The sequence below is a fragment of the Dongia sp. genome (assembly GCF_041909655.1).
Lineage (GTDB): Bacteria > Pseudomonadota > Alphaproteobacteria > Dongiales > Dongiaceae > Dongia.
In genome coordinates, this window is record NZ_JAYRDA010000014.1 from 1 (window position 1) to 81,450 (window position 81,450).

Annotated in this window: 65 protein-coding genes, 1 tRNA gene and 2 pseudogenes; 33 read left to right on the top strand and 35 right to left on the bottom strand. The window is 62.6% G+C overall.

From position 1 onward, the window contains the following. The 7 genes from ACE3PR_RS19485 to ACE3PR_RS19515 form a co-directional block, all read right to left on the bottom strand. Positions 1-527: MBL fold metallo-hydrolase (locus tag ACE3PR_RS19485; RefSeq protein ID WP_374375493.1), on the bottom strand; the 527-nt coding region annotated here is incomplete at its 3' end. Further along, positions 524-1,312, bottom strand: coding sequence for a TatD family hydrolase (locus tag ACE3PR_RS19490; RefSeq protein ID WP_374375495.1), 789 nt, complete (start codon positions 1,310-1,312; stop codon positions 524-526). The genes ACE3PR_RS19485 and ACE3PR_RS19490, both read right to left, overlap by 4 nt. Next, on the bottom strand, positions 1,309-2,865 hold the full coding sequence (metG, locus tag ACE3PR_RS19495) for a methionine--tRNA ligase (protein WP_374375499.1): 1,557 nt from the start codon (positions 2,863-2,865) through the stop codon (positions 1,309-1,311). Before metG ends, ACE3PR_RS19490 begins: the two co-directional genes overlap by 4 nt. A gap of 127 nt (positions 2,866-2,992) precedes the next feature. Further along, complete coding sequence (locus tag ACE3PR_RS19500; RefSeq protein WP_374375501.1) at positions 2,993-4,144, bottom strand: DNA polymerase III subunit delta'; 1,152 nt, start codon at positions 4,142-4,144, stop codon at positions 2,993-2,995. A 2-nt stretch (positions 4,145-4,146) separates the two neighbouring features. Further along, positions 4,147-4,776: a dTMP kinase gene (tmk, locus tag ACE3PR_RS19505; protein ID WP_374375503.1), complete on the bottom strand. Its 630-nt coding sequence runs from the start codon at positions 4,774-4,776 to the stop codon at positions 4,147-4,149. A 7-nt stretch (positions 4,777-4,783) separates the two neighbouring features. Then, a complete protein-coding gene (locus ACE3PR_RS19510; RefSeq protein ID WP_374375505.1) occupies positions 4,784-5,950 on the bottom strand; it encodes a D-alanyl-D-alanine carboxypeptidase family protein in 1,167 nt (388 codons plus the stop codon). Positions 5,951-5,997: 47 nt separating this feature from the next. Next, on the bottom strand, positions 5,998-6,945 hold the full coding sequence (locus tag ACE3PR_RS19515; RefSeq protein ID WP_374375507.1) for a septal ring lytic transglycosylase RlpA family protein: 948 nt from the start codon (positions 6,943-6,945) through the stop codon (positions 5,998-6,000). A 215-nt stretch (positions 6,946-7,160) separates the two neighbouring features. Between ACE3PR_RS19515 and ACE3PR_RS19520 the strand changes: the two genes are divergently transcribed. Together ACE3PR_RS19520 and ACE3PR_RS19525 are read left to right on the top strand one after the other, a co-directional pair. Further along, positions 7,161-7,250, top strand: a tRNA-Ser gene (locus tag ACE3PR_RS19520). A 96-nt stretch (positions 7,251-7,346) separates the two neighbouring features. After that, complete coding sequence (locus ACE3PR_RS19525; protein ID WP_374375509.1) at positions 7,347-8,108, top strand: alpha/beta hydrolase family protein; 762 nt, start codon at positions 7,347-7,349, stop codon at positions 8,106-8,108. Between the two features lie 113 nt (positions 8,109-8,221). Here the strand turns inward: ACE3PR_RS19525 and ACE3PR_RS19530 are convergent, their stop codons facing one another. Next, the gene (locus ACE3PR_RS19530) at positions 8,222-9,034 is read right to left on the bottom strand and encodes a substrate-binding periplasmic protein (RefSeq protein WP_374375511.1); all 813 of its coding nucleotides are present in this window, start codon (positions 9,032-9,034) and stop codon (positions 8,222-8,224) included. A 252-nt stretch (positions 9,035-9,286) separates the two neighbouring features. Here ACE3PR_RS19530 and ACE3PR_RS19535 point away from each other — a divergent pair, with 252 nt between their 5' ends. The 3 genes from ACE3PR_RS19535 to ACE3PR_RS19545 all read left to right on the top strand — a co-directional run bounded on the left by ACE3PR_RS19535 (position 9,287) and on the right by ACE3PR_RS19545 (position 10,412). Then, positions 9,287-9,424 (top strand): hypothetical protein, encoded by a 138-nt coding sequence (locus ACE3PR_RS19535; protein ID WP_374375513.1) that lies wholly within the window; start codon positions 9,287-9,289, stop codon positions 9,422-9,424. Positions 9,425-9,576: 152 nt separating this feature from the next. Continuing rightward, a complete protein-coding gene (locus ACE3PR_RS19540; RefSeq protein ID WP_374375515.1) occupies positions 9,577-9,822 on the top strand; it encodes a DUF3606 domain-containing protein in 246 nt (81 codons plus the stop codon). A 77-nt stretch (positions 9,823-9,899) separates the two neighbouring features. Further along, positions 9,900-10,412: a GNAT family N-acetyltransferase gene (locus ACE3PR_RS19545; RefSeq protein WP_374375517.1), complete on the top strand. Its 513-nt coding sequence runs from the start codon at positions 9,900-9,902 to the stop codon at positions 10,410-10,412. On the opposite strand, the gene ACE3PR_RS19550 is transcribed toward ACE3PR_RS19545, so the two are convergent. Further along, on the bottom strand, positions 10,399-11,325 hold the full coding sequence (locus tag ACE3PR_RS19550; protein WP_374375520.1) for a sulfite oxidase heme-binding subunit YedZ: 927 nt from the start codon (positions 11,323-11,325) through the stop codon (positions 10,399-10,401). The genes ACE3PR_RS19545 and ACE3PR_RS19550 overlap by 14 nt on opposite strands. A gap of 96 nt (positions 11,326-11,421) precedes the next feature. Continuing rightward, positions 11,422-12,603, bottom strand: a complete 1,182-nt coding sequence (locus ACE3PR_RS19555; RefSeq protein ID WP_374375522.1) for an alpha/beta hydrolase — start codon at positions 12,601-12,603, stop codon at positions 11,422-11,424. A gap of 174 nt (positions 12,604-12,777) precedes the next feature. Here ACE3PR_RS19555 and ACE3PR_RS19560 point away from each other — a divergent pair, with 174 nt between their 5' ends. Beyond that, entirely contained in the window at positions 12,778-13,929 is a 1,152-nt protein-coding gene (locus ACE3PR_RS19560) for an aminotransferase (RefSeq protein WP_374375524.1), read from the top strand. On the opposite strand, the gene ACE3PR_RS19565 is transcribed toward ACE3PR_RS19560, so the two are convergent. Continuing rightward, positions 13,926-14,507 carry a PAS domain-containing protein gene (locus tag ACE3PR_RS19565; protein ID WP_374375526.1) on the bottom strand — a complete coding sequence of 194 codons (582 nt, stop codon included), beginning with the start codon at positions 14,505-14,507 and terminating at the stop codon, positions 13,926-13,928. The two genes, ACE3PR_RS19560 and ACE3PR_RS19565, sit on opposite strands and share 4 nt — an antisense overlap. 117 nt (positions 14,508-14,624) lie before the next feature. Here ACE3PR_RS19565 and ACE3PR_RS19570 point away from each other — a divergent pair, with 117 nt between their 5' ends. From ACE3PR_RS19570 to ACE3PR_RS19580, 3 genes are read left to right on the top strand one after another with little or no spacing between them, the layout of a single operon-like run. Beyond that, positions 14,625-14,927, top strand: a complete 303-nt coding sequence (locus ACE3PR_RS19570; protein ID WP_374375528.1) for a hypothetical protein — start codon at positions 14,625-14,627, stop codon at positions 14,925-14,927. 7 nt (positions 14,928-14,934) lie between these two features. Beyond that, positions 14,935-17,160, top strand: a complete 2,226-nt coding sequence (locus ACE3PR_RS19575) for a N,N-dimethylformamidase beta subunit family domain-containing protein (RefSeq protein WP_374375531.1) — start codon at positions 14,935-14,937, stop codon at positions 17,158-17,160. Positions 17,161-17,202: 42 nt separating this feature from the next. Then, entirely contained in the window at positions 17,203-17,850 is a 648-nt protein-coding gene (locus ACE3PR_RS19580; RefSeq protein ID WP_374375534.1) for a DsbA family oxidoreductase, read from the top strand. Here the strand turns inward: ACE3PR_RS19580 and mfd are convergent. Together mfd and ACE3PR_RS19590 are read right to left on the bottom strand one after the other, a co-directional pair. After that, positions 17,847-21,323 carry a transcription-repair coupling factor gene (gene mfd / locus ACE3PR_RS19585; RefSeq protein WP_374375536.1) on the bottom strand — a complete coding sequence of 1,159 codons (3,477 nt, stop codon included), beginning with the start codon at positions 21,321-21,323 and terminating at the stop codon, positions 17,847-17,849. The genes ACE3PR_RS19580 and mfd overlap by 4 nt on opposite strands. After that, positions 21,323-21,601, bottom strand: coding sequence for a succinate dehydrogenase assembly factor 2 (locus ACE3PR_RS19590; RefSeq protein ID WP_374375538.1), 279 nt, complete (start codon positions 21,599-21,601; stop codon positions 21,323-21,325). The genes mfd and ACE3PR_RS19590 overlap by 1 nt, the downstream gene beginning before the upstream one ends. Before the next feature lie 75 nt (positions 21,602-21,676). Here ACE3PR_RS19590 and recG point away from each other — a divergent pair, with 75 nt between their 5' ends. Beyond that, positions 21,677-23,758, top strand: a complete 2,082-nt coding sequence (gene recG / locus ACE3PR_RS19595; protein WP_374375540.1) for an ATP-dependent DNA helicase RecG — start codon at positions 21,677-21,679, stop codon at positions 23,756-23,758. Here the strand turns inward: recG and ACE3PR_RS19600 are convergent. The 3 genes from ACE3PR_RS19600 to ACE3PR_RS19610 form a co-directional block, all read right to left on the bottom strand. Continuing rightward, a complete protein-coding gene (locus tag ACE3PR_RS19600) occupies positions 23,750-24,478 on the bottom strand; it encodes a DUF502 domain-containing protein (protein WP_374375543.1) in 729 nt (242 codons plus the stop codon). The two genes, recG and ACE3PR_RS19600, sit on opposite strands and share 9 nt — an antisense overlap. A gap of 105 nt (positions 24,479-24,583) precedes the next feature. Further along, complete coding sequence (locus ACE3PR_RS19605) at positions 24,584-25,204, bottom strand: hypothetical protein (protein ID WP_374375545.1); 621 nt, start codon at positions 25,202-25,204, stop codon at positions 24,584-24,586. A 104-nt stretch (positions 25,205-25,308) separates the two neighbouring features. Beyond that, positions 25,309-26,577: a D-alanyl-D-alanine carboxypeptidase family protein gene (locus ACE3PR_RS19610; protein WP_374375548.1), complete on the bottom strand. Its 1,269-nt coding sequence runs from the start codon at positions 26,575-26,577 to the stop codon at positions 25,309-25,311. Between the two features lie 120 nt (positions 26,578-26,697). On the opposite strand from ACE3PR_RS19610, the gene ACE3PR_RS19615 reads away from it, so the two are divergent. Together ACE3PR_RS19615 and ACE3PR_RS19620 are read left to right on the top strand one after the other, a co-directional pair. Further along, positions 26,698-28,386 (top strand): tetratricopeptide repeat protein, encoded by a 1,689-nt coding sequence (locus ACE3PR_RS19615; RefSeq protein WP_374375550.1) that lies wholly within the window; start codon positions 26,698-26,700, stop codon positions 28,384-28,386. A gap of 28 nt (positions 28,387-28,414) precedes the next feature. Next, positions 28,415-29,812, top strand: a complete 1,398-nt coding sequence (locus tag ACE3PR_RS19620) for an aminotransferase (RefSeq protein WP_374375552.1) — start codon at positions 28,415-28,417, stop codon at positions 29,810-29,812. Positions 29,813-29,818: 6 nt separating this feature from the next. Here ACE3PR_RS19620 and pbpC read toward each other — a convergent pair whose 3' ends face one another. The 4 genes and pseudogenes from pbpC to ACE3PR_RS19640 form a co-directional block, all read right to left on the bottom strand. After that, positions 29,819-31,867, bottom strand: coding sequence for a penicillin-binding protein 1C (gene pbpC, locus ACE3PR_RS19625; RefSeq protein WP_374375554.1), 2,049 nt, complete (start codon positions 31,865-31,867; stop codon positions 29,819-29,821). 210 nt (positions 31,868-32,077) lie between these two features. Beyond that, complete coding sequence (locus tag ACE3PR_RS19630; RefSeq protein ID WP_374375639.1) at positions 32,078-34,093, bottom strand: alpha-2-macroglobulin; 2,016 nt, start codon at positions 34,091-34,093, stop codon at positions 32,078-32,080. Between the two features lie 183 nt (positions 34,094-34,276). Next, positions 34,277-34,681: pseudogene (locus ACE3PR_RS19635) on the bottom strand (hypothetical protein); the annotation flags it as partial. 108 nt (positions 34,682-34,789) lie between these two features. After that, positions 34,790-37,360, bottom strand: a pseudogene (locus ACE3PR_RS19640) (MG2 domain-containing protein); the annotation flags it as partial. Positions 37,361-37,531: 171 nt separating this feature from the next. Between ACE3PR_RS19640 and ACE3PR_RS19645 the strand changes: the two are divergent. Together ACE3PR_RS19645 and ACE3PR_RS19650 are read left to right on the top strand one after the other, a co-directional pair. After that, the gene (locus ACE3PR_RS19645) at positions 37,532-38,710 is read left to right on the top strand and encodes a mitochondrial fission ELM1 family protein (RefSeq protein ID WP_374375556.1); all 1,179 of its coding nucleotides are present in this window, start codon (positions 37,532-37,534) and stop codon (positions 38,708-38,710) included. A gap of 97 nt (positions 38,711-38,807) precedes the next feature. Beyond that, a complete protein-coding gene (locus ACE3PR_RS19650; RefSeq protein ID WP_374375558.1) occupies positions 38,808-40,103 on the top strand; it encodes a CDP-alcohol phosphatidyltransferase family protein in 1,296 nt (431 codons plus the stop codon). A 56-nt stretch (positions 40,104-40,159) separates the two neighbouring features. On the opposite strand, the gene ACE3PR_RS19655 is transcribed toward ACE3PR_RS19650, so the two are convergent. Continuing rightward, on the bottom strand, positions 40,160-40,948 hold the full coding sequence (locus ACE3PR_RS19655) for a hypothetical protein (protein ID WP_374375560.1): 789 nt from the start codon (positions 40,946-40,948) through the stop codon (positions 40,160-40,162). A gap of 188 nt (positions 40,949-41,136) precedes the next feature. Beyond that, positions 41,137-42,045, bottom strand: coding sequence for a hypothetical protein (locus ACE3PR_RS19660; RefSeq protein WP_374375563.1), 909 nt, complete (start codon positions 42,043-42,045; stop codon positions 41,137-41,139). A 322-nt stretch (positions 42,046-42,367) separates the two neighbouring features. Here ACE3PR_RS19660 and ACE3PR_RS19665 point away from each other — a divergent pair, with 322 nt between their 5' ends. After that, complete coding sequence (locus tag ACE3PR_RS19665; RefSeq protein ID WP_374375566.1) at positions 42,368-44,221, top strand: ABC transporter ATP-binding protein; 1,854 nt, start codon at positions 42,368-42,370, stop codon at positions 44,219-44,221. Here the strand turns inward: ACE3PR_RS19665 and ACE3PR_RS19670 are convergent. The 3 genes from ACE3PR_RS19670 to ACE3PR_RS19680 form a co-directional block, all read right to left on the bottom strand. Next, a complete protein-coding gene (locus tag ACE3PR_RS19670; RefSeq protein ID WP_374375569.1) occupies positions 44,161-45,873 on the bottom strand; it encodes an ABC transporter ATP-binding protein in 1,713 nt (570 codons plus the stop codon). The two genes, ACE3PR_RS19665 and ACE3PR_RS19670, sit on opposite strands and share 61 nt — an antisense overlap. Further along, positions 45,866-46,393, bottom strand: a complete 528-nt coding sequence (locus tag ACE3PR_RS19675; RefSeq protein WP_374375572.1) for a hypothetical protein — start codon at positions 46,391-46,393, stop codon at positions 45,866-45,868. Before ACE3PR_RS19675 ends, ACE3PR_RS19670 begins: the two co-directional genes overlap by 8 nt. Positions 46,394-46,548: 155 nt before the next feature. Next, positions 46,549-48,540 carry a hypothetical protein gene (locus tag ACE3PR_RS19680; RefSeq protein WP_374375575.1) on the bottom strand — a complete coding sequence of 664 codons (1,992 nt, stop codon included), beginning with the start codon at positions 48,538-48,540 and terminating at the stop codon, positions 46,549-46,551. 172 nt (positions 48,541-48,712) lie between these two features. Between ACE3PR_RS19680 and ACE3PR_RS19685 the strand changes: the two genes are divergently transcribed. The 4 genes from ACE3PR_RS19685 to ACE3PR_RS19700 all read left to right on the top strand — a co-directional run bounded on the left by ACE3PR_RS19685 (position 48,713) and on the right by ACE3PR_RS19700 (position 53,109). Continuing rightward, the gene (locus ACE3PR_RS19685; protein WP_374375578.1) at positions 48,713-50,452 is read left to right on the top strand and encodes a fatty acyl-AMP ligase; all 1,740 of its coding nucleotides are present in this window, start codon (positions 48,713-48,715) and stop codon (positions 50,450-50,452) included. A gap of 21 nt (positions 50,453-50,473) precedes the next feature. Beyond that, entirely contained in the window at positions 50,474-51,421 is a 948-nt protein-coding gene (locus tag ACE3PR_RS19690; RefSeq protein WP_374375580.1) for an NAD-dependent epimerase/dehydratase family protein, read from the top strand. A 220-nt stretch (positions 51,422-51,641) separates the two neighbouring features. Continuing rightward, positions 51,642-51,887 carry an acyl carrier protein gene (locus ACE3PR_RS19695; protein ID WP_374375583.1) on the top strand — a complete coding sequence of 82 codons (246 nt, stop codon included), beginning with the start codon at positions 51,642-51,644 and terminating at the stop codon, positions 51,885-51,887. 1 nt (position 51,888) lies between these two features. Beyond that, positions 51,889-53,109 (top strand): aminotransferase class I/II-fold pyridoxal phosphate-dependent enzyme, encoded by a 1,221-nt coding sequence (locus ACE3PR_RS19700; protein WP_374375585.1) that lies wholly within the window; start codon positions 51,889-51,891, stop codon positions 53,107-53,109. Positions 53,110-53,172: 63 nt separating this feature from the next. On the opposite strand, the gene ACE3PR_RS19705 is transcribed toward ACE3PR_RS19700, so the two are convergent. Genes ACE3PR_RS19705 through ACE3PR_RS19720 form a run of 4 tightly spaced genes read right to left on the bottom strand, consistent with a single transcriptional unit; the run spans position 53,173 to position 56,775 of the window. After that, positions 53,173-53,745 carry a DinB family protein gene (locus ACE3PR_RS19705; protein ID WP_374375587.1) on the bottom strand — a complete coding sequence of 191 codons (573 nt, stop codon included), beginning with the start codon at positions 53,743-53,745 and terminating at the stop codon, positions 53,173-53,175. A 13-nt stretch (positions 53,746-53,758) separates the two neighbouring features. Beyond that, positions 53,759-54,670 carry a hypothetical protein gene (locus ACE3PR_RS19710; protein WP_374375590.1) on the bottom strand — a complete coding sequence of 304 codons (912 nt, stop codon included), beginning with the start codon at positions 54,668-54,670 and terminating at the stop codon, positions 53,759-53,761. 33 nt (positions 54,671-54,703) lie between these two features. Then, positions 54,704-55,684 carry a diacylglycerol kinase family protein gene (locus ACE3PR_RS19715; RefSeq protein ID WP_374375592.1) on the bottom strand — a complete coding sequence of 327 codons (981 nt, stop codon included), beginning with the start codon at positions 55,682-55,684 and terminating at the stop codon, positions 54,704-54,706. After that, positions 55,663-56,775: a CDP-alcohol phosphatidyltransferase family protein gene (locus ACE3PR_RS19720; protein ID WP_374375595.1), complete on the bottom strand. Its 1,113-nt coding sequence runs from the start codon at positions 56,773-56,775 to the stop codon at positions 55,663-55,665. Before ACE3PR_RS19720 ends, ACE3PR_RS19715 begins: the two co-directional genes overlap by 22 nt. Between ACE3PR_RS19720 and ACE3PR_RS19725 the strand changes: the two genes are divergently transcribed. From ACE3PR_RS19725 to ACE3PR_RS19775, 11 genes are all read left to right on the top strand, one after another. Further along, complete coding sequence (locus tag ACE3PR_RS19725; protein ID WP_374375597.1) at positions 56,774-57,943, top strand: metallophosphoesterase; 1,170 nt, start codon at positions 56,774-56,776, stop codon at positions 57,941-57,943. The genes ACE3PR_RS19720 and ACE3PR_RS19725 overlap by 2 nt on opposite strands. Positions 57,944-58,005: 62 nt before the next feature. Continuing rightward, positions 58,006-59,211, top strand: coding sequence for an LPS export ABC transporter permease LptF (lptF, locus tag ACE3PR_RS19730; protein ID WP_374375600.1), 1,206 nt, complete (start codon positions 58,006-58,008; stop codon positions 59,209-59,211). Beyond that, complete coding sequence (gene lptG / locus ACE3PR_RS19735; RefSeq protein ID WP_374375602.1) at positions 59,208-60,299, top strand: LPS export ABC transporter permease LptG; 1,092 nt, start codon at positions 59,208-59,210, stop codon at positions 60,297-60,299. Before lptF ends, lptG begins: the two co-directional genes overlap by 4 nt. A 4-nt stretch (positions 60,300-60,303) precedes the next feature. Beyond that, positions 60,304-61,518: a CDP-alcohol phosphatidyltransferase family protein gene (locus ACE3PR_RS19740; RefSeq protein WP_374375604.1), complete on the top strand. Its 1,215-nt coding sequence runs from the start codon at positions 60,304-60,306 to the stop codon at positions 61,516-61,518. A gap of 168 nt (positions 61,519-61,686) precedes the next feature. Further along, positions 61,687-62,415, top strand: a complete 729-nt coding sequence (locus ACE3PR_RS19745) for a sterol desaturase family protein (protein ID WP_374375641.1) — start codon at positions 61,687-61,689, stop codon at positions 62,413-62,415. A 9-nt stretch (positions 62,416-62,424) separates the two neighbouring features. Next, complete coding sequence (locus ACE3PR_RS19750) at positions 62,425-63,561, top strand: dATP pyrophosphohydrolase (RefSeq protein WP_374375607.1); 1,137 nt, start codon at positions 62,425-62,427, stop codon at positions 63,559-63,561. Between the two features lie 7 nt (positions 63,562-63,568). Continuing rightward, a complete protein-coding gene (locus ACE3PR_RS19755; RefSeq protein WP_374375609.1) occupies positions 63,569-64,369 on the top strand; it encodes a nucleotidyltransferase family protein in 801 nt (266 codons plus the stop codon). Positions 64,370-64,486: 117 nt separating this feature from the next. Further along, entirely contained in the window at positions 64,487-65,797 is a 1,311-nt protein-coding gene (locus ACE3PR_RS19760; protein ID WP_374375612.1) for an aspartate aminotransferase family protein, read from the top strand. A 34-nt stretch (positions 65,798-65,831) separates the two neighbouring features. Next, a complete protein-coding gene (locus tag ACE3PR_RS19765; protein WP_374375614.1) occupies positions 65,832-68,744 on the top strand; it encodes a molybdopterin oxidoreductase family protein in 2,913 nt (970 codons plus the stop codon). Beyond that, the gene (locus ACE3PR_RS19770; RefSeq protein ID WP_374375616.1) at positions 68,741-69,487 is read left to right on the top strand and encodes a 4Fe-4S dicluster domain-containing protein; all 747 of its coding nucleotides are present in this window, start codon (positions 68,741-68,743) and stop codon (positions 69,485-69,487) included. The genes ACE3PR_RS19765 and ACE3PR_RS19770 overlap by 4 nt, the downstream gene beginning before the upstream one ends. Before the next feature lie 7 nt (positions 69,488-69,494). Then, on the top strand, positions 69,495-70,463 hold the full coding sequence (locus tag ACE3PR_RS19775) for a dimethyl sulfoxide reductase anchor subunit family protein (protein WP_374375619.1): 969 nt from the start codon (positions 69,495-69,497) through the stop codon (positions 70,461-70,463). A 148-nt stretch (positions 70,464-70,611) separates the two neighbouring features. Here ACE3PR_RS19775 and ACE3PR_RS19780 read toward each other — a convergent pair whose 3' ends face one another. Together ACE3PR_RS19780 and ACE3PR_RS19785 are read right to left on the bottom strand one after the other, a co-directional pair. After that, on the bottom strand, positions 70,612-71,997 hold the full coding sequence (locus tag ACE3PR_RS19780; protein WP_374375621.1) for a PleD family two-component system response regulator: 1,386 nt from the start codon (positions 71,995-71,997) through the stop codon (positions 70,612-70,614). 18 nt (positions 71,998-72,015) lie between these two features. Further along, positions 72,016-72,423 (bottom strand): response regulator, encoded by a 408-nt coding sequence (locus ACE3PR_RS19785; protein WP_133614002.1) that lies wholly within the window; start codon positions 72,421-72,423, stop codon positions 72,016-72,018. 148 nt (positions 72,424-72,571) lie between these two features. Between ACE3PR_RS19785 and ACE3PR_RS19790 the strand changes: the two genes are divergently transcribed. Further along, positions 72,572-73,846, top strand: coding sequence for a DNA polymerase IV (locus tag ACE3PR_RS19790; protein WP_374375624.1), 1,275 nt, complete (start codon positions 72,572-72,574; stop codon positions 73,844-73,846). 7 nt (positions 73,847-73,853) lie between these two features. On the opposite strand, the gene ACE3PR_RS19795 is transcribed toward ACE3PR_RS19790, so the two are convergent. Beyond that, on the bottom strand, positions 73,854-74,660 hold the full coding sequence (locus ACE3PR_RS19795) for an EipB family protein (RefSeq protein WP_374375626.1): 807 nt from the start codon (positions 74,658-74,660) through the stop codon (positions 73,854-73,856). Between the two features lie 189 nt (positions 74,661-74,849). On the opposite strand from ACE3PR_RS19795, the gene ACE3PR_RS19800 reads away from it, so the two are divergent. After that, positions 74,850-75,815, top strand: a complete 966-nt coding sequence (locus ACE3PR_RS19800; RefSeq protein WP_374375629.1) for a 2-hydroxyacid dehydrogenase — start codon at positions 74,850-74,852, stop codon at positions 75,813-75,815. 126 nt (positions 75,816-75,941) lie between these two features. Here ACE3PR_RS19800 and ACE3PR_RS19805 read toward each other — a convergent pair whose 3' ends face one another. Both ACE3PR_RS19805 and ACE3PR_RS19810 read right to left on the bottom strand, forming a co-directional pair. Next, positions 75,942-77,447 carry a Ppx/GppA family phosphatase gene (locus tag ACE3PR_RS19805; RefSeq protein ID WP_374375631.1) on the bottom strand — a complete coding sequence of 502 codons (1,506 nt, stop codon included), beginning with the start codon at positions 77,445-77,447 and terminating at the stop codon, positions 75,942-75,944. Positions 77,448-77,450: 3 nt separating this feature from the next. Continuing rightward, positions 77,451-79,604, bottom strand: coding sequence for an RNA degradosome polyphosphate kinase (locus ACE3PR_RS19810; protein WP_374375633.1), 2,154 nt, complete (start codon positions 79,602-79,604; stop codon positions 77,451-77,453). Between the two features lie 171 nt (positions 79,605-79,775). On the opposite strand from ACE3PR_RS19810, the gene ACE3PR_RS19815 reads away from it, so the two are divergent. After that, the gene (locus tag ACE3PR_RS19815; RefSeq protein WP_374375643.1) at positions 79,776-80,273 is read left to right on the top strand and encodes a histidine phosphatase family protein; all 498 of its coding nucleotides are present in this window, start codon (positions 79,776-79,778) and stop codon (positions 80,271-80,273) included. Between the two features lie 11 nt (positions 80,274-80,284). Here ACE3PR_RS19815 and ACE3PR_RS19820 read toward each other — a convergent pair. After that, positions 80,285-81,450 (bottom strand): CHAD domain-containing protein (locus ACE3PR_RS19820; RefSeq protein ID WP_374375636.1); only part of this gene is annotated, 1,166 nt, incomplete at its 5' end.

Here is an 81,450-nt window from a genome sequence, read left to right on the forward strand (position 1 = left end):
TAGGCGACATTGCCGATGCGATAGCCGGTGGTCACCGATCCGAAGCCATGCTCCTGCAGATAGGGAGTGACGGCTAAGCCAGCCACGGACACCGTTTCGTTATCAGCCACTTCGATGGGATCGAGGAAGGGTTTGTAGAGATGTCCAGAGCCTTGCGTATTCTGGGCAAAGGCATAGGAGAAACGGCTGGTCAGCGTGCCGAGTGTCTCCTTGGAGCCGTAGACCGGTATCCGGTGATGGCGCGACTTGTCGCGGCTCTTCACGAAGCGGAGATCGTCAATACCCTGGGTATGATCGGCATGATCGTGGGTGTAGAGAACGGCATCGAGATGATTGATGCCGGCGCCGAGCGCCTGGGCGCGGAAATCCGGGCTGGTATCGCAAACAATGTTGGTCTCGCCCTGGCTCACGAGGATCGAGACACGGCTGCGCCGGTTCTTCGGATTGTCGGGATTGCATTCGCCCCAGCCGGGACCGATCAGCGGCACCCCGCCCGAGCCGCCGCAGCCCAGGATCGTCACCTTCATGCAGCAGCCTTCGTGAAGAGGCGGTCGAAATTGGCCGTGGTCCGGACGGCAAGATCATCGAAGGAGAGACCCAGAAAATCCGCGACATATTGCGCCGTATGGCGCACGAAAGCGGGCTCGTTGCGCTTGCCGCGCATGGGGATCGGCGCGAGGTAAGGCGAATCCGTCTCGACCAGCAGGCGGTCGAGCGGAACAGTCCTGGCCACCGCGCGCAGGGCCTCGGCATTCTTGAAGGTGACGATGCCGGAGAGCGAGATATAGAAGCCCATCTCCAAGGCGGCATCGGCAAGATATTGCGTCGAGGTGAAGCAATGGATGACGCCGGTGAGGCCACCCTTCTTTGCGCCCTCCTCCAGCAGCCGCACGGTGTCTTCGTCGGCGTCGCGGCTGTGCACGATCAGCGGCAGGCCGGAAACCCGCGAGGCTTCCACATGGGTCGCAAAGACCTCCTGCTGCCGCTCGCGCGGGCTCTTGTCATAGAAGTAATCCAGTCCCGCCTCGCCGATCCCGACCACCTTGGGATGGCGCGCCAACTCGACCAGTTTTGCGACGTCGACTTCCGGCTCGTTGGCCGCTTCATGCGGATGGATGCCGACCGAGCAGCGGATGTTGTCGGCGCTTTCGGCGATCTTCAGCACCTGGTCGAATTTCGTCACACGGGTGCAGATGGTGAGCATGCGCGCAACGCCGTTCTCCCGCGCGCGGTCGAGCACGGCCTGGAAATCCTCGCCGAAATCGGCGAAGTCGAGATGGCAATGGCTGTCGACGAGAGACGCAACACTCATTCCGCGGCGGCCTCCGGTTCCACATAGCGCGGGAAGATCGCCATGGGGGCCGGCAATTCGCTGCCCCCGACGATGCGCGCCCCGCCGCCCAGTTCCGCAAAGCTGCGCTTCTCGGCCGGCACGCCCAGGATATCGAGGAGCTTGCCGCAGGCCGTGGGCATCACCGGCTGGGTGAGGATCGCAACCTGGCGCAAGACCTCGGCGGTGACCCACAGCACCGTGCCGAAGCGCTCGGGATTGGATTTCCGCAACGCCCAGGGTTCCTGCCCCGCGAAATAGCGGTTGGCCTCGGCCACCACCGCCCAGGTCTGCATGAGGATCTGGTGGAGCGCGAAATCGTTCATGGCCGTCCGCGCCTTGCCGATGAGGCTGTCCACCTCGGTCAGCATGGCGGTGTCGACCGGATCGAGCGGGCCGGGTTCCGGCAGTTTGCCGCCGAGATTCTTCGCGATCATGGAGAGCGAGCGCTGCGCCAGATTGCCGAGATCGTTGGCAAGATCGGCATTCATGCGCTGCACGATCGCTTCCGGGCTGTAGGAACCATCCTGGCCGAACGGCACTTCGCGCAGGAAGAAATAGCGCATGGCATCGATGCCGTAATGGCTGGCAAGGGCAAAGGGATCGATCACATTGCCGACCGATTTCGACATCTTCTCGCCCTTGTTGAACAGGAAGCCGTGGCAGAAGACACGGTCCGGCAAAGGCAGGCCCGCCGACATCAGGAAGGCTGGCCAGTAGACCGTGTGGAAACGGACGATGTCCTTGCCGATGATATGCACATTGGCCGGCCAGAATTTGGCACGCGGATGGTTTTCATCGGGCCAGCCCGTCGCGGTCACGTAATTGGTGAGGGCATCCACCCAGACATACATGATGTGCTTGGGATTGCCCGGCACCGGAATGCCCCAATCGAAGGTCGTGCGGCTGACCGAGAGATCCTTGAGGCCGCCTTTGACGAAGCTCATCACCTCGTTGCGGCGCGCATCCGGGCCGATGAAATTGGGCACGCGCTCATAGAGCTCCAGGAGCTTGTCCTGATATTTCGCGAGGCGGAAGAAATAGCTTTCCTCCTCGACCCATTCGACCGGCGTGCCGGTGGGTGCCAGGAACTTGCCATCGACATTCTTCGACAGCTCGCTTTCGTCGTAATAGGCTTCGTCGCGGACCGAATACCAGCCGGCATATTTGTCGAGATAGATATCGCCGTTCTGCTCCATGCGCTGCCAGATCGCGGCACAGGTCTTGTAGTGCCGCTCTTCGGTCGTGCGGATGTAATCGTCATTGGAGGCATTGAGGGCCGCGGGCATGGCACGAAACTGCGCCGTGTTGCGGTCGGCGAGTTCGCGTGGGCTGATGCCCTCCTTCTCGGCCGTCTGCTGCATCTTCTGCCCGTGCTCGTCGGTACCGGTCAGGAAGAAGACGTCGCGCCCGTCCAGCCGCATGAAGCGCGCGATCGCATCCGTGGCGATGAGTTCATAGCCATGGCCGATATGCGGTGCCCCATTGGGGTAGGCAATCGCCGTCGTGATGTAGAAGCGCTCTTGCGGCATCATTCTTCTCAATTTTATCCGTCATGGTCCGCGAAGGCGGACCACCCACGACTTACTTTCTTCACTTGCCAGCAAATTCGTGGATGGTCCGCCTTCGCGGACCATGACGATTAGGGGCAGATGGATCGTTCTAGCCCCTGGTCGCAGCCAAGACCAGCCAGGCGGTGACCCAGGCCTGCTTGCGGTCCAGATTGGCGCTGGCGACCCGGGCGAACAATCGGCCGATCTTTTCCCATGATTGCAGCCAGCGATCAAGGCTGGCGGCCCCGGCGAGGCGGTCGATCAGGCCGGATTCTCCGGGAAAAACCTCGGCAAACGGGCGGTCTTTGGCTGCGGCCCGGCGCACGAAACGGGCTAGCCACCAATCGAGCAGCGTCACCGCCGTCTCGAAATTCTCCTCGCCGCCCTTCCCGGCCAGCTTGTCGCCCAGGCGGTGCAGCACGGTGGGGTCGAAATCCGGCCAGCCGCCCAGCAATTGCGCCATGGATTGGAAGAGATCGCGCGCCGCCTGATCGCGGCCAAAGGTAATGGCGCGGCCCAGGGAGCCTTCAGCCAAAGCCAGAACCAGATCGAGATCGGCACCGCCCAGATCCGGGCAATGCCGACGCAGTTCAGTCTGGAGCGCCGGGGTCGATAACGGCTCGAGCGCGAGGCGGCGGCAGCGCGAGCGGATGGTCGGCAACAGGCGCCCCGGTGCGTGGCTGACCAGAATAAGGACCGAGCGCGGCCGCGGCTCCTCCAGGATCTTCAGGAGCGCATTGGCGGCGTTGCGGTTGAGGTCGTCGGCGGCGTCCACCACCAGCACGCGCCAGGCGGATTCCGCCGGCATCAGATGCAGGAAATCGATCGCCGCGCGCACGTCGTCGATGACGATCTCGCTGCGGAGCTTGCCGGTCTTCTCGTTGACCGAGCGCCGCAGCACGCGGAGATCGCTGTGCGACAATTCCTTGACCCGGTTGAAGATCGGATGGTCCACCGCGATGTCGAGGTCCCGGGGCGTCTGGTCGGGCGCGGGCTCCGGTTCATCGCCGAAGAGCCCGGCACCGGCACTCTCCAAGGCGGGCGCCGCCATGCCATGCGCCAGCAGGAAACGCGCCATGCGGAAGGCGAGCGTTGCCTTGCCGATGCCGCGCGGACCTGTGATCAGCCAGGCATGCGGCATGCGGCCGCTGGCGAAGGCACGCAGGAACGTCGCCTCGGCGGCATCGTGGCCGACCAGATGCACACTTGCTTCCGGCGGGGCGACGAGAGTCTCGGGGGGTGGTGGGGCTGACTTCGCCATGGTCAGAGCGTCATGGCATAGCGCGCACCCACCGCGGCGCGGATATCGCCAGCAATGGGGTCGATGGCCCGCGCCGCATCGATGCGGCGGCAGCGTTCAGGTGCCGCTGCCGCAATGGCACGGAAGCCCTCGGCCAGACGCCGGTGGAAGTCGAGGCCCATGCGTTCGTAGCGTTGCTCGGTTTCGGCCCGTGCCAATCCGGCCTCGACCGGAAGATCGAGCATCAGGGTGAGGCCCGGTTCCGTTGCCCCGACGATATGCTTGCGCAAGGTCCAGAGCCAGGCGAGATCGAGGCCCTGGCCGTAACCCTGATAGGCGATCGTGCTGTCGGCAAAACGGTCGCAGAGCACCCAGTGTCCATCGGCCAGAGCGGGCCGTATCACCGCCGCCAGATGCTCGGCGCGGGCGGCGAAATGCAGCAACGCCTCGCTCTCCGCCTGCCAGCGGCCGGCACCGCCTTCGACCAGCAATGCGCGGATCTGCTCGGCGCCCGGCGTGCCGCCGGGCTCGCGCGTCACGACGACCTTTTCGCCGCGCGTCCGCAGGCTTTCCGCGAGCAATCGAATCTGGGTGGATTTGCCCGCGCCCTCGCCGCCTTCGAAGGTGATGAAGCGCAGCGGCGCCGCCGGCATGGCGAAATCAGCTCGAGCCGAAGATGAAATGCATCAGCGCGGCGGTGACGCGGCCACCGAAGCCCAGTTCGGCTACATCCTTGGCCGCCACCAAAGGCGCGCGGGCCTGGGGCATGCCGGGGATGTCGACGATCAGCTCGCCGATCTGCTGCCCAGCCGCGATCGGTGCCGCGATCGGGCCCTGGAACACGGCCTTGGCAGCCACGTTCTGGCGTTCGGAGCGCGGCAGAGTCACCAGGAGGTCCGAGGCCACGGTAAGGGGCACGGTTTTTTCCGCGCCCATCCAGACCGGCGCCTCGCCCAGCACAGTGCCGGGGGCGGCGATGGTGTAATTGCCGAATTCGCGGAACGCCCAGTCGAGCACGATGCCGGTCTGGTCGGCGCGTTCCTGCATGCCCGCCATGCCATGGAGAATCATGATCACGCGGCGACCATCGCGAAGCGAGGAAGCCGTCAAGCCATACCCGGCCTCTTCGGTGTGGCCGGTCTTCAATCCATCGACGCCCGAACCGGTCCGGTAGAGCAACGGATTGCGGTTGCCCTGCTTGATGCCGTGATAGGTAAATTCGTGCTCGGAATAGAAATGGTAATAATCCGGGAAATCGCTGATCAGCCGGCGCGCCAGGGTGGCGAGATCCTTGGCCGTCATCAGATGGTTGGGATCCGGCCAGCCGGACGCGTTGACGAAATTGCTGTCGGTAAGGCCGATTTCCTTGGCCTTCTTGTTCATGCGTTCGGCGAATGCTTCCTCGCTGCCGGCAAGGCCTTCCGCGACGACGATGCAGGCATCGTTGCCGGACTGGATGACGATGCCGCGAATGAGATCCTCGATGGCGACATCGGTGTTGATGTCGACGAACATCTTGGAGCCCTGCATGGACCAGGCTTTTTCCGACACATGGAACGTATCGGTCAGCTTCAGATCGCCGCGCTTGAGCGCATCGAAGAGCATATAGGCGGTCATCAGCTTGCTCATCGAAGCCGGCTGGAACTGTTCCGTCCCCTTCTTGTCGAAGAGGACCGCGCCGGTTTCGAAATCGACCACATAGGCAAAGGGCGCGGTGGTGTCGACCGGGACCGCCGAAGCGGTGCCGCCATGAACCATCGTCATCAAGGTGACAGCAGCCAACAGATGCCGGAGCATTCCCTTGGCGGAGAAGAACGAACTACGCATACGCAACCTCAAGACTAGATGCGGGTGTCGCCCCGCGGATATGGCTCTCAATTGACGGCGATCTTGGCATCCGGATGGCCGCTGTCGAGCAATTGCTGCAACAAGCGGTCCGCCTCCTCCACCGAGGCGATGGGCCCGAGCTGGACGCGATAAAAACGCTGCTGGTTGAGGACGAATTCGGAAATGCGCGTCTGGCCGATGCCGGAGAGCTTCTGCTGCAACTGACGCGCATTGGCCTGGCGCAGGAATGCGCCGGCTTGAATATAGATGTTGGACGGTTTGACCGGCACCACGGCGACCTGCCCGGTCAGTTGCGGCGTCTGGGTGTTGCCCAGCGCCACCTGTTGTGAGCTCGGCTTCGGCTGGGCCTGCTGGACCGGCGCCTGTCCGTTGGAGCCGGGCAATGCTTCGGCCACGACCTCGCCAGCCGGTGCCGCAGTGGGCGCGGGACCGATCGTGTCCCCGCCCTTGGATGATGCCTGGGCGGCCAGCATCATGCTTTCTTCCTTCAGGACCTGGACGCGGACCTTGGCGGTGCCTTTCTGCTCGATACCGAGCAGTTGGGCGCTGCGGCGCGACAGGTCGATGATGCGGTTATTGACGAAGGGGCCGCGATCGTTGATCCGCACGACCAGCGAACGCCCGTTCTCGAGATTGGTGACCCGCACCAGCGACGGCATCGGCAAGGTCTTGTGCGCCGCGGTGAGGTCGTTCTCGTCATAGATTTCGCCATTGGCGGTCTGGTTGGCGTGGAAGCCCGGCCCGTACCAGGAAGCAATGCCGGTTTCGTCGTAATCGTAATCCGCCCGGGGGTAATACCAGACGTTATTGACCTGATAGGGCTTGCCGATCTTGTAGGGGCCGGTGACCTCGCCATCCTTGCGGGTCACGACCTTGGTGGTCTCGACCGCCAGATTGGTCTCGGCGCAAGCCGCCACCAGGAGCGACAGCGTCAACCCGACCAAAAGACTGAAATGCCGACGAAACCGCTGCATCTGGACCGTCCGACCCATTGAATCATCTAGATATTGTGGGATGGAAATGAAGCCCAAACTACCTTTCCGGCCCCCGATAGGCAAGAACGGAAAGTGATTCTCAAGATCAAATCCGCGCTGGGTCCGCGCTGGCCGAGTCGGCCGGGTGAAGGCAGCCCGAAGCCGGTTGATTTACCGGCCCGGCCCCATTAAGCAGCGGTGCCGGTAAATGCGCCGGAAGGGTGGCCGAGTGGTTTAAGGCAGCGGTCTTGAAAACCGCCGTGGGTGCAAGCTCACCGTGGGTTCGAATCCCACCCCTTCCGCCAGCCGCTGCGCCCTTGTCTCTGCCTCGATGCAGCCTTTCGGATTTGCCTACGGTTGTCTAGGCTGTCGCCAATTCGAGGAAATCGAAGGAGAGCGGCGTGGGTTTGAAGATCGTCCGAAGGCTGATCCCTGATTGGGGAACGACATACGGGCCTCCAGGGGATGGTCCGTTTCCAGCCGTCATGATCTTTCACGGATCGGAAGGGGCATGGTCCGGATGGAGCCATCGCAACGCCGCCCTGCTGGCAGCTCATGGTTTCCTGGCCTTTCCTTTTGGGTACTCCAAAGGAGGGAACGCCTGGAATGCGGGCAGCATCGAGGAGATCTCGCTAGATCGCAGCGTTGAAGCACTCGCTGCCCTTCGCGCTTTTCCGGCGGCAGGTGACAAGGTCGCTCTCTATGGGGTCTCGCGCGGGGCCGAACACGCACTTCTGTTGGCGTCGCTGATGGCTCGCGATCGTCTCGAGGGGTTGCCTGACGCAATCGCGGCACATAGTCCGCCCGACGTCGTGTGCGGTGCCTTCGACGCACGCCGGTATCGCGACACTGGCGATCCTGGTTGGCAGACGTGGGATCCGGGGCAAAGGGCTTGGTCCTGGCGCGGTTCCAGCGATGGATTGCTCCCGACGACGCCCATTGAAATCGAACGCTTCGGCGGCCCGCTATTTCTGAGCCACGGAACCGAGGATCGGGTCTGGTCTGTTGAGATGACACGACGACTTGTTGCCCGTCTGAAACAGCACGGTCGGAGTCCCGAAGTTCACTACTATGAGGGGCAGGATCACATCCCTGGCAGCGCGGCCGAGAACGAACATCATGATCATCTCATCTCGTTTCTCGACCGGCACCTTGCAATGTGAAGTTCTAAAAAGCGGGGAATGTCAGGGCGCTTGAACGGCAGCTCCCACTCTGTATGGCGATTTAATCGCAGCTGTCTTCACCGATCGTGACCCTGCAGCCGCTTCAAAATCAATCACTCCTTCCGCCACGCCTCAATCGCCTCGGCGATCAAGGCCTCCATCACCTTCTCCGCGGCGAGTTTCTGCATGGCCTTGGCGATTTTGCCGCGCAAGGTGGGCGTGTTGCAGGGCGAACGGTGCGAGAGGGTGAGATAGAGGTTCTCGTTGCTGATGGCTTCCGGCGCTTCCGTCAGGCCGGAAATATTCGCCTGGGCGGCGAAGGCGCGTGCCGGGGCATCCTCGTAGATCAGGTAATCGGCGCGCTTGCCGGCCAGCATCTGGAGCGCGTTTTCGAGTTTGCCGACTTCGGCGATCTTGAGGTGTTCGGCGGCATAGCGGTCGAATTCCTCGCCGAAACTGTTGTTGATGACGGTGAGCCCGCGATAGCCGGCGAGGTCCGACCATTTACCGAAATGAACCTTGCTGCCCTGGGCCGTGATGACGACCGAGCGCGTGGTGGCGATGGTCGCCAGGAAGTAGTCCATGTATTCGAGGCGTGGCGTGGTGAGGAAGGCGCCGGCGATCAGGTCGATGCGGCCACCCTTCATCTCCTCCTGCACGCGCGCCCAGGAACCGATATAGCGCACTTCGATGAGCAGGCCGATCTCGGCCGAGAGCCGTTTCATCAGTTCCGCATTGGCACCAATCAGGTGCCCGGGATCTGCCGGGTCGCGCCAGAGATAGGGGGGATATTCCGGGTTGCCGGAAGCCACCAGCCGGCTGCATTCCGCCGCCGCGGCCGGTGCGATGGCGGCCGGCCAGACACAGGCCAGAAGGGCCCATAGGAGAAGGCGGCAAACCCCGTGTCTGAGGGACCGATGCAACATCGTGGCTTTCCCGACGGCTGAATTGCCGCGCATCAACGAAAGAATGTGTCAGAAAAAGTGCATTATCAATGTCATATATATATAAAGGAAGTTCGTTAACAAAAAGGAATATCGGCCCCTCATTTACTGTGACAGGGCGCACAGGCCGGTCACCATGGCTTGAACCTTTTCCGCGACCGCCCATCTCGCTGCGATGGACAGCCTCATCTCGAGGCATATCCAATAAGAGGCGATCCGTCGTGGAGGCATCAGATGCAAACCACCGACAATTATAACGACATCCTGCGGGAAGCCAGAGAGAGTCGGGAAGGCCTCGGCGGCGCCTGGCGGCTCGTCGCGGTATTGGGCATTCTGCTGGTCGGCGTTTCCAGCCTGTGGCACGCGATCTGAGGCACGCGCCGAGACGGCTGCGGCCAGACGAATGCGCCCTGTGGCAAATGATGCTGCAACAGAACGGTCACCGCGCGCCGAGGATCGCGGCGCTATACTCCGACCCAAGCGCGCGAAGCGGGCTTCCAAAGGTCAGGGTTATGGAGGCGAGAATGCCGATCTCTTCAGCACAAGCCGTCCAGTATTTCGATCGTGTCGACATTAACGATCCCCTCGCGGTTCGGTACTGGGCCGACGAACTCAACATTTCCCACGACCATTTGCGCCGGCTGGTCGCAACCACCGGCATGATGGTCGACGACATCCGCGAGGAACTGGCGGATCGCCACCGGCATTCGGCGGCGACGGCCCATCATGCGCCCGCGCGGCGGGCGTCCCTGGGTGACCTCCCGAGCTGAATTTCGTTTGGATAATATTCGCCTGGATAACATTGGGGTCCTTCGCATGACCGGCGAGGACGGATTATCCTCGCGTCATGGAAATCCTGGCGACGGAACGGCTCATCCTCCGGCATCTTGAGGCGCGCGATCTTCCCGAACTGGCGGCGCTCTATGCCGATCCGGTCGTCCGGCGGTATTTTCCCGAAGGTGTGCTTTCGACCGCGGAGACCCAGGAGGAACTGGACTGGTTCCGCCATGGCCATCCCGAACACTCCGAACTCGGTCTCTGGGCGACCATCGAGCGAAAGACCGGCCGCTTCATCGGGCGCTGCGGCCTGCTGCCCTGGGACATTGACGGCAGGCTCGAAATCGAGATCGCCTATCTGCTCGGCCGGGATTGCTGGGGACGCGGCCTCGGTGCCGAAGCGGCACAGGCCCTGGTGCGTCATGGCTTTGAACGATTGAAGCTCCCACGCCTGATCGCGCTGATCGACCCGGCCAACACGGCCTCGATCCGGGTCGCGGAAGCTGCCGGCCTGCGCTTTGAGCGCGAGGGCGATATCGCCGGCGGATTCTGCGCCCTCTATTCCATCCTCAACCCGCGCTGACGGCAGCAGTGCTGGGTCGACGACGGCGTGTGGCGCGATCCCTGCCCCACCAGCGATCGGCGATGATCTTCAAAAATACGACCGTCAGACCCGCGATCAGCACCCACCAAGAGGGGCGCAGACCGCTTGCCAGGGTAAAATTGGCGGCGAGGATACGATTGCCGCCAAGTGTCGTCATGGTCTCGTACCAGGCCCATTCGCCGATCATGGTGAGCGCCGCGGCGGCGATTGCCAAGACGCCCAGATGCCAGAGCAAGAGAGAGCGCGAGCCATTCCAGCGATAGGCGAGCCGATAAAGCATCAGCCAGATGAAGAGACCGCTCATCAAGACGGGCTCGCTGACATTGATCTTCGATTGCAGGAAGAAGTGCCACAGGCCGAGCATCGTGAGCGGGTAGACGAAATAATGGAGGCGCTGCCATTTGCGCCCACCGAGGCGCTGCATCGCCGCGTCGGTCGAGGTCAGCGCCAGAATGAGGAAGCCCAGCAGGGCCACGAAACCGATGCTGAGATAAAAGCGCTGCACGATCTCGCTCGCCACGAAGATCAGACGGAAGTTCTGTTGCACGATGTAAAGGATGAAGTGGATCGCCAGATAGGCGAAGGCGGCAACGCCCAGCATGCGCCGGATCTGGATCAAGGCCGGCCAGGCGGCGATCCGGCGAAAGGGCGTCACTGCGAGCGTCAGGATCAGCAGACGCACCGCCCAGAGGCCGATCTCGTGCAGCGCCTTGGTCACCGGCATGGCATCCGTGGCACTGTTGACTGCACCCGCGAGAAGCGTCCCCGCATTGGGATCAGGACTGGCCAGCGCCCAGGCGACAGCGATCCAGACCCCCGGCAGCAACAGCAGCAGGAAGACGGTCAGCTTGAAGCCGGACAATTGTCCGGCCCGGTCGCGCCAGGGATACAAGATGGCAAGTCCTTCCCGCCGAATGGGGCTGTGGGATCAACAGTCTATGCCAGAGAGTTCGGCGCCGGCCCCGCTTTTGTTACGAACCGGCTTTTGTTATGGCTCTGAATTCTGCCCGGTCAGGACTTTCTGCCCGGGAGCGCCCAGAACCTCGGCCACCACATCCATCTGCCAGTCGAAATAGGGGTTGAAGGTCAGGCGGGCATGAATCCGGTCCGGGGTTTCAAAACCCCAATCCGAATACCAGACTTCCTCGCCGTTTTTGCAGCGGGCATAGAAATCCTCGTTCTGGCCGTTCTCGCAAAATCTCAGACTGCCCTCCCGGCCATAGAGCTGGTTCCGGGGCGAGAACAGGACGCTCATATGCGAGAACTGGCTGATGCGGTATTCCGGCAGATGATCGGGTTTCACGAGGATGCGCGGATCGTCGATCGCGGGCGGTCCGCCATACCAGATCAGCCGGCTGTCGGGATGGGTGAAGCGCTCGGTAAAGGTCTCGGCAATGCTGGCGACGTCGAGCAGGGAATCGTGTTCCGTGAGGATGATCGTCGCCGGCTTTTCATAGGGACGCTCGTCCAAAGCGGCGCGGATTTCCGAACTGGTATGATGGAACTGGCCGAAGCCATTGGTCGGCACGTTGAGATAGCGCACCGGATTCTGCTGCGGCCGGTTGGGCTCGGGATCGCGGAGCCAGGTGACGAAGGGCGCAATCAACGGCGCCATCCATTCATAGCCCTCGTCGGATTTGAAGCCCGGCGAAAACAGCAGCAGGCCGTCGATCTCGTCATCGTTGAGCGCGAGGGAGGTCACCAGATTGGCGCCGGTCGAAAACCCGCCGAGATAGACCTGCTCAACCTCCTGTTTGAGAAGGGCCGTCTGCTGGGCGATGACGCGGCGCCAGTCATCGGCGCTCACATCGATCAAATCGGCGGGATTGGTGCCATGGCCCGGCAGCAGCACGGTGCGAACCACGAAGCCTTGCCGCGCCAAAGCGGGGCCGATATCGCTGAAGGAGAAGGGGGAATCACCCAGGCCATGCGCCAGCAGGATCGCGCGCTGCGGCTTCCCGCCCTGTGGCCGCCATTCCTGCGGCGTGTTGTAATCGAGCTCGGCGGCGCGATCCTCGGATTGAAAAGCACGGCGCTCGGCAATCAGCTGGCGCGTCTCCGCCTGATAGGAAGCGAAACTGGCGGGCGGATGGGTGGCCGGCACCTGGCCTGCGCAGGCAGAAACCAGCGCAATCCCAGCCGCAACCGGCATCGCAACCCAGAACCGCAATTGAACCCCCTTCGCCACTTGGCTCGATAGACCAAACTTGGTTGCTACGTGACGTAAATCAAGGCGGATTTAACGCATAACGCCCGTGAATTTCCGCATATGCGCAGGGATTTGACAAGAATCCGCCCGGACCGCACAAGTGGAGCGCCCGTAACCACCAGAACGCCGCCCGCCATGAATCCGATCTTTTCCCAGATATCCACCTCCGTCTTCGAAACCATGTCGCGCCTGGCGCGGGAACATCACGCGGTCAATCTGGGCCAGGGTTTCCCGGACGATCCCGGCCCGGAAGATGTGCGCCAAAAGGCCGCCGAGGCAGTCGTGTCCGGCTGGAACCAATATCCGTCCATGATGGGTATTCCGGAATTGCGGCAGGCGATCGCACGGCATTACCAGCGTTTTCACAAAGTGACACTGGACTGGGAAAACGAGGTGATGGTGACCTCGGGTGCCACCGAGGCTCTCGCCGATTCCCTCCTCGCCCTCATCGAGCCCGGCGACGAGGTTGTCCTCTTTCAGCCGATGTACGATGCCTATCTCCCGCTGGTGAAGCGGGCTGGCGGCATCCCGCGCTTCGTCACCCTGCGCCCGCCCCATTGGCGGATAGAGGAAGAGCAATTGCGCGCCGTCTTCAACAAGAAGACGCGGGTGGTGCTGCTCAACAATCCCTTGAATCCGACGGCGACTGTCTTTGCGCGGGAAGACCTCGAATTGCTCGGCCGCTACATGGTCGAATTCGACGCGGTCGCTGTCTGCGATGAAGTCTGGGAGCATGTCCTCTTCGACGACGTCGCCCATACGCCCCTCCTCACCCTGCCCTCTTTGCGCGACCGCGTGGTCAAGATCGGCTCGGCCGGCAAGATCTTTTCCCTCACAGGCTGGAAGGTCGGCTTCGTCTGCGCGGCACCACATCTCCTGCGGGTCATCGCCAAGGCACATCAATACGTGACCTTCACCACGCCACCTGCCTTGCAGGTAGCGGTCGCCTATGGCCTCGACAAGGAGGATTCCTATTTCACCGGCATGCGGCGCGATTTCCAGGCGGCGCGGGATCATTTCGCGCGGGGCCTGAGTGAATTTGGATTGAACGTCCTGCCGTCCAAGGCGACCTATTTTCTCAATGTCGATCTCGGATCCCGCGGCCAGGATGACAATGCCTTCTGCCAACGCCTGGTTACCGAGGCGCGGGTCGCCGCCATTCCGGTCAGCGCCTTTTATGCCGAGGCGCCGGTCAAATCGGTGGTGCGTTTCTGCTTTGCCAAAAGGCATGCGACCCTGGACGAAGCCCTGGTTCGGATCGGCGGCTTCATGCGCGGCGTCAACTAGAAGAAGGCCGGCCGGTCCTTGCCGCCAGCCATGGGACGCGCATGGAGGCGGTCCTGCCGTTCGAGGAGGCGTGCCAGCCGATCGCGATCGATCATCGAGAAATCCTCGATGCTGATGACATGGTCGATATCCGTGTCGTCCTTGGAGAGCGGGAAAAGGCCCCATTCGAAGGCCTTCTCGAAACCATCACTCCAGGCATAGCGCGATGCGCCGAAAATCGGCTCTCCCAGAGTGATGAGCCGGCGATAATGCCCGAGCAGATCCTGGATGATGGCGGGATGCCAGGGCAGTTCATGCAGCCAGCGCCCGGTATAATCGAGGGCGGCGAAACGCGCCTGTTCGGTGCCGACCAGACGAAAGCGCACCCGCAACGGATCTCGGTGGATCTCCTCCAGCGTGACATAGGGCAACAGCTTGCGCACTTCGGCTGGATCGAAATCGGATTTGCGCGGCCATTTCCGGGATCCGCGCAACCGCGCCCAATATTCGTGAAGCGCCAAGACCAATGGCGAGGTCAGATCGGCAAGAGGCAAGCCGCCCACATTTCCCTCGACTTCGCCGCCGTCGGCCATAACCATGGCGCCGTAACCTCCCCCATCCTTGCGGCCGGAGAATTTCACGCAAAGGTGTGAATCGCAAGAAACAATCAATGCCCGGCGGGCGAATCGCCAAAGGCTCTGTTAGAATGCATACTTATGTATGAAATTGACGCCAGCCGGATCGATCTGGCCGAAGAATTCAAGCGCAAGCCATATGGCCGCCACAGCGCGGAGTTGCAGCGCGTGCTCAACCGCATGCGCTCGGAGCCTTTTGAAGGTCATTATGTGCTGCTGCGTGATGGCCCCTCCGGGCCCTGGCGGCTCGCGCAATTGGGCCGCCGGCCGCAGGACCCGATAATCCCAACCGGCGATGTCTTCGCCGACAAAATGGCAGCGGAATGGGCCGTCTTCAAACTTCGCTGGAAGCGCCTTACCGGCCAGGACCTGACGCTGGAATGATCGCCTTATGCTGAAGATCACCGGCTATACGGATCGGCCATCCTTGCGCCCAGGCGAGCGCGTCGAATTCAAGATCTCCTGCGAAGGCGGCGCCGGCCGCTACCGCGCCCGCATCGTGCGGCTGATCTGCGGCGATGATGGACCGGCCAGCCCCGGTTACAAAGTTCATCCCGTCGACGCCAAGATCAACGGGAGCTATCCCGGTCGGCGTCAGACGATCGATATCGGCTCCTATGTCACGACGCGCGAGCCGGCCGACATTCTCTCCCGGGGCGATTTCACCCTGGTTGCCCTGGTCTTGGCGACGTCACCCGACAAGGGAACCCAGCAGACAATCCTTGCCTGCCAGGAGGCTGTGGCCACCAATACCGGCCGCCAGCGCGGAATTGTGCTCGGCCTGGATCGCGGCGGTGCCGCCAGCATCACGATCTGGGATGGCGCCAATCAGGCGGTCCTGAGCAGCGGTGAACCTCTGCTGGCCCATCGTTGGTATTTGCTGGCAGCCAGTATCGATCCGGAAACGCAGCGCCTGACTCTGCTGCAGCGGCCGCTTGATCCGGCCTTCGGCGAACCGCCGAGGAGTGGCGGCGGAACGACTGCCACCTTCGATCTGTCGGACCTTGCCGGCACTTATGTGACCGCCGCCGCCAGTGTGGCCCTGCGGCCAGACCGGCGCCGGCATTCCACGCATCATTTCGACGGCAAGATCGAAGCGCCGGCGATCTTTGCGGGCCTGATCGATTTCAGCGCGCTCGATTATCCGACCACGCTCAATCTCACCCGCTATCTCACCTGGGATTTCAGCCGCGATATGGGCGGCCGTTATCTCAACGACCTCAGCGGCCATGGCCACGACGCAGAAATCGTCAATCTGCCGACCCGCGCCGTCACCGGAGCGCATTGGCGCAGCCAGACCACGCATTGGCACGAGCGCCCAGACCTCTATGGCGCGATCCATTTCCATTGCGACGATCTCTACGACATGGGGTGGGCGACCGATTTTGCCTGGGTTGTGCCGGCCGATCTCGCCAGCGGCATCTATGCCTGCGAGTTGACCACGGATGATGGCGGCGAGGATATCGTGCCGTTCTTCGTGCTGCCGCCCAAGGGCAAGGTGACAGCCTCCCTCGCCTTTCTCGCCTCGACCTTCACCTATCTCGCCTATGCCAATTCGCATCATGGTTACGAGGATTCCCTTTCCGAAGTTTGTTATGGCTCGCTCCTGGAATTGGGCCCGACCGAACAATTCCTGAAGGAGCGGCGCGATTACGGGGTCTCGCTCTATGACAGGCATCGCGACGGCTCGGGTTCCTGCCATTCATCCTGGCATCGGCCGATCCTGAATTCGCGGCCCAAGCGCGCGATCTGGAACTTCAATGCCGACCTTCACATCATCGACTGGCTGCATGCGATCGGGCAGCCCTACGACATCATCACCGACGACAAGCTGCATGAAGAAGGCGCCGAGCTCCTGAAACGCTATCGCTGCATCGTGACGGGCACCCACCCCGAATATCACAGCACAGCGATGATGGATGCGCTTGAAGAATATCAGCGCGATGCCGGGCGGATCATCTATACCGGCGGCAACGGCTTCTATTGGCGCATCGCGACGCATCCGGACTGGCCGGGTGCGATCGAACTCCGCCGCGGCGAGGCTGGGACGCGGTGCTATGAGCTGCCGCCCGGCGAGCGTTTCCATGCCTGGGGCGGCGAGTTCGGCGGATTGTGGCGCAGCCAGGGCCGAGCGCCGCAGAAATTGTTCGGAGTCGGTTTTGTGACGGAAGGGTTCGATGCCAGCTCCTATTACGTGCGCCTTGCTGATTCCTTTGATCCGCGCGCGAGCTTCATCTTCGAAGGCATCAATGATGACGAAAAGATCGGGAATTTCGGCATTCTGGGCGGTGCCGCCGGGCTTGAACTCGATGCCAGCGACCCGGAACTCGGCACGCCGCGCCATGCCCTGATCCTGGCCAAATCGGTCGAGCATTCGAATGTTTTCCTGCTGACGCCCGAGGAGATGCTGGCGGGTTTCCCGGGCCTGGACGCGATCGAGAACGACAAATGCCGGGCGGAACTCGTGTTCTTCGAAACACCTTCCGGCGGGGCGGTTTTTGCCACCGGCTCGATCGGCTGGGCCAGTTCCCTGTCCCATGCCCGATATGACAACAACGTGTCGCGCCTGACGCTCAACGTCTTGCGACGGTTTCTGGACCCGAAACCCTTCGTTTAGAACCACTTGCCAGTGAACCGGGCAGCATGAAACAATCCCGCCATGCTGCTGGAAATCTTCGCCGACACGGTCTGTCCCTGGTGCTATATCGGCAAGCGCCGGCTGATGCGCGCGCTCACGCAACGGCCGCAGCCAGACCTCAAGCTTCGCTGGCGGGCCTTCCAGCTCAATCCCGGCATGCCCATGGGGGGCATCGACCGCAGCCAATACATGACCGCGAAATTCGGCAGCCTCGAACGCGCGCAGCGAGTCTTCGACAATGTGGCGCGGGTCGGCCGCCATGAGGGGATCGATTTCCGCTTTGACCTCGTGCGCCGCACGCCCAATACCCTGCGCTCGCACCGCCTCATCCAGGCGGCCTCGCGCATCGGCCGCGAGAGCCTGCTACTCGATCACTTGTTCCGGGCCTATTTCTCGGAAGGCATCGATATCGGCGATGCCGAGATCCTGGTGCGCCTCGCTGAAGATGTCGGCCTACCCAGCGACATCGCCCATAGCGCGGTCAACGGTTTGCCGGAAATAGACACGGCCCTCAATGAGGACTTCCAGTCCCGCCGTCTCGGCATCACCGGTGTCCCCTATTTCATCTTCAACGGCCGCTTCGGCCTTTCCGGCGCCCAGGAGCCCGAAGTGCTCTACAACATGTTCGACCTCGCCCGCGAGGACGATGTGCAGATGGCCGTCTCCTAAGCCGCCAGTTCCGACAACTTATCCATCAGTTTCCGCACACCGCTCACCCGGGCATCGGCATCGAGCCAATCCTGGCGGTAGACCAGCTTGTGGTCCGGCCGCACGGAGATGATCTCGGAACGGCGCGAGATGAAGTCGATGAGTTTCTCGGGCTTGGCGAAGCGGTTGTGGCGGAAGGAGAGCACGGCGCCCTTGGGGCCCGCCTCGATCCGCTCGATGCCGGCAGTACGGCAAAGCCGTTTCACGGCAACGATCTTCAGCAAATTCTCGACCTCGACCGGCAGCTTGCCGAAGCGATCGATCATCTCGGCGGCGAAGGCTTCCGCCTCGTTGTCGTTCTCGAGGGTCGCGATACGGCGATAGAGGCCGAGGCGAACCGAGAGATCGGTCACATATTCCTCGGGGATAAGGACCGAGGTGCCGAGATTGATCTGCGGTGCCCAATCCTGCTTGGCGGCGGCCCGCGCCTCGCCACGGGCTTCCATCACAGCTTCTTCCAGGAGCGACTGATAGAGCTCGACACCCACTTCGCGCACCTGGCCGGATTGCTCCTCGCCCAGCAGATTGCCGGCGCCACGGATATCGAGATCGTGGCTGGCCAGGGTGAAGCCAGCGCCCAATTGATCGAGGGTTTGCATGACCTCGAGCCGCTTCTCGGCGGTCTGCGTCAGCGCCTTGTTCGGCACCGTGGTGAGATAGCAATAGCCGCGCAGTTTCGATCGGCCGATCCGGCCCCTGAGCTGATAGAGCTGCGAGAGGCCGAGGATATCGGCGCGGTGAATGATCATCGTATTGGCGCTGGGGATGTCGAGACCGGATTCGATGATGTTGGTGGCCAGCAGCATGTCGTAGCTGCGGTCGTAGAAGGCCGTCATCGCCTTCTCAAGCGCCGTCGCCGGCATCTGACCATGGGCGGTCACCAGCTTGATTTCCGGCACCAGCTTGCGGACGCGTTCGGCCACCATGTCGAGATCTTCGATTCGCGGGCAGACATAGAATATCTGGCCGCCCCGGAACTGCTCGCGCAGGATCGCCTCGCGGATCACGACAGGGTCGAAGGGCAGCACGAAGGTCCGCACGGCCAAGCGATCGACCGGCGCCGTGGTGATGAGGCTCATCTCGCGGATACCGGTCAGTGCCAATTGGAGCGTGCGCGGGATCGGCGTCGCGGTCAGGGTGAGCACATGGATGTCGCCACGAAGCTCCTTCAGGCGCTCCTTCTGCGAGACGCCGAAATGCTGTTCCTCGTCGACGATGAGGAGACCAAGATCGGCGAACTCAATCGACTTTGCCAAAAGCGCATGGGTGCCGATGACGATCTCGACCTTGCCGTCCTTTAGGTCCTGCTTGATCTCCTTGGTTTCCTTGGCACCGACCAGCCGCGAAAGCTGGCGGACGCGGATCGGGAAACCGCGGAAACGCTCGGCGAAATTCTTGTAATGCTGCCGGCAGAGCAAGGTCGTCGGTGTCACCACGGCGACCTGCTTGCCACCCATCGCCGCCACGAAGGCGGCGCGCAAGGCGACCTCGGTCTTGCCGAAGCCCACATCGCCGCAGACCAGCCGGTCCATCGGCTTGCCCGATGCCATGTCGGTCAGCACGTCGTCGATGGCGCGCTGCTGGTCCTCGGTTTCGGCATAGGGGAAGCGCGCGCAGAATTCGTCGAACAAACCGGCCGGCGCCGTCAGCGGCTCGGATTCGCGGATCGCGCGCTGGGCCGCCACTTTCATGAGATGCGCCGCGATATCGCGGATGCGCTGCTTGACGCGGGCCTTCCTGGCCTGCCAGGCAGCACCCCCCAGCTTGTCGAGTTCGACAATGGCGTCCTCGCCGCCATAGCGGGAGAGCACCTCGATATTCTCGACCGGGACATAGAGCTTGTCGTTGCCGGCATAGGTCAAGCGCAGGCAATCATGGGGCGCGCCGCCGACATCGAGCGTCTCCAGCCCCTCATATCGCCCGATACCGTGATCGACATGAACCACGAAATCGCCGGCGCTGAAATTGGCGAGCTCGGCCAGGAAGGTTTCGCTCTTCCTTTTCCTCGAAACGGTGCGCGTCAGGCGGTCGCCGAGAATATCCTGCTCGGTGACGACTAGCATCCCTTCCGCGTTGAAACCGGTTTCCAAACCCAGAGCCGCGCGGCCCAGGGTATCGCGCGGCCAGGCCATGAACCGGTCCAGATTGTCGACGGCCACCTGATTGCCAAGGCCGTGCTCGCTCAGCAGATGACCGATACGCTCGACAGCGCCCTGGCTGACGGCGGTCAGGAGGACGCGCTTCCCCGCTTGCTGTTCGGCGCGGATAGCCTTGGCGGCGGCGTCATAGACGTTGACGTCCGGATTGGTGCGGGCCTCGGCGAAATTGAGGCCGGGCGAACCGCCCGCTTCCAGCACATCCAGGCCGCCGGTCCCAAAATGATGAAAGGCAAGAACCAGATGCTTGCGCGCATAATTGCGCCAATCGGCATCGTTGAGATAGAGCCGGTCCGTGGGCAGAGCCCGATAGATCGGCGCCCCGGATTCCCGCTCGGCACGCTGCAACTGGGTGCGTGCGCTGTGGAAATCGGCGATGGTGTCGAGCCGGGCCCTTTTCGCCTCGTCGGCCTGGTGATCGAGGACGATGATCGCCTGCGGCAGATACGCATCGAGCGGAACCAAAGGTGTCCCGAAGAGCGGCAGCCAATGTTCCATGCCGGGATAATGGCGTCCGGCGCTGATCGCCTCGTAAAGCTGATCGTCGGTGCCGCTGGTGCCGAAGGTCTCGCGATAGCCCGTGCGGAAGGCTTCGATCGCCGCCGGCGTCAGCGTGACTTCGTTGACCGGCTTGATCGCGAAATGCTCAAGCTTCTCCTGGCTGCGCTGCGACAGCGGATCGAAGAGGCGGATATCCTCGATCTCGTCGCCGAAGAAATCGATACGCAACGGCTGGGCCGTTCCCGGCGGGAAGAGATCGATGATGCCGCCACGGACGGAGAACTCACCCGGCTCCGAGACCGTGGCGTTGCGCAGATAGCCATTCCCCAGCAGATATTCGACCAGCTTTTCCTGCGGCACTTCCTTGCCGCGCGCGAGATCCAGCGTGCTTCCTTTGAAAGCCGAGGCCGCCGGCACTTTCTGCAGGAATCCGGCGACCGTGGTGACGACGATGGGCAGAGGTCGCCCGCTTGCCCCGGCGGCCGCGAGCTGAGAGAGAACCTCGATACGAGCAGCGAGGATGTCACGATGCGGCGAGGCGCGGTCATAGGGCAGGCAATCCCAGGCCGGGAAGCTCAGCACCTCAAGATCGGGGGCGACGAAACGCAGGGTCTCGACCATGCGCGCCATGCGGAGATCGTCCCGCGCCACATGAAGGACGCCGTTGAGCGACCGTGCCCGGGCGATGCCGGCCACAAGTTGGGCGTCATAGCCATCCGGCACCCCGCCCACATCGTGGCGGCCGGTCTGCGGCAGATCGAAGGGCAGCTTCTTCATCAGGCGCCCTCGCCTGTCAGGCGCTGCCGGCCGAAGGCCACCAGACGGTCGGTGACCGGACTGCGCAGCCGTTCCGGCAAGGCGGTATGGCCGCTCAGCCAGTCATAAATGTCGGGGTCCGGCTCGCTCAGGAAATCGTTCAAAATCTGCAACTCGTCGATATTGAGGTCGGCAAGATGGGCGTGCGCAAAGGGGCCGAGGACCAAATCAAGCTCCTTGGTGCCCCGGTGCTGGCACTGGAACATCAGCTTCTTGCGCAGATGTGTGGCATCGGCCATGCCGAAACCCTTCCCTCATAAGCATTTGGCGCATAGAGTCCCCCCGTTTCCAGCAGCAGCCGGACCCGGATTCTCGTGCGACCGCAACTCCTTTACCCGCTCTTTGCGCCGGTGACCAGCCTGCCCGGAATCGGGCCCAGGCTTGGGAAACTGTTCGAGAAATTGACCGGACCGAATGTGGCGGGCCTGCTCTGGCACCTGCCCACCGGCCTGCTTGCGCGCCAGCTCGAACCGCTGATTGATGAAGTGGCGGACGGTGCCACCGTCACTCTCAAGGTGCAGGTCACGATCCATCTGGAGCCGCAGCGGCCGCGCCAGCCCTATCGCGTCTCCTGCGTCAACGATACCGGGGCGGTCGATCTGGTCTTCTTCAACCCGCGCGCGGATTACCTCAAGAACCTGCTGCCGCCGGGGGAATGGCGCGTGGTTTCCGGCCGGGTCGAGCGTTATGCCGGGAGCCTCAACATGGTGCATCCCGATTACATCCTGCCGGTGGAACGCATCGGCGAGATCAAGGGGCTGGAGCCGACCTATGGCCTCACCGCTGGCCTCACCCAGCGCATGGTCCTGAAAGCGGTTGCCGCGGCGATCGATCGCGCGCCCGAGATGCCGGAATGGATCGACCCCCATGTGGTGAAGCGCCATGGCTGGGCCAAATGGAAACAGGCGGTGGAACAGGTGCATCGCCCCGCAGCACCCGCCGACCTTGCCCCGACCACGCTTTCAAGACAGCGCCTCGCCTATGACGAATTGCTGGCAGCGCAGGTAGCGCTAGCACTGGTGCGCCAGCACAACCGGCGCCTCGCCGGGCGCCCCAGTGTCGCGACCGGCGCCCTCACCTCGCGGGTGAAGGCCAAGCTCCCTTACGAACTCACCGGCTCGCAGCGCCATGCGATCGAGGAGATCGCCGCCGATATGGCTGCACCGCAGCGCATGCTGCGCCTCCTGCAAGGCGATGTCGGCAGCGGCAAGACCGTGGTCGCGCTCTTCGCCATGCTGATCGCGGCAGAGGCAGGGGGCCAGGCCGCCCTCCTCGCCCCCACCGACATTCTGGCCCGCCAGCATTTCGCGACGTTGGAACCGCTGGCGCGCGCCGCCGGCTTGCATCTGCAATTGCTGACCGGCCGCGACAAGGGCAAGGCAAGGGAGAAGATTGTCGCGGGACTGGCCAGTGGCGAGATTAATCTGGTGGTCGGCACCCATGCGCTGGTCCAGGAAAGCATCGTCTTCGACGATCTGCGCCTGGCCGTGGTCGACGAGCAGCACCGGTTCGGCGTGCAGCAGCGTGTCGCCCTGGCCGACAAGGGCAAAGGCGTCGATCTTCTGGTCATGACGGCGACACCGATCCCGCGCACCCTCACCCTCACCGCCTATGGCGATATCGACGTTTCGCGCCTGACCGAAAAACCGCCCGGACGGCAGCCGATCGATACCCGCACCATTCCGCTCGACCGCCTGGAAGAAGTGGCGGGCAGCCTGAAACGCGCCACCTCACAGGGCTCGCGGGTCTATTGGGTCTGTCCGCTGGTGGATGAATCGGAGCTCATCGATTTGGCCGCCGCCACCGAACGCTATGACGTGCTGCGGCAGATGTTCGGCGAGCGCGTCGGCCTGGTGCATGGGCAGCAGAAGGCCGCCGAGCGCGACCAGACCATGGCGCGCTTCCAGAAGGGCGAGATCGACATCCTGGTCGCAACCACCGTGATCGAGGTGGGTGTCGACGTACCGCAGGCCACCGTCATGGTGATCGAGCATGCCGAACGCTTCGGTCTGGCACAACTCCACCAATTGCGCGGCCGGGTCGGGCGCGGCAGCGGCAAGTCGAGTTGCCTGCTGCTCTATCAGACGCCCTTGAGCGAGACCGCGAAGGCCCGGCTCAACATCATGCGCGAAACCGAGGATGGTTTCCGCATCGCCGAGGAAGATTTGAAACTGCGCGGTGCGGGCGAATTGCTTGGCACGCGCCAGAGCGGCCTGCCGGAATTCCATCTGGCCGATCTCGCCGCCCATGCCGATCTCATACAGATCGCCCGCGACGATGCGCGGCTGGTCCTGGAAAAGGATCCGGAACTGGTGAGCGAGCGCGGCACGGCGCTCCGCGTCCTTCTCTATCTCTTCGAGAAGGACGCCGTGGTGAAGACCATCAGGTCAGGCTGAAACCGCCTGCTTGGCAGGGATTTTCTTCTTGGCCGTGGCGGGTGTCACGATACCGCCGGAGACCACCAGCTTGATGCCGTCCTCGACCGACATGTCGAGATAGATGAGCTCGGCGCGCGGCACGAAGATGAGGTAACCCGAGGTCGGGTTCGGCGTCGTCGGCACATAGATCGTGATCGGATCGCCATCGACCAATTGTCCGACCTCCTCGGGCGTGGCACCGGTGACGAAGCCGATGGTCCAGGCATTCTTGCGCGGGAATTCGACCAGCACGCATTCGCGGAACGCCGCCGATTTGTTGGCGAGCACCGTCTCGGTGATCTGCTTGATGGCACCATAGAGGCTGCGGATGATGGGCAGGCGGTTGAGGACGCTTTCCATCAATTGCCGCGTTAGCCGGCCGAAGATCCCGGCCGTCACGGCCCCGATCAGCGTCAGGACCACCAGCACGATGATAAGGCCGATGCCCGGGATCGAGAACGGCAGGTAGTTTTCCGGGTTGTAATGCGGCGGCACCAGCGGCAGCACCGTGTTGTCGACCCAGGAAATGAACAGCCAGGCGATATAGACGGTGAGACCCACGGGCGCCGTGATCAGGATGCCAGCGAGGAAGTAATTGCGCAGCCTGACCCCGAAACTGATGCGATGCCGCTTGATCTCCGCGACGGTCGGCTGTTCTACCCCGTCGCCTGACCCGCGCGGATTTTCCGGCTCGCTCATGATATCAACCATCCCTTCGGCAATGTCGTGGCGGTATCAAATAGCATCAATATGCGCCGCCGCAACATCCGGCATTTCACAGCGTAGCCGGGTTAAACAAGCCGATCAGGGATAAGTCGCCCCGGCATAGGTCTTTTCCAGCCGCTCGATGGTCGGGCCGACCGGCTGTGCCGTCTCGTCCTTGGGCGCATCGGCCGGCAGGAGGTCAAGTGTCAGGACCGCCGTCGCACGGGCTTTGGCCCAACGCGATTCATAACAATCGTAATAGGGACCAGGCCAACCGTAATAGCCGTGGCCATAATAGCCATGTCCGTAATACCCATGCCCCCAGAAGCCCGGCGGACCCCAGAATGGCGATGGTCGGCACCTGGGCTGCGAGTTCACATCGACATCGCTATCGACCCGCTCGCTGGCGACGCGTACCGAAGCGGCACCCTGTTCCTTCGCCAGTTTGGCCCCATGCAACAAAGCGAGATCCCGCACCTTCAGCTTTTCGGCTTCCAGCCGCGTATCGTTGCGGGCATTGCGGCTGTTCACCGAAACCTCGGCACCGCGATAGGTCACTTCGATCGTGTCCGCATCGATCTTCCGGTCGGTGAAGCCGAAATTGCCGGCCACTGCCAGAGGTTGCATCGCGGGACGCGGCGGCGTCGACGCAGCACAGGCGGAGAGGCCAACGCCCAGTGCCAGAACTGCCAACAGTTTGGAGAGCGAATGTATTTTCATGCTTCGACCTTATCATTCGGACACGTCTGGCAGAGAGATGAGAATGCCTAACGCGCGAGAATGTGATCGAGTTCACAAGGGCCGGGCGGACCTTCGGGCCGGGATCAACGCCATTCCGCGTTTGGGTTGGTGAGCACGGCTGGACTCAGCGCCAAGCAATAACCTTTGTCTTCCCAGACCTTTTTGCAAGCCTTGCCGGCATCGCCCTGTTCCATCCCGACCAGCAGGGCGGAATAGCGCGAAACACCTTCCCAGGTCTTTTCGATGATGGCCGGGCGCCCTTTGCCGATCGTGCCGGTGAGCTGTTTCTTCATCTTCGCGACAGTGGCCTCGGCCAGATCGCGCTTGGGGAAGGAACCGAAAACCACGCCCCAGCCACTCAACCGCGCCGAGGATGTGATGGTGGAGGTACCGTCATCGGCAACGGTCGCCCCACATTCGCCGCCATTGAGCAGCACCGGCGGCGGCCCCTGTTCGGCGGTGGAGATCTGGATGGCCAGATCCGCGAGCGAGAGCCCGTCCTTGCCCTTTTTCGAGAAACCGGAATTCAGCAGGGCGGTCATCAGGGATGCGCGCTCGCCGCGATTACGGCCGCCCAGGATGACACCGATCAGGCGCCGCCCGTCCCGCTTGGCGGAAGCCACGAGGTTGTAGCCGGAGCCACAGGTAAAGCCGGTTTTCATGCCGTCTGCCCCGGGATAGGAGCTCAAAATGCCGTTGACCGTTCCCTGCGTGCGGCCGGCGATCGTGATGCTGCGCAGGCTGAACAAGTGATAATGCTGCCCGTAATTATTGATAATTCTCATGGCCAGGACAGCCATGTCGTGTGCCGTCGTAACCTGGCCGCTGTCGGGGAGGCCGGAAGCATTCCGGAACACGCTGCGTTCCATGCCGATATTGCGCGCGGTCGCGGTCATCATCTGGGCGAAGGTTTCTTCGCTCCCGCCGATAGCTTCCGCGAGGGCCACTGCCGCGTCATTCCCGGAAACCACCAGCATGGCCTTGAGCGCCTGCTCGATCGTGATCTTCTGGCCGGTTTTGAGGCCGAATTTGGTGGGTGATTGTCCGGCGGCATAAGCCGAGACGGTGATCTTGTCTTCCCAGCCGATCTTGCCGGCCTCAACCGCCTGGAAAACCATATAGGCGGTCATCAGCTTGGTGAGCGAGGCGGGATACCAGAGAGCATTGGCCTGTTGGGATTGCAGAACCCGGCCCGTCTCGGCATCGATCAGGAGCGAGGCATTGCGGGCCAGGGCCGGAGGGACGGATAGGCCCAGGAACAGCAGGGCCAAGCCCAGCCATCCCGCAAGGCAGGGCAGCAGTGCGCGCAGGCGGGCGATGTAGGGCCGATCGCTATGGGGCCGCAGCAACATACTTCCCTCAACTTCCCTCGGCTGCCAGAATGGGGTGGAACGTAAGAACATGAAAATGGGTCGAATCTCAAGGGTCATGGACCCAAATCGTGTGAATATCAAAGGAATTTGGGGGCAATTGTGATCGGAATCACGCGCCGATTCGCGCGCAAGGCGGCGATCTGTGGGTTTCTCGGGCTGGCAGTGGCAATGGGGGCGGCGGTAAGCCGTCCGGAACCGGCCATGGCCGATTACCAGACGGGGGTCGACGCTTATTACCGGGGCGATTTCGCCGCCGCTTTGGAAGCCTGGCGCCCCCTGGCAGATGCCGGCGACGCGGTTGCCCAGAACAGTATCGGCGCCCTTTACGACCATGGCCTCGGTGTCCAGGAAGATAATTTCGAGGCTGCCCGCTGGTATGAGATGGCCGCGCAGCAAGGCCTGCCGCTAGCCATGCGCAACCTCGGCAATCAATATGCGACTGGGCACGGCCTGCCCTATGACGTTGATATGGCGCGGCAATGGTATGAACGTGCCGCGGCACTGGGCGACCAGCAATCCGTCTCGCTGCTGCGTCAATTGCGGCCGAGCACGGCGCCTGCAGCAGCCGCCGCGGCACCGACCTTCGTCGCGCCAACCACCACCGGCTCCGTGGCGGTGCCGGCTGAAAGCACAGCGTCTGAAAGCACAGGCCAGGCCGCCACGGCTGCTCCCGCGCCGAGTGCCGCGGATAGCGATCTGGTCATCACCGGCATGGAATCAGGCAACACTGCCGCCGAAACCGCACCGGCGGCCTTCCCGGAGCAGGGTGTCGCACTCGATATCGGCGGCGGCGAGACAGTCACCATGCCGGCGACCGGCAGTGCGGTGCCGGCGGCACCCGCTCAGCCTGCGGCGCCGACCCAGCAGGCGGCAATTGCCGTCCCACCGGCGGCACCGCGCAGCGACGGCAATTGGCTGATCGGGCAATGGCAAGGGCCCTCGCTCGGCTGCCCGAAGGGCGGCGGTATCGAGTTCACCGAATCCGAAACGCTGAGCTGGTTCGACGGCGAGGTCGCCGTACGCATGAGTGCCAGCTACCAGATCACCGGCGACAATATCGTCGTCACCTCGACCGCCAGCGACGGGTCGGGCCAGACCTATACCTATCAGCGCAACGGCGCCGACCGCATGATCATCGTCACCATTCCGGACACGATGCCGAAATCGATGATCGGCATCGCCTATCGCCGCTGCGGCCCGGCCACCACCACGCCGCCCGCCCCCATAGCCGCGCAACCCGGCATCATCGAGATTCCGACCGATGGCCAGATTCCGGCGGCACCTGCCCCCGCGACAACGACGGCGGCGACCGCAGCGACCCCTGCCGCCGCGCCGGCGGTGGCGCCCGCGGGTGCGACGGCCGCCGATGGCTGGGCCGCGTTCGAACGTGGCGACCCGCAACAGGCGCTGGCCATCTTCAAGGCGCTGGGCGATGCGGGCGACAGCAACATGCAGGTGCTGGTCGGCCAGATGTACGATTTCGGCCAGGGCATTCCCCAGGACGATGTCGAAGCCCTGAAATGGTATCAGCGCGCCGCCGAAGCCGGAAACGCGAAGGGCCAGTATCAAACCGGCGTGCTCTATTTCCGCAGCCAGGGTGTGCCGCAGAACCTGGCCGAATCCTATCGCTGGCTGACACTGGCCAGCGAGGGCAAGGCACAAGGGCTCGAGGTCAATCCCAACCAGGCGGTAGCGATCCAGGCGAAATCGATGCTGAACGATGTCACCCGGCAGATGAGCGACGACGACATGGCCAAGGCCAAGCAACTCCTCAAATCGACCAATTGATACCACCCCGCGCTTTCCGGAGAATTCCATGTCCAGCAATTTCGGCTTCGACGCGATCGATCTCGCCACCAAGGATCGCGACCATCTGATCCATCCCTGGGTGGATCTCGGCACGGTCAAGGAGCGGGAACCGCTGATCGTGGCGCAGGCCGAAGGCGCCTATGTCTACAATGTCCATGGCCAGAAGCTGCTCGACGGGATCGGCGGCATGTGGTGCGTCAATGCCGGCTATGGCCGCGATGAAATCGCCGATGCCATGGCGGCGCAAGCCAAGCGGATGGCCTATTTCTCGCCCTTCGGCCAGATCGGCAATCCGCCCGCGATCGAGTTCGCGCACCGACTGACCCAGCATACCCCAGGCGATCTCAAGCACGTCTTCTTCACCACCGGCGGCTCGACGGCGGTCGATTCCGCTTTGCGCTTCGTCCATTTCTTCAACAACTTCCACGGCCGCAAGACGAAGAAGCAGATCATCACGCGGGAATACGCCTATCACGGCTCGACCTATCTCACCGCCTCCGTCTCGGGGAAACCGGCCGATCGCGGCAATATGGATCTCGAGACCGGCTTCATCCATCACCTGCCCGCGCCCAACCCCTATCGCCGCCCCGAGGGCATGTCGCTGGAAGCTTTCTGCGACGCCAAGGTGAAGGACCTCGAGGACAAGATCCTGGAACTCGGCCCGGATAATGTCGCCTGCTTCATCGCCGAGCCGCTGCTGGCTTCGGGCGGCGTGATCGTGCCGCCGCCGGGCTATCAGAAGCGGACCTGGGAAGTGTGCCGCAAATACGACGTGCTCTACATCTCGGACGAAGTGGTCACCGGCTTCGGGCGCTTGGGACATATCTTCGCCTCGAAACACGTCTTCGACATCGAGCCCGACATCATCACCAGCGCCAAGGGCCTCACTTCGGGTTATGTCCCGCTGGGCGCCATGATCGTCTCGGACCGTCTTTATTCGACGCTGACCGACAAGGCCGGGCGCGGCCAGGTCTTCGCCAATGGCTATACCTATTCGGCGCATCCGGTTTCCTGCGCCGCCGGCATGGCCAATCTGGACATTTTCGAACGCGAGGATATCTGCGGCCATGTGCGCAAGGTCGGCCCCTATTTCCATGAGCAGCTCAGCACCCTCGCCGAGCTTGACGTGGTGGGCGACGTGCGCGGCAGCCATTTCATGGTCTGCGTCGAATGCACCGCCGACAAGAAGAACAAGACCGTGCCGCCGGTGGAATGGGAAGTGGGCCGCCGCATTTTCGAGAAATGCCAGGCCAAGGGCCTACTGGCGCGGCCCCTGGGTCACCTGGTCGTTCTCTCGCCGCCCCTTATCATCAACCGCGCGCAGATCGACGACGCGGTCGCGATCCTGCGGCAGAGCATCGTCGAGGTGATGGATGACCTCACCCGCGAAGGCCTGCGGAAATAGGCGACTCTACTTCAGCCAGATTTCTGCGCTGGTCGACTGGCCCGCGGCATCGATCACCGTGACGCGGTGGGCGCCCTTGCCGTCTGGATCCCATTGCGTCTGGCGCAGATAGGGCTGTGAGCCCACGGCCCTGCCATTCACCATCCAGCGCAAAGGCAGCTTGCCGCCCTCGGCCTTCAACACGAAAGGCAAGGCGCTGTCCGCTTTCATCGCCAGCATCATGGTGGCCCCGTCCAGCGGAAAGGCGATGCGGAGTCTGGCGCGTTCCGATATCGGCGAGGTGAAATCCTGCGCCGTCTTGAAGCGGCGGAGATTGGCGGGCAAGGCGTTCTGGCTGACCAGCAAGGCGCCTTCCGGGGGCGAGAGTGCCAGGGCGCTGCCGCTTTGCGGCAGTTGATCGAAGATTTCGAACAGCAAGGGTGCAGCCGCGTCGCGGCCCATGCGCCCGGCCGAGAACGAGCCGTCCGGCCGGCCGACCCAGACACCGATCGTGTAATCATGCGTATAGCCGAGGGCCCAGGCATCGCGATAGCCATAGGAGGTTCCGGTCTTGTAGGCGATGCGGCTGCCCTGGCGGCGATTGCCGGCCGCCAGCCAGGAGGGTGGCGGCGGTGTATCTTCAAGAATGTCGGTGACATAATAGGCACCGAGTGCGCCCAATAAATGCGTGGCAGCCGGCTGTTGCCGATCCGCGGCAAAGCTGAGCGGCAGGGCACGACCTTCATCGGCGAGCGCGGCATAGAGACCAACCATCCGCTCCAGCGTGACACCGACGCCGCCCAATGCGATGGGGAGGCCCGGCCGGCCGGCATCCTTGGGCAAGATCAGCGGATAGCCGGCATCGGCGAGGCGCCGCGCGAAAGGCGGCGCCCCCACCGCGTCCATCAGCGCCACCGCCGGCAGATTGAGCGACAATTGCAAGGCTTCGCGCGCCGGGATCTCGCCGCGGAACAGATGATCGAAATTCTCCGGCGCGTAATCGCCAAAGCGCATCGGCTGATCGACCATGATCGTTTCCGGATGCACGGCAAGCTGATCGAAGGCCATGCCGTAAATGAAGGGTTTCAGCGCAGAGCCGGGCGAGCGCACCGCTTGTACCATGTCGATGGGACCGAATTGCAGGCGGTCGAAATAATCCGCCGAACCGAGATAGGCCCGCACCTTGCGGCCGTCATTCTGCACCACCAAAGCGGCGATCGTCGCACCGGGTTCAAGATTGCGCGCGGTCTTGCGCAGCATGTCCTGAAGCCGCACTTGCAAAGCCCGGTCGATATGGGTCGTGATTTCGGATTGACCCGGATGTGCGCCACGCAAACGCTCGGCCAGATGCGGCGCGTCGGCCAGGGCCGGACGGCGGCGTTGCGGCACGGCTTCCGCCAAAGCCGCCTCGTAACTCGCCGCGTCGATCTCGCCGGCGACCAGCAGCCGCGCCAACACCTTGTCCCGCGCCACCCGCGCTGCGGCGGGATACCGGTCCGGACGTAGGCGTTCGGGGCTTTGCGGCAGAACCACGAGCAAGGCCGCCTCGGCTTCCGTGAGGTGGCTCGGCTCCTTGGCGAAATAAGCGAGGCTCGCAGCGCGGATGCCTTCCAAATTGCCGCCATAGGGTGCCAGCGTCAGATAAGTATCGAGCACCCGGTCGCGGCCCCAGCGATAGGTCAATTGCAAGGCGCGCAGGGTTTCGATGGCCTTGGCTGCCAAATTGCGCCGCCGCGGTTCCAGAAGACGCGCGGTCTGCATGGTAAGCGTCGAGGCACCCGACACGATCTCGCCATGCGCCATCGCCTGCCCCGCTGCGCGCAGCATCGCCAATGGATCGATGCCAGGATGAAGATCGAAACGCTGATCCTCGTAGGCCTTCAGGTAGCGCAGGAATTTGGGATCGACCCGCGATACCTCGGTCGGAAAACGCCAGGCGCCATCCGCCGTCGCAAAGGCGCGCAGCACCTGCCCATCGGATGCCAGCACCAGGGTGGATTGATCGCGCAGCCGGCCCTGGAACGGCGGATAGAGGTGATCGAGAGCAAGTACCGTTGCGAGCAGTAGAACAAGCACACTACCGATGGCGACGAGCCATGTCCTGCTTCTCCTCCCCCCTTTAGGGGGGAGGTCGGGAGGGGGGCATCGTTCAGTCCCGGTGCGATGGAATCTTCGCTTCCATGCCCCCACCCCACCCTCCCCCTGCAGGGGGAGGGAATACAAAGGGGCCTCCCCCTGCAGGGGGAGGGTTTTAGAACGCCGATGTCGCCACCACCGCATCGCCGCTCAGCGATAGGCGGAGATCGTGACGGAACCCCGGGCGCCGCGGGCGCGGATCTCGGGGGCGTACATGTCTTCAACCGCCGGTGCCGGCATGGTGAACGTGCCGGGCGTCACCGCGCGCACCATGTAGCCCACGGTAAAGCGCCGGTTGTCGGCATCGCCATTGAGATCGAGCGCCGCGATATAGCGGTCGTCCAGGAATTCGGCATAGGTCGGCATGGTAAGTTCGCTGACCCAGGACAACTCGCTGGTCTGCCGCGCATCGCTCAGCCGCGTGTTCTCGATCTCGAAGCCGGCCGGCAGCAGATCGACCACCAGCGCGCGGCGCTGGTGCCGTGCGGTCAGTTCGCCACCCACCAGCACGACCAGCACGTCGTTCTGCTTCACCTTGGCGAGGTCGGCGGGACTGCCGTCGAGATGATAGAAGCTGCGGCTGATGGTGAACCCGCTCTCCTCCGGCGGCAGTTCGGCAAAGGGCACGCCACTGGCCGAGGCCTTGGCATAGACCGGCTCGCTGCCCTTGTTGACGAAGGTCGTGGCTGCTCCCAATTCCGCACTGGCCAGGGTCAGCATATAGGGCTTGGCCTGCGGCACCGCATCCGCCGCGTCGCGGGCGATGCTCACCTGCGGCTGAGTCGAGGACGACGTCGCCTTGGCGGCCAGCAACAGCCAGACCTGTTCCTGGGTGCTCAAATACCGACGGCTACTCTGCAGACTGGCGAGGCGGTCGAGATAAGCCGCCGCGTCATAGCCGGGCAGTTTGGCTTCCGCCATCAGCGCGATGATGCCGCCCCAATCACGCAGATCCGAGCCGTAATCGAGCAAAGGGCGTCTTGCACGATTGGCCGCCACGATGGCCGCGTCGAAAGCTAGCCCCGCCCGCGCCATGTCTCCGTGCAACGCAAGCGCCGTGCCGAGCTGCGCCAGAGCGAGGCCGGAAGGCATGCGGTCGAGATAATTGTCGGCGAGATAGCGAAGATCGCTGAGTCGTCCCTGCCCTGCCCGCGACATGACGTAATGGGCATAGGCACGTGCCGCCAGATTGTTGGCGGATTCGTCGTTATAGGAGGTCACGACAAAGCCCAGCGCCTCGATGCCCTGGCGATAGGCGATGTCGGGCACGTCATAACCCTGTTCCTTGGCGCGGGTCAGGAAATCCATGACGAAGGCGCTCAGCCAGTTGTCCGAGTTGGAATAGCTGGACCAGAGACCGAACAGACCGTCGCCGCGCTGGCGTTCGAGAATACGGCCGATCGCAGCCTGCACGCGCTTCTCGTCGCCCGCCACCACTTCCTTGTCGAGGCTCCAGCGCTCAGCCAGTTCATTGGCAAAGAGCATCGGGAAGGCCACCGAGGTCGTCTGTTCCACGCAGCCATAGGGATAGTGATAGAGCGATGCCAAGACCGTCTGTACGTCGAGATTGGGTGTGGCACTGAAGGAAAGTTTCAGATCCGCCGTCTCCGGCAGGAAGTCTCCCAATGCCGCCCCGGACACGCGGAGCGGCTCGCCGGGCAGCAATCGCTGCGTCAGCGTCTGCGTGACGGCTGGCTGAGCCGCCCGCACCGGCAATTCGATGCGCCGTGACAGCGTGAAGTTATCCGGGCCCGTCAACGACATCTCGACATAGCCGTCACCCAGACCCGCAGCGGCCAGATCGACGCGCCATTCGGCACTGGCGCCAACCGCCAGTTCCTTGGACCAGCTCGTCTCACCGGTGAGACGCAGATTGTCACTGGCAGTGAGCTTGATCGCGTAAAGACCAGCCCCGCCGGCCACGTTCTGCACAGCAAAGGACAGGCTGCCCTTGTCGCTGGGTGCCAGGAAACGCGGCGCAGTCGCCAGCGTCACCACCGGATCCCGGACCACAAGACCGGCTTCGGCAGCACCGACATTGGCGCTGTCCCAGGCGACAGCCATCAATCGCAGGCGGCCATTGTAATCGGGCACGTCGAGCGGAACGATCACCTTCCCCTCGGCATCCAACTCGACGATGCCGGAGAAGAGTGCCACCAGCTTCATCTGCTTGGGTGCCCCACGCTTGGCGAGGCCTTCACCGTCGCCACCGCTGCGGATCTGTCCGCGCGCACCTTCGCGCCCATCGATCAATTGGCCATAGAGATCGCGGATCTCGACGCCCAGGCGACGCTTGCCGAAATAATGGCCGATTGGATCCGGGGTTGCGAAATCGGTCAGTTGCAGCACGCCCTCATCCACCGCGGCCAAAGTGAGATAGGCCTGCTTGCCGGCAAGATTGGTAACCGTCACCGGAATCTCGACGCGTTGTCGCGGCTCGATGAATTCCGGCACCGTCATTGCGACATTGAGCGTGCGGGGTGCCGGGTCGATAGCGAGCCATGTGAGGCCGATCGCACGGCCCGGCCCACGTTCCTGTCCCTCACCCGCACGGAAGGCATTGACCAGCACATAGGCGCCCGCCCCCCAATCCTTGTCGATCCGCACCTTGATGGTCTTGCCATCTTCCGGGATCGAGACCGGGAAGGTGTCAACGATGCGGTCGGTGGCGATGGTCACCTGCGCTTCGCCCGCAAAGGGGGCCGTCAGATGAATTTCGGCGGTGTCGTCCGCTGCATAGCTTTCCTTGTCCGCGACGACCTGGAGCTTGTCCGGCGTGCCGCCGGTCCCGGGCTGGGCCCACCAGCCGGCATAGAAGCGATGCGAACTGGCAACGCCGCTTTCGGGATCGAAGACTTCCAACCGATAGCGGCCCCAATCGACATGGACGTCCACTTTGCCCGGCTGAGCGGCAGCGATATCGAGGGTGCCGTTGCTGGCATCCGAATCCCGCACGATGTAATCATAGTCCCAGCGGTTATCGCGGTAATACCAGACGTAATCCCAATCCTCCTTCACCAGGCGATAGGCAAGGCCCGGCTTCGCCACGGGCTTCCCGTCGCGGTCGAGGGCGATCACCTCGAAGCCCGCCTCGCTGCCCTGCTGAACCTGGTCATCGGGGAATTGCGGCTTGATGCCGAGATAGAGTTCGCGATCGCGGATCGGTTTGGTCACCGTCTCGATCACCGGCCGCCCGCCGAACTCATAGATTTCGACGCGCAAGGTGGCCGCCAGCGGAACCTGCGCCTCGGGCACCTCATCGAACGACATATCGATTTCGAGATGACCGGCGGTATTGGTCGTCATGTCGTCATAGCTGAGGCGGACCGGATCCATCTTCTCGCCGTCGAGACCGAAGGTATAGCCGGGCCATTCCGGGAATGGCTTCGGATCGGCGGCGATGACGACCTCGCCTTTCACCGTCAGATTTGCAGCGGGCGCACCATAGAGATACTTGGCATGAATCTGGACCGGGAGCGGTTCCGGCGGCACCAATGGTGCGTCGGCCGGCGTGAGCGTTGCCTCGATCCGCGCCGGCACCACCTCTTCCACCAGGAAGCTGGTGCTGGCGATGGGGTCGCCTTCGGGATCGAGATAGGCCTCGACCGACCAGCCGCCGGTACGCGCCGTCGCCGCGAAATCGATCGCGAGGTGATAGGCGCCGCCGGTGTCCTCGACATCGACGAAGCGCCGTGCCTCGACCCCGTCCGGACGCAGCAGGCGGAAGGTCAGCTTCTGCTTCGGCACCGACAGGGCAGCGGGATCGCGCGAAAGCGCCATGACATGCGCCGTCTCGCCGGGGCGATAGACGCCACGATCGGTATAGAAGAAGAGATCGAGATCCCCCGGCATGGCGCGCCCGCCGACACCGCGATCGGAAAGATCGAAGGCCGGGCCGCTGATATCGAGGAAGCTGAAATCGCCATCGCGGCGGAAGGCCATGATCGCCGTCGCCCGTCGCCCGCCCTCGCCGCGCAGCAAGCCCGGATCGAAATGCGCAAGGCCCGCCGTGTCGGTCGTCGCGGTCGCCAGGATCTCGTTGTTGCGCGCGAGCAATTGCAGTTCCATCCGATGCAGCGGCCGGCCGCTTTCCAGCGACCGCGCCTGCACGTCGAGGCCGCTTGCCCCGGCAAAGGTGGTAAGGCCGAGATCCGAAACCACCAGCCATTGCGTGGCCTGCGGCTGCCAGCGCCAATTGTAATCTTCCGGGTCCTGCTCGTCGGCGGCATTGCGCGCCATCAGGATGTAGATGCCGGGTTCCGTTTCCGGCACCACTTCATCCAGCGGGAAAGCGGTGACGACGCGCTTGTTCCGCTCGCGCGTCACGTCCATCTCGCCGGTCCAGATTTCGGCGCCGGATTGTTCGGCGATGCGTTCGCGGTCGTATTCCTCGAGATTGTTGAGGAAGCGGCCTTCATAGAGCTCGTTGATCAGGTTGCGGTCGTTGATGCGCAAAAGGCGCAACTTGACCTTGTCGATATTGACACTGATGACCGGAACGCCGGTGCTACCGATCTTGGGCAGGACATAGGCCTGGTTGCGAAAACCGATCGAGGGTGCGCGATCACCGATCGAGAACGACCATTCCTCGTTCTTTGCGAGCTTGTCGCCATAAAGCGACGGCAGTCCCTGCAGGATCGTCAGCTTGTAGCCGGTGCCAAAGGCAAGGTCGCCGATGCAAAGCTGCGTACCGGAAACACGGTATGAGACCTGGGTCTCCGGTTCGATACGGATGAAATCGCTGTAGGTTGTGGCATCGGTCGCGGCCAGTTCGCTGCGGAACTCGACACAGGCTTCCGGCGTCTCGCCCTCGGTGTTGAGCTTCGTGCCGGCAACGGCAAAGGCCAGCATCGTGCGCAACTGATCGGCGCGGGCATAGGCTTCCTGGTCATAGGTATAGCGGTTTGCCGCATCATAAGCTGCCAAGGCCAGTTCAAAATCACCGAGGCGGTCGAAGAATCCGCCGACCTTGTTGAGTGCCTCGCCCTGGCGCTGATAATCCTCGGTCTCGACATAGGCGCGATAGGCGGCAAGCCCGGCCTGTCGCCAGCGATCGGCGCCCTTATGGGCGTCGGCCAGCGCCATCCAGGTTTCATAGCTTTCGTCGCCAAGGCCGATCGCGCGTTCATAGAGCGCCGCCGCCTCGCGGAAGCGCCCGGCGCCAGCCTCGATCGCCGCCTGGGTGTTGATGAGCGGAATGCGCGCCACGTCGTCCCCGATTGCGTCCTTCAGCAATTCGGCGCGGTAGGTAGCGGCCTCCTTGGCGATGTCGCCGATTTCCGCGGCTGAAACGGGAAACGATCTGAGGAGGAGAAAAGCGAGGACAATGAAGGGAAGGACGAACAAGCCGAAGCGGAGGCTGGGCACGCGCATGTCTGAATTCCTGCGGTACGAGTTTTGGCGCTGGCGCCGCGTTACGCTCCGACCAGCCATCCCCCGGTCGAACGCGATCGCGATTATAGCGTCGGCGAAGTCATTTCCTACCAGATGATTACGACCGGATTTTGGCGGGATGGCGGTCTAATGGCGATTGTTTGTCTCCGGATGTGGGAAAACGGTTCAATCCTTGGCGCTCTCCGATTCGATTGCTAAGGTCCGGCCATCATGTCCGCTCTTACCAATCCCGCAGCTACGCGACCACCACGAACCTGGCTCATTCTGGGCGAGCGCACCGGCGACAATTCCCAGGTCCTGGCTCTCGGCCGCGCGCTCGGTTGGCCGACAGAGGTCAAGCAGATCCGCTATGACGCGGCCGAAAAGATCGAGTTCAAGGATCGCGGCGCCAGCCTGATCGGTGTCGATGCGACGGCGAGCGACAGATTGGAAGCGCCCTGGCCGGAGGCGATCATCGCCATCGGCCGCCGCTCGGTGCCGGTGACACGCTGGATTCGCGAACAGGCGCGGGCGGCCGGGATCAATCCGCTGCACATCCATCTCGGGCGGCCGCGTACAGATCTCGGCCTCTTCGACCTCGTGGTCACCACCCCGCAATACAATCTGCCGCCGGCACCCAATGTGATGGAAATCAGCCTGCCGATTGTTTTCGTCGACGGCGAGGAGCTGGGCCGGGCCGCCGCGCGCTGGCACGAACGCTTCGCCCGCATGCCGCGACCCTGGCATGCAATCCTGATCGGAGGGCCATCGCCGCAACTCGCCTTCGGCGCGGAAGAAGCCGAGCAATTGCTGGGCGAACTTGCCGATTGGCACCGGCAACAGGGCGGCAGCCTGCTGGTCACCACCTCGCCGCGCACGCCGCCGGAAGTCACCGCGCGCCTGCGGGGTGGTTTGAACAATCCACAGCATCATCTGCTGATGCCCTTCGCGGCCGGCAGCGACAATCCATATCAAGCCTTGCTGGCGCTGGCCGACGATTTTGTCGTCACCATCGACAGCGCTTCGATGGTGGCGGAGGCCGCGACACGACGAAAGCCGATCTATCTTTTCGACCTGCCGAAGATCCCGCCGAAGCAAAAGCCGGGCCTGAAAGCGGCCCTGTCGCGGAATTGGCGCCTGCGCCGCAAGAGCCGCCTGGATGCCGGGTTGCCGCCGGATTTCCGCGATCAGATCTATGACGCCTGGACGCGGCGCGGCAAAGCCCGCCCTCGTCGCGACATCGGGCAGTTGCTGAAACGACTGATCAGTACGGGCATCGCTCAGCCCCTCAAGGCGCCCAGCCCATCGCCGTCGGAGATATCATCCTTGCCGACACCCGCGCAGGAATTGGCGGCGGTGCTGGAGCGCGTCCAAAGCCTGTGGAAAACGCGGCTGGACAAGCGCGATTAAAGGATATTATTCCTGTTACATTTCACCGGGAATGCTTGAGGGGGCGGCGAATCGCGTGTATGACGCGACGATGACATGCCCCAGGAATCCTTGAAAAATGCTGGTTTGGATTGATGCCGCCGCTTGTGGGCGGGTGCCGAAGATATTTGGTCTCACCCTGGTTGAACGCCATCTCCAGGCGCTGAAGCGGTCTCTGCCGCGACCGACCCGGATCGTGGTTGATCTGGGCGCGGACGGTGCCAAACCGCGGATCGATTCCAGCCTGGATGCCGCTTTCGCCATTGAATGGCGCCAAGCCCCTGGCGATTTCGCAACCCGCCTCACGGCCTTTCTGGCGCAGGCCGGCAATGAACCGGTCCTGCTGCTGGACGGTGCCACGCTCCCCGATGCGCGGCTTCACGCCGCCTTGGTGCCGTTGGCCGATTCCGTCGCCGTGCTGGCGCCCAAGAACGAGGAACGCGCCGCGCTCCTGCGTGCGGAACCGGGTCGCCTCGCCGGACGCCAGATCGCGGCAACCGATCTGACGGACCTTGCCGAGAAGCTGACCGCCGACGGCACCTTGCGCCCCTATCAACAGGACGAGTTCAACGGCTTCATCCGCAAGCTGCGCCGGACCATCCCCTATTACCTGTTCCGGATCGAGACGCCCGAGAAGGCGGCGAAGGTCGAGAAATTCATGTTCTGGTCGAACTACAAGGGCTCGACCGATTTCTTCACGCGCTATGTCTATCCGCCACTGGTCTGGGTATTGGTGGGACCGCTGGCGCGGGCGCGGGTGCATCCCAATACCGTCACCATCTTCAGCATCATCCTTGCTTTGGGCGCCATCCCGATCTGGGCGATCGGCGAGACCTGGAGCTTCTGGACCGGCTTTGCCATGGCCTATGGCATGAGCGTCCTCGATTCCGTCGATGGCAAGCTCGCCCGCCTGACCTTTACCGATTCACGCATCGGCAATTTTCTGGATCACGGCCTCGACATGGTCCATCCGCCCTTCTGGTATGTCGCCTGGGCGTATGGCATCGGCGGCGGCACGCTGGATTGGGATTCGCCACTCGGCACCGCTGCCATTCTGGTGGTCGCCTTCTACGTGATCGACCGCCTGATCCTGAAAATCTATCCGCGCTTCTTCCAACGGGCCTTCCACACCCATTCCAAGCTCGATGGTCGCATGCGGACTTTCATCGCGCGGCGCAACATCACGCTGCCGATGTTCATTCTGGGCTATGTGCTGGGCTTCGCGCTGGAGGCTTTCTACCTGATCACGGCCTGGCAGATCCTGACCGCGCTCTATCACGGCAGCCGGACGTTCTGGATCCTGGCCATCGACCGCGCGCACAAGAAAAACGCCAAACCGACCGACGTGGCGAGCGCGCTCGATCACGTCGACTGAGACAAAAAAGGGCGCCATCCCTGTCGGGAACGGCGCCCTTTGCTGCTTGCGTTCCGTTAGTACTTGTCGTCCTGCGCCGCCTCACGGACCTCGTCCGCGAAGATCAGGCGCTGCAGCTTGTTGAGCTGCTTGGGCTCGAACGCCTTGATCGGCAATTCGGCGATGAAATTGATATAGCGGCGCGGAACATCGGTAATCCCCCGCGGGCTGACGCCATGAACCGCGTTCTCGGAATTGAGAAAGCAGAGATAGGTGTTGGCGGCATAGGGCACGGTCTTGATCAATTCCACATCCCGCTCGATCGAGCGATGCTTGATGAAGCGCGGCGCGCGCTTCCAGGCATAGATGTCGAGATCGCCGCCGGTGACGTTGTCGCGGGGATCGCGGAAATAAAAGAGCGCCGAGAAGATCTTGTCGCAAAGATCGACATGCGGCGTCTTCACGCTGGTCACTTCCTTCACCGGCGTGTTCATGACGAACTGGCAGTCTAGGCGGATTTCCGCATCGCCGCCGAAACCGCGCGGAACCGCGCGCCAGTCTTCAAAGCGGCGGCCCATCTTCTCCTCGAGGCCGGGAAAGGTGCGGCGGAAATGGTCGCCGAACAGCCGCGTCACATGGCGCCAGTAATCATTCGAGGTGTGATACTCGAAAAAAGACCGCCAGAGCGGCGAAATGCGTTTGTCGCCCAGGACCTGCTTCACCGTCATGCGGACGGCGACATTGCTGCCCACTTCCTGGCGGCCATTGAGAATGGTCGCCAGATCGGGAAACTCGGCTTCCAATTGCTGGTAGATGTCGACTGGAACGGCGTTCTGCCGAACATGGTGCGGATAGGGTTCGGTCATGACTTGATCCGAGCGCACGCTCTCCAACATGCGAGGTGCTTGTGTCGCCACTGTCGCCGCCAACATGATGTTCCTCTCCAATTCGTTCCGCGGCACTCCGTCCGCTGTGGACAAACTGCCGGAACACGGCCATTTGTCTCAATTCACCATTCCGCCGCAGCGACGATCCGTCGCCGCTTGGGGGCGGGTTACGCCGCCAGCCTGCGACACAGATCGAGGGCGTCGTGCCGCACGTGATTCTGCGCCATCTCGCGCTCGACCAGCTTCTCGTCGATGAGGCCCTTGGCCAGCATCTCGCTGACCAGCGTAAAGAACAGCTTTTCTTGATTGGGATCAGGATGCGGCTGGTAAAAGCCGTCTTTTGTGCGTCCCGGCTTGGTCCCGCCAAGGCTTTTCTTCAGCGACTTGAGGACGCTCTTCACCAATGAGGCCGATTTTTCTGGCTTGGCCCTGACCGTGAAATCGATCGGCAAACCGGTCTTCCAGGGCTGCGTCCGGCGATAGGTCGTGTGGAGAATCTTGGTGGCCGGCGTCAGCTTGTCAAAATCGTTCCATTCCGGCTCGAAAAGACCCACATTGGAATCCGCTTCATATTCGAGCTTGATCCATTTCAGATAATCCTTCTTGAACTCGAAGAGCTCGTTGAAGGTCTTCTCGGCATCCCAATGGGTGAGCTTGGCATTGTCCAGAAGCATAACACTGGAAGCGCGATAGGCCGGCATCTCCTTCAGGGGCGGACGTATGCGGCACATGACGCCGGCGCCCTGCATGTCGCGCGTGAAGAGTTCCATGATGTCGGCCACGGCGAAGCAGTCCGGGTCGATGACGATGGCGCGCCCCTGATAGTTCATGGTCTTGGGCGGGGTGAAACGCAGCGGCGTGAAGGATTGCAAATCGTCATGCGCCCAGGGGCGGCGCTCCAGGCCGCGCAAAAAGCGCTGGCCGACCCGGGCCTCAAGCCAGGGATAATCATTGTAATGCATGATCTCGACGTCGAAGGCGTCGGGTTGGCGGCTGTTGCGCTTGGCAGCATAGGCGGCGACCAAAGCGCCCAGATATTGCTCGTCGTTCGACTGGATGAACAGTTTATACTGCACGCGCTTGCCCCCTTAGTTCGGCAGATCGGCCAGGAGGGGGCATCCTTCGCCCCATTTGGCCGCCTTCAAATCAGCACCCCGGCAAATGCCTTGGAAATCAGCCGTCGGCAGCCCAGATGATACTGGCCTCCCGACCCTACAGCAACCGAACCTATTGAAAATGCGCCTATTTGCCGCAAATAGTGCAAGGTTATTGGTCCCTGCCCGGATCGGGTCGAAAATTGCTTTCTCTGACAATTGACTTCCAGGGCATCGGTGTTATCACAGCCGGGCCGCCGCCCCAAAAGACTGTCGGCAACTGCAACAGGCGACCCCTAAACGCATGGGCCAGACGCTGAACGACCCCAAAGAAACTCCCTCGCCGCTTGCCAATGCTTTCCAGATCATCCGGAAGCACGGCCTCTGGCGGCAAATTCCGGTGATAATCGGCGTGATGGCGGCCAGCCTTCTGGAAGGGCTGAGCGTCGCCAGCCTGTTCCCGATTCTGGCCATCGTGTCGGGCGATGGCAGCGAAGAACCGAACAAGGTCGAACGGGTCATTCTGGGGACGCTGGAGCTTCTGCAGGTCGACAAATCCCTCGGCGTCCTTATCGCGGTCATGATCGGTCTTTCCGTGCTCAAGGCCGTGATCTCGCTCAATGTCAGCCGCCATGTCGGCTATCTGGTGGCCGAGATCGCCACGGAACTGCGCTCGCGCATGATCGATGCTATGCTGGCCGCGCAATGGTCCTACTACACCATCAACCCGATCGGCCGGTTCGCCTCGGCGATTACGGTGGAGGCCAATTGGGGTGCCGCGATCTACCGCACCTCGCTCAATCTCATTACTTCCGCCATCCAGGTTCTGGTCCTGGCCGGCATCGTCTTTACCGTCGATTGGCGCGTGGGCCTCGTTGGCAGCGCCATGGCGCTGGTGGTCGGCTCGGCCATGCGGTGGCTAACCCGCCGCTCGCGCATGTTCTCGCGCCGCATGCTGCTGACGACCCGCGCGATCGTCACGGATCTCAATGACGTGGTGGTCGGGTTCAAGCCGATGAAAGCCATGCACCGCCACGAGATCCTGGTGGAAGAACTGCGCCACGAGACCAAATCCCTGCGCCGGGCACTGCGCGAACTGGTCTTGCTCGAGCAATTGGCCAATCGGTTGCCGGATCTGCTGATCATCGCCATGCTGACGATGATCGCCTATGTCGGTATTAGCGTCCTCAAGCTGGATCTCGCCAGCATGCTGGTCTCGGGGATCCTGATCATGGGGCTGACCCGCAGCTTCGCCAAGATGCAGAAATCAGTGCGCGAATCCGTGACGGCCGAGGTCGGCTATTACTCCTTCATGGATACGTTGAGGGAGACCGAGACGGCGGCCGAGACTTTTGATGGCCGACGGGAACCGACACTGCGCGAATCCTGCCGCCTGGAGGACGTGACCTTCTCCTATGGCCGCGCGACGGTGCTGGAGAACGTCTCGATGGAATTGCGAGCCGGAACGATCACCACGCTGGTCGGCGAATCCGGATCCGGCAAGACGACGACGGCCGATCTCATCCTGGGCCTGTTCGAGCCCAATCAGGGCCGCGTGACGCTGGACGGTGTGCCGCTCAACGAGATCGATGTCGGGCGCTGGCGTTCCACAGTCGGTTATGTGCCGCAGGAGATCCTGCTCTTCAACGACACGATCCTGATGAATGTCACGCTGGGCGATCCGAATATCAAGGAAGGGCAAGCCACCCAGGCGCTGGAGCGCGCCGGCGCCATGAATTTCATCCGCGATCTGCCACAAGGCCTGATGACCACGGTCGGCGATCGCGGCGTATTGCTTTCGGGTGGGCAGCGCCAGCGTATCGCCCTCGCCCGCGCCCTGGTTACCAAGCCGTCTTTGCTCATCCTTGATGAAGCGACCAGCGCGCTGGACCCCGAAACCGAGGCCGAAATCTGCGCCGCCGTAGCGCAGGAACGCGGCCGCCTTACGGTCCTGGCCATCACCCACCAGCCAGCCTGGGTCGAAATCGCCGACAAGGTCTATCACATTGCCCGCGGCAAGGTGCAGGAACTGGATGCCGAGCAACGCCAGGCGGCGATCGACCGGGCCCGTCCGCGTCAGACGGAAGCCCGTCAGTCTCAGGCGGAACCCGGTATCGCCAGCGGCGCCGTGGTCACCTTCCCATCGCGGATCTCGTAAACCGAATCCGCGGCATCCACCCATAGAGCCTGATGCGTGATCGCCAGAATGGTCCGGGCACCGGTCAGCGCATGCGCAGCCTTGGCGATTTCCTGCGCCGTCTTGTGGTCGAGAGCGCTGGTCGCTTCATCGAGGATGAGCAGCTTCGGATTACCGATCAACGCACGCGCGATGGCCAAGCGTTGACGCTGTCCGCCGGATAACAGGCTGCCACGCACGCCGATCGAGAAATCCATCTCGCCCGGCAATTGCGAGACGAACCCCCAGGCATCCGCCGCCACCAATGCAGCGCGCACTTCAGCAACAGGCACGCGCGTATCGCCTAGCGTGACATTGTTGACGATCGTGTCGTTGAAGAGGATGCTATCCTGCGGGATGTAGCCCAATTGCTTGCGCCAGGCAGCCATATCGAGATCTGCGATCGGTGTGTTGCCGATCATCACGGCGCCTTCGCTTGGCACGTGCAGACCGGCGACCAGATCCGCAATGGTCGTCTTGCCGGCACCGGACGGACCGATCACCGTCGTCAGTTCGCCGGCGGACAATGTCAGGTTGGCACCCTGCATCACGCGCTTGCCGGGATAGGCGAAGCCGACATCGATCATCCGGATATCGGCAGGCAGCGGCGGCAGGGCGCCCGAGGCCAGGTCTTCGCGGTTGGCGCGCACTTCGTCCAGCAAGCGCTGCAAATGCCAATAGCTGACCCGGTCCAGCGCGACACGCTGATAATTGGCACGAACGGTATTGATGGCGTCGGCAATGCGCTTCAGGAGCAGGGTCGAGCCCAGCATGACGCGCAGATCCATGCCGAGAAAAGTGTGACCGACATATAGGCCTCCCAGCAGCAGCGAGACGAAGAGCGGCTCCTGGATCGCACGCATGGCACTGGTGCTGTAAGTCTCGGCCTGGGTCGCGCGCCGCAAACGATCGACATGGACCGCGAAGGTATGGCCGATAAACCGGTGCCGGTTCATGGATTTCAGCGCCTTGACGTTGGTAAGCGCGTCGATCACCGAATGCAGCAGAGCGAGGTTATGCTTTGATTTGCCGCGGCCGGCCTTCTTGGCCATCTTCATGTAGCGGCCCACCGCCAGCCACAGCACGACCGTGATGCCGATGGCACCCAGGAAGAATGGCCATGACACGAAGATCGCCATGACCATCAGGACCACGCCCTGAACCAGGCCGACCAGGCACATGCCGGCGGATTTGAAGGCGATGCTGGCTCGCTCGGCATCCGAATTGATGGCGGCGGTAAAGCGCGCCACCGGCTGCGCCACGAAATAGCTCCACTTCGCGTGGACCAGGGCGTCGATGACCTGCAGGCGAATGCTGGTGCCGAAATTCGCGACCGAACGGCCGACAAAGACCGATCCAGCCGTGCCGAACAGGAAGGAAAGGACCGCGGCACCGAGAATCACCGCCAGCAGCACCTCGATCGTGAGCGGCAATCCGACGGCCTCCAATCCCCAACGGACGTAGTCGTCGATCAAATGGTCATTGGCCATGCCCTCGCCGCCCACCAGGCCCACGATCGGCCATAGGGTCGCGATACCGACGATCTCGACGACGCCGGAGGTCAGCAGCACGATCAGGATGATTACCTGCTGGCGCCAGCCCGTGCTGAAAAAGATACGAAATACGTCACGCAAGGGTTTGTCTCGTTACTTCCTGAATCGCCCGGCCAAGGATCCTGGCCACCGAGTCGCCTTCACCGCGCTGCCGGGCCTCGGTCACAGCCCTTTCGGCAAAGCTCTGATCGACATGGGTAATCCGACCGGTGATACTTGGCAACTCAAGTATCCGGGCAGCGGCCATGCGATGGGTTCCCCGCCGCATGTGCAGGAGGTCTCCCGCAGCCGTGATCCCAAAGCAAATCTCGTCATCGCCAGCGTATTTATAACCGTCCCGCTGCAACGAGCGAAGGAGATCCAGATTGCTCCTGCAGTAAGACCTTATTTTTTCCTCGGTATCGAAAACCTGGCCACGCCCCTCAACCGGGCGCCCCGCCGCCCAGCTTGCCATCAGCCAGCGATAGAGCCGGGTTTCCGGCAGATTTTCCCCATGCTTGGCCACATCGGCCATATCGCCATAGGTGTATAATTCGTCGATCGGCTGGGCGGGGAGTGCATCTAGGCCGGTTACCAGGAATCGGTCCTTGATCGGCCCCATGGCCGCCGAATCCACCTTGCGGCTCACCCGCTCCGGCCGCACGGTGACGGCCAAATCCGACCCCAGTACCGCCCGGGCGACGGTCGCACGCCGCCAGGCCGGATTCCCCAGCGACGGCCAAAATCTGATGCTCCAGGCCGGGATCATCTCGAGGGTCAGTAGCCCCAGAGATGCTGCAGGCCGACCGCCCCCTGCGGCGACAGACCCAGAACGTGAGCCGTGAGATCGGCGTCGGCGGATTTGACCTGCAAGGCGGCGATGCCGCTTTCGCCGGTATGGCGAGCAAGGCCCGGCAGGACATCGTCCAGCCAGACGATGTCGGCACCAAAGGCCGGCAAGGTCAGGTGATGGCTCAGGCGTTCGCCGGCGTTATTGATGGCGGCGACCTCCACCCGGGCTGCCATATCATAATTGAGGTTGCCGCTGGCATTCGCCACGAACACGCCGGTGCGGAAACCACCCTTGGTCCGCACGCGGCCGATGACATTGGTGCGCCCCATGATACCGATCGAAGGATGCAGCCAATGCGGCAGGGTCGGAATATCCGCGCCGACATTGCGCCAGGAAGATTGGAATTCGGTGAAGTCCTGATCGCCCGTGATGCGATGGCGTACCGCCATGTCCGAGGTCGTCACCAGACGCTGGGGGGCCAGACCGGTCTTCAGATGATCCGGGCAAACCAGCGCCATGCGGATCTCGGCCTTGCGCGGATGCGTCCACCCGGCAAGGACCTGGTCCATGAAGGCCGGGCCGATGAAATCCTTGTGGTAACGCATCTCGCCGACGAAGCCGCCGGATCCGTCATAGAAACGCAGCCAGTAATCGTCGAAGGGTGGGTTCGATGCATCGAAATTGAAACCGAACACCAGATTATCATTGTCCGGCGTCACCGGCAGGCAGCAGGGGTGAATCATGAAGCCGGATTTGATCGCCGTCTCGACGATCTGGCGTTCCTCGGGCTTGAACAGAATGTCGTCGCGATTGTCGACGCCGACCCGGCACAGATGATTGGCGGCGATCGATCCCATTTTACCGGGCTGCTGCGAGAAGCCCTGATCCAGCGCGTACCAGAATGAGGTCCCGTAACCGGCATAGGAAGCCGCGAAATAGCTGCGTTCCGCCGCGTTCTTGCCGCTGAAGGGGAAGTGCACCTCTTCCACCGGCTTGTTGCGCGCGCGCTTCTGAATGCTCTTGGCAGACCCCGTGCCGATGACGATTTCGTCATTGGCACCCATATCGAGATCGTAATTGGGCACGGTCATCACGACCTCGCCGCCACGCACGACGGATTCGATCAGACGGAAGGGCTGTATCTTGTCCGGGTTCTTGAAGAACTGATGCGAGCCGTGAATGATCGTGAAACTGTCTTTCCAGAACACGTCCCCGCAAACGCGGAAACGATAGTGGCGGCCACGTGTCAGGAACGGGTGCGCCACATAGACCTTCATGCAGATCGCACCGCGGCGCTGAGGCATCATGGCTTTGAGATTGAGGTTCGCCGATTGGCTGGGACCCAGCACCAGATAGCTGCGGCGGATCTCGCCCTCGGCGATGATCTCGAAGCGGAACTGGATCGGATCCTTGATGCCGAAGAATTCTTCAAAGTGATTGAAGGCGAGCGCGTCGACATCCTCGATTTCGAGCGGGACCGCCGCGGTGCCGGCACAAAACTCCCAATTCTGCGCCACCCAATGCACCGGAACCGTCGGCGCATGGGCATGAACCTGTCGCAGCGAATAGCGGTATTTGGTCGCCACATCGGCACCACCGGTGACAATCGCGTCACATTCCCTGATCGCGGCGGCGGTCAGGGGTTTGGCCCCCTTCGGCTGGTCCTGGAAGATGTCGGTCGAGAGCCAGGTCGTCGCGAGGTCACCCGATTCGGCCTGGAAGGCGCGATAAAAGGCCTCGTCGCCGTGAACCCCCACCCGACGGGCACCATCGGCGGCCAGAAGGCGCAGCACATCGCCGATCGACTGGCTGACCTTGGTCTTGGCATCGGCCACGCCGCCAGCCGAAGGATGGGTACCAGCCTTGAATTTCTTGTCTTTTTTCTTGCCCTTCGGCAATAGCCAGTCGAAGAAGCCAGTGCCTCCGGCCTGCTTGCCGCTACCTTTAGGCGCCAATTCCACATCCGACGTCTTCATCAGACAGATTCCTTACTTGGCTGCATTCAATCCCGGCGCCATGGCACGCCCATCCCGGTAAACCTTGTACCTCGTCGGCGCATTTGCTATGGACCGCGAAATCGTAGGGATAGCAAGGTCCTGGCGCAATTCGCCCAAATGCGACCGAAGGTCCCATGAACGTCCAGAGCAAATGACCCTTAAACCGACAGCGACCACCAATACCAGCCTGACGCATCGCCGCAGCACCTTCGAAACGCTGTGGCAGGCGCTCGATTACGCCGCCAAGGGCGTGACTGGTCTTAACTTTTATACCGCCAAGGGCGACCTTGCCACGGTCCTTCCCTATGCCGACTTGCAGGCAAAGGCGCGGGAACTGGCGCGTCGCTTTGCCGCTTTGGGTCTGGAGCGCGGGTCGCGCGTCGTCCTGGTCGCCGATACCGATCCGGAATTCGTGGTCGCTTTCTTTGCCACGCAATATGCGGGCCTCCTGCCCGTCCCGGTCGCGATCCCCACCAGCCTCGGCGGGCGCGATGCCTATGTGGCACAGCTTCGCCAGCAATTGAGTGGCTGCGGCGCCAGCATCGCCTTGGCACCACAGGCCCTGCTCGGTTTCCTGACGGAAGCCGCCGCCGGCCTCGATCACGTCAAGATGGTCGGCACCTTGGCCGAGTTCGAGGCCCTGCCGACCAAAGAAGCGGATCTCAAACCCTTTACCGCGGACGAGCCGAGCTATCTCCAGTTCTCGTCCGGCTCGACGCGCTTCCCCAAAGGCATCGAGATTCATCAACGTGTGCTGATGGCCAATGCCTATGCGATCACGCATTTCGGCCTCGACATCATGGAGATCGACCGCTGCACGTCGTGGCTGCCATTCTACCATGACATGGGCCTGGTCGGGTTCCTGCTGGTGCCGGCGACCGGTCAGGTTTCGGTCGATTACATCGCTACCCGCGACTTCGCGCGGCGGCCGCTGACCTGGCTCAAGATGCTGTCGGACAATCGGGGCACCCTCGCCTACTCGCCGACCTTCGGCTACGAATTGTGCACCAAGCGGATGCGCGGCGGCACGGAATTCACCGGCGATCTCTCATCCTGGCGCGCGGCCGGCATCGGCGGCGACATGGTGCAGGATCCGATCCTGCAGCGCTTCAGCGAGTCCTTCGCCCCCTATGGTTTCCGCCACGAAGTCTTCGTGCCGAGCTACGGCATGGCGGAAACGACGCTGGCGATGAGCTTCGCGCCGCTCGACCGCGCCTACCGCGTCGATCACATCGACCGCGCCGGCCTTGAGAGCCAGCAGGCCAAACCGGTGGAACCCGGCCGCAATGCCCGCGCGCTGGTTGCCTGCGGCCCCGCCTTGCCGGGTCATGCCTTCGAGATTCGCGACGAAGCGGGGCAGGTGCTGCCGGAACGCCGTATCGGCCGTGTCTTCTTCCGCGGTCCCAGTGTCATGACGGGCTATTTCAATCAGCCGGAACTGACCGCCGAGGCGCTCAGCGCCGATGGCTGGCTGGATACCGGCGATCTCGGCTATCTGCTGGATGGCGAGATCGTCATCACCGGCCGCGCCAAGGATCTCATCATCATCAACGGCCGCAACATCTGGCCGCAGGATCTGGAATGGACCGCCGAGACCCTGCCCGATCTGCGTCGCGGCGATACGGCTGCCTTCTCGGTGCTGGGGGATAACGACGAAGAGATGGTCGTCGTCCTGGTGCAATGCCGCGTCAGCGACCCCGCCGTGCGCACCAAGTTGCAGCAGGATGTCGCCGCCTTGCTGCAGCGTGCCATGTCGGTCGAGGCGCGGGTCGAATTGGTGCCGCCCAAGGGCCTGCCGCAAACTTCCTCCGGCAAGCTCTCACGTGCCAAGGCGAAAGCGAACTATCTGGCGGGCGTTTACGCGAACGCCGAGATTCCCATCAGTGCCTGATCTCCAAACCGGTATCGGCGCATGACTGGCCTGGTTGCCATCACCGGCGCCACCGGTTTTGTCGGTGCCCGCTGCGTGCACCATCTGGCAGCGGCGGGATGGCGCATTCGCATCCTGACCCGGCGCATGCCGCAGGCAGCACTCATGCCCGATCACAAAATCGAGGTGGTTCTCGGCGATCTCGACGATCAGGCCAGCCTGCGCCAGCTCGTCGCCGGTGCCGACGCCATCCTCCATTGCGCCGGTCTGGTGAAGGCGCCGACACCGGAAGCCTTCTTCGCCGCCAATGTGGGCGGTACCGAGCATCTGCTGCTGGCCGCCGCCCAGGCAGCGCCCCGGGCGCGCTTGATCCACATTTCGTCCCTGGCGGCACGGGAGCCCCATCTGTCCCCCTATGCCGCCAGCAAACAGGCCGGGGAAATCAAGGTCGCGGGCCTGGCGGGTCCCCGAGACTGGATCACCTTGCGCCCACCTGTCGTCTACGGTCCAGGCGATCATGAATTGCTGCCGCTGTTCAAGGCGGCAAAGCTCGGCTTTGTGGCTTATCCGGCCGCTCCCGGCGCGCGGGTCGCCACGATCCATGTAGCCGATCTGGCTGAGGCAATCGTGGCCCTGCTGGCCGCGCCCAATTGGGCCGAGCGCCAGATCGAGATCGATGACGGTGCCACCAATGCCCACGACTGGCCCGGAATTCTGTCGGCACTCGGCAAGGCCGTCGGCCGGGCGCCCCGCGCCTGGCGGCTCCCCCGCCCGCTGCTTATGCCCATTGCCGCCGGCGTGACCCTGTTTTCGCACCTGACCGGTCAGCCAAAGGTCCTGTCGCTGCGCAAAGTGGCCGAAATCTATCACCCGGATTGGGTGGCGCGAGGTCCCTCTCTGTCCCGGGTCGCCAATTGGCAGCCGCAATTTTCCCTAGATACGGGCTTTGCCGATACCGCTGCCTGGTACCGGTCCCAGGCTCTTCTCTGATATAAAGAACAGCCGGTAACCTGCTGGAATCAGGACATTGTTACATTCGGTAACAATTTGTCATTTAACGTCGGCGGCAAAATTTACGACAAATCATCCCATGGGATAGGGCGCGAGTCGCGTGGCGCCTAAGGGGTTCCCAGAATTACCAGATTCCGGTTACCGCAGAAAAAGATTGGTTGGCATTGTGACGGCGAGTGCAGCTCAGCAGGTTTCAGGTTTGTCTTTGGATCAGGTCGTGGCGGAAATCGCCTTGGCGTTGCAGCCCTTCAAGAAGGGCGACGTCGCCATCACCGCGTCCACGGATATCGCGCAGGACCTCAACATGGATTCCCTCGCGGTGATGGATCTGCTGATGGAGCTCGAAGACAAGTTCGACGTCTCGATCCCGCTGAACATGGTGCCGGAGATTGCCACGGTCGGGCAACTAGCCCAGACCGTCATCGATTCGAAGAAGGGGGCGTAAGATGGGGTTGCTGGATCGCTTCAAGGCGCAGCGCGAGCTGCATGCCCAGGTGAAGACCTGCGGTGCGGATCCGTTCGGCGTGAAGATGGACAAGATCCTCTCCGCCACCGAGGCCCAGATCGAAGGCCGCCCGACCATCCTGTGCGGTTCGAACAATTATCTCGGCTTTACCTTCGATGCCGATTGCATCGAAGCCGCGAAGCAGACCTTGGATGAATGCGGCACCGGCACGACCGGCTCGCGCATCGCCAATGGCTCCTACCACGATCACAAGGCGCTGGAGCAGGATCTCGCCGATTTCTACGGCATGAAACATTGCATGGTGTTCACCACCGGCTATCAGGCCAATCTCGGCGCCATCTCGACCCTCGCCGGCCCTAACGATTTCCTGATCATCGACGCCGACAGCCATGCCAGCATCTACGATGCCTGCAAGCTGGGTTCGGCGACCGTGATCCGCTTCAAGCACAATGACCCCGCCGATCTCGACCGCCGCCTCGCGCGCCTCGCCGATGAACCGGGCAACAAGATCGTCGTGGTCGAAGGCATCTATTCGATGTTGGGCGATCATGCGCCGCTGAAGGAATTCGTCGCCGTCACCAAGAAGCACGGCGCCTATATCCTGGTCGACGAGGCCCATTCGATGGGCGTCATGGGCAAGACCGGCCAGGGCGTCGTCGAGCATGACGGCGTTCTCGATCAGGTGGATTTCATCACCGGCACTTTCTCGAAGAGCATGGGTGCCATCGGCGGCTTCCTCGTTTCCAATATCGAGGATTTCGACATCCTGCGCGTCGCCTGCCGGCCCTATATGTTCACAGCCTCGCTGCCGCCCGCGACCGTCGCCTCGGTGCGGAAGTCGCTGGCGAAGCTGCGGGCCAATCCGGGTCTGATGCGCAAGCTGTGGGAAAACGTCGACACGCTCTATGACGGCGCCCGCGCCGCCGGCTTCACCGTCGGCCAGCAGAAGGGCCCCGTGGTCGCCATTCATATCAACGATCCGGCCTTGGCCGCTCGCGCCTGGCGTGCGTTGTTGCTGAACGGCGTTTACGTCAATCTGGCGCTGCCGCCGGCGACGCCGTCAGGCACAGCCCTGCTCCGTTGCTCGGTTTCGGCCGCTCACTCAACCGAGCAATTGCAGCGCGTGGTCGCGACCCTGGCTTCGGTCGGACGCGAGCTCGGTATCCTTGCCAACCCGGCCCATGCCGTGGCGGCCGAATAAGTTTAAAGCCGAAGACCTGTCTATCGGGCCGGTGCCAAAAGCACCGGCCCATTTGTTTGGCGGCTACTTCGTCGAGAGACCGCGCCAGATCGCGTCGTCCTCCCAGCCGAGCTCTTCGAATTCCGCCGTCCGGAAACGGGAATCGCTCGCCATGAAGAACTCGTCGAGCTGCGGTGGCTTCACACCCGTCCCGGCCAGCATCGCATGCGCCTGCCCGCGGTGATGCACCTGATGTTCGAAAAGGTGCAGCAACGTACGGTCGACCCGCTCGACCTGCACATGCGAGTCCCGATTCATGCGCGCCTCGGATTCGAGCTTGCCCGCATCGAGTGTCTGACAGAAATCGATGAGACGCTGATCAACCGCCGCCTGCGCCAGCTTGAGGTCGCCGCAATAAGGATAGGGAATCTCGTTCGCCCAGGCCTTCGGCCCCAGCGAGCCGCCCTCCAGTGCGTCGACATAGAACCAGTCGACCACCAGGATATGGTTCAGCGTCGCCTGGATCGACGGGAAGAAGCTGGTGCGCGTGGCGGCGAATTCCTCGGCGGTCAGTTGCTGGCAGGCATTGAGAAGGCGCAGATTCGCCCAGGCATTGTTCTGGGCCATGGCGACAAAATAGCGGGCGGCTTCGGCCATCTTTCCCTCGCTGCTAGCGGAACGCACCAAGACGATAGAGTTTCCACGCCAGGCCCGGGGCTGCCAAGAGGGGATGGCGGCGCTGCCAATCGCTCACTGGCAGGACGACACCGGAATGGCGCCGCACCTTCCACATCACATAATCGACCGCCCCGTCGAAGGTGAAGGCCGCCTTGACCAGACGCAGGTAATTGAGTGTCTTGCCGATCCAGCGGCGTCTTTGCCAGACATTGCCGGATGGCAGGCCGCTCGCGCGGATTTCCGGGGCGATCATGCGGGCCACCTGCTGGTAGCGCACTTTATCGGCGGCAACGATCGACAGCGCGCGGTCGCCGGATTCCGATCGCAATTCGGCGGCATAGGTTTCGCGAAAGCCGCGCTCCCAGACCGCAAGCGTGTCGATACTCTGCGGGGCGCGCGTGCCGGGCTCCGCCGGCCAGGCATGCCACAGCATCGTCCGGCAGGCCTCGGCCAGCGCCGCAGCCATCGCCCGCCGCGTGACGTTGCCATTGACCCAGACCAGCCGCGCCGGCTGGCAGAAACGCGCCCAGATCGAAACATTCCGCGCCTTGCGTGAACATCCGGCCGCGAACTGGCTGAGCGACATCACCGCGTATTTGGCACGCAATTGCCCACCCTGCCAGGGCATCTCGACATAGAAGACGTTGGGTGGCAGCAGGGCGTTCGCCCAGGCCATCAACCGGCTGTCATAGGCCGCGCGATAATCGTCGACGATGACATAAAAATCGAGCAGGGCATCGGCCAGCGCCTGATCCGATTGCCGCAGGCAGGAGCCATAAAACAACACCGCGATCGCGGCACCGCCGTGACGCGCCCGGCAATATTCCGCCATCGCCAGCGCCGCCGGTGCGACGGGCTGCGCCAATTCTCCGGCAATCAATGTGGCGACCGCATCCGCTGCCATCTGCCCCGCTATCCCCGTCCGCGCCTGAAAGGCCTAATACCGATGGAACCTTACTACAGGTCCGGCGGTCACCACGATGCGCCCGTGCGCCGGTGGCTCGAATCTTTCGCCGTCGATCGTCACCGGCGAATGCATCTCCAGTTCCAGCCGCTCCATGCGGCGGCTGAGATAGCCGGCCTCGGCCATCCACGGCCGCGGCTTTCCGCGCAACACGTTGATGGCAGCTCGGGCAAACCGCTTCGGCGGTGAATCGATCGTCGTCAGTTGCAGCCGCCCGTCGCCCTCGCCCCAGAACGGCGAAACTCCGGGCAGCAATTCGTCCAGGGTCGAAGCCAGAAACATGAGGCATTGACGCGTCTCGCGACGACCGTCCAGGGTCAGGCTGATTTCTTCGCCATGGAAGCCCGATCGTGGGCCGGGCCCGAACATCATGATCTTCAGGATCGACCAGGCGATGCCGAGCTTCGCCGCAAAAGTCTGTTTCGCCCCAAGGGAATGGATGTCACGCCGGACGAGTTGGGTGCCCTGATAGAATCCCACGCCACCAAATAGGAAACCGCGCTCGATGGGGCGGCCGTCGCCAAAATCGACCGAGAGTACAGGCCGCTCGATGATCTGGCCGGTTTCGCCTGCTTCCGCGCGGAAGACCAGGCGCCTCAATCCCGTCGCCGGCAGCCCCGGCTGACCGACCAGATGTGCAATGACATTCGTCATGCCCGCGGAAAGCAGGCTGAGGCAAGGCGGTTGCTTGAACGGCGAATCGTTGATCAGGGCGGAGACTGTCGCCAGCACGGTCCCGTCGCCGCCGCTGATGACAAGATGTGTGATCTCGGCATCTGCCATGGCCTTGAGACAAGCCGGCAATTCGCTGATGTGATTGAAGCTGCGGTGGAGGACCTGCGGGTGCTCTTTCAGCAACGCATGGATCTCGCGCATCGAGAGCTTGTTGCGCTTGCTGTGTGCGTTGCTGATGACGCCGATGCGGACCGCCATCACGCGCGTTCCATCAGCCATGATGACGGCTTGCGACCCTGTGCCTTTGCCAGAAAGGCCTGAGCGATGCGCAGGCAATGAAAGACGAAGCTGATGATCGTCCACCAGGCCACGATCTCAAAGCCGGTATCCGGCGCTCCGAGCACAACGGCAACGCTGAGGATGATGAGGTTGGGATTGCGCCGCGCGGTGATGAGCCGGAAGGCGGAATCGAGCTTGCGCCAGATATGCATCTCGATGCCGAATTGCCACATGAACAATCCTTCCTGGCCGCGACCCAGGATGTAGCCGGCGATGATGACCCAGAAAATCCAGGGCTCCACCGCTGCGGCGCCACCCAGCCCCGCATACCAGGCCCAATACCAGAAAGGCGGATGGACCAAGTCGGTGCCGTGATCGAAGACATTGCCCCATTTGGTGGAGGTCAGGGTCACCCGTGCCAGTTTCCCATCGACCGTGTCGAGGAAGCACATCGCCCAGGCAGCGACGAGACCCGGCCCGAATTGGCCGATCGCAAACAGCCAGGTCGCCAGCAGCACGCAGATGAAACTAACCAGCGTCACCATATTGGGCGAAATACCGGCCCGCGCACAGAAGCGCGTCACCAGCAAGGCCGGTTCCGGCCAGACATATTTGGTCACCAGATCGGTGACGCCCTTATACGATTCAAGATACATGCGCCGTTCGATCTCGGCTGCCGGATAGGCATCGAGCGGGTAGAGATACGGCGCTCCCTTCCGCCGCAGGGCCTTGTCATAGGTGCTGGCAAGGGCCGCGGGATCAGCGAGAGTCATGGTGGTGGGCGTCAGCGCCGCATCGCCCGCAGCCAGGGCCGCTTGCGCCGCCAGCATCTCGGCCGCGTCGCGGGCATGGGCGGCGAAAGGCCGGCCCAGGGCATCGGTCAGGATCTTCCCCGGCTGGGCCAGCAGCGCGCGTACCAGGTTTTCATGGAAGACGGCATCGGCGCGGAAGACCAGGCCGGCATCTTCCGCATCGTCGCCGGCACGGACCAGCGCACGCTCCAGCCGCTGGCGCGGCGTCAGCCCCCAGATGGTGGTCGTCGAGTCATTTAAAAAGATCGGACCAGACCAACTATCTGATTGATTTATCATGTGTTTTTTTATAAATCCGAAGAGAAGTTCGGCCTTGTTAAACCCGAATCCCGGCGCCGTCCACCCAAATCGGCAGGAAATCCCGGCCCTGCGGGCGAGAAGCTTGACCAGCCGGGCGGATCGGACCAGAAAGGCCCGACATGAAAGGCTTAATGGCGTGACGAGCTTTACCCTGGCGCATCTCAGCGACCCTCATCTCGGCCCCTTGCCACACGCTGGCTGGGCTGCGCTGATGAACAAGCGCCTGTCAGGATTTTTATCCTGGACCCGCAATCGGGTGAAGATTCATCGGCCGGAAGTTCTGGCCCTTTTGCGCGAGGACCTGAAACGACAAGCCCATGATCATGTCGCGATCACCGGCGATTTGGTGAATATCTCGTTGCCGGCGGAATTCGCGAACGCCGCATCCTGGCTGCAATCGATTGCGCCACCGGAACGGGCGACCGTCATTCCTGGCAATCACGACGCCTACGTCAATTTGCCGTGGCACCAAGGTGCCGGACTTTGGGGTCCCTACATGCGTGGCGCCAGAGCCCCAGGGACCGCGGAAACCCTGCCGGCAGATGCCTCCGACTTCCCTTTCACCCGCCGGTGCGGATCTGTCGCCTTGATCGGCACATCGACCGCCCTGCCCATGCCGCTTTTCATTGCCGCGGGCCGGTTGGGTGAGGCCCAATGCGCAAGGCTCGCCGCGCAACTTCGGCAAGCGGGCGAAGAAGGCCTCTTTCGCGTCGTCCTCATCCATCATCCGCCTTTCGGGGGTGGCGCCTACAAGCGCAAATCATTGCTCGACGCGCAGGAATTCCAGGCGGTGATCGCGGCGCATGGCGCGGAATTGATTCTCCACGGCCACACCCATGTGTCGGGCCTCGCCCGCCTTGCAACACCGAACGGCGCGGCCCCGGTGATCGGCGTTCCGTCCGCCTCGGCAATTGCCGCCGGACATAAGGACGCCTCCCGCTATCACCTCTATCGGATCGAGCGGCACGAAAATTCCTGGTCGCTTGAGGTCGAAATCCGCGGCCTGACGGAAAAGCGCGATGGATTTGAGCGCCAAGGCAGTATGGCGCTCGCGATTCCGCTGCTATCATCACAAGCCGTGACGTCGACGAAAGAGGCTTCACCGCAGACGGCGCCGCTGGGGATGGCGGCCGGTGCCGTTATTTGAGATCAGTTGACTGGAAGCTATATGACCCGCGCCGTCCGACGGCTTGAGGCAAGTATCCGCCCATGACGTTTCTCCGCATCGACCTCTACATCCTGAAGCGCGTATCGCTGCCCCTTCTGGGCGCGGTCGGCGTCGCCATGGCTGCCTTGCTGCTGGAACGGCTGATCCGCCTGCTCGACCTCTTTGCCAATCGCGGCGGGCCGATCAACATCATCTTCAAAATGCTCGCCAATCTGGTGCCGCATTACCTGGGCATCGCATTGCCGGCAGCACTCTTTGTAGGCGTGCTGTTCGCCAGCATGCGCCTGTCGCAGGACAGCGAACTCGACGCCATGCGCGCCAGTGGCATTTCGCTGCGGCGCCTGATGATGCCGATCATGAGCCTGACCATCATTCTCGTTATCGTCAGCGGCTATGTGATCGGGTATCTGCAGCCGCATACGCGCTGGGCCTATCGCGCCCTGGTCCACCTCGTGGTCGAGACGGCCTGGGATTCGGCCATCGAACGTGGTGCCTTCTTCAGCGGCTTCGGCGGCAAGACCATTCTGATCGGCGATATTTCCGACGGCGGCAAGCAATTGTCGCAGGTCTTCGTCAAGGAAGTCGACGAGCAAGGGCGGGATCTGGTGATCACCGCGGAAACCGGGCAATTGACGCGCAACGGTCTCACCTTGGTTCTCACCCTGCGCAACGGCATGCGGCTGGAAACCTCGCCTGGAACAGATCAGGCCCAGGCCGTCGCGTTTGAAGAGCTGGACCTGCCGATGGAATCGGTCGCCGCGGAGCCTTTCCGCAGCCGGGGCGAAAAGGAAAGTGAGCTCGACTTTACCGAATTGCTGGCCGCGCATTTCAGCGGGGCACCGGGTCTTCACCCCGAAGACATCATGGCCGAGGTCAACAGCCGCTTGATCCGCACGCTCTCAATGCTGTTTCTGCCGCTGCTCGCGATGCCGATCGGCATTTCGTCACGACGGGCGTCCAAAGGGGTCAGGATCACCGTCGGCATCCTGTTCCTGGTGGGCTACTTCCAATTGCTGCAATTCGGGCGCGATGCCGTCGGCAGTGACTTGGCCGGACCCTTCCTGGTGCTTTGGGTTCCCTTCATGCTCTTTGCCGGCAGCACGACTTGGCTGTTCTATCTCGCGAATTCGCGCCCCGGAGCAGACCCTCTTGCGCATGTACTCGAAGCACTGAACGATGCCATTGCCTGGACAATTGCGCGAGCGCGCCGGCTGACGCCGCAACGCCGGTCGGAGATCGCGGAATGAACACCTTCAGCCGCTACATCCTGCGCAGCTTCCTGATGCAGTTCCTGCTGTTCCTGATCGGCTTCACGGCCATGCTGCAATTGTTCGATCTCCTCAACAATAGCGCCGACATCCTCACGGATCATGGCGGCCGGCTCAGCGCGGTGTTCGAATACGCCGCTTTGCGCCTGCCCGACATCGCGTCCTTCCTGGTTCCGTTCGTCGTGCTCATGAGCACGCTCACGACCTTGGGACGCATGGAGCGCGCCAACGAGATCATGGCCTACAAAGCCGCCGGCGCCCCCTATTTCTCGCTGCTCTGGGCATTCCTGCCGGCGGTGGGCATCGTCGCGGTGCTGCATTTCATTCTGGCCGACCAAATCGTGCCGCGCAGCACACAGGCGCTGGTGGCCTGGGAGATGGAGGCGGAACGTGCCCAGTCGCCCAACATGGCCAAGGATGAATCGCTGTTCGTGCAGGACGGCAGCAGCGTGGTCGAAGCGGGTGCCATCTCCCACGAAGGCAATCACCTCAGCCATGTGCGGATCTATGAACGCGATGCCGGCGGCAATGTCGCGCGCGAGATTTTCGCCGAAGACGTCCGCTACGATGTGCCCACCGAAAAATGGACTATGTCGGATGTGCGGATAACGACGGTCGTCAAGAATGAGCCGGCGCGCACCGATTATATCGCGACGCAGCCTTGGGAGACGCGGCTGACACCGGCGGAATTTTCCGATCTGGTCGAGCGCCCCCAGGCAATGACCTTTCTGAAGCTGCGCGGTTTCGTGACCTCGACCCAGGTTGGCGTGCGGCCCACTTATTTCTACGAGACCTGGCTGCAAAAGCGCATCGCCCTGCCGGTAAGCTCGATTCTGATGATCCTGCTGGCTGCCCCCGTCGCTCATTCTCTGCAGCGCCGCGAGCGTGGCCTGGCCATGGGCATGACCATCGGTTTCGGCCTCGGCTTTCTCTATTTTCTGACCGATGGCCTGGTGCTCGCTCTGGGCGAGTCCGGCGCCATCCCGCCCTTCCTCGCGGCCTGGCTGCCGGTCCTGCTCTTTGCGGCGATTGGTGGTGCGTGGTTGATCCGGCAAGAAGGCTATTAGCGATATGAAATTGTGGATCGACGCCGCGCGCATCAGCGCAGAGCGCGTCTTCGGCATGACCATGCTCGAACGGCACATCAAGGCCGCGCGGCATCAGAAGCTCATGCTCACCGAAGTGATCGTCGATATCGGCCTCGCGGCTGCCGAGCCGGCCTGTCCGGAAGAACCGCGCCTGGGCTGCCCCATTCGCATCGTGCGTGGTGAGGGCAGTGTCGCCGACCGTCTCGGCCGTGCCCTAGCCGACGGCGAGGCCTTGATCGCAACCGATGCGGCAACGCTCGCTGATGCGCGCCTCTATCGCTTTCTTGCGGAACGTACCGGGAGTTGCGCCGCGCGCGAGAACCGCGCCGTCATCGCGCGTATCGAGCCCGATGACGCAGCGCGATTGCTGGCGGCACCGACACTGGACGCAGCCATATCGCACTTGCCGGAAGTCCGGCAGGAAGACTTCCCCTCCTTCGTCGTCAAATTGCGCCGCGCCCTGCCCTATTACCTCTTCGCGGTGACGAACGACGCCGAGCGGCGCAGCGTCGAGCGGTTCCTGTTCTGGTCGAACTACAAGGGCTCGACCGATTTCTTCACCAAATATGTCTACCCCCCGCTGGTCTGGGCCATGGTACCGCCTTTGGCGCGCTTGCGCGTGCATCCCAACACGGTGACGATCATCAGCATCGTTCTCACCTTGCTGGCGGTACCCCTTGCCGCCGCCGGGGAGTTCTGGTGGAGCTTTGCCTGCGCCTACGGCATGAGCGTGCTCGATTCCGTCGACGGCAAGCTCGCCCGGCTCACCTTCACCGATTCCGCCATCGGCAATGTGCTGGATCATGGGCTCGACATCGTACACCCGCCCTTCTGGTATTTCGGCTGGGCCGCCGGTCTTCTCGGCGGCTGGACGCTGGTGGGTTGGAGCGAGCCGCTCTGGCAGGCCGCCTGGATCATGCTGGCGCTTTATATTCTGGACCGCCTGATCCTGGCCATCTACCGGGCCAAGTTTAAGCGCGGCCTGCACACCCACGCGCCGATCGACGCCTTGGTGCGCACGTTTATTTCCCGGCGCAACATCAATCTGCCTTTTTTCACAGTGGCTTATGCGGCGGGCTATGCGATCGAGGCATTTTATCTCATCGTCGCCTGGCAGGCGGCCACCTGTGCCTATCATGGCCTGCGGACCTTCTGGATCCTGGCGATCGAGCGCAAACCCGCATCGGCCCGCGACTAAGTTACGCTGGTAGTCGGATAGAACCAGGGATTGCTTGCTCTAATTCCTTGATCCAACTAGATTACTGCCACCCAATCATTGGCTTTCACGATAGGCAGCGAGTCGCCCGCAATGATCCGTTTTGGCTTTTGGAAAGACCGGACCCACAATCTCTCCCGTATGGGGATGATGGATTTGGTGCGTGCTTTCGCGACCTATCCCTCGGTCCATGCCTATGTCGGCCTTGCTGCCGTCAGCCTGGTTCTGGCCGCTCATTGGTTCACCGCTTGGCTGCCGCTGGTGATCGCGACCGGCCTTACCGTCGTGGTTTATCCCTTCGTCTGGTACGTGCTCCATCGCTGGGTCCTGCACAGCCAGTTCCTGTACAAATCGCCGCTCACGGCCAAGGTCTGGAAGCGCATCCATTTCGATCATCACCAGGACCCGCATAACCTGGTCGTCCTGTTCGGCGCGCTTTATACGACGCTGCCGACGATCGCCCTCGTCACCATGCCGATCGGTTACCTGGTGGGCGGCCTCTCCGGTGCCGCCACGGCTTTTGCCGCCGGCCTCCTCACCACCTGCTTCTACGAATTCTGTCACTGCGTGCAGCACCTCAATACCAGCCCGAAGACACGATTCATGAAGCGCTTGAAGCAGCTTCACATGTGGCATCACTTCCACAATGAGCAGGGCAATTTCGGTATCACCAACTTCCTTTGGGATCGCCTCGGCAAGACCTATTATCCGAAGGCGAACATGGTTCCGAAATCGCCGACCGTGTTCAACATCGGCTATACGGAAGAGATGGCGCAGCGCTATCCTTGGGTGGCACAGCTCTCCAACAACACGCGCGGCGACGGCAATCCACGCCGCTTCCGCATGAATGCCGACGCGACCAACGGTTCGGCGGAATAACCGATCCAAATGTCAAAAATCGAAGTCGTTCCTGTCGCCGGCCGCGAGCGGCTGAAGCAGTTCATTGCTCTCCCCAAGCATCTCTATCGCGGCCACAAGGGCTATGTGGCGCCGCTCGATATCGAGCGCGCGGAAGTGCTCTCGCCCAAGAAAAACCCCTATTTCACCCACGCCGAGGCGCAGCTCTTCCTGGCACTCCGCGACGGCAAACCGGTCGGCCGCATCTCGGCCCAGGTCTGCCGGCTGGAACAGGAACGACGCCCGGGGACGGGGCATTTCGGTTGGCTGGATGCGATCGACGATCCGGCTGTCTATGCCGCTCTGCTGGCCACCGCCGAGGATTGGCTGCGGACGCGTGGCATGACACGCATGGTGGGACCGTTCAGTTTCTCCAGCAATGAAGAAACCGGCCTGCTGGTAGACGGCTTCGACAGCCTGCCGATGCTGATGATGCCCTATCACGCGGCATATGCCGGCAAGCATGTCACAACGGCAGGCCTGGCAAAGGCCAAGGACGTACTCGCCTACGACATCGACGAAACCACCTACAAGCCAATGGGCTCGTCGCGCATGCTCGAGAAATGGCAGGCTGACGGCACTGTGCGCCTGCGCGGTCTCGACATGAAGAACTACACCCGGGATCTCAGGATCATCCTCGACATCTTCAACGATGCCTGGAGCGAGAATTGGGGCATGATCCCCTTTACCGAAGCTGAGATCGCCGCTGCTGCCGCTTCAATGAAGCCGCTGATCGACCCCGATCTCGTCGTCATCGCCGAGGTAAAGGGCGCACCCGCCGGCATGCTGGTCTGCCTCCCCAATCTGCTGGAGGCGATCCGCGATTTCGACGGCTCGCTCTTGCCCTTCAATCTCTTCAAGCTGATCTGGCGGTTGAAGCGCAAGACGCTGAAGACCGCCCGCATTCCCCTGGCTGGCATCCGCAAGGCGCATCACAGTTCGGTTCTGGGAGCCGCGCTCCTGCCGCTGATGTTCGATCGGGTCAAGGGACCGTTCCTCAAGCGCGGCTTACAGCGCGTGGAACTCTCCTGGATTCTCGAAGACAACATGCCGATGCGGCGCGTCATTGAAGGCATCGGCGGCAAAGCCTACAAGACCTATCGACTCTACGAAAAAAACCTCGGCTGAGGCCGCGATGGACACGTCCTTCAATGCCCTGATCCTGGCCGGCAACCGCCGCGAAGGTGATTCCGTGGCGGCGATGGCCGGTGTCAGTCACAAGGCACTGGCGCCCATCAACGGCATCCCCATGCTGCTGCGGCTCTATCGCACGATCAGTGCCTGCCCGGGCATTGCCGCGATCCATGTCTGCATCGACGACGCGGCGCTCCTGGACGCGGTGCCGGAACTAGCGCGGGCGCGCGACAGCGGCGCCCTCAAGATCGTGCCCCCCGCCGAGAGTCCCGCAGCCAGTCTCGCCTTGGCGCTGGAGCGCATCGGCCTCGATCTTCCCTTGCTCACCACGACGGCGGATCACCCGCTGCTCACCATCGACATGATGCAGCATCTTCGGCGCCACGCCCCGGCGGATGCGGATCTCGTCGTGGGGCTGGCCGATGCCGGCATCGTCCGCGCGGCCTATCCCGGCGCCATCCGCACCTTCTATCGCTTCAAGCAGCAACAGGTGAGCGGCTGCAACCTCTTCCTGGCACAACGGCCACACGCGCGCGACGTCGCCCTTTATTGGCGGCGTATGGAGAAGCACCGCAAGAAGCCCTGGCGCCTGGTCTGGGAGATCGGACCGCTCGCTTTGCTGCGTGTCGCACTTGGCCGCCTCGGCCTCGACGACGCCTTCGCCCACATCTCGCGCCTGACCGGTGCGCGCATCCGGCCGGTGCTGCTGCCCTTCGCCGAGGCACCGATCGATGTCGACAAGCCGTCGGATTTCACGCTGGTGAGCGAGATCCTGCGCAAGCGGGAATCCGCGCCGCGATAAGGGCTTCCTGGCCCCCCGAATTCCATGCGCCTGCCCCCTTGGCTTAGCTGTGGATAAAAGCCTAGATTGTCGCAAATGGCTCTGTGGAATGGAGCCAGCCTGATTCGGGAGCGCTCCATGCAATACGCAGCCAATACCCTCGAAAACCACTGGATGCCCTTCACCTCGAACCGCGATTTCAAGGCGGAGCCGCGGCTGATGGTGAAGGCCAAGGGCATGCATTACTGGAACCACAAGGGCGAGAAGCTGATCGACGCCTCGTCTGGTCTGTTCTGCTGTGCTGCCGGTCACGGCCGCCCCGAAATCACCGAAGCCGTCTATGCCTCGATGCAGGAAATCGACTACACGCCGCATTTCCAGGTCGGACATCCCTCTTCCTTCGAACTTGCCCGCAAGGTCGCGAAGATCACGCCGGCCGATCTCGATTACGTGTTCTTCTGCAATTCCGGTTCGGAAGCGGTCGAGACCGCGATCAAAATCGCCCTCGCCTATCATGTCGCCAAAGGCGAAGGCCAGCGCACCCGGTTCGTCAGCCGCGAGCGCGCCTATCACGGCGTCAATATCGGCGGCGTCTCACTCTCGGGCATGGTTCGCAACCGCGAGACCTTCGGCGCGGTGATGCCGGGTGTCGCTCATATGCGCCATACCTGGAGCCCGGATGCGCGTTTCACCCGCGGCCAGCCTGAGAACGGCGCCGATCTCGCCGACGATCTGCAGCGTTTCGTCGATCTCTACGGCCCGAAATCCATCGCCGCCTGCTTCGTGGAACCGATCGCCGGTTCGACCGGCGTCCTCATTCCACCCAAGGGCTATCTCGAGCGCCTGCGCACGATCTGCGACAAGCATGGCATCCTGCTGATATTCGATGAGGTCATCTGCGGTTTCGGCCGCACCGGCAAGGCCTTCGCCGCGCAGAGCTTCGGTGTCACCCCGGACATCATCACCATGGCCAAGGCCCTCACCAACGGCGCCCTGCCGATGGGTGCGGTCGCCGTGAGCGAGAAGATCTACCACACCGTCACCAGTTCCGCCCTTGATGGCGCCGTCGAGTTCTTCCACGGCTACACCTATTCGGCGCATCCCGCCGCCTGCGCCGCCGGGATCGCGACGCTCGACGTCTACGAGAAGGAAGGTCTGTTCGACCGGGCCGCGGAAATGTCGCCCTATTTCCTCGATCGCATGTACGATCTCAAGGACATCAAGGCTGTGACCGACATTCGTGGCTACGGCATGCTCTGCGGCATCGACCTTGCGCCGGCGGCAAGGCCGGGCCTCAGGGGCTTCGAGGTCACCAAGAAACTCTTCGCCCGCGGTCTCCACATCAAATTCACCGGCGATGCCGGCATCTGTGCTCCCGCCCTCGTCGCCACCAAGGCCGATATCGACGAGATCTACCGCATCTTCAAAGAGGTCTTCAGCGAGTATTGATGTCCCGGGTATCAGCCAGGCCGATCTTCATTCGATGACCCAGCGCCGCTTCATCGCGGAATCCGTCACTGCGCCGGCCGACAAGGCCGGCGAGCAGGTGATCGATTACTCCGTTCCCGCCGATGACGAGGTCAAGACGACGACCTGCTACATGTGCGCCTGCCGCTGCGGCATCAAGGTGCACATGAAAGACGGCAAGATCCGCTACATCGAAGGCAATCGCGACCACCCGGTCAATCGTGGCGTGCTCTGCGCCAAGGGTTCGGCCGGGATCATGACGCAATATTCCCCGGCCCGCCTCACCAAGCCCTTGAAGCGAGTGGGCGAGCGCGGCGAAGGCGAATTTGTCGAGATCGAATGGGACGAAGCGCTCAAGATCGTCTCCGATCGCCTCGCCAAAATTCGCGCGACCGACCCCAAACGCCTTGCCTTCTTCACCGGCCGCGATCAGAGCCAAGCGCTGACCGGCTGGTGGGCGTCACGCTTCGGTACGCCGAACTTTGCCGCCCATGGCGGCTTCTGTTCGGTCAACATGGCGGCTGCCGGTCTCTATTCCCTAGGCGGCGCCTTCTGGGAATTCGGCGAACCCGACTGGGAGCACACCAAGTACTTCCTGATGTTCGGCGTGGCCGAGGATCACGACAGCAATCCGATCAAGATCGGCCTCGGCCATCTGAAGGGCCGGCCGGCGGACAATCGCGCCAAGTTCGTCTCGGTCAATCCGATCCGCACCGGCTATTCGGCGATCGCTGATGAATGGCTTGGCATCAAGCCTGGAACCGACGGCCTCTTCGTCCTGTCGCTTATCCACGAATTGCTGCGCACCGACCGCATCGATCTCGATTTCCTGGTGCGTTACACCAACGCTCCCTGGCTGCTGATCAATGCTCCGGATACGGAAGAGCACGGCCTCGTCTATCGCAACCAGGAAGGCGATCCGCTCTGCCTCGACCGGGACAGCAGCAATTTCGTCGATGCCCTGCAGCCCGGCATCCGGCCGCACATCATCGGCCCCGTCACCCTGCCTGACGGACGCCAAGCGCGCAGCGTCTTCGATCTGCTCGCCAATCGTTATCTCAGCGACGATTACGCGCCGGAAAAAGTTGCGCCGCAAATTGGCATTCCGGCGGAAACGATCCGCCGCATCGCCGACGAGTTGGCGGATGTCGCCTTCAAACAGACGATCGAGATCAAGACGCCCTGGACCGATTGGGCCGGGCGCCGGCACGAGAGTTTCATCGGCCGACCGGTCTCGATGCATGCGATGCGTGGTGTATCGGCCCATTCCAACGGCTTCCAGACCTGCCGTGCCATTCACATCCTGCAGATGATGCTGGGCAGCGTCGATTGCCCCGGCGGCTGGCGCTATAAGCCGCCCTTCCCGAAGACTCCGGGCTCCGGCCCGACGCCCTCGCCGATGGTCGGCCCCAACCAGCCTCTGGCCGGCATGCCTTTGGGCTTCCCGCAAGGCCCAAACGATCTGCTGGTGGACGCCCTGGGGCGGCCGCTCCGCATCGACAAGGCCTATTCCTGGGAAGCGCCGCTCGCCCTCCATGGCCTGATGCATATGGTCATCCATAATGCCTGGAAGGGCGATCCCTATCCCATCGACACCTTGTTCCTCTATATGGCAAACATGGCGTGGAACTCGTCGATGAACACCAAGGGCACGATGGAGATGCTGCGGGACAAGGATCCCGCGACCGGCGAATACCGCATCCCCTTCGTGATCTACAGCGACGCCTATTATTCCGAGATGGTGTCCTTCGCCGATATTATCCTGCCGGATACCACCTATCTTGAGCGCTGGGATTGCATCTCGCTGCTCGACCGCCCGATCAGCCATGCCGACGCGGCAGGCGATGCCATCCGCCAGCCGGTGATCAAGCCAGACCGCGACGTGCGCGCCTTCCAGGACGTGCTGCTCGATCTCGGCGCGCGGCTGAAGCTTCCGGGCATGGTCGCAGAGGATGGCAGCGCGCTCTATCCCGGCGGTCTCCACGATTACATCCTCAAACACGAGCGCAAGCCCGGCATCGGCATGCTGAGCGGCTTCCGCGGGCCGGATGGCACGGATGTCGGCCGCGGCAAGCCCAACCCGGATCAGATCAAGCGCTATATCGAGAACGGTTGCTTCTTCCAGGCCCATATCCCGGAGAACGGGCGGTTCTATCGCTATGGGAACAAGGACTATCTCACCTGGGCGACGGCACGCGGCCTGATCGACAGTCCCGATACCATGGTGCTGCAGCTCTATTGCGAACCGATGCGCAAGTTCCAGTTGGCCGCCGAGGGTTTCGGACCCAAGCAGCCGCCCAACGAAGCAGACGCCGCGCGGATCCGCGCCTTCGCCGATCCCCTGCCGATCTGGTATCCGCCCTTTGGCGAAGCGGAGACCGAGGACGGCTTCCCGCTTCACGCCCTGACCCAGCGGCCGATGCATATGTATCATTCCTGGGGCACGCATAACGTCTGGCTGCGACAATTGCAGGCGCGCAATCCACTCTTCGTCCATCACAAGACGGCTGCCGAACTCGACCTCGCCGATGGCGATTGGGTCTGGATCGAAAGCGCTCATGGCAAGGTGAAGGCCGAGGTGAAGCTGATGGACGGGGTCCATGAAGGCACGGTCTGGACCTGGAACGCGATCGGCAAGCGCAAGGGCGCCTGGAACCTGGTCGCCGAGGCACCCGAGGCCAAGAGTGGCTTCCTGCTCAATCACGTCATCAGCGAATTGCTGCCGCCACGCGAAGATGGCTATCGTTACACCAATTCCGATCCGGTCACCGGCCAGGCGGCGTGGTTCGACCTCAAGATCCGGCTGCGGAAGTGTGCACCTGATGAAGCCCGTGCTACGGAACCCAGCTTTGCGCCGCAAAAGCCGCGCGGCAAGGAGCCGGAGCGCACCCTGCGCTATGGCCAGGGCATGAACAAGGTGCCGTCATGACCTCCCTTCCCGCGCAACCGGCTGCGCGCCGCCTCGGACTGGTCATCGATCTCGACATCTGCGTCGGATGCCATGCCTGCGCGGTCAATTGCAAGGAATGGAATGCCGGCGGCCATATGGCGCCGCTCACCGATTTCGACGCCTTCGGCGAGAAGCCAAGCGGCGTCTGGTTCAACCGCATCCACACCTTCGAGGCCGGCGAAGGCTCGCAAGGCCGCACGGTGCATTTCCCGAAATCCTGCCTGCATTGCGCCGAGCCGGATTGCGTCACCGTCTGCCCGACCGGTGCCTCGTTCAAGCGCGCCGCCGATGGCATCGTGCTCGTGAACGAGGATATGTGCATCGGCTGCAAGCTCTGCTCCTGGGCCTGTCCTTACGGTGCGCGCGAGTTCGACGAAGATGTCGGCGTCATGAAGAAATGCACGCTCTGTGTCGACCGCATCTATAACGAGACGCTCGCGGTCGAAGAGCGCGTGCCGGCCTGTGTGTCCACCTGCCCGGTGGGCGCCCGGCATTTCGGCGATCTCGGCGATCCCCATTCCGACGTCTCGCAATTGGTGGCCGAGCGTGAAGGCTACGATCTGATGCCGGAAATGGGTTACAAGCCGACCAATAAGTATTTGCCGCCGCGCCCCCGCCAGAATGGCAGCGGCTGCGCCACGGCCACCGCCAAGGCCGAGGCACCGATCGATCTCGGCTCGCACCCTTTCCTGCGCTGGGTCGACCGGCTGCTGACACGCTGAGACCGGCATGCATCCAGCTTATTCCGTCATCTTCTTTACCTCGGCTTCAGGCGCCGGTTACGGCCTATTGGCACTGATGGGAATCCTGGGCGCTTGCGGCCTGCTGCCAGCCGAGCGCTGGTTCGGCTTGACCGGGTTTCTGGTGGCACTCATCGCCGTCACCGCTGGCCTCCTTTCCTCGACCTATCACCTGGGACGCCCGGAGCGCGCCTGGCGCGCCTTCTCGCAATGGCGCTCCTCCTGGCTCTCGCGCGAAGGCGTGCTCGCCGTTTTCACCTATCTGCCGGCCGGCATCACCGCGCTTGGCTGGGTGATCTTCGAGGAGATCTGGATCGTGCCAGCGCTGATCCTCGCGGCTTCCGCCATCGCCACGATCATGACCACGTCGATGATCTATGCCAGCCTCAAGACGGTTCGGCGTTGGCGCAATGGTTGGACGCTGCCAAGCTATCTTGCAATGGGGTTTGCAAGCGGCGCCATCTGGCTCAGTCTGCTGATGGCAATCTTTGAGGTCGACGTTCAATCTCCCGACGATGTCCGGTGGATCCACCTGGTTGCGTGGATCCCTCTCGCGATCGCCTTCATCATCAAGAGGTGTTACTGGCGGTTCATTGATCGCGAGACCGGCGTTGCGACTGCCGGCAGTGCGACCGGCCTCGATCGCTTTGGCAAAGTACGGCTCCTAACGGCACCACACACCGAAGAGAATTATTTGCTCAATGAGATGGGCTATCGCATCGCCCGGAAGCATGCGCTGCGGTTGCGCATGTGGGCCCACAATCTCGCCTTCGCAGCACCAATCGTATTGATGGCCTTTTATCCGATTCTTAAGGGGTCATCCCTCGATGGATGGGGCATTGTTCTGTTCGTCCTCGCCGCCCTCGCCAACGCCGCCGGTACCGTGACCGAACGCTGGCTGTTCTTCGCCGAGGCGCGGCATACGGTGACGCTCTATTACGGGGCCGAGAGGGCGTAAGGACGCAGACCTGTTCCTTATTGTCATGGTCCGCGAAGGCGGACCATCCACGAGTTTGTCGGCAATTGAAGAAAGCAACTCGTGGATCCCCCGCCTTCGCGGGGGATGACGATTGAGATACGGTAGTCAGCAGAAAGGCTAAAGCCGCTTACAGCATCGCGCTGGGATCTACCATCACCCGGTTGCGGCCGCTTTGTTTGGCGCGGTAGAGGGCGGCATCGGCGATCTTCAGAAGCTCTTCGCCTGACATCACGCGGCTGGTGGCAGCAAGCCCGATCGAGACCGTGACCGTGATCTCGCCGTTGGGCGCGCCATCCACCTTCATCGGTGTATCGGCGACGCGCTTGCACAGGCGTTCCGCGACCTTGAGGGCCGCCTGGCCGTCGGTATCGGGCAGCAGGCAGACGAATTCCTCGCCGCCGGTCCGCGCCACCATGTCGAAATTGCGCATCGAGGCCGTGGCGCGCTGGGCGAATTGCTTCAGCACCTCGTCACCGGCGGCATGGCCATAGGTATCGTTGACGTTCTTGAAATTGTCGAGATCGCAGACCAGGACACTCAGAGCCTTTCCGGAATCCTTCACGCGGTCCATCAGGCCTTCCATATGCCGCATGGCATAACGCCGGTTATAGAGACCGGTAAGTGAATCCGTGAGTGCCAGGGACAGGCTGCGTTCGTAATTGGCCCGCAGCCGGTCCTGATAGCGCCGACGCCGGATTTGGATACGCACCCGCGCCAGCAATTCATTGGGATCGATCGGCTTCATCAGATAATCGCTGGCGCCGATATCGAGACCCTTGATCAGGCGCGGCATGTCGAATTCCTCGACGATGAGGAGGATCGGCGTCTGCCGGGTCTCCTCATGCGAACGAAGATGCGAACAGAGGCGCAGGCCGTCTTCGCCGCCCACCTGGATATTGGTGATGATGAGGTCGAAGTGATTGCTGGCCGCGAGTTCCTGAGCGGTCGCCAGATTGTCGCAGACCTCGACCGTGTCGCCGTCCTTGGACAGCACCTGAACCACGCGCTGCGCGGCCGGTGCGAAACCTTCGACCAACAGCACCGAGGCATTGCGATCTTCATTCAAGTCAGGTTCGGTCGCGGCCGCCAGCAGATCGAACTGGCCGGAGGTCTGCTCGCGCATCCGCCATTCGTCCATGATCATCTTGAGACGGACCAGGGAGCGCACGCGGGCGAACAGCGCCAGATCATTGACCGGCTTGGTGAGGAAATCGTCGGCCCCCGCCTCAAGGCCACGCACGCGATCGCTCGGGTCGGAGAGCGCCGTCACCATGACCACGGGCAGGAAATGCGTCCGCGGGTTGGCGCGGATGCGCGCGCACACCTCGAATCCATCCATCTCCGGCATCATGACGTCGAGGAGGACGATGTCGGGAATCTGCTTGTCGATAAGCGCCAGCGCTTCCTTGCCGCTGGACGCACTGACCACTTCGAAATACTCAGCCGCGAGCTTCGCTTCGAGCAGACGAACGTTGGCCGGAATATCGTCGACGACCAGGATGCGCGCTGACATTAGCTCTCACTGCATCCGTTACTGCAGGAAACGATCGACGGTCTCCAGAAACTGGACCACGGAAATCGGCTTCGCAATATAAGCCTCGCAGCCACCCTCGCGGATCTTCTCCTCATCGCCCTTCATGGCAAAGGCCGTCACGGCGATGATCGGAATCGACCGCAGGTTGTCGTCTTCCTTGATCCATTTGGTGACTTCGAGCCCGGAAACCTCCGGCAGCTGGATATCCATCAGGATGAGATCCGGTTTGTGCTGGCGGGCGAGCTTCAAGGCGTCCATGCCGTCCTTGGTCTGCAGGATGTTATAGCCCTGAGCCTGGATGAGGTCGTGAAAAAGCTTCATGTTCAATTCGTTGTCCTCGACGATCAGGATCGTCTTGGATGCCGCTTTTTTCCGCTTCTCTTCAGGCGAAAGCTGTTCTGCCATAACCCCTCCTGCCGGTCCCCGAGGCTCGCGCCCGAGACCCTTCGGCCCCAATCCCGCCGATTTATCAATGCCATAATAGTAAACCCGGCGAAAATTCCAACGCGATTCTGTTTGATGTTAATATTTAACCAAAGGCGACGGAGTTCCCATGTCCGGCTTTTGCCGCGAATGCGAGGCAGTCATCGAAATGACGGCCGGCGTCCCGCCGGAACGGTGCCCGCATTGCCGCGCGCCGCGCCTGCTCATACATGCGGAATTGCACGAATTAAGCATAGGACACGTGGATTGCGACGCTTTCTACGCGGCGGTCGAAAAGCGTGATCGGCCCGAGCTGCGCGACCGTCCCCTGATCATCGGCGGTGGCCATCGTGGCGTCGTTTCAACCTGCTGCTACATCGCCCGATTGTCCGGCGTGCGCTCGGCCATGCCCATGTTCAAGGCCCGCAAGCTCTGCCCGGAGGCGGTCATCCTGCCGCCGGACATGGGCAAGTACCGCCGAGTCGGGCAGGAAATACGGCAATTGATGGGGGAATTGACGCCCCTGATCGAGCCGATCTCGATCGACGAGGCTTTCCTGGACCTGACCGGCACCAATGCCCTGCATCGTATGAGCCCGGCGCAGACGCTCAATCGGCTTACCCGGCGCATCGAGCGCGAGATCGGCGTCACCGTCTCGGTCGGGCTCAGCCACAATAAATTCCTCGCCAAGCTGGCTTCCGACCTCGACAAGCCGCGCGGCTTTTCGATCATCGGCCGGGCGGAAACGCTTACCTTCCTGGCCGAACGATCGGTCGGACAGATCTGGGGCATCGGCAAGGTTTCGCGCGAACAGCTCGCCAAGGATGGCATCGTCACCATGGGCCAGGTGCAGCAGATGCCGCTCGACTACCTGACCCAGCGCTATGGCCAGATGGGCAGTCATATCTGGCACCTCGCCCGCGGGCTGGATCAGCGCCGAGTCGAGCCTGACAGCGCTGCCAAGAGCATCTCCGCCGAGACGACCTTCGACATCGACATCGCCGATGCCGATATTCTCACACAGGAACTCTGGCCGCTCTGCGAAAAGGTGGCCGAGCGGCTGAAAGCAGCGGACCTCGCAGGTCAGGTGGTTCATATCAAACTGAAGACCGCCGGCTTCCGGCTCATCACCCGCCAGGCCCGGCTCAATGCGCCGACACAACTGGCCGAAACCCTTTACCGGACCGGGCAGGCGCTGCTGCGGAAGGAGGCGACGGGGGATTGGTTTCGCCTGATTGGCATCGGCGTCGATGGTTTGCACGATGCGGAAGATGCCGATCCCATCGACCTTGCGGACCCGGATGCCGATCGCCGCCGCCGTGTCGAGGAAGCGATGGATTCCGTGCGAGCCAAGCTGGGGCACGATGCGATCGTCAAAGGCCGCAGCCTCAAAACAACCAAGTAGTCCTGCGTCAGCAGGGTTCCGCCTTCAAGGCGCGGAACTCGTCAAGCCGCGCCTGGATATTGATATCACCCAAAGCGAAGGTGAGATGGCCCACGACGCCGTTCGCAAACAAGCGCAATTGCTGTTCGGTGTCCGGCAGGCCCTCGGGCGAGGCGCTCATGAAATAAGCCAGACCGACGGGAAAGGAACGTTGGCCGTCGAGTTCGGGAACCGGCTTGCCCGGCACGCGCCATTCCGTGTCGCCACCTCCCAACGCGGCACCGACTTCCATCGCCTGCTCGCCGATCGATCCGTCGAAAAGCTGCGCCAGCATATAGCCGCGCCCGGCGGCCTCCGCCGCGATCAGGGCCTCGGTGTGCTGAATCGGGAACAGCACGTCCTTCGGCATGGGAAACTCGCTTTGCTCCGGTAGATCCGCCACGACCTTGATGGCCCCCTCGGCATCGCGCCGCGCCTCGCCACGGCGCCGGGAGGTCTCCTCCGAATCGCTCAGTTCCCGCATGAAATAGCGGAAGCGCGAGCCGTCCTTCGCCTCCCAGGTGACTTGGCTCCAGCCCAGGCGGTGAACCTGGCCGTCTTCGGTGGCCAGCGTCAGTTCCGCTTTCAAATCGACCGCCCAGCCATCGCAGACATCCTTGATCTCATAGGACATCACCCCGTCGCCGCCACTCATGGTGCTGCCGGCGCCGATACCCAGCACATAGACGGCGCGGTGCGGCAGGAGGTCGGCCAGGGCCGATCCGCCGCCCAGGGGGACGATCAGCGCGATCAGAGCCGAAATATGGGAAAAACGGCGCAAAAGACCGGAAATCATCAGCAATCCATAACCTGCGTGGTCAATCTCATCTTCGAGCCGCGGCGTGCGCGGATCGTGTCGTTAACGGGGCAGTTCGGGCCGTTCCTGGCAAGTATGGCATGCAGTTCCTTTGCATGATAGAGCACTCACATCGCGGCGGCACCGGCTTCGGGGCCGCCGTTTTATCCGTACCTTCAGGGGATTTTCATGACTTCTCGGCCCAAACTGCTTGTCACCCGCCGCCTGCCGGACGCCGTCACCAAGCGCCTGATGGCGGGCTACGAGGCCGAGATGAATCCCGACGATCACGTCATGAGCGCCGAGGAATTGCTGGGCAAGGCCGCCGGCAAGGATGCCCTGCTGGTGACCCCCGTCGACAAGATCACCCCCGAGCTGGTGGCAAAGCTGCCCGCCAGCATCAAGATGATCGCGACTTTCTCGGTGGGCTTCGAGCATATCAACACCGACGCGCTCAAGCAGCGCGGCATCAAGGCCTCGAACACCCCGGACGTGCTCACCGATGCCACGGCCGATATCGCCCTCCTCCTTATGCTGGGTGCCGCGCGCCGGGCCTATGAGGGCGAGCGCGCCGTGCGCGAAGCGACCTGGAAGTCCTGGTCGACCACCTACATGCTGGGCGTGCATATGACCGGCAAGCGCCTCGGCGTCTTCGGCATGGGCCGCATCGGTCAGGCGGTGGCCAAGCGCGCCCGTGCCTTCGACATGACCATCCACTATTACAACCGCAGCCGCCTCAAGCCGGAGCTCGAACAAGGCGCCATCTATCATGCCTCGGCCGAGGACATGCTGCCGCATTGCGACTTCCTGTCGATCAACGCGCCAGGTGGCCCCGAGACTCTTCATTGGCTGAATGCCGAGCGCATCGCGCGCATGCCGGACGGCGCCATCGTCGTCAACACCGCGCGTGGCGGCCTGGTCGATGACAACGCCCTCATCGCCGCGTTGAAATCCGGCAAGCTCTTCGCCGCCGGCCTTGACGTGTTCGAGAACGAGCCCAACCTCAACCCGGCCTATCGCGATCTTTCGAACGTGTTCCTGCTGCCGCATCTCGGCAGTGCCACGATCGATACCCGGAATGCCATGGGCTTCAAGGCACTCGACAATCTCGATGCCTTCTTCGCCGGCCGGCCGCTGATCGATCCGATTGCGTAACAGCTAAATCTTATTCCCTCCCCCTTCAGGGGGAGGGTTAGGGTGGGGGCGCAAGTGAAGACTGGCCGCCATCGAGAGCGCTAGCCCCCCTCCCGACCTCCCCCCTGAAGGGGGGAGGAGTTAAATTCAGACGATCGCCACGGGCAGCCTGAACGCGCGGCCGACAGCATCGAGGCGGCGTTGCACGGCTTCGCCGAACATGGCCTCGCCGTCTTTCGGCAAATGCAGTTCGATGCGGTCGTTGCGTTTCTCGATCGTGGTCAGGTGCAGCATGTGCTCGGTACCGGCACTCAGGGCATAAGCAAGACGCAAAGCCGTCCCGGCACGCTGGGCAAAATCGCGGTCATCGTCGCTGAGCAGCCCCAGCATGCTCTGGGCGAAGGGCGCATCCATCCCGCCGCCATAGCGGGTTGCGATGACGAGCGCCAACACCACGCGCTCGGGATGCGTAATGCCCGCGACCGGCAGGCGCAGCACGCGCAAAAAGGCGTGCTCGGCGCGGTAATCCGGATGTTCGCGCCAGGCGATGTCGGAAAGCAGGCAGGCCGCTTCGCGGAGACGCGCCCGCGCCTTCCCTTCCGAGCGGAACAAGGGCGCCAGCCAATCGTCGATCTGATCGCTCACCGAGCCAAAGCGCCCATCGGCGCCGGCCAGATCGGCGCAGCCGACCAGCAACGGGTCGCCTTGCTGTGCCGCCTTGTCGAGCGTGCTGTAGAGATAGCCTTCCCGCAAACCATAGGCCGAGAAGAGAACACATTCCGGCTTCACGGCCTTGATCAGCCGCTCCAGCACCAGCGAACCCAAAGGCACGGTCTCCAATCGGCGCCGTGAAATGCCGCCGACATTGTTGAGGGATTTCTTGCCCAGATGCGCCAGCACATTCGCAAGGTCTTCGCTCTGCCGCCGCGTCATGCGGTATTCATGGATAATGTGGAGCGGATAGCGCGCCTGCTCCATATGGATGCGCGCGAGCGACCGCCAGGTGCCGCCGACGGGATAGAGCGTCTTGCCCTTGACCAGTGACAGCCAATCCAGCTTCTCGAACTGACGGTCGATCAGTTTCTGCGCGGCGTCGAGATCGCCATTGGTCGCCTCGGCCAGGCGCAAAGGTCCCAGCGGCAAGGTCACCTGCTCGCGGATCTGGCCGGCTTCCAGACGCACCAATTCCAGGCTGCCACCGCCCAGATCCCCCATCAGACCGTCGGCATCGGGAATGCCGGCGAGCACGCCTTGCGCCGACAGCCGCGCTTCTTCCTCGCCGGTGACGATCTGAACTTTCTGGCCCGTTTGCTTTTCGATCTGGGCTGCGAAGAGCGTGCCGTCCTTGGCATCGCGTACCGCGGCCGTGGCCAGCAGCGCGATGGATTCAACACCCATCGCTTCCGACAACGTGACGAAACGCCGGATATTGGTGATCGCCGCCGGAATGGCGTCGGGATTGAGATGGCCGTGCCGCTCCAATCCCTTGCCCAGGCCGGGCTGAGCCTTCTCGTTGAAGACCGGCACCGGGCAGCGCGAGCGCTTGTCGAAGACCACCAGACGCAGTGAGTTCGAACCAATATCGATGACGGCGACGCGACCGGATTTGGTAGCCCGGGATGTCGCGGCGGCCTTGCGGAGCGATGCGGTCACCGATCAGGCCTTCGGCAGATCCAGTTTCGGCATCTTCTTCTGCTTCTTCAGCGCCGAGCCACGCCCGGACAAGCTGGGATTGGTCATGAAATAGGTATGGGCGCTGAAGCCGACACCGTCCGCAGGCTTCAGGCGATGGTAATTCCCGTCGCCATCCAGCTCCCAGCTTTGGAGATTGTCCTTGAGATTGGCCATCATGATCTGGTCCAGCACTTGCTGATGCACGGTGGGATTCTCGATCGGTACCAGAATTTCCAGCCGCCTGTCCATGTTGCGCGGCATCCAGTCGGCCGACGAGATGAAGATCTTGGCCGAACGGGAGGGCAAGGCGTGACCATTGCCGAAACAAATGATGCGCGAATGTTCCAGGAACCGCCCGACGATGCTCTTCACCCGGATGTTCTCGGAGAGGCCTTTGACACCCGGTCGCAGGCAGCAGATGCCGCGCACGATCAGCATGATTTTGACGCCGGCCTGGCTCGCCCGATACAGCGCGTCGATGAGACCGGAATCCACCAGCGAATTCAGCTTCACCCAGATGGCGCCGGACCGGCCGGCCTTCACATGCGCAATCTCGTCATCGATCAGCTTCACGATATTGGGGCGCAGATTGACCGGCGCGAAGGAAACCTTCTCGGTCGATTCCGGCTGCGCATAGCCCGTCATGAAGTTGAACAGCCGCGCCGCGTCGTGGCACAGGCCAGGCTCGCAGGTGAAGAAGCTGAGATCGGTATAGATCTTGGCCGTGATCGGGTGATAGTTGCCGGTGCCGTAATGCACATAGGTCCGCATGTTGGCACCTTCGCGGCGCATCACCATGGAAACCTTGGCATGGGTCTTCAAGGCGACGAAACCATAGACGACCTGAACTCCGGCGCGCTCGAGATCGCGCGCCCAGCGGATATTCGCGGCTTCGTCGAAGCGCGCTTTCAGTTCGACCAGCGCGGTGACCGATTTACCGGCCTCTGCCGCCTCGATCAGCGCCTTGACGATGGGACTGTCGTCGCTGGTGCGATAGAGCGTCTGTTTGATCGCCACAACATTGGGATCGCGGGCCGCCTGCAGAATGAACTGCACGACGACGTCGAAGCTTTCGTAAGGATGATGGACCACGATGTCCTTGGCACGAATGGCGGCAAAGCAATCGCCGCCCATCTCGCGGATGCGTTCCGGAAAGCGCGGATTGAAGGGTTGGAATTTGAGATCCGGCCGCTCGCTGATGATGAGCTGCGACGTGGCGGAAAGCCCCAGCAATCCATCGAGCACGAAGACATCCTCGCGCTCGACGTCCAGTTCGTCGATCACGAAGGACAGCAGATCCTCCGGCATGTCGGCATTCACCTTGAGCCGGATCACCAGACCGCGGCGACGGCGCTTCAGCGCGGATTCATAATGTCGCACCAGATCTTCGGCTTCTTCCAGGACCTCGATCTCGCTGTCGCGAATGAGGCGGAAATAGCCTTTGCTGATCACCTCGAAACCCGGGAACAATCGATCGAGATAAAGACCGACGACCGCCTCCAGCGTTAGGAAGCGCACGTTGTAGGGATCGCGCCCCGGCAGACGAATGAAGCGCGGCAGCAGATTGGGCATCATGACAAGGGCGCGCATCGGCTTGCCGTCGGCCAATTGCCGCAGCTCCAGCACCATCGAGAAGCCGAGATTGGGAATGAAGGGGAATGGATGTGCCGGATCGACCGCGAGCGGTGTCAAGACCGGGAAGATCTGGTCCATGAAATGCGCGTCCAGCCATTCCTTCTCGGCGCCGGTGACCTCGGAAGGCTCCAGGACCGAGATGCCGTTCTCTCGGAGATCGTCGCGCAATTGCCGCCAATGCTTCTGCTGATTGCGCATCAATTCGCCGGAGCGTTGGTTGATGGCGTATAATTGCTGGATCGGCGAAAGACCATCGGCCGAAATGACGCTGACATTCGCCCGTTCCTGCCCGCGCAAGCCCGCCACGCGCACCATGTAGAATTCGTCCAGATTGGCCGCCGAGATCGAGAGGAACCGGACCCGTTCCAGAAGTTGGTGGGCCGGATTGCCGGCCTCCTCAAGAACGCGCTCGTTGAAAGCCAGCCACGAGAGCTCCCGGTTGATGAAACGGTTGAGGGAGTCCGGCTGATATTTGGCGTCGATCAGGAGGGCTTCATCCATGATAGCTTCCATTACCTGTGCATTTCCTTGCCCGGCCGTCGTTGCTCCGCCGAGGTCGGGACTAGCGCTAACGGCATCATTTACCTACATTATAGAATAGTCGTATCTTGCTGGGTATTCCTTATAAATCAATTACTTCAATTTGATGACAGAATGAAGACACTGATACTAATGCGCCATGCCAAATCATCCTGGGATGGCGGTGACATGACCGATCACGACCGTCCCCTTTCGTCCCGCGGGCGCGAAGCTGCGCCCAGAATGGGTGCCTGGATCAAGAAAACGCGGCTCCGGCCGGATCTGATGCTTTGCTCCACCGCGGCTCGTGTCCGGGAGACGGTGGCCTTGCTGCGCCCCAGCCTCCCGGCCGACATCACGATCCAGGAGCTCAAGCGCCTCTATATGGCTTTGCCCCGCGAAATCCTGTCCGAGATCGGCCGCGTCCCGGACGACGTCGATACCCTGATGGTGGTCGGTCATAACCCGGGTATCGGCAGCCTCGCCCATTGGCTGGCCGGACAGGGCGACAAGCGCGAGTTGATCCACATCGCCGACAAGTTCCCGACAGCCGGTGTGGCAGTCCTCAGTTTCGAAGTCGATTCCTGGCGCGATGTCGAGGGCGAGACCGGCACATTGCGCCATTTTGCGACGCCGAAAGACGGTGACTGAGGCCGCCCCGGCTATTTCGTTCCCCAGAACTTGCGCTGCTTCAGAAAGTTTTCCCAAGTCGCCGGAAAATCCGCGAGATCGATGGCGATGCGGCGCGACTGCCAGCCCAGCACCACGCCTTCCAGCAGTCTCGTCTCCACTTCGGGAAGGTTGCGTTCCTTCTGCAAGCGGCCAATCAGTTCCACCAGAAGGTGACGCCCGACGACAGCGTCGTTGAGCGAGCCGAGATGTTCCTGGATTTCGCCCAGATGCGTCAGATAGCGCTCGGTGCGTTTGTCGCGGTAGAGCGAGGCGAAGGCCTGGCCCGCGTAACGCATCTTCTTGGCCATGAGGCGCAGGCGGTGAAGGTCTGCCTCGGACAAAGCCGCATGCGCACCGCCCAGCCGCAGCAAACGCTTGTGGCGCTTGGCCAGCAACGCATTGGCGAAGGGGCGCACCGGCCTGTCGAGATTGGCCATCGCAACCGCCGTCTTGCCGCGCCATTCGCCGGTCAGGAGCAGGCGATAGGCTTGCAGCAGCAGCGTCGCATAACGGGGGTTGTCGAGTGCCAGATGCGCGCGGCGCCGGGCTTCTATCCGAGCCGCCTCGGCGATTTCGACCAGTTCCCCGATCGCCGTCTGACCCCTCAGGCGCGCCTGCATCGGCAGCAGCGTATCGGCGATCAGAACATCGAGATCGCGCGCCGGACCGAACTGGCGCTGCAACCACCGGAGATCAATCGAGAGAATGGCATGAGCGCCGTCATCGATGTATTCGCGATAGGCACCGATGGCAGCACGCAGGCGGCGAATGGCGACGCGAAACTGATGAATGGCCTCATCGTCTTCGCTGGCCAGCACGGCCGCTTCATTGCCGCGCAATTGGTCGAGACAATTATGGGCAATCGCTTCAAAGGTCTCGCCGGCGGTGGCCTTGCGCTCCAGTTCCAGCGGCACGGCGCGGATCGGCGCCGGGGCCAGGCCGAAAGCAAGCTGATAGCCCCGCGCCGCCTTGGTCAGGTGGCCGACACGGCCCGGCACCTCTTCCACCAGCTTCTCGGCGCATTTGAAGAGATCGCAAGGCTCGCCGGATTTCAGTTCGAATTCGATCTCGTGGATCGGCGTGCTGCCCATGCGCGAATCAATTTGACCATGATCGACGGCCACTTCGATCTCGCTGCCATTGTGCTGCACGTCCA

What these genes read in the sequence shown, in the direction of transcription:
- ACE3PR_RS19740 (WP_374375604.1), top strand. Translation starts at nt 60,304, where the DNA reads ATGAAATTGTGGATCGACGCCGCGCGCATCAGCGCAGAGCGCGTCTTC.
- ACE3PR_RS19795 (WP_374375626.1), bottom strand. Translation starts at nt 74,660, where the DNA reads ATGATTTCCGGTCTTTTGCGCCGTTTTTCCCATATTTCGGCTCTGATC.
- ACE3PR_RS19515 (WP_374375507.1), bottom strand. Translation starts at nt 6,945, where the DNA reads ATGCAGCGGTTTCGTCGGCATTTCAGTCTTTTGGTCGGGTTGACGCTG.
- ACE3PR_RS19580 (WP_374375534.1), top strand. Translation starts at nt 17,203, where the DNA reads ATGCTGCTGGAAATCTTCGCCGACACGGTCTGTCCCTGGTGCTATATC.
- ACE3PR_RS19655 (WP_374375560.1), bottom strand. Translation starts at nt 40,948, where the DNA reads ATGACCGAACCCTATCCGCACCATGTTCGGCAGAACGCCGTTCCAGTC.
- ACE3PR_RS19725 (WP_374375597.1), top strand. Translation starts at nt 56,774, where the DNA reads ATGTGTTTTTTTATAAATCCGAAGAGAAGTTCGGCCTTGTTAAACCCG.
- ACE3PR_RS19590 (WP_374375538.1), bottom strand. Translation starts at nt 21,601, where the DNA reads ATGGCCGATGCCACACATCTGCGCAAGAAGCTGATGTTCCAGTGCCAG.
- ACE3PR_RS19785 (WP_133614002.1), bottom strand. Translation starts at nt 72,423, where the DNA reads ATGGCAGAACAGCTTTCGCCTGAAGAGAAGCGGAAAAAAGCGGCATCC.
- ACE3PR_RS19690 (WP_374375580.1), top strand. Translation starts at nt 50,474, where the DNA reads ATGACTGGCCTGGTTGCCATCACCGGCGCCACCGGTTTTGTCGGTGCC.
- ACE3PR_RS19630 (WP_374375639.1), bottom strand. Translation starts at nt 34,093, where the DNA reads ATGAAGCTGGTGGCACTCTTCTCCGGCATCGTCGAGTTGGATGCCGAG.
- ACE3PR_RS19700 (WP_374375585.1), top strand. Translation starts at nt 51,889, where the DNA reads ATGGGGTTGCTGGATCGCTTCAAGGCGCAGCGCGAGCTGCATGCCCAG.
- ACE3PR_RS19605 (WP_374375545.1), bottom strand. Translation starts at nt 25,204, where the DNA reads ATGAAAATACATTCGCTCTCCAAACTGTTGGCAGTTCTGGCACTGGGC.
- ACE3PR_RS19540 (WP_374375515.1), top strand. Translation starts at nt 9,577, where the DNA reads ATGCCGATCTCTTCAGCACAAGCCGTCCAGTATTTCGATCGTGTCGAC.
- ACE3PR_RS19530 (WP_374375511.1), bottom strand. Translation starts at nt 9,034, where the DNA reads ATGTTGCATCGGTCCCTCAGACACGGGGTTTGCCGCCTTCTCCTATGG.
- ACE3PR_RS19720 (WP_374375595.1), bottom strand. Translation starts at nt 56,775, where the DNA reads ATGATAAATCAATCAGATAGTTGGTCTGGTCCGATCTTTTTAAATGAC.
- ACE3PR_RS19780 (WP_374375621.1), bottom strand. Translation starts at nt 71,997, where the DNA reads ATGTCAGCGCGCATCCTGGTCGTCGACGATATTCCGGCCAACGTTCGT.
- ACE3PR_RS19575 (WP_374375531.1), top strand. Translation starts at nt 14,935, where the DNA reads ATGCTGAAGATCACCGGCTATACGGATCGGCCATCCTTGCGCCCAGGC.
- ACE3PR_RS19560 (WP_374375524.1), top strand. Translation starts at nt 12,778, where the DNA reads ATGAATCCGATCTTTTCCCAGATATCCACCTCCGTCTTCGAAACCATG.
- ACE3PR_RS19490 (WP_374375495.1), bottom strand. Translation starts at nt 1,312, where the DNA reads ATGAGTGTTGCGTCTCTCGTCGACAGCCATTGCCATCTCGACTTCGCC.
- ACE3PR_RS19775 (WP_374375619.1), top strand. Translation starts at nt 69,495, where the DNA reads ATGCATCCAGCTTATTCCGTCATCTTCTTTACCTCGGCTTCAGGCGCC.
- ACE3PR_RS19765 (WP_374375614.1), top strand. Translation starts at nt 65,832, where the DNA reads ATGACCCAGCGCCGCTTCATCGCGGAATCCGTCACTGCGCCGGCCGAC.
- ACE3PR_RS19510 (WP_374375505.1), bottom strand. Translation starts at nt 5,950, where the DNA reads ATGCGTAGTTCGTTCTTCTCCGCCAAGGGAATGCTCCGGCATCTGTTG.
- ACE3PR_RS19665 (WP_374375566.1), top strand. Translation starts at nt 42,368, where the DNA reads ATGGGCCAGACGCTGAACGACCCCAAAGAAACTCCCTCGCCGCTTGCC.
- ACE3PR_RS19610 (WP_374375548.1), bottom strand. Translation starts at nt 26,577, where the DNA reads ATGTTGCTGCGGCCCCATAGCGATCGGCCCTACATCGCCCGCCTGCGC.
- ACE3PR_RS19620 (WP_374375552.1), top strand. Translation starts at nt 28,415, where the DNA reads ATGTCCAGCAATTTCGGCTTCGACGCGATCGATCTCGCCACCAAGGAT.
- lptG (WP_374375602.1), top strand. Translation starts at nt 59,208, where the DNA reads ATGAACACCTTCAGCCGCTACATCCTGCGCAGCTTCCTGATGCAGTTC.
- ACE3PR_RS19750 (WP_374375607.1), top strand. Translation starts at nt 62,425, where the DNA reads ATGTCAAAAATCGAAGTCGTTCCTGTCGCCGGCCGCGAGCGGCTGAAG.
- ACE3PR_RS19715 (WP_374375592.1), bottom strand. Translation starts at nt 55,684, where the DNA reads ATGGCTGATGGAACGCGCGTGATGGCGGTCCGCATCGGCGTCATCAGC.
- ACE3PR_RS19650 (WP_374375558.1), top strand. Translation starts at nt 38,808, where the DNA reads ATGCTGGTTTGGATTGATGCCGCCGCTTGTGGGCGGGTGCCGAAGATA.
- ACE3PR_RS19710 (WP_374375590.1), bottom strand. Translation starts at nt 54,670, where the DNA reads ATGGCAGCGGATGCGGTCGCCACATTGATTGCCGGAGAATTGGCGCAG.
- ACE3PR_RS19685 (WP_374375578.1), top strand. Translation starts at nt 48,713, where the DNA reads ATGACCCTTAAACCGACAGCGACCACCAATACCAGCCTGACGCATCGC.
- tmk (WP_374375503.1), bottom strand. Translation starts at nt 4,776, where the DNA reads ATGCCGGCGGCGCCGCTGCGCTTCATCACCTTCGAAGGCGGCGAGGGC.
- ACE3PR_RS19755 (WP_374375609.1), top strand. Translation starts at nt 63,569, where the DNA reads ATGGACACGTCCTTCAATGCCCTGATCCTGGCCGGCAACCGCCGCGAA.
- ACE3PR_RS19810 (WP_374375633.1), bottom strand. Translation starts at nt 79,604, where the DNA reads ATGGATGAAGCCCTCCTGATCGACGCCAAATATCAGCCGGACTCCCTC.
- ACE3PR_RS19760 (WP_374375612.1), top strand. Translation starts at nt 64,487, where the DNA reads ATGCAATACGCAGCCAATACCCTCGAAAACCACTGGATGCCCTTCACC.
- ACE3PR_RS19535 (WP_374375513.1), top strand. Translation starts at nt 9,287, where the DNA reads ATGCAAACCACCGACAATTATAACGACATCCTGCGGGAAGCCAGAGAG.
- ACE3PR_RS19570 (WP_374375528.1), top strand. Translation starts at nt 14,625, where the DNA reads ATGTATGAAATTGACGCCAGCCGGATCGATCTGGCCGAAGAATTCAAG.
- ACE3PR_RS19705 (WP_374375587.1), bottom strand. Translation starts at nt 53,745, where the DNA reads ATGGCCGAAGCCGCCCGCTATTTTGTCGCCATGGCCCAGAACAATGCC.
- ACE3PR_RS19545 (WP_374375517.1), top strand. Translation starts at nt 9,900, where the DNA reads ATGGAAATCCTGGCGACGGAACGGCTCATCCTCCGGCATCTTGAGGCG.
- ACE3PR_RS19675 (WP_374375572.1), bottom strand. Translation starts at nt 46,393, where the DNA reads ATGGGGCCGATCAAGGACCGATTCCTGGTAACCGGCCTAGATGCACTC.
- lptF (WP_374375600.1), top strand. Translation starts at nt 58,006, where the DNA reads ATGACGTTTCTCCGCATCGACCTCTACATCCTGAAGCGCGTATCGCTG.
- ACE3PR_RS19770 (WP_374375616.1), top strand. Translation starts at nt 68,741, where the DNA reads ATGACCTCCCTTCCCGCGCAACCGGCTGCGCGCCGCCTCGGACTGGTC.
- ACE3PR_RS19680 (WP_374375575.1), bottom strand. Translation starts at nt 48,540, where the DNA reads ATGAAGACGTCGGATGTGGAATTGGCGCCTAAAGGTAGCGGCAAGCAG.
- ACE3PR_RS19790 (WP_374375624.1), top strand. Translation starts at nt 72,572, where the DNA reads ATGTCCGGCTTTTGCCGCGAATGCGAGGCAGTCATCGAAATGACGGCC.
- ACE3PR_RS19745 (WP_374375641.1), top strand. Translation starts at nt 61,687, where the DNA reads ATGGATTTGGTGCGTGCTTTCGCGACCTATCCCTCGGTCCATGCCTAT.
- metG (WP_374375499.1), bottom strand. Translation starts at nt 2,865, where the DNA reads ATGATGCCGCAAGAGCGCTTCTACATCACGACGGCGATTGCCTACCCC.
- ACE3PR_RS19645 (WP_374375556.1), top strand. Translation starts at nt 37,532, where the DNA reads ATGTCCGCTCTTACCAATCCCGCAGCTACGCGACCACCACGAACCTGG.
- mfd (WP_374375536.1), bottom strand. Translation starts at nt 21,323, where the DNA reads ATGAAGAAGCTGCCCTTCGATCTGCCGCAGACCGGCCGCCACGATGTG.
- ACE3PR_RS19600 (WP_374375543.1), bottom strand. Translation starts at nt 24,478, where the DNA reads ATGAGCGAGCCGGAAAATCCGCGCGGGTCAGGCGACGGGGTAGAACAG.
- ACE3PR_RS19565 (WP_374375526.1), bottom strand. Translation starts at nt 14,507, where the DNA reads ATGGTTATGGCCGACGGCGGCGAAGTCGAGGGAAATGTGGGCGGCTTG.
- ACE3PR_RS19800 (WP_374375629.1), top strand. Translation starts at nt 74,850, where the DNA reads ATGACTTCTCGGCCCAAACTGCTTGTCACCCGCCGCCTGCCGGACGCC.
- ACE3PR_RS19815 (WP_374375643.1), top strand. Translation starts at nt 79,776, where the DNA reads ATGCGCCATGCCAAATCATCCTGGGATGGCGGTGACATGACCGATCAC.
- ACE3PR_RS19500 (WP_374375501.1), bottom strand. Translation starts at nt 4,144, where the DNA reads ATGGCGAAGTCAGCCCCACCACCCCCCGAGACTCTCGTCGCCCCGCCG.